Origin of the sequence: Cellulophaga algicola DSM 14237 (assembly GCF_000186265.1) — a bacterium.
GTDB lineage: Bacteria > Bacteroidota > Bacteroidia > Flavobacteriales > Flavobacteriaceae > Cellulophaga > Cellulophaga algicola.
In genome coordinates, this window is the sequence record NC_014934.1 from 865,072 (window position 1) to 980,414 (window position 115,343).

General features: G+C 34.5%; 91 protein-coding genes, 3 tRNA genes, 3 rRNA genes and 2 pseudogenes (2 of these 99 only partly in view). 41 read left to right on the forward strand and 58 right to left on the reverse strand.

From position 1 onward, the window contains the following. On the forward strand, nucleotides 1-762 hold the 3' end of the coding sequence (gene gltB / locus CELAL_RS03790) for a glutamate synthase large subunit (RefSeq protein WP_013549593.1). Its footprint begins 3,747 nt before the window's first position; only the last 762 of its 4,509 coding nucleotides appear in the window; its start codon lies off the left edge, out of view; it ends in the stop codon at nucleotides 760-762. Between the two features lie 9 nt (nucleotides 763-771). After that, complete coding sequence (locus CELAL_RS03795; protein ID WP_013549594.1) at nucleotides 772-2,241, forward strand: glutamate synthase subunit beta; 1,470 nt, start codon at nucleotides 772-774, stop codon at nucleotides 2,239-2,241. A gap of 138 nt (nucleotides 2,242-2,379) precedes the next feature. Here the strand turns inward: CELAL_RS03795 and CELAL_RS21375 are convergent, their stop codons facing one another. The 5 genes from CELAL_RS21375 to CELAL_RS03820 form a co-directional block, all read right to left on the reverse strand. Next, complete coding sequence (locus CELAL_RS21375; protein ID WP_013549595.1) at nucleotides 2,380-3,732, reverse strand: DUF4302 domain-containing protein; 1,353 nt, start codon at nucleotides 3,730-3,732, stop codon at nucleotides 2,380-2,382. Nucleotides 3,733-3,740: 8 nt separating this feature from the next. Then, nucleotides 3,741-4,625 (reverse strand): substrate import-associated zinc metallohydrolase lipoprotein, encoded by an 885-nt coding sequence (locus CELAL_RS03805; RefSeq protein ID WP_013549596.1) that lies wholly within the window; start codon nucleotides 4,623-4,625, stop codon nucleotides 3,741-3,743. 18 nt (nucleotides 4,626-4,643) lie between these two features. Beyond that, a complete protein-coding gene (locus CELAL_RS03810; RefSeq protein WP_013549597.1) occupies nucleotides 4,644-6,122 on the reverse strand; it encodes a RagB/SusD family nutrient uptake outer membrane protein in 1,479 nt (492 codons plus the stop codon). Nucleotides 6,123-6,132: 10 nt separating this feature from the next. Further along, nucleotides 6,133-9,807, reverse strand: coding sequence for a SusC/RagA family TonB-linked outer membrane protein (locus CELAL_RS03815; RefSeq protein ID WP_245529676.1), 3,675 nt, complete (start codon nucleotides 9,805-9,807; stop codon nucleotides 6,133-6,135). 109 nt (nucleotides 9,808-9,916) lie between these two features. Then, on the reverse strand, nucleotides 9,917-11,080 hold the full coding sequence (locus CELAL_RS03820) for a FecR family protein (RefSeq protein ID WP_013549599.1): 1,164 nt from the start codon (nucleotides 11,078-11,080) through the stop codon (nucleotides 9,917-9,919). Between the two features lie 146 nt (nucleotides 11,081-11,226). Between CELAL_RS03820 and CELAL_RS03825 the strand changes: the two genes are divergently transcribed. After that, nucleotides 11,227-11,733: an RNA polymerase sigma-70 factor gene (locus CELAL_RS03825; protein ID WP_262481882.1), complete on the forward strand. Its 507-nt coding sequence runs from the start codon at nucleotides 11,227-11,229 to the stop codon at nucleotides 11,731-11,733. 724 nt (nucleotides 11,734-12,457) lie between these two features. Here CELAL_RS03825 and rrf read toward each other — a convergent pair. The 9 genes from rrf to CELAL_RS03870 form a co-directional block, all read right to left on the reverse strand. Next, nucleotides 12,458-12,569, reverse strand: a 5S ribosomal RNA gene (gene rrf / locus CELAL_RS03830). A 170-nt stretch (nucleotides 12,570-12,739) separates the two neighbouring features. Then, nucleotides 12,740-15,573 (reverse strand): 23S ribosomal RNA (locus CELAL_RS03835). Nucleotides 15,574-15,808: 235 nt separating this feature from the next. Then, nucleotides 15,809-15,882, reverse strand: a tRNA-Ala gene (locus tag CELAL_RS03840). 152 nt (nucleotides 15,883-16,034) lie between these two features. Beyond that, nucleotides 16,035-16,108 (reverse strand) — tRNA-Ile (locus CELAL_RS03845). 138 nt (nucleotides 16,109-16,246) lie between these two features. Further along, nucleotides 16,247-17,765: ribosomal RNA gene (locus CELAL_RS03850) — 16S ribosomal RNA — on the reverse strand. The 16S, 23S and 5S rRNA genes sit together here with 2 tRNA genes alongside, the layout of an rRNA operon. A 393-nt stretch (nucleotides 17,766-18,158) precedes the next feature. After that, the gene (locus CELAL_RS03855) at nucleotides 18,159-20,147 is read right to left on the reverse strand and encodes a putative porin (RefSeq protein ID WP_013549601.1); all 1,989 of its coding nucleotides are present in this window, start codon (nucleotides 20,145-20,147) and stop codon (nucleotides 18,159-18,161) included. A gap of 264 nt (nucleotides 20,148-20,411) precedes the next feature. Continuing rightward, nucleotides 20,412-23,672: a VCBS repeat-containing protein gene (locus CELAL_RS03860; RefSeq protein WP_013549602.1), complete on the reverse strand. Its 3,261-nt coding sequence runs from the start codon at nucleotides 23,670-23,672 to the stop codon at nucleotides 20,412-20,414. A gap of 126 nt (nucleotides 23,673-23,798) precedes the next feature. After that, entirely contained in the window at nucleotides 23,799-25,307 is a 1,509-nt protein-coding gene (locus CELAL_RS03865) for a RagB/SusD family nutrient uptake outer membrane protein (protein WP_013549603.1), read from the reverse strand. Between the two features lie 13 nt (nucleotides 25,308-25,320). Then, nucleotides 25,321-28,677: a SusC/RagA family TonB-linked outer membrane protein gene (locus CELAL_RS03870; protein ID WP_013549604.1), complete on the reverse strand. Its 3,357-nt coding sequence runs from the start codon at nucleotides 28,675-28,677 to the stop codon at nucleotides 25,321-25,323. Between the two features lie 319 nt (nucleotides 28,678-28,996). Here CELAL_RS03870 and CELAL_RS03875 point away from each other — a divergent pair, with 319 nt between their 5' ends. The 3 genes from CELAL_RS03875 (at nucleotide 28,997) to CELAL_RS03885 (ending at nucleotide 32,913) form a co-directional block, all read left to right on the forward strand. Further along, nucleotides 28,997-29,593, forward strand: a complete 597-nt coding sequence (locus CELAL_RS03875) for a ribonuclease HII (RefSeq protein WP_013549605.1) — start codon at nucleotides 28,997-28,999, stop codon at nucleotides 29,591-29,593. A gap of 56 nt (nucleotides 29,594-29,649) precedes the next feature. Continuing rightward, nucleotides 29,650-32,106: a hypothetical protein gene (locus tag CELAL_RS03880; RefSeq protein ID WP_013549606.1), complete on the forward strand. Its 2,457-nt coding sequence runs from the start codon at nucleotides 29,650-29,652 to the stop codon at nucleotides 32,104-32,106. 120 nt (nucleotides 32,107-32,226) lie between these two features. Beyond that, the gene (locus CELAL_RS03885) at nucleotides 32,227-32,913 is read left to right on the forward strand and encodes a TapB family protein (RefSeq protein WP_013549607.1); all 687 of its coding nucleotides are present in this window, start codon (nucleotides 32,227-32,229) and stop codon (nucleotides 32,911-32,913) included. 30 nt (nucleotides 32,914-32,943) lie between these two features. Here CELAL_RS03885 and lipB read toward each other — a convergent pair whose 3' ends face one another. Then, a complete protein-coding gene (gene lipB, locus CELAL_RS03890; RefSeq protein ID WP_013549608.1) occupies nucleotides 32,944-33,660 on the reverse strand; it encodes a lipoyl(octanoyl) transferase LipB in 717 nt (238 codons plus the stop codon). Between the two features lie 35 nt (nucleotides 33,661-33,695). Beyond that, nucleotides 33,696-33,854 carry a YqaE/Pmp3 family membrane protein gene (locus CELAL_RS21805; RefSeq protein WP_013549609.1) on the reverse strand — a complete coding sequence of 53 codons (159 nt, stop codon included), beginning with the start codon at nucleotides 33,852-33,854 and terminating at the stop codon, nucleotides 33,696-33,698. Nucleotides 33,855-34,020: 166 nt separating this feature from the next. Here CELAL_RS21805 and lysS point away from each other — a divergent pair, with 166 nt between their 5' ends. From lysS to CELAL_RS03910, 5 genes are all read left to right on the forward strand, one after another. Further along, nucleotides 34,021-35,712 (forward strand): lysine--tRNA ligase, encoded by a 1,692-nt coding sequence (lysS, locus tag CELAL_RS03900; protein WP_013549610.1) that lies wholly within the window; start codon nucleotides 34,021-34,023, stop codon nucleotides 35,710-35,712. Nucleotides 35,713-36,096: 384 nt separating this feature from the next. Beyond that, nucleotides 36,097-38,595, forward strand: coding sequence for a zinc-dependent metalloprotease (locus CELAL_RS03905; protein ID WP_013549611.1), 2,499 nt, complete (start codon nucleotides 36,097-36,099; stop codon nucleotides 38,593-38,595). Between the two features lie 116 nt (nucleotides 38,596-38,711). Continuing rightward, on the forward strand, nucleotides 38,712-38,867 hold the full coding sequence (locus CELAL_RS22290) for a hypothetical protein (RefSeq protein WP_169311396.1): 156 nt from the start codon (nucleotides 38,712-38,714) through the stop codon (nucleotides 38,865-38,867). A gap of 192 nt (nucleotides 38,868-39,059) precedes the next feature. Beyond that, nucleotides 39,060-39,236, forward strand: a complete 177-nt coding sequence (locus CELAL_RS22295) for a hypothetical protein (RefSeq protein ID WP_013549613.1) — start codon at nucleotides 39,060-39,062, stop codon at nucleotides 39,234-39,236. Between the two features lie 137 nt (nucleotides 39,237-39,373). Continuing rightward, a complete protein-coding gene (locus CELAL_RS03910; protein ID WP_013549614.1) occupies nucleotides 39,374-39,829 on the forward strand; it encodes a hypothetical protein in 456 nt (151 codons plus the stop codon). 61 nt (nucleotides 39,830-39,890) lie between these two features. On the opposite strand, the gene CELAL_RS03915 is transcribed toward CELAL_RS03910, so the two are convergent. From CELAL_RS03915 to CELAL_RS22835, 6 genes are all read right to left on the reverse strand, one after another. Next, nucleotides 39,891-41,255 (reverse strand): GH1 family beta-glucosidase, encoded by a 1,365-nt coding sequence (locus CELAL_RS03915; protein WP_013549615.1) that lies wholly within the window; start codon nucleotides 41,253-41,255, stop codon nucleotides 39,891-39,893. 2 nt (nucleotides 41,256-41,257) lie between these two features. After that, nucleotides 41,258-42,256 carry a glycosyltransferase family protein gene (locus CELAL_RS03920; protein ID WP_013549616.1) on the reverse strand — a complete coding sequence of 333 codons (999 nt, stop codon included), beginning with the start codon at nucleotides 42,254-42,256 and terminating at the stop codon, nucleotides 41,258-41,260. Between the two features lie 245 nt (nucleotides 42,257-42,501). Next, nucleotides 42,502-43,791 carry a glutamate-1-semialdehyde 2,1-aminomutase gene (gene hemL / locus CELAL_RS03925; RefSeq protein ID WP_013549617.1) on the reverse strand — a complete coding sequence of 430 codons (1,290 nt, stop codon included), beginning with the start codon at nucleotides 43,789-43,791 and terminating at the stop codon, nucleotides 42,502-42,504. An 8-nt stretch (nucleotides 43,792-43,799) separates the two neighbouring features. Further along, nucleotides 43,800-44,636: a glucosaminidase domain-containing protein gene (locus CELAL_RS03930; protein WP_013549618.1), complete on the reverse strand. Its 837-nt coding sequence runs from the start codon at nucleotides 44,634-44,636 to the stop codon at nucleotides 43,800-43,802. Continuing rightward, on the reverse strand, nucleotides 44,633-45,538 hold the full coding sequence (locus tag CELAL_RS03935) for a 1-aminocyclopropane-1-carboxylate deaminase/D-cysteine desulfhydrase (protein WP_041557933.1): 906 nt from the start codon (nucleotides 45,536-45,538) through the stop codon (nucleotides 44,633-44,635). The genes CELAL_RS03930 and CELAL_RS03935 overlap by 4 nt, the downstream gene beginning before the upstream one ends. A 22-nt stretch (nucleotides 45,539-45,560) precedes the next feature. After that, nucleotides 45,561-45,884: a hypothetical protein gene (locus CELAL_RS22835; RefSeq protein ID WP_013549620.1), complete on the reverse strand. Its 324-nt coding sequence runs from the start codon at nucleotides 45,882-45,884 to the stop codon at nucleotides 45,561-45,563. A gap of 179 nt (nucleotides 45,885-46,063) precedes the next feature. Here CELAL_RS22835 and CELAL_RS22300 point away from each other — a divergent pair, with 179 nt between their 5' ends. The 3 genes from CELAL_RS22300 (at nucleotide 46,064) to CELAL_RS03950 (ending at nucleotide 48,739) form a co-directional block, all read left to right on the forward strand. Continuing rightward, nucleotides 46,064-46,225 carry a DUF5522 domain-containing protein gene (locus CELAL_RS22300; protein WP_013549621.1) on the forward strand — a complete coding sequence of 54 codons (162 nt, stop codon included), beginning with the start codon at nucleotides 46,064-46,066 and terminating at the stop codon, nucleotides 46,223-46,225. 75 nt (nucleotides 46,226-46,300) lie between these two features. Then, nucleotides 46,301-46,855, forward strand: coding sequence for a DUF4136 domain-containing protein (locus tag CELAL_RS03945; protein WP_013549622.1), 555 nt, complete (start codon nucleotides 46,301-46,303; stop codon nucleotides 46,853-46,855). A 132-nt stretch (nucleotides 46,856-46,987) separates the two neighbouring features. Next, nucleotides 46,988-48,739: an aromatic amino acid hydroxylase gene (locus CELAL_RS03950; protein ID WP_013549623.1), complete on the forward strand. Its 1,752-nt coding sequence runs from the start codon at nucleotides 46,988-46,990 to the stop codon at nucleotides 48,737-48,739. A gap of 1 nt (nucleotide 48,740) precedes the next feature. Here the strand turns inward: CELAL_RS03950 and CELAL_RS03955 are convergent, their stop codons facing one another. The 3 genes from CELAL_RS03955 to alaS all read right to left on the reverse strand — a co-directional run bounded on the left by CELAL_RS03955 (nucleotide 48,741) and on the right by alaS (nucleotide 53,026). Beyond that, a complete protein-coding gene (locus tag CELAL_RS03955) occupies nucleotides 48,741-49,352 on the reverse strand; it encodes a DUF4230 domain-containing protein (protein ID WP_013549624.1) in 612 nt (203 codons plus the stop codon). After that, complete coding sequence (locus CELAL_RS03960) at nucleotides 49,349-50,305, reverse strand: GSCFA domain-containing protein (RefSeq protein ID WP_013549625.1); 957 nt, start codon at nucleotides 50,303-50,305, stop codon at nucleotides 49,349-49,351. The genes CELAL_RS03955 and CELAL_RS03960 overlap by 4 nt, the downstream gene beginning before the upstream one ends. A 105-nt stretch (nucleotides 50,306-50,410) precedes the next feature. Beyond that, the gene (gene alaS, locus CELAL_RS03965; protein WP_013549626.1) at nucleotides 50,411-53,026 is read right to left on the reverse strand and encodes an alanine--tRNA ligase; all 2,616 of its coding nucleotides are present in this window, start codon (nucleotides 53,024-53,026) and stop codon (nucleotides 50,411-50,413) included. 192 nt (nucleotides 53,027-53,218) lie between these two features. Between alaS and CELAL_RS03970 the strand changes: the two genes are divergently transcribed. The 6 genes from CELAL_RS03970 (at nucleotide 53,219) to CELAL_RS03995 (ending at nucleotide 56,899) form a co-directional block, all read left to right on the forward strand. Next, entirely contained in the window at nucleotides 53,219-54,196 is a 978-nt protein-coding gene (locus CELAL_RS03970; RefSeq protein WP_013549627.1) for a M23 family metallopeptidase, read from the forward strand. Further along, nucleotides 54,196-54,525: a MerR family transcriptional regulator gene (locus tag CELAL_RS03975; RefSeq protein ID WP_013549628.1), complete on the forward strand. Its 330-nt coding sequence runs from the start codon at nucleotides 54,196-54,198 to the stop codon at nucleotides 54,523-54,525. Before CELAL_RS03970 ends, CELAL_RS03975 begins: the two co-directional genes overlap by 1 nt. 23 nt (nucleotides 54,526-54,548) lie before the next feature. Beyond that, nucleotides 54,549-55,148: a LemA family protein gene (locus CELAL_RS03980; RefSeq protein ID WP_013549629.1), complete on the forward strand. Its 600-nt coding sequence runs from the start codon at nucleotides 54,549-54,551 to the stop codon at nucleotides 55,146-55,148. 6 nt (nucleotides 55,149-55,154) lie between these two features. Beyond that, nucleotides 55,155-55,592 carry a TPM domain-containing protein gene (locus tag CELAL_RS03985; RefSeq protein ID WP_013549630.1) on the forward strand — a complete coding sequence of 146 codons (438 nt, stop codon included), beginning with the start codon at nucleotides 55,155-55,157 and terminating at the stop codon, nucleotides 55,590-55,592. Beyond that, a complete protein-coding gene (locus CELAL_RS03990) occupies nucleotides 55,573-56,370 on the forward strand; it encodes a TPM domain-containing protein (RefSeq protein ID WP_013549631.1) in 798 nt (265 codons plus the stop codon). Before CELAL_RS03985 ends, CELAL_RS03990 begins: the two co-directional genes overlap by 20 nt. Before the next feature lie 61 nt (nucleotides 56,371-56,431). Next, entirely contained in the window at nucleotides 56,432-56,899 is a 468-nt protein-coding gene (locus CELAL_RS03995; protein ID WP_013549632.1) for a hypothetical protein, read from the forward strand. 83 nt (nucleotides 56,900-56,982) lie between these two features. Here the strand turns inward: CELAL_RS03995 and der are convergent, their stop codons facing one another. Next, the gene (gene der / locus CELAL_RS04000) at nucleotides 56,983-58,290 is read right to left on the reverse strand and encodes a ribosome biogenesis GTPase Der (protein WP_013549633.1); all 1,308 of its coding nucleotides are present in this window, start codon (nucleotides 58,288-58,290) and stop codon (nucleotides 56,983-56,985) included. A 166-nt stretch (nucleotides 58,291-58,456) separates the two neighbouring features. Here der and CELAL_RS04005 point away from each other — a divergent pair, with 166 nt between their 5' ends. Further along, complete coding sequence (locus CELAL_RS04005) at nucleotides 58,457-58,951, forward strand: hypothetical protein (protein WP_013549634.1); 495 nt, start codon at nucleotides 58,457-58,459, stop codon at nucleotides 58,949-58,951. Between the two features lie 88 nt (nucleotides 58,952-59,039). On the opposite strand, the gene era is transcribed toward CELAL_RS04005, so the two are convergent. Both era and CELAL_RS04015 read right to left on the reverse strand, forming a co-directional pair. After that, entirely contained in the window at nucleotides 59,040-59,927 is an 888-nt protein-coding gene (gene era, locus CELAL_RS04010) for a GTPase Era (protein WP_013549635.1), read from the reverse strand. Further along, nucleotides 59,914-61,278, reverse strand: a complete 1,365-nt coding sequence (locus CELAL_RS04015; RefSeq protein ID WP_013549636.1) for an alanine/glycine:cation symporter family protein — start codon at nucleotides 61,276-61,278, stop codon at nucleotides 59,914-59,916. Before CELAL_RS04015 ends, era begins: the two co-directional genes overlap by 14 nt. Before the next feature lie 183 nt (nucleotides 61,279-61,461). Here CELAL_RS04015 and CELAL_RS04020 point away from each other — a divergent pair. Next, nucleotides 61,462-61,534: transfer RNA gene (locus CELAL_RS04020), tRNA-Met, on the forward strand. 165 nt (nucleotides 61,535-61,699) lie between these two features. On the opposite strand, the gene CELAL_RS21810 is transcribed toward CELAL_RS04020, so the two are convergent. The 16 genes and pseudogenes from CELAL_RS21810 to CELAL_RS04100 all read right to left on the reverse strand — a co-directional run bounded on the left by CELAL_RS21810 (nucleotide 61,700) and on the right by CELAL_RS04100 (nucleotide 76,431). Continuing rightward, a complete protein-coding gene (locus CELAL_RS21810; RefSeq protein WP_083807778.1) occupies nucleotides 61,700-61,897 on the reverse strand; it encodes a transposase in 198 nt (65 codons plus the stop codon). 9 nt (nucleotides 61,898-61,906) lie between these two features. Then, nucleotides 61,907-62,893, reverse strand: a complete 987-nt coding sequence (locus CELAL_RS04025) for an ISAon1 family transposase (RefSeq protein WP_041557499.1) — start codon at nucleotides 62,891-62,893, stop codon at nucleotides 61,907-61,909. Beyond that, nucleotides 62,880-63,083, reverse strand: a pseudogene (locus CELAL_RS22575) (ISAon1 family transposase N-terminal region protein); the annotation flags it as partial. The gene CELAL_RS04025 and the pseudogene CELAL_RS22575, both read right to left, overlap by 14 nt. 34 nt (nucleotides 63,084-63,117) lie before the next feature. After that, nucleotides 63,118-64,053 (reverse strand): ISAon1 family transposase, encoded by a 936-nt coding sequence (locus CELAL_RS04035; protein WP_041557501.1) that lies wholly within the window; start codon nucleotides 64,051-64,053, stop codon nucleotides 63,118-63,120. A gap of 43 nt (nucleotides 64,054-64,096) precedes the next feature. After that, on the reverse strand, nucleotides 64,097-64,438 hold the full coding sequence (locus tag CELAL_RS04040; protein WP_013548878.1) for an ISAon1 family transposase N-terminal region protein: 342 nt from the start codon (nucleotides 64,436-64,438) through the stop codon (nucleotides 64,097-64,099). Nucleotides 64,439-64,652: 214 nt separating this feature from the next. Beyond that, on the reverse strand, nucleotides 64,653-65,006 hold the full coding sequence (locus CELAL_RS04050; protein WP_041557503.1) for an ISAon1 family transposase N-terminal region protein: 354 nt from the start codon (nucleotides 65,004-65,006) through the stop codon (nucleotides 64,653-64,655). A 136-nt stretch (nucleotides 65,007-65,142) separates the two neighbouring features. Next, on the reverse strand, nucleotides 65,143-65,700 hold the full coding sequence (locus CELAL_RS04055; protein ID WP_013549637.1) for a thermonuclease family protein: 558 nt from the start codon (nucleotides 65,698-65,700) through the stop codon (nucleotides 65,143-65,145). Next, entirely contained in the window at nucleotides 65,693-66,187 is a 495-nt protein-coding gene (locus CELAL_RS04060; RefSeq protein WP_218916572.1) for a retropepsin-like aspartic protease family protein, read from the reverse strand. Before CELAL_RS04060 ends, CELAL_RS04055 begins: the two co-directional genes overlap by 8 nt. Before the next feature lie 28 nt (nucleotides 66,188-66,215). Beyond that, nucleotides 66,216-66,875, reverse strand: coding sequence for a membrane protein (locus tag CELAL_RS04065; RefSeq protein WP_013549639.1), 660 nt, complete (start codon nucleotides 66,873-66,875; stop codon nucleotides 66,216-66,218). Next, entirely contained in the window at nucleotides 66,875-68,215 is a 1,341-nt protein-coding gene (locus tag CELAL_RS04070) for a hypothetical protein (protein ID WP_013549640.1), read from the reverse strand. The genes CELAL_RS04065 and CELAL_RS04070 overlap by 1 nt, the downstream gene beginning before the upstream one ends. A 62-nt stretch (nucleotides 68,216-68,277) precedes the next feature. After that, nucleotides 68,278-68,580, reverse strand: a complete 303-nt coding sequence (locus CELAL_RS04075) for a hypothetical protein (RefSeq protein ID WP_013549641.1) — start codon at nucleotides 68,578-68,580, stop codon at nucleotides 68,278-68,280. Continuing rightward, nucleotides 68,580-69,782, reverse strand: a complete 1,203-nt coding sequence (locus CELAL_RS04080) for a hypothetical protein (protein WP_013549642.1) — start codon at nucleotides 69,780-69,782, stop codon at nucleotides 68,580-68,582. Before CELAL_RS04080 ends, CELAL_RS04075 begins: the two co-directional genes overlap by 1 nt. 2 nt (nucleotides 69,783-69,784) lie before the next feature. Next, nucleotides 69,785-73,138, reverse strand: coding sequence for a hypothetical protein (locus CELAL_RS04085; protein ID WP_013549643.1), 3,354 nt, complete (start codon nucleotides 73,136-73,138; stop codon nucleotides 69,785-69,787). 3 nt (nucleotides 73,139-73,141) lie between these two features. Beyond that, entirely contained in the window at nucleotides 73,142-74,536 is a 1,395-nt protein-coding gene (locus CELAL_RS04090) for a hypothetical protein (RefSeq protein WP_013549644.1), read from the reverse strand. 12 nt (nucleotides 74,537-74,548) lie between these two features. Continuing rightward, the gene (locus CELAL_RS04095; RefSeq protein WP_013549645.1) at nucleotides 74,549-74,953 is read right to left on the reverse strand and encodes a hypothetical protein; all 405 of its coding nucleotides are present in this window, start codon (nucleotides 74,951-74,953) and stop codon (nucleotides 74,549-74,551) included. Further along, the gene (locus CELAL_RS04100; protein WP_013549646.1) at nucleotides 74,950-76,431 is read right to left on the reverse strand and encodes a hypothetical protein; all 1,482 of its coding nucleotides are present in this window, start codon (nucleotides 76,429-76,431) and stop codon (nucleotides 74,950-74,952) included. Before CELAL_RS04100 ends, CELAL_RS04095 begins: the two co-directional genes overlap by 4 nt. Nucleotides 76,432-76,691: 260 nt before the next feature. Here CELAL_RS04100 and CELAL_RS04105 point away from each other — a divergent pair, with 260 nt between their 5' ends. The 12 genes and pseudogenes from CELAL_RS04105 to CELAL_RS04160 all read left to right on the forward strand — a co-directional run bounded on the left by CELAL_RS04105 (nucleotide 76,692) and on the right by CELAL_RS04160 (nucleotide 89,048). Next, nucleotides 76,692-77,264 (forward strand): PD-(D/E)XK nuclease family protein, encoded by a 573-nt coding sequence (locus tag CELAL_RS04105; RefSeq protein WP_013549647.1) that lies wholly within the window; start codon nucleotides 76,692-76,694, stop codon nucleotides 77,262-77,264. Nucleotides 77,265-77,357: 93 nt separating this feature from the next. Then, nucleotides 77,358-78,938: pseudogene (locus CELAL_RS04110) on the forward strand (type I restriction-modification system subunit M). Beyond that, nucleotides 78,938-80,221, forward strand: a complete 1,284-nt coding sequence (locus tag CELAL_RS04115; protein ID WP_013549648.1) for a restriction endonuclease subunit S — start codon at nucleotides 78,938-78,940, stop codon at nucleotides 80,219-80,221. Before CELAL_RS04110 ends, CELAL_RS04115 begins: the two are co-directional and overlap by 1 nt. 193 nt (nucleotides 80,222-80,414) lie before the next feature. Then, nucleotides 80,415-81,956: a Fic family protein gene (locus tag CELAL_RS04120; protein WP_013549649.1), complete on the forward strand. Its 1,542-nt coding sequence runs from the start codon at nucleotides 80,415-80,417 to the stop codon at nucleotides 81,954-81,956. Further along, nucleotides 81,957-84,857: a type I restriction endonuclease subunit R gene (locus CELAL_RS04125; RefSeq protein WP_013549650.1), complete on the forward strand. Its 2,901-nt coding sequence runs from the start codon at nucleotides 81,957-81,959 to the stop codon at nucleotides 84,855-84,857. Between the two features lie 76 nt (nucleotides 84,858-84,933). Next, nucleotides 84,934-85,242, forward strand: coding sequence for a hypothetical protein (locus CELAL_RS04130; RefSeq protein ID WP_013549651.1), 309 nt, complete (start codon nucleotides 84,934-84,936; stop codon nucleotides 85,240-85,242). Nucleotides 85,243-85,611: 369 nt separating this feature from the next. Further along, entirely contained in the window at nucleotides 85,612-85,821 is a 210-nt protein-coding gene (locus tag CELAL_RS04135) for a helix-turn-helix domain-containing protein (RefSeq protein WP_013549652.1), read from the forward strand. Then, the gene (locus tag CELAL_RS04140; protein ID WP_013549653.1) at nucleotides 85,821-86,147 is read left to right on the forward strand and encodes a HipA N-terminal domain-containing protein; all 327 of its coding nucleotides are present in this window, start codon (nucleotides 85,821-85,823) and stop codon (nucleotides 86,145-86,147) included. Before CELAL_RS04135 ends, CELAL_RS04140 begins: the two co-directional genes overlap by 1 nt. Continuing rightward, nucleotides 86,147-87,151 carry a type II toxin-antitoxin system HipA family toxin gene (locus CELAL_RS04145; RefSeq protein ID WP_013549654.1) on the forward strand — a complete coding sequence of 335 codons (1,005 nt, stop codon included), beginning with the start codon at nucleotides 86,147-86,149 and terminating at the stop codon, nucleotides 87,149-87,151. The genes CELAL_RS04140 and CELAL_RS04145 overlap by 1 nt, the downstream gene beginning before the upstream one ends. 99 nt (nucleotides 87,152-87,250) lie before the next feature. Next, the gene (locus CELAL_RS04150; protein WP_013549655.1) at nucleotides 87,251-87,553 is read left to right on the forward strand and encodes a GIY-YIG nuclease family protein; all 303 of its coding nucleotides are present in this window, start codon (nucleotides 87,251-87,253) and stop codon (nucleotides 87,551-87,553) included. Nucleotides 87,554-87,852: 299 nt separating this feature from the next. Then, nucleotides 87,853-88,575 carry a hypothetical protein gene (locus tag CELAL_RS04155; protein ID WP_013549656.1) on the forward strand — a complete coding sequence of 241 codons (723 nt, stop codon included), beginning with the start codon at nucleotides 87,853-87,855 and terminating at the stop codon, nucleotides 88,573-88,575. A 77-nt stretch (nucleotides 88,576-88,652) separates the two neighbouring features. After that, nucleotides 88,653-89,048, forward strand: coding sequence for a DUF3761 domain-containing protein (locus CELAL_RS04160; protein ID WP_013549657.1), 396 nt, complete (start codon nucleotides 88,653-88,655; stop codon nucleotides 89,046-89,048). Nucleotides 89,049-89,074: 26 nt separating this feature from the next. On the opposite strand, the gene CELAL_RS04165 is transcribed toward CELAL_RS04160, so the two are convergent. Continuing rightward, nucleotides 89,075-89,821, reverse strand: coding sequence for a hypothetical protein (locus tag CELAL_RS04165; protein ID WP_013549658.1), 747 nt, complete (start codon nucleotides 89,819-89,821; stop codon nucleotides 89,075-89,077). Between the two features lie 357 nt (nucleotides 89,822-90,178). On the opposite strand from CELAL_RS04165, the gene CELAL_RS22305 reads away from it, so the two are divergent. After that, nucleotides 90,179-90,355, forward strand: coding sequence for a hypothetical protein (locus tag CELAL_RS22305; protein ID WP_013549659.1), 177 nt, complete (start codon nucleotides 90,179-90,181; stop codon nucleotides 90,353-90,355). Between the two features lie 154 nt (nucleotides 90,356-90,509). On the opposite strand, the gene CELAL_RS04170 is transcribed toward CELAL_RS22305, so the two are convergent. Beyond that, a complete protein-coding gene (locus CELAL_RS04170) occupies nucleotides 90,510-91,274 on the reverse strand; it encodes a hypothetical protein (protein ID WP_013549660.1) in 765 nt (254 codons plus the stop codon). Between the two features lie 231 nt (nucleotides 91,275-91,505). Between CELAL_RS04170 and CELAL_RS04175 the strand changes: the two genes are divergently transcribed. The 3 genes from CELAL_RS04175 (at nucleotide 91,506) to CELAL_RS04185 (ending at nucleotide 95,338) form a co-directional block, all read left to right on the forward strand. After that, the gene (locus tag CELAL_RS04175; RefSeq protein ID WP_013549661.1) at nucleotides 91,506-93,380 is read left to right on the forward strand and encodes a sensor histidine kinase; all 1,875 of its coding nucleotides are present in this window, start codon (nucleotides 91,506-91,508) and stop codon (nucleotides 93,378-93,380) included. A gap of 14 nt (nucleotides 93,381-93,394) precedes the next feature. Beyond that, on the forward strand, nucleotides 93,395-94,057 hold the full coding sequence (locus CELAL_RS04180; RefSeq protein WP_169311397.1) for a DNA-binding response regulator: 663 nt from the start codon (nucleotides 93,395-93,397) through the stop codon (nucleotides 94,055-94,057). Nucleotides 94,058-94,312: 255 nt separating this feature from the next. Then, nucleotides 94,313-95,338 carry a LacI family DNA-binding transcriptional regulator gene (locus CELAL_RS04185; protein ID WP_013549663.1) on the forward strand — a complete coding sequence of 342 codons (1,026 nt, stop codon included), beginning with the start codon at nucleotides 94,313-94,315 and terminating at the stop codon, nucleotides 95,336-95,338. 4 nt (nucleotides 95,339-95,342) lie between these two features. On the opposite strand, the gene CELAL_RS04190 is transcribed toward CELAL_RS04185, so the two are convergent. From CELAL_RS04190 to fsa, 7 genes are read right to left on the reverse strand one after another with little or no spacing between them, the layout of a single operon-like run. Next, entirely contained in the window at nucleotides 95,343-96,476 is a 1,134-nt protein-coding gene (locus tag CELAL_RS04190; protein ID WP_013549664.1) for a glycoside hydrolase family 26 protein, read from the reverse strand. A gap of 18 nt (nucleotides 96,477-96,494) precedes the next feature. Beyond that, on the reverse strand, nucleotides 96,495-98,087 hold the full coding sequence (locus CELAL_RS04195; RefSeq protein ID WP_013549665.1) for a glycoside hydrolase family 43 protein: 1,593 nt from the start codon (nucleotides 98,085-98,087) through the stop codon (nucleotides 96,495-96,497). 11 nt (nucleotides 98,088-98,098) lie between these two features. Beyond that, the gene (locus tag CELAL_RS04200; RefSeq protein WP_013549666.1) at nucleotides 98,099-99,637 is read right to left on the reverse strand and encodes an MFS transporter; all 1,539 of its coding nucleotides are present in this window, start codon (nucleotides 99,635-99,637) and stop codon (nucleotides 98,099-98,101) included. 10 nt (nucleotides 99,638-99,647) lie between these two features. Continuing rightward, a complete protein-coding gene (locus tag CELAL_RS04205; protein WP_245529677.1) occupies nucleotides 99,648-100,649 on the reverse strand; it encodes a Gfo/Idh/MocA family protein in 1,002 nt (333 codons plus the stop codon). A 42-nt stretch (nucleotides 100,650-100,691) separates the two neighbouring features. After that, nucleotides 100,692-101,645, reverse strand: coding sequence for a transketolase family protein (locus CELAL_RS04210; protein WP_013549668.1), 954 nt, complete (start codon nucleotides 101,643-101,645; stop codon nucleotides 100,692-100,694). Between the two features lie 36 nt (nucleotides 101,646-101,681). Beyond that, nucleotides 101,682-102,524, reverse strand: a complete 843-nt coding sequence (locus tag CELAL_RS04215) for a transketolase (protein ID WP_013549669.1) — start codon at nucleotides 102,522-102,524, stop codon at nucleotides 101,682-101,684. Between the two features lie 2 nt (nucleotides 102,525-102,526). Continuing rightward, nucleotides 102,527-103,180, reverse strand: coding sequence for a fructose-6-phosphate aldolase (gene fsa / locus CELAL_RS04220; protein WP_013549670.1), 654 nt, complete (start codon nucleotides 103,178-103,180; stop codon nucleotides 102,527-102,529). Nucleotides 103,181-103,803: 623 nt separating this feature from the next. Between fsa and CELAL_RS04225 the strand changes: the two genes are divergently transcribed. From CELAL_RS04225 to CELAL_RS04235, 3 genes are read left to right on the forward strand one after another with little or no spacing between them, the layout of a single operon-like run. Beyond that, nucleotides 103,804-104,943, forward strand: coding sequence for an endo-1,4-beta-xylanase (locus tag CELAL_RS04225; RefSeq protein ID WP_013549671.1), 1,140 nt, complete (start codon nucleotides 103,804-103,806; stop codon nucleotides 104,941-104,943). Nucleotides 104,944-104,984: 41 nt separating this feature from the next. Then, nucleotides 104,985-106,406: an MFS transporter gene (locus tag CELAL_RS04230; RefSeq protein WP_013549672.1), complete on the forward strand. Its 1,422-nt coding sequence runs from the start codon at nucleotides 104,985-104,987 to the stop codon at nucleotides 106,404-106,406. 8 nt (nucleotides 106,407-106,414) lie between these two features. Continuing rightward, complete coding sequence (locus CELAL_RS04235; protein WP_013549673.1) at nucleotides 106,415-107,452, forward strand: glycoside hydrolase family 43 protein; 1,038 nt, start codon at nucleotides 106,415-106,417, stop codon at nucleotides 107,450-107,452. A gap of 739 nt (nucleotides 107,453-108,191) precedes the next feature. On the opposite strand, the gene CELAL_RS04240 is transcribed toward CELAL_RS04235, so the two are convergent. The 5 genes from CELAL_RS04240 to CELAL_RS04260 all read right to left on the reverse strand — a co-directional run. Continuing rightward, the gene (locus tag CELAL_RS04240; RefSeq protein WP_041557509.1) at nucleotides 108,192-108,416 is read right to left on the reverse strand and encodes a hypothetical protein; all 225 of its coding nucleotides are present in this window, start codon (nucleotides 108,414-108,416) and stop codon (nucleotides 108,192-108,194) included. Nucleotides 108,417-108,481: 65 nt separating this feature from the next. Beyond that, nucleotides 108,482-109,843, reverse strand: coding sequence for an endo-1,4-beta-xylanase (locus CELAL_RS04245; RefSeq protein WP_013549674.1), 1,362 nt, complete (start codon nucleotides 109,841-109,843; stop codon nucleotides 108,482-108,484). Nucleotides 109,844-110,421: 578 nt separating this feature from the next. Next, entirely contained in the window at nucleotides 110,422-110,610 is a 189-nt protein-coding gene (locus CELAL_RS04250) for a hypothetical protein (protein WP_013549675.1), read from the reverse strand. Nucleotides 110,611-110,846: 236 nt separating this feature from the next. Then, complete coding sequence (locus CELAL_RS04255) at nucleotides 110,847-114,146, reverse strand: VCBS repeat-containing protein (RefSeq protein ID WP_041557945.1); 3,300 nt, start codon at nucleotides 114,144-114,146, stop codon at nucleotides 110,847-110,849. Between the two features lie 195 nt (nucleotides 114,147-114,341). Then, on the reverse strand, nucleotides 114,342-115,343 hold the 3' portion of the coding sequence (locus CELAL_RS04260; protein WP_013549677.1) for a RagB/SusD family nutrient uptake outer membrane protein. It continues 483 nt past the right edge of the window; the window shows 1,002 of its 1,485 coding nt (coding positions 484-1,485); the start codon falls outside the window, past its right edge; the stop codon is at nucleotides 114,342-114,344.

A 115,343-nucleotide genomic window follows, 5' to 3' on the forward strand; every position in this document is an offset into this window, starting at 1 on the left:
AGAAAAGAAAAGATGAGTATTGATTATCCTATCAAAAATACAGATAGAGCGGTTGGAGCTATTATTAGTAACGAGATTTCGAAAATTTATGGTGCTGAAGGTTTACCTGAAAACACTTTAAAACTAAATTTCACAGGTTCTGCTGGTCAAAGTTTTGGCGCATTTAGTACCAAAGGAATTACGATGATTGTTAACGGTAACACCAATGATTACCTCGGAAAAGGTTTATCTGGAGCTAAATTAATCATTAAGGTTCCTGGTAAAGCAACATTTAAACCAGAAGAGAATGTTATCACCGGAAATGTAACCCTTTATGGAGCTACTTCTGGAGAGGCGTATATAAATGGTAAAGCAGGAGAACGTTTTTGTGTACGTAACTCTGGCGCAAAAGCTGTAGTAGAAGGTATTGGAGATCACGGTTGTGAATATATGACAGGAGGTATCGCTGTTATCTTAGGAGAAGTTGGTCGTAATTTCGGCGCAGGTATGAGTGGCGGTGTTGCTTATATCTATGACAAGAATAAAACCTTTGAGAAAAACTGCAATAAAGAGGCACTAAACTTACTACCTGTTGATGAAGATAAAGATATTGCTGAATTAAGAGCATTGATTGAAAATCACTACAACGCAACTTTTAGTCCACTTGCACAGCGTATATTAGAGAAATGGGAAGAAGCACTTCCGCTATTCACTAAAATATTACCTGAAGAATACAAACAAGCATTAATTCGTTTAGAAAAAGAAAAATTAGAAACTATATAAATCGAAACTATGGGTAAGATTACAGGATTTTTAGAATTCGATAGAAAAGTTGAAGCATATGCTCCAGTTGAGGAACGTATAAAAAATTATAAAGAATTTACAGAGCCGCTTGATTCTAAAGAAATGAAGGATCAAGGCGCTAGATGTATGGATTGTGGTATTCCTTTTTGCCATAGTGGCTGTCCTTTAGGAAACTTAATTCCTGATTTTAACGATGCCGTGTATCGTGGGAAATGGGAAAAAGCAGCAACCATCTTACATTCTACTAATAACTTTCCAGAATTTACAGGCCGCTTATGTCCTGCTCCATGCGAAGAAGCTTGTGTGTTAGGCATTAACGAAGATCCTGTTACAATAGAAAATATTGAAAAGAATATTGTGGAAACTGCTTTTGAAAAAGGATGGATTATAGCTAATCCTCCTGAAACAAGAACAGGAAAAACTGTTGCTGTAATTGGCTCTGGTCCTTCTGGACTAGCTGCTGCGCAACAATTAAACCGCGCAGGTCATTTAGTTACCGTTTTTGAAAGAGATCAAAAAGTTGGTGGATTAATGCGTTATGGTATTCCAGACTTTAAAATGGAAAAAAATGTTATCGATCGAAGAGTTAAAGTTCTTGAAGAGGAAGGCATTATTTTTAAAACTGGTGTTCATATTGGCGTTGATATAAAGGCTGATGCTCTGAAAAATGATTTTGATGCACTCGTTTTATGTGGAGGCGCTACTGTTAGAAGAAGTCTTCCAATAGAAGGCTCTGATTTAAAAGGAGTTGTACAAGCAATGGATTTCTTAGCACAGAATAATAGACGTGTAGATGGCATAACAGACTTAGGAGAAGAGATAAAGGCTACAGGCAAAGATGTTGTGGTTATTGGTGGTGGAGATACGGGTTCTGATTGTATCGGAACTTCTATTAGACATGGTGCTAATTCTGTTTCTAACTTTGAGATTATGTCAAAAGGAACTCCAGAAAGACCAGAAGACCAACCTTGGCCATTTTGGCCAATGCGTTTACGTACAAGTTCTTCTCACAAAGAAGGTGCAGAACGTTTCTTTAGTATTTCTACCAAGAAATTTGTGGGAGATAAAGACGGCAACCTAAAAGGTTTGATCACTTCTGAAGTAGAATGGATCAAAGAACCTGGCAAAAGACCACTTTTAAAAGAGGTTGAAGGCACAGAAAAAGAGTGGAAATGTAATCTAGTTTTATTAGCCTTAGGATTTACAGGTTCAGAGATGACTATCGCAGATCAACTTGGCCTGCAAGCGGACCCTAGAACTAATATAAAGGCAACAGCTAAAGATTATATGACAAATGTTCCTGGAGTATTTGTTGCAGGAGATCAGCGAAGAGGACAATCCTTAATCGTTTGGGCTATTTCTGAAGGAAGACAAGCTGCCTATCATATAGATACGTATTTAATGGGAACTACATCTGCCTTACCTCTAAAAGGTGAAGGAGATTTACCTAGAATCTAATTACATACATAGCAAACTATATAAACACCCTTTAAGATTTAGTTCTTAAAGGGTGTTTTAATACAACAAAACTCCAAAAGCTTTACAGCCTTTGGAGTTTAAACATAACTAACAAAATAAATAATAAACTCTTATCTCCTATTGAAAGGCATAGGTTGTCATTCTAAAACTAGGATCTGCCGCACTGGTAAATGTGAATATGGCACTCCCTGTAAAAGGTTGAACTCTAAAAATTTCTTCTTTTACATATAAGCCTTCCGTATTTAAGAGTGCCTCATCTAAACTTGCGAAAAGAGGAGCAAATGAAGGAATATCCCAACCATTATCACTTAAAATTAACTTTCCATTCAAATTTTCATACGTAACAAAATGAGACACTGTTCCTGCAAACGAACCGTCCGAAGTATTTGCCAACCCATAACCAACAGAATTTACAACAGGATCTCCATCTATATTAAAATTAAGTACAGCTGTTGAAAGAGTATAACCAAAAGGAGCTAATTGAACGTTTATTTCATCGATACTTTTTCTGAAATTAATGGAAGAAGTATTCGTACTGTATAAATTTTCAGTAAAAAAACCATACCTATTTACCGCACTTACCACTAGTAAATTATCATCGGTAGGATTAGAAGGCGCATCCAAGAATGCGATCTCTGCCATATTTCCAGAGCCTAGGTCTGCTATAAACTTATCAGCCTCTACGTTGTATGTAAACTCAGAAATTTCTTGCCCCTTAATCTCAAGAGGCGGACTCACCGTAAAACCTTTTTCATTATAAGCGATCCCAAAAGAATAGGAATCAGAATCATTTGAAATAGCAATGAATCTTCTATTTACATTCAATGAAAAATCAAAAACCTCTGTAGTTCCTTCAATAGTAACAATAACATTTTGATACACAGATTTTTCTGAATCTGTTAACTCCCTAGCAATATTCCTGCTATCAATAATATTTTGAACTTCATTAGGAGCTGCTTTCGTAAAGCGCAACTCTTCTTGGGTTCTATTGGTTCTAAAGATTAAATCTCCTGTAGTCTCGTCAATACCATAATATAAAAACTCAAAATCTCCTAAATATCCCTCACCCAATAAATCTGAATCTGGAGGATTAGCAGAGTCTGATAATTTATGAATATCATTCTTAGTGGTAAATGACAATTTGATGGTACTCCCTAAAACAACATCATATTTACTTTTGGTAACCGTAAAATCATCATCAAAATCTGAGGTCATTTCTACCGTTTCATCATCTAAAAAATTAAAAAAGAATGTAAAACCTCCTAACTCTTCTGGGCTAGTAAAATAAACAGCTTTCCAACCCGTCTCAGAAGACTGTAGTGCTGTTTTTAACTCTTGCTTTTGAGCATTTGTTCTTTCCGCGGGACTTTCATTAAAAACCTCAGAATTCTCTTCATCTGAGCAATTTATCAGAAAAAGACTCAGGAGCACTACTAATAAATTAGGTATTATATATTTACTTTTTTTCATAATGATCTCTAATTATTTATAACTTCTTGTGTATTTCTAGCCGTTACCTCCTGTAATTCGTAGATATTTATATCCCATTGCTTAATAAAATAATCAGCTACAATTACCTCTTTACTTCTAATACTATTCCTAGCATCTTCATCAGTTATCCCATCAATTATAGCATTATATTCCTCATTAGAATTGATCAACATAAAGTTTACCATTTCAGCAAAATCCTCCACAACACTACTCCTAGCGTAATCAGAAATAAAACCTAATTCTCTAGCATCTGCAATACTCGTATTAAACCATTGGCCAGTGTATTCTGATGGGGTAATCTCCCCGAACCCGTCTTCATTAAAAGGAATTGTTTGATTTAAAATATGACAATATTCGTGTTGAATCGTAGATAAAAAACGCGTAATGTTTGCTTTATCAGAAACATCTACCAAATCTGTTTCAAACAGCGTAATACGTTTACCACCCTCTGCAAGACCTAAAAGAATAGTCCCAGATTGGTTATAATTTCGCCCACCCACTAACAACAATTGTCTAGGTGCTACTAACTTTACAAAATTAGTTCCTCCAACTTCCGAATAAGAGTCTAACCATATTTTCTCTACAACTTCTAGAACCGGCTGTACATTTTGCTCAACTGGCGGAAATAAAAACCTATTATTATCTACCACATTTTCATTCCATTTATAAAGCACATCAATATTATATGCAGAAACATAATTGGTTCTAATATAGGAGTCTAATACGGAAAGTTTAGGGGTACTAGTATCTAAAGCACTACCTTCAAAAGAATCTTCTTCCGAACAAGAGCTCAAAATAATAATGGCAATTACAGCTATTAAATAAGCACATGCATTTGCCAATTTTATATCTTTTTTATTTTTAATATTCATTTTCTTAAATTTTAATAGTTAGCGTGGATTTTGTTCTAAACCTCTTTCTAATGCAAAATTTGGAATCTGCAATTGACGCCTATTATCTCCTTTTTCTAAAATTAAATCGTCTTCTCCGATAATCAAATGTGTAACTTCTAAATCAAACCTTCTTACATCAAACCATCTTAGTCCTTCATGATAAAACTCTCTTCTTTTTAACTCTGCTATTGCCTTAATGAAAGCAGATTGCTCACTATTTAGTTGATAAAAAGGAGTATATTCATTTAAATCTGTAGAAAAAATAGCTACAACATCTTCCTTAATTAACGTATCTGTACTTGCGTCATACCCCTCTGTCCGTAACGAATAAAAGGTGTTGATGTCTTGCAGAGCAGCGTCATAATCACCTTGCATTGCATAAGCCTCTGCCCGATTTAACAAAACTTCATCTGTAGAAAACAAGACCAGTCCAACATACGGATTACCTATTCCGGCACTTATATTTGTAACTCTAAAAAATTCATCAAATTTTGGAAGATTATACACCGATTCGTTTCCAAAAACACCATAAGTCCAGCTTTTTCCAAAAATATTACCAGAAAAAAACAACTCATTAGCTTTATCAATACCAAGCCCAAAATTATTGCTAGCAAACAATCGAGCATATAAAGAGTTTGCCGAAACCACTAATAAATTTGCTTGATCAGAACTACTCGCATACAATGCTGTTCTTTCAGAATATTCAAGTGCAGCATACGTACCCAAATAATCTCTTAGCTGTGCTTGAGGGTTTGTAACAACCATTGAACTGTATTGAATAACCTTATCCCATTCTCCTTTAAATAAATAAAATCTAGTTGCAAAAGCATAACCAGCTTCTGGTGTAAAATGAAATACAGGTTCTTCATATTCATTCGTAACCAATCCTAGGCCCTCTAATAAATCTCTTTCAATAAAGTCATAGATTTCCTGAACACTATTTCTAGAATAAGTAACAATAAAATTCTCTTCAGGCTCTAAAATATAAGGAATCCCCTTATCTGTAGCTGCTGTTGCAGGATCATAGTGTTTAGCCCATAAATTCACCAGCATGAAATGACCATAAGCTCTTGCTAGTAAAGCTTCCCCTTTCTGAGGCGCTAAGCTTTTTAAATCTCCTAACTCTTCTATTGACGCTAAAGCTTGGTTGGCTTGTGCTATCGCTTTGTAGCAAGCATTCCAATATCCTACTCTATAATCTAAATTATTAACATCTATATCTTCCCATCTATAATTTGCTAAATTTAATTCTGATGGTAAGTCATCATTTTTATCAGAAACGTTATCAGACATCGTCTCCGCAAAATCCATATAATTTGCCTCCGGATAAGCGATAACCAGTAATTCTGAAATTTTCTCTGGACTATCAATTTCTGTCCTGTTATCTGGGATTTCTGATAAATAATCTTCACAAGAAGTAGCTAAAAACGCTAGAAATATCAGTATTCCAACTTTTGTTGTATATAATTTCTTCATCTTTTTAATATTAAAAACCTAGATTAAGTGATAATGTAAATTGTCGGGTAATAGGTTGAGAAACCCCACCTGATCTAAAAAATTCTGGATCTTGACCATTTAATCGAGAATCAGAATAAATCATAAAAGGATTTGTTGTTGACAATTTTAAACTGAATGTATTTAACCCTAAATCCTGAATTAATAGATCAGGAAAACTATAAGAAAGACTTATATTTTTCATTCTAATAAAATCGCCATCGACTACTCTTACATCCGAAAAGTTATACGCATTGTAAGCTCTAAATAAATTTGGAATTTCATTTAACAACCTACCACTTGCGATAACAGGAACATTTGTGAAATTTTCATCTCCTGGAGAAATCCAACGGTTTGTAAATTCTGAGGTAAAGACATTTAAATCTGAATAGGATTGTGAAAATTTAGGATCTAACCTAATTTTATTTCCTCCCGAAGCAGAAACTAAGAAGCTAAGCGAAAAACTCTTATACCTAAATGTATTAGAAAACCCTGCTGTTTTTGTAGGCTCTATACTTCCTTCATATTTTAAATACGAGGTAATATCATCCACATCTTGAAAGTCTGCACCCGTAACACTATTCTCTTCATTTCCTGGATCTTCAGGTAAATTATAGGTAGGCAAACCCCTATCGTCTAGCCCTGTAAATTGAAAAGAAAACAATGATTGTCTTGGATAACCAACTACATTACCCCCTGTTTGATCTACTAAATCTAGAACATTAGGTTTGTTCTCTAAGGCTGTAATCTTTTGTTCTAAAGTAGAAAAGTTAAGGGTAGAAGACCAACTAAAGTTTGGTGTCTTAATAGGTTTAACCGTTAATGAAACTTCAATACCTTTAGTTTCCATATCAGAATTATTTCCCTGTTTAATAAACTCTCCACCAATACCTGATGATCTTACAAAATCTATTAAATCAAATCCTTTTCGTTGATATACATCAGCTGTAAATAGTATTTTATTATCATACATTCCAAAATCTAGCCCTAGGTTGGTTTCATATTGCTTCTCCCATGTTAATTCTGAATTTTGCAATTCCTCAATATTTAAATACCGTTCGCGAGAATCAAAATTTAATCTATTCGTTACATCATTTCTGAAAATAGCTAAAGAATTTGTTGCTGGTCCTGCTGTAGCAGTAAGACCGTAAGAACCACGAAGACTCAATGAATTTAGAAAATCTACATTTTCTAAAAAACTTTCATTTTTTACATTCCACTTTCCACTAACCGTGCCTGTAGGTAACCAACGAGAAGATTTACTTCTACCTTGTCTATTAGACCCATCATAACGCCCTGTTAAGGAAACTATATATTTACTATCATAAGCATAGGTTAACTTAGAGAAAATACCTAATGTTCGCTCTTTTTCACTTTCAATACCAAAATAATCAGTGGCTTCTCCTAATGTTTTCGAAAATATACCTGGATCTGTAAAAGGAGTTAAACCTCTATCATATTGAAGTCCGTAACCTACAAAATAATCTTCTTCTCTATCAATATACCTTAGCTCTTGTCCAAGCAAACCACTAACCTCATGTTTTTGATTAAAGGTATTTGTATAGTTTAAACTATTTCTAACATAATAATTTGTAAGCTCATTACTCGTGTTTCTGTAAATACCACCTTCTGGTAAGACAGATATTGGAGGTGCAGTTGGATTATCTGGATCTGTATATAAAAAAACATTAGCGTTACGTACTATTGTGGTTTCTTGAGATCTGTAAGCAGAAGCTACATTAGAATTTTCAGTAATATTATGATCTCTATCAGAAACTACATAACGCAAAGAACCTAAGAAATCATAATTCAAGTTCTTCGTTATTTCATAATTACCTTCTAATTGGAAACTAATATCTTTTACCTTTAGTTTAATAGCGTTATTTTCTAATTCGTTAAAAATATTAATTGGAGCCCAATTCGCTCTATAATATTCCAGATTACCATCAACATCTCTAGGTCTTATTGTTCTATTTGTTGATAATGCATAGTTGAATGGGTTTATATCAAAAACCCTAGAAACACTTCCTCTAAAACTATCTGCTTGCCTATTGAATGTTCCTGGAGCATTTTGATCTCTGATTGCCCCATTAGAGCCTAGCGTCAGTTTAAATTTATCTGATAAATAATAAGTGTTTTTTACTTTATACGTAAATCTACTTACCTTATCTGCTATAGTCCATCCTGGATCATTAAAGAAACTTAGTGAAGTATAGAAACTATTATTCTCACCACCTCCAGAAAAGCTCAAGCTATGATTTTGTGTCATCGAAGATCTAAACAATTGCTTAAACCAATCTGTATTTGTTTGCTCATATTGCTGTAAAAACGCATTTCTTCCTTCAACTGTGTTCTCCACACCAAACTGACCGCTACTAGCGTCAAATGCATTTAATTGCTGCGCAAGAATGGTATAAATACCTCCACTTCTATTTTGTGCTACCGTTGGAAAATCTAAGAAACCCTTTTCTTCTAACTCTTGAAAAATACTCACCGTTTCTTTTGAATTCAAAATATCATAATTGCCGTATCTTGGAATATCTCTAACCGTTTGCTCTAAGGTATAATTAACTTTTAACTTAGACTTTCTCTTCCCTCCTTTTGTTGTGATTACGATAACTCCATTTAGTGCACGAGCTCCATATAATGAAGTTGCCGAAGCATCTTTAAGAATATCAATCTTTTCAATATCATTTGCGTTAAGGCCAGAAATAGAAGAGCTTATTAATGTAGAAGCATCTCCAGAGATTAAAGCGTCAAAATCTGTATTAACAATATCTTCCTGAATAACCCCATCAATTACCCATAAAGGTCTTGTATCTCCAAAAACAGAAGAAGCACCACGAATAGTAACTTTAGGTCCAGAACCAAATGTTCCTGTAACGTTTTGAATATTTACCCCAGCAGCTCTACCTTCTAACATCTGACTGACGTCTACCAAACCATCAATCTTTAGATCTTGAGATACGATTGAACTAGAAGCACCTGTAAATATTCTTTTAGATGTTTTATCATAACCTGATACCACTACTTCCTGTAGTGCAGCAACATCTTCCTCTAAAACAACAGATAGCGGTTTTTCATCTTTTATTGTTATCTCTTTACTTTTAAAACCAAGACCTTTAAATAATAAAACATCCCCTTTTGAAGCTTTTATGGTAAAATTACCATCAAAGTCTGTAATAGTTCCTTTAGTAGTATTCTTAATAAGAATTGAAATTCCCAAAATAGGAATCCCATCTTCATCTAAAACATTACCTTCAAGATTAAAATCATCTTGCAAAATTGATGTATCAGTTATTTTAGGTTTGCCTCGTTTTAAAATAATTTGTTTCCCCAAAATCTGATACGAAATATCTTTCCCTTTAAATACCATATCAAGTATATCTTCTACATACTTGTCATTGACATCAATAGAAACTATTTCTTTTGAATTGATTTCAGAGTTTTTAAAAAAGAATTTAAATTCAGTTTTAATTTTTATCTCCTTGAACAATTCTTGATACGTTACTTCGTTTAGGTTTAAAGTGATTTTTGTATTCTGAGAATAAATACTTGCACTTATTCTACACAAAGATAGAATAAGCATTATGGCAGTAAGTTTCATTTTCAAATCGAATTTAAATAGATTGCCTAGATAATGGCAATTATTATATTGTTTTTTCATACTTTTAAAATGATTTTAGAGATTTCGCGTTTTTAAAATTTTAAATGTGAATCGAGGGATGCTGAAACATCTCTCGATTTTTTTAATTACTTCTATTTCATATATGCTATTAACTATTTAAAGGGTTGATTACTACTTTTTGGTTTTTTAATTCAAAATTAAAAGGCACTGTATTTTTAAAAGTTTCTAAGACATCTTCAATAGATTCTAAATCAAATTGTCCTGTAAACTTTTCATTCCATAAAGCTTCACAATTATTGTCTATCGAAACATCATAAAAACGTTCTAATTTTTTTAAAATAGATTTAAATTCTTCATTTTCAAAAAATAATACACCATCTAACCAAGCTATATGGCTTTGAACATCAACAGTTCTAACCTCTCCTGGATTTGTATTACTATATTTAAATTGTTGACCTGGTATTAAAACATGTTCTTTATCTGAATTAGACATCACACGTACCGAACCTTCAATAAGAACTACATCATTTTCAATATCACTATCATAAGAACTTACATTAAATTCGGTACCAAGCACAGTTGTTTCAAAATTATCAGAAGTAACCACAAACCTATTTAGTTCATTCATTTTGGCTACATCAAAATAAGCTTCTCCTTTTAATTCTACTATACGTTTTTGATCTGCAGTAAAGAAAGTAGGATATTTTAAAGAAGACCCTGAATTTAAGTGAACTCTAGAACCATCAGACAGAACTATCTCCATTCTTTTGCCATAGGGAACATAAATTTCATTAAATTCATTAACTACTACTTTAGTAGTGCTCTCTTTATAATTATAGCGTATACTATTCCCTTTTTGGACAGCAACTACTTCTCCTTGCTTATTATATATTTTATTAGATTTACTTTCATCTAAAGATTTCTTCTCTCCAGAACTAAGCTTCAAAACTATTTGATTAGAAACTTCTAATTCATTTGTATGGTACTTATTAAAATATACTAAAAAAGATAATCCTACTAAAAGACAAATACTTGCCGCTGCAAGCAAATAAGATTTATTTGATTCATAAAAAGAATTTTTAAGCGTAGAATTATATTCGATTTTTTTTGCCAAAAATTTCTCAAAAGCTACATCTGAATCAAAACTTTGACTCTCAATCTCAAATAAATGATTAATTACAATATACTTTTTTAGCAGGTCTACATTCTCAGACACTTCTAATTTATCTTTAAATACAATTAGCTCACCTGGTGTTAAGGTGTTGTTTAAAAATTTAGAAATTTCAATGTTGTTTAACTGACTTTTATTCATTTATAAGACGATTCTTTATAGTAAGACTCAAAAATTATAGAATACCCTTAGTTTTATGTTAAGAAATTTTAAAAAAAGAGTTAAATTTAAAGAACGGTTACACTATTAAAAAAAATCCACTGAAAAAAGAAGACCAAATCCTAGACATTAAAAACCTTAAAAAGGGTGATGATGACGCATTTAAGCAACTTTACAATCTATACTATAAAAAACTATGCGTGTATACGTACGGGCTTTCAAAAGATAAGATTGTATCAGAAGATATTGTACAAAACGTTTTCTTTAACCTCTGGAAAAATAGAAAAAAAGTTGAAATTACGAATTCATTAAACGCCTATTTATTCAAAGCATGTTATAATGAATTTATAGATAGTTATAAAAAGGAACAAAAAACAATTGACTATTTAACCGAAATAAGGATTTCTGCCATGGATTTCTTTATTGAGGATACTATTGAAACAACGAACGAAGCCAAAATTACTTCTATTAAAAAAGCGATCGAAAAGCTTCCTAATAAATGCAAAGAAGTTTTTATAATGATAAAAATTGAAGGTTTAAAATATAAAGAAGTTGCCGATAATTTAAAAATATCTATAAAGACCGTTGAAGCACATATGTCATTAGCCCTCAGAAAAATAAAAGAACAGATCTAAATTTCAAAAGCAAATAAACAACAACGACAACAACACCTAACTACGCGTACCGCTTGTAACTAGTTTTTTATTAAAAACGATTTCTCTCCTGACTTAAAGAACAAATTAACCTACAATTCCTACTTTTATTAAGATACCGCGTAAGAACGATTTCGCAACCAAGATAAAAGCAGGTGTAGTTAACTATAAAAAGAAAGAATCTTATATTTTGACTCCTCTAAACTGTGCTCTAAAGGCTTTAAGACCTGCTTGGCTTCAGTCAGGTTAGCATTGAAAGATTCAGCAAAAGCATTTGTACTTCTATGAATAAAATAGTTTGAAATTATTCTATTAGAAATTGTGTGGAATGCTCTAAATGCAGATTGATCGAAAAGTTTATTCCAATGTCCTAGCTCAATATAGCTATCTCTGTATTGATGTTACCATATAAAATGTAATTCTGAACCCCTAAATAAAAGACCAATTTCATATCTGGATACTCATTAAACCAATTTTGGATTTTATGATATTGCTTCTCTATCCCATTTTGAGGTACTTTATATCGTAAGTAGGTGCTTCTAATTATCACTCCTTACTTTTGTTCTTGATCTCTTAGAAGTTTAAGAACTTATTTTCGGGATTCGCAAGCGAGTGAGAGTAAGCACTACTACGGTTTTAAAAGTCTTTTTCGGGATTATTATAAACAAAAAAAGTCCTCAATATTTCTATTGAGGACTTGATTAAAAAAAGGCGACGACCTACTCTCCCACTTGGTATAGCAGTACCATCGGCGCTGATAGGCTTAACTTCCCTGTTCGGAATGGTAAGGGGTGGACCCTATCGCCATGGTCACCTTAAATCTTTGTACTAAACTAAAGTTTAGTACCTAATATTGTTAACATATTAAAGGGACAAAATGGGTGGTATAACCACTCACATAAAACACATGTATATAATTAAAGTAAGCTACGATTTACGGTTTATCTAATGTAAAAAGGAAGTCCGCCCCCTAATGAAAGGGGGCAAGTTGTGCAAGCCTATGGGCTATTAGTACTACTTGGCTACAGACATTACTGCCCTTCTACCTATAGCCTATCAACGTGGTCATCTCCCACGGCCCTTTAAAGAAATCTCATCTTGTGGCTGGTTTCGCGCTTATATGCTTTCAGCGCTTATCCAATCCCGACATAGCTACCCAGCAATGCTCCTGGCGGAACAACTGGTGCACCAGAGGTCAGTCCAACTCGGTCCTCTCGTACTAGAGTCAGATCCACGCAAATTTCTAACGCCCGCAGTAGATAGAGACCGAACTGTCTCACGACGTTCTGAACCCAGCTCGCGTGCCACTTTAATGGGCGAACAGCCCAACCCTTGGGACCTTCTCCAGCCCCAGGATGTGACGAGCCGACATCGAGGTGCCAAACCCCCCCGTCGATATGAGCTCTTGGGGGAGATCAGCCTGTTATCCCCGGCGTACCTTTTATCCTTTGAGCGATGGCCCTTCCATGCGGAACCACCGGATCACTATGCTCTTGTTTCCAACCTGTTCGGCCTGTATGCCTCTCAGTCAAGCACCCTTGTGCCATTGCACTCTACGCACGATTACCAACCGTGCTGAGGGTACCTTTAGAAGCCTCCGTTACTCTTTTGGAGGCGACCACCCCAGTCAAACTACCCACCACGCACTGTTCCCTAGTTTTAGGGTTAGGCCCTAGATAAGCAAAGGCTGGTATTTCAACAATGACTCCACAACGCCTGGCGACGCCGCTTCAAAGTCTCCCAGCTATCCTACACATTACTTACCCAGAACCAATACGAAGCTATAGTAAAGGTGCACGGGGTCTTTTCGTCCCACTGCGGGTAACCGGCATCTTCACCGATACTACAATTTCACCGAGCTCATGGCCGAGACAGTGTCCAGATCGTTGCACCATTCGTGCAGGTCGGAACTTACCCGACAAGGAATTTCGCTACCTTAGGACCGTTATAGTTACGGCCGCCGTTTACTGGGGCTTCAATTCAATGCTTCGCCGAAACTAACATCTCCTCTTAACCTTCCAGCACCGGGCAGGTGTCAGGCCCTATACTTCATCTTTCGATTTTGCAGAGCCCTGTGTTTTTGATAAACAGTCGCCTGGACCTCTTCACTGCGGCCCACCCGAAGGTGGGCGACCCTTCTCCCGAAGTTACGGGTCTATTTTGCCTAGTTCCTTAGCCATGAATCTCTCGAGCGCCTTAGAATACTCATCCCAACCACCTGTGTCGGTTTACGGTACGGGCTGCTTCACTTGTTTTTCTCGGAGGATGTTACGCTGGATTATCAACTTGGCCGAAGCCTCGTCGTACTATCGGGGTGTCACCACTCCCTTCAACGCGCTATTCCGTCAGCGCGCACCAACACCACATCCCCGTCACTTTTAGCGTGAGCAGGTAGCAGAATATTAACTGCTTGTCCATCCACTACCCCTTTCGGGTTCGCGTTAGGTCCCGACTGACCCCCAGCTGATTAGCATAGCTGGGGAAACCTTGGTCTTTCGGCGTGCGGGTTTCTCGCCCGCATTATCGTTACTTATGCCTACATTTTCGTTTCTATACGTTCCAGCAACCCTTACAGATCACCTTCAACACATATAGAATGCTCCCCTACCCCTCTGTACCGAGTACAGAAGCCATAGCTTCGGTGGTATACTTATGCCCGATTATTATCCATGCGGAATCGCTCGACCAGTGAGCTGTTACGCACTCTTTAAATGAATGGCTGCTTCCAAGCCAACATCCTGGCTGTCAATGCAATTCCACCGCGTTATATCAACTTAGTATACACTTGGGGACCTTAGCTGATGGTCCGGGTTCTTTCCCTCTCGGACATGGACCTTAGCACCCATGCCCTCACTGCTGTGAAACATTTTATAGCATTCGGAGTTTGTCAGGAATTGGTAGGCGGTGAAGCCCCCGCATCCAATCAGTAGCTCTACCTCTATAAAACTATCACAACGCTGCACCTAAATGCATTTCGGGGAGTACGAGCTATTTCCGAGTTTGATTGGCCTTTCACCCCTACCCACAGGTCATCCCAAGACTTTTCAACGTCAACGGGTTCGGTCCTCCACTTTGGGTTAACAAAGCTTCAACCTGCCCATGGGTAGATCACACGGTTTCGCGTCTACTACTACTAACTATGGCGCCCTATTCAGACTCGCTTTCGCTACGGCTCCGATCCTTAAAATCTTAACCTTGCTAGTAAAAGTAACTCGTAGGCTCATTATGCAAAAGGCACGCCGTCACCCCTAAAGGCTCCGACCGCTTGTAAGCGTATGGTTTCAGGATCTTTTTCACTCCGTTATTCACGGTTCTTTTCACCTTTCCCTCACGGTACTGGTTCACTATCGGTCTCTCAGGAGTATTTAGCCTTACCGGATGGTCCCGGCAAATTCATACAAGGTTTCACGTGCCCCGCACTACTCAGGATACCACTATCAATAACGATCTTTACTTATACGGGACTATCACCCTCTTCGGTCTGTCTTTCCAAACAATTCTAATTCATTACGCATCAAATAGCGTGGTCCTACAACCCCAGCATTGCCGAAACAATACTGGTTTGGGCTAATCCGCGTTCGCTCGCCACTACTAACGGAATCACTTTTGTTTTCTCCTCCTCCGGCTACTTAGATGTTTCAGTTCACCGGGTTTGCTTGATCTTACGATCACGACTGGCCTTCAACCAGACAGGTTGCCCCATTCGGATATCCGCGGATCACAAGTTGTGTGCACCTCCCCGCAGCTTTTCGCAGCTTATCACGTCCTTCATCGCCTCTGAGAGCCTAGGCATCCCCCATACGCCCTTTTCTAGCTTGTCACTAGTCCTTTTTATGCTATTATATAAATTACTACTGTATAAACACAGTAGTACCTCTATCGTACTTTACTCTATTTTTAAATTTGTGTTTTCTTGTGATTACAATATCCCTGAAGATAATTGTAATTCACTTTGTCCCAATATGTCAATGAACTTTTTCCCCCTCCTACTCCCCCAAAGGGGGAGCGCACTTACTCGTGCTTATTCCTTCCCTTAGGGAAGGCTAGGATGGGATTGTGGAGAATATCGGAGTCGAACCGATGACCTCCTGCGTGCAAGGCAGGCGCTCTAGCCAGCTGAGCTAATCCCCCGTCTTTTAGTGATCAGTTAACAGTTATTAGTTAACAGTACTTATAACGGCTATACTCAACCTCTAAAATTTCCTTTCAAAGAATACTACTAATAGTACCTTCAATTTTAATGAACGTATCTTGATTAAATAAATAATCAAAATTTAAGCTTGTAGTCTCAGGCAGACTCGAACTGCCGACCTCTACATTATCAGTGTAGCGCTCTAACCAGCTGAGCTATGAGACTCTCACTTAGCGAATCCTTTAACAGACTCTATCAATATTATAATAACATAATTATAAGACAGCAATTTGAACAATTAATAACTTAAAAATACAAGGACTAGAACTCGTTCGTATTCAGTGTTGAGATGTTTTTCTCTAGAAAGGAGGTGTTCCAGCCGCACCTTCCGGTACGGCTACCTTGTTACGACTTAGCCCTAGTTACCGATCTTGCCCTAGGCCGCTCCTTACGGTGACGGACTTCAGGCACTCCCGGCTTCCATGGCTTGACGGGCGGTGTGTACAAGGCCCGGGAACGTATTCACCGGATCATGGCTGATATCCGATTACTAGCGATTCCAGCTTCACGGGGTCGAGTTGCAGACCCCGATCCGAACTGTGACCGGTTTTATAGATTCGCTCTCTGTTGCCAGATGGCTGCTCTCTGTACCGGCCATTGTAGCACGTGTGTGGCCCAGGACGTAAGGGCCGTGATGATTTGACGTCATCCCCACCTTCCTCACGGTTTGCACCGGCAGTCTCGTTAGAGTCCCCATCATTACATGCTGGCAACTAACGACAGGGGTTGCGCTCGTTATAGGACTTAACCTGACACCTCACGGCACGAGCTGACGACAACCATGCAGCACCTTGTAAATTGTCCGAAGAAAAGTCTATCTCTAAACCTGTCAATCTACATTTAAGCCCTGGTAAGGTTCCTCGCGTATCATCGAATTAAACCACATGCTCCACCGCTTGTGCGGGCCCCCGTCAATTCCTTTGAGTTTCATTCTTGCGAACGTACTCCCCAGGTGGGATACTTATCACTTTCGCTTGGCCGCTCAGTCCGAAAACCGAACAGCTAGTATCCATCGTTTACGGCGTGGACTACCAGGGTATCTAATCCTGTTCGCTACCCACGCTTTCGTCCATCAGCGTCAGTGTATAGTTAGTGACCTGCCTTCGCAATCGGTATTCTAAGTAATATCTATGCATTTCACCGCTACACTACTTATTCTAGCCACTTCACTATAACTCAAGACCGCCAGTATCAAAGGCAGTGCATACGGTTGAGCCGCAGCATTTCACCTCTGACTTAACAGCCCGCCTACGGACCCTTTAAACCCAATAATTCCGGATAACGCTCGGACCCTCCGTATTACCGCGGCTGCTGGCACGGAGTTAGCCGGTCCTTATTCTTACAGTACCGTCATCAATCTACACGTAGATCTTATTCTTCCTGTATAAAAGTAGTTTACAACCCATAGGGCAGTCTTCCTACACGCGGCATGGCTGGATCAGACTTCCGTCCATTGTCCAATATTCCTCACTGCTGCCTCCCGTAGGAGTCTGGTCCGTGTCTCAGTACCAGTGTGGGGGATCTCCCTCTCAGGACCCCTACCCATCGAAGTCTTGGTGTGCCGTTACCACACCAACTAACTAATGGGACGCATGCTCATCTCTTACCGTAACCTTTAATATATAACTGATGCCAGTCATATACCACATAAGATATTAATCCAAATTTCTCTGGGCTATCCCTTAGTAAGAGGTAGATTGCATACGCGTTGCGCACCCGTGCGCCGGTCGTCAGCGGAGCAAGCTCCCTGTTACCCCTCGACTTGCATGTGTTAGGCCTGCCGCTAGCGTTCATCCTGAGCCAGGATCAAACTCTTCATCGTTGTTTTGTAAATATTATATAACATCTTAATCCAACATCTAATTCATCCGAATCCTAGCCCTTAATATTCTTTAAGCTAATTCTTTAATTCAATTTATTTAATTACCGTTTCCAGTAATTAAACGCTGTCTTACAATATGTCAATGAACTTTTATTTCTATATCTCTTAACACTTAGCTACGTATCGTTGTTTCCCTAAGCGGCTGCAAATTTACACCCTCTTTTGGAACCTACAAGCGTTTTACTAAAGTTTTTTTGAAAAAATTTAAAACCTTTACACAATAACCACAAATACAATACGTTACACCTAAAAAAAAAAAATACACTTTATTTAAAAATAACTGCCATTCCTAAAAACCCCACTTAAAACACCACTCCATAAAAGAAGGCTACCCTAACTAAAGAAGTTCCAAACCACCCCAAAGCGGACAATAAAATCACGATAAGGATTATCTGGTGCAGAAAAGTAATTGTAACCACTAAAGGATGAGTTGAGATGTTCTGCCTTTAAATAGATACGCGTCTGCTGTACTTTTGCATTAATAAAAAAGTCTATTACTGGAAAACCTCCTAAGCTTTGAGCATTCTGGATATAGAGCTCTCCTAATAAAGGGTTATAAGAATTCATATTATAGGAAGTAAAGTACTTAAAAGTAACACCCGTTTGCAAAAACATTGCTTTCTTAAATATCTCCTTTGAATAATACAATGTATTTCTAGTAGTAAACTGTGGTACATTTAGAATATCATTGCTCTGAGATACCGTTTGATACATTAGCGTATTGTCTAACGCAAAATTACCTAGCTTAAATTCCTTATTATACTTCAGTTTTATATAATTAATACTGCTCGTCTCCTGAAAAGGTTTGATATATTGGTTTTCACTTTCACCCTCTACTAATGTTACTGATGGATCAACCGCGAAATAAGAATAATTATCCAGAGTCGTAAATTTAGCAGATGCACTACCCAACAACTTAGAATCAATATTAAACTGTAAACTATTAGTCTTCGTCTTTTCAAAAGTATTTGAATTATCCCAATTGTAATTACTATAATCGCTTTGATATAATAGGTAATTAAAATTTGGCATTCTAGACGAGGAATGCAACTTTGCACTTAAAAAGACACTTTCACCTAATGAATAACTAGCCTCTGCATTGAGAATAGAACCCGTTAAATCCCCAGTAAGGTTGTAAGCGAAATCTCCCTTTAAATTGAAACCTTTTATCCGCTTATGATAATTAGCTCCTATTGAAATCTCATCTCCTTTAAGATTTGAATTTATTACTTGCGCATCTGTAATAAGGATACTATTAAAGGAATAATTATAATTAAATATATTTAAATTAGCTTTCAACCTCCCTAAGGTAGAATTATAAAACTCTGCACTAAATTGATTATAAAAAGATCTTAGTTGAGCCTTATCAGAAAGATCTGTAGCAACGAAAGCATCACCAAAATAAGCATTCTCACTATCCTGAGTAAATTGATAGTATTTGGTTTCATAGTTAAACAAATGACCTATTGCTAAAGATGTTTTCTCAACACTACTCGAATCGTTATCTTTTTTTATCAATTTATATTGATTTTCAAAAAAATATCTTTTCCCTAATATTTTACTTTGTGCATCTGTTAAATTGACATCTATCCTTGATCTATCTGTAAAATCCGAATCCCCTGACTCAAACTGACCCACCACATCATTTAATCCTCCATTCTCTTCGTTTATCAAATCTTGTGCAGCAATATGCCCCCTAAACGAGTATCTTTGGTTTTCACTCAAGTAATTAGCACTAGTTCTAAAATTACCCGCTTCTGCTTGACTATTATTATATTTACCGTATGATCTAAATCCTTTATAAGCAATAGCATAATTAAAGCGCTTAGATAAATTAAAAGTCAATAAAATATCTAAAAACTGACCTTCTTCAAAAACAGTTTTAAACATAACCTCTGTCATAGGCGTAGGTACATTATAATAATCGATGTCTTCCATCTCCATATAATTATAATTTTTAGCCATAGCCCCAAGTTTTGGATAGAAAAAATTAGACTCAAAATTATAAGCTAACTTATTATAAGGCTGCCCCATATTAGCAAAAGGCAATAATTCAAAATTATCTTTTCTAATATAATTATATTTATATTCCTTTTTTATGGATAGCGTAGTATCTACATAAGTTGTGTCTCTATAAAAGGAGATAATTTTATAATCAGCAATAGCAGGTTCGTACTCAACCTTGCTTGTATCTATTTTTTTATTTAAATCTTTATTGGCTTTTGGCAAAGGCCTTGCCTCTTTAGATTTTGGGATTGAATCTTGTTGGCACAAAACAAAATTTGAACTAAACACAATAAATAGCAATATTATATATCTCATTGAAAAACACTTATCGAAACAAAGGTAATTTTTTAAGTTTTAATAAAATGTGAAAGTTTTGCGAATAGAAAAGAACATTTTTAAGACCACCTTAATCTCAAGAAATAAAGCTATTCTTTACCAAAGCACACAAATAAAACACCACTAAAGCCTTATAAAGTACTTACAACACCTTAAGTGGTAAATAAAACAAGTAACCCGAAACAAACTTAACAGCATTCAACACTGTTAGCTTATACTCAATTAAGCGATAAATAATATGCCCTAATCCACATAAGAATATACTTTAACTTCTCCATTATTTGGAAAAATTAACAACAAGGACCTATTTTTTTGATTTAACACTTTAATTGTCCTTATTTCTTTTTTTAAAGGTGCTATGCCTAAATTTGATAAAGATTCATAATCATCTAAACTTTCCATTAAAAAACCTTTCATAGCATAATAACCTCCATTGTAATTATTAACTCGCTTTAAATTACCAGATATAACTAATTGATTTGACTCTTTTACTCTTATTTCTCCAAAAGAATTAATAGGACCTAGTTGTATTTCATCTGAAAAAGGAATAAACCGATCAAAAGAATTATTCACATTTTCTAAGTAACCAGAAGATAGATTATCAATCTCATAAATTGTACTCTTTTCAATACTCTTCAATCCAAAAATTTCATCCATATTTTTTAAAGCGAAACTTTTATAGGTAGGGAATTTTTTCCTTATAAAATTCATCTGATTTTGCAATTCATCTTTGGAGTTTATAGGATAATAATCATCCTTAACAGAATAAGCCAATACCGTTTCATTCTTTCCATCCGAATTAAAATCAGAATAATACATCCTAAGAGGTTTATTTGAGCTTGCACTCAATCTAGTGTTTAACCCCCAATTACCTAATAATATATCCTTATCCCCATCCTTATCTACATCAAAGACTGAAATACTTTGCCAAAGTCCGTTCATATTTTTAGGTATCTCTAATAAATTCAATCTTCCGTTAGTATTCAAATAAACTTTTGGAGCATCCCATTCTACAGAAACTACTAGATCTAACATCCCATTATCATCAAAATCGACCCATTCTGCAGCGGTAACATGAGAAGGCAACTTAAATTCAGTATCAACTTCAAATCTACCTTTTCCGTTATTTACTAATAGGTATGACAAAACAGATTTTCCAAAATCACCACGTTTGGATAAATTCCCTACAAATAAATCTTGATCGCCATCATTATCATAATCTGCAGCAACAACGGTTGAAGTATTTAAATGATTTCTTGGAATTAGTCCTGTCGACTTAACAAAAGAACCGTTATTATTAATATACAATCTGTCATTTTGAAAAGAACTCATTCCTGACTTATGAATCCCCGAAGCGACATACAAATCCAAATCTCCATCATTATCTGCATCAAAAAACACAGCACTATTATCCTCATACAAATAATCTAGTTCTATACTTTTGATATTAGTTTTAACTAGTGCCATACCTGTGTTCATGTACAAAACAGCTTTTTCCCCCGAAGAGCCTCCAATAAATAGATCATCAAAACCATTGTTATCAATATCGGCTTGTGCTACAGCCGGACCGATAGATGAAACCTTATAGGGTATTAATTTTTCATATAAAAAATCATTATAAACATCTTCCAAACTAGAATGTTTTAAAATATTTTCCTCTGGTTTGAATAATTGATTTTTTAATTTATTTACATAAACAAAATTCTCACTATTACTAGATAATGTTATATCATGTGTTTTATTAATTTCTGGACTGAATAGAGTTTGATACGTGTTATTGGGCCAAATTATACGAACAGAATCTACTTGATTGTTTCCGTTTAAACCAAAATGCAACTTATCATCCGTAGATGATAAAAATCCTCTGGATTTATATAATTGCTTAAATTGCATTACTCCGCCTGCATACACCTTAATTTTAGTTCCAATTCCTGAATTATTTTTGGGTTTATAATTAAATTTAAACGAAATAAAATTATTAGACTTACCTGAAGTATTCTTATAAATACTAACTTCTTCTCGTAAATTATTAATAACAAGATCTAAATTTCCGTCATTATCTAAGTCTACATATGCAGCTCCATTCGATGATGTAGGAGTTTCTTTAAACCAAGAACCCGTTTTATTTTTAAATTTATGAAGCCCTCCTTCAAAAATTTCATTTGAAACTAAACCAGAAGGCATACTATCAATAGATTTATACAACCATTTTAAACCTTGATCAGATGTTCTCCCCTTAAAAGCATTTGAGACAAATATCTTAAAGTCTAAATCATTAGGCCTGCGTAAAATTCCATTTGATATGAACAAATCATTGAAACCATCATTATTAAAATCTGCAATTAAAGGTCCCCAACTCCAGTCTGTTGCCTCAATACCATTAAACAGGGCTGTTTCCGTGAAATACTTTCCTTCTTTATTAATTTGCATCATATTCCTGGCAAATTGGTCTTTGTATCCTAATTTTCGCAACCTTTCATTCATATGAAACATAGCATCCTCCCCTTCACTCTCCTTAACTACCCTTTCATCATATGGCAACATATCCAATGTGATTAAATCTAAATAACCATCGTTATTTACATCTGCAGCATCACTCCCCATTGAAAACCTACTTATCGTAGAAAATGATTCTCCTAAGCTTTCCCTGAAAGTACCATCACGATTATTTATATAATAATAATCATCTTCATGAAAATCATTACAAACATAAATGTCATCCCACCCATCATTATCAAAATCTGCTATCGCCGCACTTAAACCATAACCATTAACACCTCCATAGATTCCAGACAACTCACTGACGTCTTTAAATACTCCATTTTCATTATTCAACAAAACATCTCCAACAAATGGAACACGCTTATTACGAACACTAGCCAACCCATGAGACAAAGTAGTATGCACCGCATGATTAACGATATAGACATCTAAATCATCATCTTTATCATAATCAAAAAAATATGCCTGAGTAGCATATCCTTCAAAATCTAAACCATAACTTTTTGCATCCTCCGTAAATGTTCCATCTCCATTATTAACAAAAAGCTCATTACGACCTTTAAAATTTAAAAGCCCACTTACAGCACATACGTATATATCTAAGAATCCATCATTATTAATATCAATCATTGTCGTACCAGTATTCCACTCAGATTTACCTTCTGTATTTGACTTCATAGAAACATCCTCAAATTCAAAATTACCCTTATTGATATACAACTTATTCTCTTTCATATTTGAAACAAAATAAAGATCTACCAAACCATCATTATTTACATCACCAGCAGACACCCCCCCTCCATTGTAGAAATATAAATAATTTATGATACTATGCTCCGAGTTTTCATCTATTTGATTTACAAAATCTATTCCAGTCTCAGAAGATTCTAATTTCTCCAATAGATAAGTTTTCTCTGTTACTACATTCTTATTACAACCAAGAAAAAAACTTAAAAAAACAAATAATACTAAAAAATAAAAAAGATTAATACTCAACTTCATATTGTTAAAATTTTAACAAATTTAAGGAATTTTTAAGATATTAAATTTTAAATAACTAAAAATATAAGCATAAAAAAACCACCCTTGAAAAGGGTGGTTTTAAAGAAAATTAAAATAGTATTAAAACTAATTCTGTGTCGTAATATTATTATTGTCTTGAAGTTCTTGTTGAGGAATTTCAAAAGTTAAACGCTCATCATTAAAAGGGATAGGTTGTCCTACCGCAAATAAATGATTACTACCTCTAACAATTGTAGCCTTATTACGCTTCATTGCTAAATAACTTTTACCTTCACCCCACAACTCTAAACGAGTTTGCTTGTAAATCTCATCTAACAATGCTTGACCATTTAATGCATTTACAAAAGATGCATCTGTTACTCTGGTTGAAACAAAATTAAATAGAGCCGTTCTAGCTAAACCTTCTTGTCCAGAATTTGCAAGCGCCTCAATATTTAATAATAAAGGCTCTTCGTAACGCATGTATATATAATCTGCTTTTACAATTTGTGATGAACCAAAAAGTTGTCTATCAGAATCATAAAATTTGTTTAGAGGTTGAAGAAGAAAATCCTCTTCTGGATCGTTCTGAAACTGACCTCTTCTTACATCATCTGCAGGCATACTATCATACAAAGCAAGATCTATAGACTTATTATCACCGAAAGCAGCATAACTGTAAGAATATGCATCCATTTGACCCCACCAAGAAACTAAACCTAATGCAATATCTTCATTTAAATCTACACCCCACATCCATCCTTGAGACGCAACATCATTAAATCCTCCAAGAATTCCGCTAACAGAATCATCTGCTTCCATTGCAGAAGCCGTGGTATTTGCTAATGCATTATTTGTAAGAGTAACAACATCATCCCATCTATCTCTTCTTGAACCAAGAACATATGCTAAAATTGTCTGAGCAACAGATTGATTAACCTGAGTTTTTGAAGGTCTAGCATAACCGTCTAAAAGCGAAATTGCTTTTGTTAAATCATCTTCCATTAAAGCATACACTTCTTGAGTCGTAGACTTAGGATTACCTATGAAACCAGGCTCAATATATATTGGCAAAGTTTCGGAGTTCCAAGATGCTTCAACATCGTTAATCATGAATTGAGTTAAGTAAAAATAAGAATGTGCACGCATTGCAAAAGCCTGCCCTAAAATATGTCTTAACTCCTCATTTTCAGGTACAAAATCATTCCCTCCTAAACCATCGATTACCAAATTAGCTTGATTAATAATTCTAAAGTAATAACGCCAAACTTGATAATTTTCTTGTTGTGTAAAATCTACACCAGCTTGCATTTCTGTAATTCTAGAACGATACCACCCAAAAGTACTTACAGATAATGCCATATCACTAGATAGCATATCTCCATAGATATCATAACCTTTTTGACCAAAATCTTGCTGAGAAGTAGTTCCACCTGTTTCAGTAGTAAACATCGTTGCATAAATTCCAGTTACAGAACCTTCACCTAAAGTTGGATTAAGTAAAACACCATCAACCAATTGATTAGCATTAATAATTTTTCCTGTTGATTGCTCGTCTAAAAAGTCATCTTCACAGCCTATCGCAAAAACTGCTAGGCACGCTAAGCCTAAAATTGATTTTATATTATTTTTCATATTTTCTTTTTTTTTAAAATTTAGCTTTAACTCCTAATGTAAACGTAGAGATAGGAGCATAAAGACCTCTATCTGAACTTCCGCTTTCACTTGTAGTTGGATTGAATCCTTTTCTAGCACCCTTGAAATATAAATTATCTCCTGAGATGTAGAAGTTAAGCCCAGCCATACCTATATTATCTAAAACCTTCTTAGGAATATTATAACCCAAGACTACATTATTTAAGGCTAAGAAATCTGTTGACGTTACAAAACGTGATTGTCTACTATTAACATTACCAATAATTCTATCTGCAATTAAAGGAACATCTGTAATGTCACCAGGTTGCTGCCATCTATTTCTTACATCAATATGTCTGTTTTGTGCGATGATACCACCATTGTTATCATGTATTAACTCCGCATATTGAGAATCATAAGCCCAACCACCCAACGAGTAAGCAAACTGTGTAGAAAGTGTAAAGTCATGTAACCTTGCATTTAATCTAAAAGCTCCAGAGACATCAGGGATAGCTGATTTACCAATAAACTTTTCAGTAGCATCTGCATAAGTCTTGGTTGTTTCGCTATTTACATTAGCATCAGGATTCCCATCTAAATATCTCGTAAGCGAAGCAATTGCAGTATCTCCGTCATCAAAAGTCCCACTCCCGTTTACATCATCATAATACTGATTCCACATTGGATACCCATCTTCAGGATCTACACCAGCATATTCTCTCATATAAAAATCATAAATAGAACTACCGTCAGTATACCCATAAGCACCTACCTGATTTAATATAGAAGGCGCACCCGTTTCTGGATCTATTGGCATCGTAGTCAATTCATTATTTAACACCGCACCGTTTATAGCAATATCTAATTTGAAATTTTCTTTATTAAAAATATGACCTGTAAAATCAAATTCCAGACCATTATTTCTAAGAACACCATCATTAACTGTAACAGTAGCCACCCCTGTTGATGGAGAAATTCTTCTATCAAAAATTAAATTATCAGTATCCTTAATATAATAATCTATGTTCGCATCAAGAAACTTACCAATACTCAACTCTGCACCTACCTGGTACATCTTTGCTGTTTCCCATGTTAAGTCAGGATTAGAAAAAACCTCAGGAGCTACTGCAAATTCACCACCAAGATTAGTCACATTAAACGTGTTTACACCTGTGTAATAATCAACCCCACCTTCATCTCCAGTTCTACCGTAAGAAACCTTAAGCTTTAAGAATTTAATAAGATTGCTGCTAGACAAGAAATCTTCATTTGAAGCTACCCAAGCACCACCAACAGAATAAAAAGTATCCCATTTATTATTAGCAAATCTTGAAGAACCATCTCTACGAACTGTTCCTGTTAAGTAATATTTATTATCATAATCATAATTGATTTGACTAAAATAAGACTCTTTAGCAAATCTTGAAGAACCATCTCTACGAACTGTTCCTGTTAAGTAATATTTATTATCATAATCATAATTGATTTGACTAAAATAAGACTCTAAAGTTCTTGCCTGAGTACTACCCGTAGGTTGTTGTATATTAACGATATAATTATCTAATTCTTGCCCTTGAGGAACAATTGCTTTTCCTTTAAAAGCCGTAGCAAAAGATTGATCAAATTTATTACTTTCATGTGCAGCAAGCATCTCAAAAGAATGTTGACCAAAGTCTTTCTTATATCTCATTAACTGTAAAAAGTTAGTGGTAATATTTTCTGTCGTACTTTGAAATAAATCTCCTTGGTTAGACACAGAACCACCATAGAATTGGTTCCCTACAGATTTAAAAACGTTGTTAGAATACTGAACACCATAAGTAGATTCAAAATCTAAACCTTCAGTAATATCTATTTTAACATTAAAGCTACCAATTACTTCGTTTTTATCACTACCATTAAAATCATATAAAGCTGAAGCTATAGGATTTAAACCATTAGAGTTTGGTCTATCTCTGAACCCAGAAAGAGAACCATAATCATATTGGTTACCACCAAAAATTGGATCAGCAACTAATTGAAAGTTATCATCTCTTAAAAACACAGGATAGATAGGATTCATCTTATCTGCAAATTCAAAAAGGTTTTCAGCACCATCTGTTTGACCATTACTAACACTTTCAGAATAAGTATATCCTAAATTAGCACCAATATTTAACCACTCTTTTACTTGTGAATTAATATTAAGACGTGTATTTAATCTTTTATAACTAGAGTTAATAGAATACCCATCATCTTTTAAATAACCTCCTGAGAAAAAGTACTTAGATTTTTCATCTCCGCCACCCATTCTTAAATTGGCTTCTGTTCTAAACGAAGAATTAAAAGCAAGATCTTCATATCTTTCTGGTGTATATCTTCTTGTTACCCCAGCTCTTACCTGACCCGTTGCTGGATCTATCAACTCAGCACCATCAGCAACATTCCACATATTGTAACCAGGAGCAATAATTGAAGTAAACAAAGTATTGTTTACTGTATTAATAGCATCAGTGTTTCCTAAAAGAAGTTCTCTATTAACTTTTGCTTCCCACATAAGACCAATGGCCTCTTCTGGAGAAGTGATCACTTGATATCTTGGCAACAATTGCGTATTAATACCTGTTTTAACATCAACTTCGATATAAGACTCATTAGACGTACCTGATTTAGTAGTAATCAAAATTACACCATTTGCACCTCTAGAACCATAAATAGCAGTTGCAGTTGCATCTTTCAATATGGTTGTACTCTTAATATCTGAAGGGTTAATCGCATTTAAGCTACCCGTGTCCGTAAAATCTCCGTTCGCATCTAGCGACTGAGTGGTTAATGGAACACCATCTACAACATAAAGTGGTGCTCTGTTCCCGTTTACAGAACCAAAACCACGTATACGTACTGTCGCAGAACTACCAGGCTGTCCTGACCCACTAATAACAGTAACACCAGAAGCTTCACCTGCTAAAGCTTTTGAAATATTTGAATAATTTTTCAATTCAATATCCTCTGCTTTCACTGTGGTTGCAGTTCCTGCAAAAGCTTGTTTTGTTGAAGTACCATAACCAACAACAACAACTTCTTCCAATGCTTGAGCATCTTCACTCAACTGCACAGATACTACTGCTGAAGTTCCTACAAGTTTTTCAACAGTCTTTTGTCCAATATAACTAAACTTTAAACGCTGACCTTCGCTAGCGATTATAGAGTAATTACCGTCAAAATCTGTTTGCGTTCCTTTAGTAGTACCTACCACCAAAACAGAAACACCAGGCAATGGTAATCCCGACTCATCGGTCACCGTACCCGTAATCGTTTTCTCTTGTGCAAAAGAAAAACTCATCATTAACGCCAACAAGGGCGTTAAAATCCATGTTAATTTCGATTTCATTTAAATAAATTTTTGAATTAGTCAATTACAAAAATGATAATTAAAAGTTAATAAAACAAAAAAACTGAAGAATTAACACCTCTATATGTTAAAAAAATGTTATTAATTATGATATAATTAGTACAGATACCATTAATTATCAATTGAATACAGATTTTAACACAATACCTGATTTTAGTGATAAAAAAATGCGGTAAAATTACCAAATACCATGAAATACTATTTTTTGTTTGCATTTTTATAAATATTTTCTGACAAAATATCGTTCAATAACTTTTATTTTTGACTCCAAGTTTAACTTTTACCTTAAGATTGCACTATGCTTAAAAACTTTCATGTCTCTTTTAATGAAATTGGAACAGATGAAGCTGGTCGTGGCTGTCTTGCGGGGCCTGTGACTGCTGCAGCAGTCGTACTTCCTGAAAACTTCACAAACACACTACTCAATGATTCTAAAAAGCTATCTGAGATTAAAAGGTTTTCTTTGAAACCAATTATAGAAGAATTTGCACTATCCTTTGCAGTTACGCATATTGAACCACTTATCATTGATGATATTAACATCTTAAATGCTTCAATTTTAGCCATGCAAAAATCTGTTTTAAAACTAGATACTACTGCTAGGCACATCATCGTTGATGGTAATCGGTTTAAACCTATGAAAAACTACTCTTATGATTGTATTATAAAAGGAGACGGAAAATATATGAGTATCGCAGCAGCATCTATCCTAGCGAAAACCTATAGAGATGAAGTTATGAATGTTCTTCACGAAGAATTCCCTATGTATAATTGGAAACAGAATAAAGGGTACCCAACAAAAGAGCACAGAGCTGCCATTAGAAAATACGGAATTACTAAATACCACAGAAAGAGCTTTAGACAACTCCCTGAACAACTTAAAATTAATATATAACCTTGCTTTTTAAAAAAGCACTGTTTTAATTTTAAATTTGTAAAAAAGCTACGTTTATGAAATTGAAAGTCTGTGTTTTCTTTATTATCGTATTTCTAAGTTGCAAAAAAGAAGCAAGCACTTCTTCATCGCTTCTAAATCATATTCCACAGAATGCATCAATACTAATTAAGATAAATGATTATGATCTTTTTATAAGCGATTTAAAAAACAATGCTTTCATTAAAGAGTACCAACAAACTCCTCATTACTCAGAGTCTTTTAAATACTTAAAACTTTTATCCTACATAAAACCAGGCAAAGAAAGTATTATTAGTTTTATAGAAGTTGGAAAAGGAAAATTAGATTATTTGTTTAAAACTAAATCCTCCTCAACCCTACTAAACTTAAAGGACATTAAGAATAAGACTGTAGAGGAACTAACGTATGAAAACTACTCATTTACCAAAGCTACTATTGAAGATCAATTAGCTTATATATATAAGGATACCGAATATACTTTCATCTCTTCTTCCCAACTATTGATTGAAAACCTAATCAGAACCAAAGAATTACCTGATACTGACTTAAAACTAAAGAAACTCTATGATTCTAGTGGTAAAAGTAATTCTGCGGTATTGTTTTTTAACACCAAATACTGCAAAGAACTAACTTCTTCTCTAAAAGAAACGAACCACTTTGACCTTTCTGAATTTTCAGATTGGATTTCTTTAGATGCTATTGTAAAGCAAAATGAATTTAAATTAACTGGAATAAGCATCTGTAACGAAGGTAGCCATTCAAAATTTGCATCGTTATTCTCTAATGTTAGCCCTGTTTTAAACAAGACCCAGTTTTACGCACCAATAAACGCGCAATACATCATTTCTTATACCTTTAAAAATTTTGAGAATTACTATAAGAATCAACAAAAATACCTAGAAGCACTCCCGAAAAAAGACACTACATTTCAAGCAGTTCAAGAATTAGGAATTATAGGGGTTTCTAATGAGAAAGTTGTGCTAATACAAACTTTTGACGCAACGCACCTCGTTGATATTCTTAACCAAAATTCTAATGAAACTATAAATTACCAAGGAAACGAAATATTAAAGCTCATTGATGTTAATTTTTTAGCCCCTTTTAAAGCCATCCTTCCTAATTTTAAAACAAATTATGCTACTATAGTAGAAGAGGTAATTATTTTTTCGGAAAACCTAGCTCCACTACAAAATACCATTAGCAACTATAAAAATGAAGCTACTTTCAATAAATCTGAAATATACAGTAGTGCAAAAACTAGCATCGCAGATGAATCAAACATCTTATTTATTTCATCTCCTGAAGGAATCGCGAATTTTCGAGAACATGAATTAAAGGAGGATATCTCTAAACAAATCGGCGCATTAGATTTTTCCAATCAAATAGTCATTGGTCAATTAGTTTCTGACAAAGGCTTTTTCCATTCCAGTATAATATTAAAAAAAATAACAGAAAAAACAGAGAGCAACCTAACTGCACCTTTATATACTGTTCAACTTGATCATAATATTGCAACAGAACCACAATTTGTAAAAAATTACCTTACCAAGAAAAAGGAAATTATAGTTCAAGATGTCAAGAATATTCTTTATCTGATTTCAACAGAAGGAAAAGTAGTATGGAAAAAACAATTAGAAGGCAAAATTAAAGGTGAAATTATTCAAGTTGACTTATATAAAAATGGACGCTTACAATTCGCTTTTACAACAGATAATCAGTTTCTAATTATCGATAGAAACGGAACTATCGTAAAGCCTTTTAATCTGACTTTTGATTCTGCTGAATTAAATAGTCTATCTGTTTTTGATTATGATAATAATAGAAATTATCGCTTTATAATTACGGACAAATCCAAAATATCTATGTTTGATAATTCTGGAAAGCTTGTAGAAGGCTTCAAGTTTAAAGATACAGGTAAAACCATCACTAAAGCTCCAAAACATTTTAGGTTTAACAAAAAGGATTACATTACATTCCCTGAAGAAGATGGGACTTTACGTATTCTAAACCGCGTGGGTACAGACCGAATTATCGTAAAAGAAAAAATTGATTTTTCAGACAACGAAATCTATAATTATAAAAACAACTTTACGCTCACAGATACTAAAGGAATACTTTATCAGGTTAACGAAAAGGGTGCTATTGAAAAAAGCAATTTAAAACTAACCAAAGATCACGGCTTCGATGCCACAACAAACACTTTGGCTGTAATGAATGAAAATACATTAATGCTAAAGGGAAAAAAAATAGAACTTGAACTTGGTCTATACGCAAAGCCAAAAATATTTTACAACAACGATAAACTATATGTGAGCGTTACAGACTTACAAAACCAGAAAATTTATTTATTTGACAGTAATTTAAATCCGATTCAAAACTTTCCTGTATTTGGTAATTCTTCCATTGATCTAGAAGATATGGACAACGATAAAAAATTAGAATTTGTGGCTAAAGACCAAGAAAACTCTATAATCGTTTATCGTATAAACTAAGCTGTAACCAAGTTAGCCATACAAATTTCTCTTCCAACTATACATATTGTCAGGCAATTAGGTGTTTCATATTATATATTGTGTAAAGAAACACTTTAATAAATAATTATGAAAAACCAGATGAGCGCATTAATTTTAATCCTCTTATTCACTTCAAACGCACTTAGTCAAATTAATTGCAGCAGGTATTATCCATTAGAGGAAGGAACTACTCTTCAATACACGTCTATTAACCACAAGGGGAAATTAGAAAGTACTGCAGACTACATTGTATCTAAAGTAGAAAACTCGACTAGTGGTACTGTGGCTGAAATGACTTTTAATTTAAGTGATAAAAAAGGAAAAGAAATTATGCAATCTAGCTACAACATTTCTTGTTCTGGTACGGGAATAAAAATTGATTTTCAATCTTTAATGGCGAGCGCTATGATGAAACAATACCAAGAAATGGAAATTGAAGTAGACCTAACAGGTACAGATATAGAATTGCCTAATGATTTAACGATTGGACAAGAACTCATGGATGCCAATATCACCATGACTATTAGCATGGCAGGTATGAATATGAAGACCATTGTAAATATGATGAACCGCAAAGTAGAAAAGAAAGAAAATGTAACAACATCTTCTGGCTCTTACGAATGTTTTGTGATTTATAGTGAGAATGAATCTCAAGTAATGGGTATAAAAAAAACTTCCCCTTCTCGACTATGGCTTACCGAAGGTGTAGGTATGGTGAAACAAGAAAGTTATAAAAGTAATGGAGACTTACTAAGCACTACAACATTAACCAAATTTAATAACTAGTAATGCTATCTCATTTTTTTTTAATGAGATCTAAACCTCGGTTTCTTCTTTTATAAATTCGGCCTCAAAAAGCACAGAAAAATGCTTCAATAATTTTTCTTTCACTACTTCTATGTCCACTTCTTTTTGCCCTAATTCTACATTTAATGACGTTACGGCCTTTCCTTTAATTCCACATGGTATCATCAAATCAAAATAGCCTAAATCTGCATTTACATTTAATGCAAAACCATGCATAGTTACCCAGCGGCTAGCCCTAACACCCATAGCACAAATTTTACGTGCAAAAGGAGTTCCAACATCGAGCCACACTCCTGTTTCTCCTTTAGAGCGTTCCGCTTTAAGTCCATATTCATCAAGGGTTAGAATAACCACTTCTTCTAAGAAACGAAGGTATTTATGAATATCTGTAAAGAAATTATCTAAATCTAAAATAGGATATCCAACAATTTGCCCAGGACCGTGGTAGGTAATATCCCCCCCTCTATTTATCTTATAAAACGTAGCTCCTTTTGCTGCCAATTGCGCTTGGTCTACAAGAAGGTTATCCATGTCCCCACTTTTCCCTAAAGTATAAACATGCGGATGTTCTACAAAAAGCAAATAATTTGCGGTTGAAAGTGTTAATTCTTCCCTCCTGTTTTTAATTTTAGTATCTATGATAGATTTAAAAAGTAACTCTTGGTAGTCCCAGGTTTCTTTATAATCTTTTACACCTAAATCTTTATGTATTACAAGCTTATTCATCCCTGCAAAGATACAAAGACCTAAATTATACGAAACTAATTATCAGGGTTATTTAAGATAACCAACGCTGCTATAACACCTGGCACCCAACCACAAAGGGTTAATAAAAAAACAATAACAATAGAACCACAACCTTTACCTATTACGGCTAGGGGTGGAAAAAAAATAGCTAAAAGAACTCTCCAAATACTCATTTTGTTTGATTTTGATTGATTTTGATTGATGAATGTACTTATTAGACGATAAAGGGCTATATATGTTACATTATTTTTATGAAAATGATATTTAGCAACATTTACTTTTTTCAGATTGATGAATTGGAGCATTGTACTTATATTTGCAGCCTTAATAAGTAGAAAAATGCAACTCACAGAACAAGAGGTAATCCGAAGAGAGAAATTAACCAAATTAAGAGAATTAGGTATTGATCCTTATCCAGCTGCTTTATACCCAGTGGATACAACCTCAAAAAATATAAAAACGGACTATAAAGAAGGTAAAAAAGTTATTGTTGCCGGTCGTTTAATGCGTAAAAAAATACAAGGAAAAGCTTCTTTTGCTGCGTTACAAGATAGTGAAGGTCGTGTACAATTATATTTTAATAGAGATGAAATCTGTACTGAAGATGACCATTCTAAATACAATGAAATCTTCAAAAAATTAACAGATTTAGGAGATATCATTGGGGTTGAAGGAGAACTCTTCACCACACAGGTAGGCGAAAAAACAGTCTTGGTAAAAGATTTTACTATTCTTTGTAAAGCATTACGCCCATTACCCTTACCAAAAGTTGATCCTGACGGAAAAGTACATGATGAATTTAATGATCCAGAATTACGTTACCGCCAGCGTTACGTAGATTTAATCGTGAATCCATCTGTAAAACAAACCTTCATTAAAAGAACTAAAATAACTAATAGTATTCGCCAATTCTTTAATGATAGAGAATATCTAGAAGTTGAAACTCCAATACTACAACCTATTCCAGGGGGCGCATCTGCACGTCCTTTTTTAACACATCATAATGCGTTAAATATCCCATTGTATTTAAGGGTTGCTAATGAGTTGTATTTAAAAAGACTTATCGTTGGTGGTTTTGATGGTGTATACGAATTTTCTAAAGATTTTAGAAATGAAGGAATGGACCGTACCCACAATCCAGAATTTACCGTAATGGAACTTTATGTTGCTTACAAGGATTATAATTGGATGATGGACATGACCGAGCAACTTTTAGAAAAAGTAGCTGTAGATGCCAATGGAACATCTAAAGTTCCTGTAGGGGAAAATCAAATTGAATTTAAAGCTCCCTACCCTAGAGTACCCATTCTTGGAGCTATAAAAGAGCATACCGGCTATGATGTTGCTGGTATGGAGGAAGTAGAATTAAGAGGTGTCGCTAAAAAATTAGGCCTAGAAGTAGATGAAACTATGGGTATTGGTAAGCTTATTGATGAAATTTTTGGGGAAAAATGTGAACACCTATATATACAACCAACATTTATTACGGATTACCCTAAAGAAATGAGTCCGCTTACCAAACAGCACAGAGATAATCCTGCACTTACGGAGCGTTTTGAGCTTATGGTAAATGGTAAAGAATTAGCGAATTGCTATTCGGAGTTAAATGATGCTATAGATCAAAGAGAGCGTTTTGAAGAGCAATTGAAATTATCTGCAAAAGGAGATGATGAAGCTATGTTTATAGATCAAGATTTTATCCGTGCTTTAGAATACGGTATGCCACCTACTGCAGGTATTGGTATTGGTATTGACCGTTTGGTGATGTTAATGACTAATAATTCTTCTATACAAGAAGTTTTATTCTTCCCGCAAATGAGACCAGAGAAAAAGGCACTTGAACTTTCAGAAAATGAAAAAGTAATTTTTGAAATTCTAAAGAAGAAAAAAGAAATGCCACTAGCAGCTCTTAAAACTGAAGCAGATCTTAGTAATAAAGCTTGGGATAAAAGCATAAAAGCTCTTGGTAAAATAGGGGTAATTAAAATTACTAAAACAGAAACTGACTTAATTGCTTCGTTTAGAGAATAAACAATTTGCATTCAAAATACAAGAAAAGGAAAGACGCTCTATGTGTTCTTTCCTTTTTTATTTTCCAATCATATCACCAACTATCTAAACGAAACAAAGCCCTTGATAAATCAAGGGCTTTGAATCGACTAATTCCAATAACATACTTAAATATTTTTTTATGTATTAATTACCGTATTTAACAAAGAGACGGTTTAATTCTCAATATGTTACACAATTCATTTATAATTAACAATATCAATACGTTAAGTTACAATAATTTGCAAAAATATTACTGGGTAGTACAATTCAAATGTAAACCCATAAACATTGATTAAGAAATTGTTAACAAAAAATTAATTTAATTTTTCTTTATTTGAAATAGACTAATAAAACCAAACTAAAATGTTCAAAATTATTATCCAGCGGGCACTCCTTGTTTTCGCTCTCGTAGGTTGCATCTCGACAACCGAGGCACAGATTTTTAAAAAGAAAAATAAGAAAACAGAACAAAAAGGTGATCAAAATAAACCTAAAAAGGGTGGCATTGAAGCTTATGAGAAAGTAATCACTAAAGAGGCTAAAACAGACAAAGGCCTTTTTGATGTTCATGAAGTTGATAGTAAATTCTTTTATGAAATTCCAGATTCTCTCTTTAATAAAGAAATGTTAATGGTGAGCCGCATCTCCAAAACAGCTAACGGACTTGGTTTTGGTGGCGGAAAAATTAACACTCAAGTATTGCGTTGGGAAAAGAAAGACAAAAAAGTACTGCTACGTGTTGTTTCTTATGATGTAATTGCCGCAGATTCATTACCAGTACATGAAGCGGTTGTAAATTCTAATTTTGAGCCTGTATTGTATGCTTTTGACATTAAAGCGCTTAAAAAAGATTCGATACATCCTGCAACGGTAATTGAAGTAGGTGATTTATTTGAAAAAGACGTAAATGCTCTAGGAATGCCTGATTTTTACAGAAAAAGGTTTAAGGTTTCTCGTTTAGATAGTGACCGAAGTTACATAGAATCGGTTAAGAGCTACCCTCTAAATATTGAAGCTAGACATGTAAAAACATATTTAGCAAGCGCTGCACCCTCTAACGGTGATTTAGGTTCTATCTCTATTGAGATTAATAACTCGATGATTTTATTACCTGCAGAGCCTATGAAAAAACGTTATTATGACGAACGTGTAGGTTGGTTTGCTCGTGGTCAAGTAGATTATGGTTTAGATGCCCAAGAAAGTAAAACGGTAAGCTTCTTAGACCGTTGGAGATTGGAAGTAAAAGATGAAGATCTTGAAAAATTTCAAAATGGGGAACTTGTAGAACCAAAAAAACAAATTGTATACTACATAGACCGTGCTACACCAAAAGAATGGGTACCTTTTATTAAGCAAGGTATTGAAGATTGGCAAGTAGCTTTTGAAGCTGCAGGTTTTAAAAATGCTATTATTGCAAAAGATCCACCAACTGCAGAAGAAGATCCTGAATGGTCTCCTGAAGACGTTCGTTATTCTGTAGTAAGATATTTAGCATCTCCTGTTCCCAATGCTAATGGGCCCCATGTAAGCGATCCTAGAACCGGTGAAATCTTAGAATCGGACATTAACTGGTATCATAATGTGATGAGCTTATTGCGCAACTGGTACTTTGTACAAACTGCTGCTATAAACGAAGATGCTAGAGGTGTTAAATTCAAAAATGAAGTTATGGGCCGATTAATTCGTTTTGTATCTTCTCATGAAGTAGGACACACGCTAGGATTACCACATAATATGGGAAGTAGCGTTGCCTACCCTGTAGATTCTTTACGTTCTGCAGCATTTACTAAAAAATACGGTACAGCACCTTCTATTATGGATTATGCGCGTTTTAATTATGTAGCACAACCAGGAGATAAAGGCGTTGCTTTAATGCCAGAGATCGGTATTTATGACAAATATGCTATTAATTGGGGATACCGACCAATTTCGGATAAAAATGCTGAAGAAGAAAAGCCTGTTCTAGATCAGTGGATTTTAGCACATGCAGGAGATCCTTTATATAGATTTGGGCATCAACAAGCTGGTGATGTCGTAGATCCAAGTTCTCAAACTGAAGATTTAGGCGATGATGCTGTGAAAGCAAGTACGTATGGGATAGCAAACTTAAAACGTATTGTTCCTAATTTAGCGATTTGGATTGCAGAAGATGGTAAAAAATATGATGATCTAGGTACACTTTACGAGCAAGTATTATCACAATACAACCGTTACATGGGTCATGTTTCTAATAATATTGGAGGTGTCTATGAGAATTATAAAACTTTTGACCAAGAAGGAGCTGTTTATACACCTGTTACTAAAGAACGTCAGAAAAATAGTTTATCCTTTGTTCAAAAAGAATTATTTGCAACACCTGAGTGGTTATTGGATCAAAATATTTTTAACAAAATAGAATATTCTGGATCTGTTGAACGCTTACGCTCGATACAGGTTAGAACATTAGATAATATTTTGAGTCTTGGCAAAATTGCCCGTATCATAGAAAATGAAACGATTAATGGTAAAGATGCTTATGCCTTAACAGAAATGATGAAGGATGTAAGAACAGGCATCTGGTCAGAATTATCAAAAGGAAATAAGATAGATACGTATCGTAGAAATTTACAAAAAGCACATATTGATCGATTGGAGTATTTAATGACAGTGGACACTCCTAAAGGAAACAGAAGTTCTAGTCCTTATGTAAAATCTACTGCACTTAACACAAGCCAATCAGATGTACGTTCTGTAGCTAGAGCTGAATTAAATATTTTAAAGAGAACTATTAAAGCTGCTATTGGAAGAACATCAGATAGCATGAGCAAATATCATTTGCAAGATGCTCTTGTACGTATTGATCAGGTTTTAGATCCTAAATAGAAAAGTTAAACTACTCAAATGCGGATTTGACCTATATAAATCCGCATTTGACAACATTGAAAAGAAAAAAAGGAAACAATAACTTAGCTTTGAGTATCGCTTTAAACCCCCAGATTATGACCAAAAGAATACAAAGCATCGTTTATTTCGCACTATTGATTATTGCATGTCTAGTGTACACTGCTACAGACAGTACTACTGGAGACAATGAGTTCTCTACGAATAAGACTGAAATAATTAAAAAAAATACCATTTCTTTGAATACTTATTAATTACAATACTATACTACGTTATTATGAAGGTGTGAATGAAAATTCATACCTTTTTTTTATTTCCATATCACTTTCTAAGAAAGGCTTGCTACAACTTTCTATAGTTACACCCACAAATAATCAGGCTTTGACAACAATTACTATATTTATGTGTGTATTTTCTTACATTTGTAGTGTAGAAATGAAAACATTATGACCCCGAAACTTAAAAGCCTAATTTTCTTATTCGCATTTATTCTTTGTTCCTTATTATATTACACTCTTGAGGAACAGGATAAAAAAGATTCATTATCCAATAGCGAGAACTTTGCCACCATGCAATTATCCGATATGGAAGATGCTGATGCTTTAGAACAAGCAGAAGAATGAACTATAAGAACTAAACATTCTCCATTAAAAACTATAGCCAGTACTAACATTACTGGCTTTTCTGTTAAATAAAAGTAAATTATTAAACCTTTTAAAAAAGAGCGAGTCAAAAGGTAAAGTAATTTAAATTTTAAAACATGAAAAAAGTAATAGGAGTTCTTGTGCTATTTATAGGATTAAATGCCTTTGCACAGAAAAGAGAAATGAAGAGTGAGATGACTCCAGATCAAATAGCTACATTGTCTACTAAAAAAATGACATTAGCTTTAGATTTAACAGAGAGTCAGCAAGCAAAAATGTATGTATTACAATTAGAGAATGCTACGGAACGCCAAGCAAAAATGGAAGCACGGAAACAAGCTAGAGAAAATGGGGCTACTAAAAACCTAAGTTCTGATCAGCGGTATGAAATGCAATCTAAAATGCTTGACCAAAGAATTGAGCAAAAAAAGAAACTAAAATCTGTTCTAAATAAGGAACAATTTGAAAAGTGGGAAAAAATGCCTCATCATAGAAGAGGAGAACACCACAAAGGAAAACGAGAAAAAGGTGATAAAAAGGGCCACAAAAACAAGGAGCAAGATAATGATTAGGTCGTTTTTGTACGTTTAGTTCACTATATAAAGTCGATAGAAATATCGGCTTTTTTATATTTTAAGGCTTTAAAAATTTAGCAAACCATTTTCCAGAAGATTTTACAATTCTTTCTTGCGTCTCAAAATTTACGTGTATGAGTCCAAATCTTGGCTTATATCCTTCTGCCCATTCAAAATTATCCATTAGAGTCCACACAAAATACCCATCAATTTTCAAACCTTTTTCTTTTGCTTTATACACCTGTTTTAAATATTGTTTAAAAAATTTTCTTCGTTCTATATCATTTACAAAACCATTAGCCACATTATCTTCAAAAGCAGCGCCATTTTCAGTTATAATTATTTTTTTAACTCCTTCGTAGGCGTTAAATTTTTTAATCATTTTATAGATACTCTTAGGGTATACCTCCCAATTCATAACGGTAGTTTGTACGTTACGGTTTTTAGCATCCACAATCTTCGCGCTTAGATAAGGTATAAAATAGCTATGTTTTACAACTTCGCGTGTATAATTTTGTATCCCAATAAAATCAAAGTCAAATACAGCATCTTCAAGATCTCCTGGCTGTATGTATTTTTTTAGTTTTTTAAGAATGGGTGCCGCGGCTACTGGATATCCCAAACCTAATGAAGGCTCTATAAATAATCTATTTAATAGGGCGTCTGCTTTTTCTGCGGCTAAAATATTTTTCTTTTTCTTATTAACGGGAGTAATATATGAGCAACTAAACGTGGTACCAATAGTAGCTCCTGATACTCTTTCTCTCAAAATTCTTCCTCCCGCAGCTTGGCATAGAACAGCATGATGAATGGCTGGCAGAAAATTTTTCAATCCTTTAAGCCCTGGTGCATGTACTCCTAAGAAATGACCTGCTCCGGTAAACACCATTGGTTCATTCAACACCATCCAATGTTTTACCCGATCTCCGAAATTTGTGGCACAAACCGTTGTAAAATACTCAAACCAAGACACAATCTCTCTATTCGTCCATCCTCCTTTATCCTGTAAAACCTGCGGCAAATCCCAATGATATAAGGTAACCCAAGGAATGATATTATGCTCCATGCAAAAATCTATCACCTCATTATAGAACTGTATACCCCTGGCACTTACATCTCCTATGCCCTTAGGCAGTATTCTTGACCATGATAATGAAAACCTGAAATTGGAAATATTCATGGCTTTCATTAATAAAATATCTTCTTTATAACTATGATAAAAATCGCATGCTGTATCGCCAGTTTCATTTTTATGAATTACACCAGGTTTACTAGTGAAAGTATCCCAAATAGAAGGACTTTTATCATGTTTTTCATGAGCTCCCTCAATCTGATAGGCTGCTACAGAAACTCCCCAAACAAAATCTTCTCCGAACTTTTTACTCGTAAATTTAGTTTTTTTGGAAGTTTTGTTCTTAGGCATATTTAACGAGACTTTAAATTTTCTAACAATACTTTATCAATTATAGCTTCGGTAATATCAGGGTAATTAACGGTAACTTTAGTATCACTTAGGATCCATTTCTTAATACGCTTTAAATGCTTGTTCTTAAGAGACCTCATCACAGGGACACCTAATTTCTTAAGTGCCGCAGCGTTACACTGTTGCTCATATTGCCCTTTCATTGGAATGACTAGTAGCTTTTTATTTAAGAATAAAGCTTCTGCTGGTGTTTCAAAACCAGCACCACATAATACCCCCAGACTTGTAGCCATACTCGCAATAAACGCTTCATTAGTTATTGGCATAATAACTACATTACCGCTTTCTACAATTTTTTTATTATGTTTTGAAAAAACCTCCCATTTAGCATTGGGAACTTTTGAAAGCATTTTTAAGATTTTTTCATCGCTATAGGAAGGCAAGTACACGGTATAATGATCCTTTACCTCAACTTTCGCATTGCGAATATCTTGACGTATTACAGGAGTAAAAATACTAGGATTAAAATTACTAAAATGAAATCCGTATTGCTTGGTAGTAGGTGCATACTTTCTCAAAATAAGATGCCCTAAAGGATCTGGTTTCCGGGGTTTAGGACTGCCTTTCATTAAAACTGCAGATTGATGACTAACACTAATACAAGGCTTATTTATTAATTTACACGCCCAAGCAGAAACTGGTTCAAAATCATTTATAATAAGATCATAGTCTTCAATTGGCAAGCTTTTTATTTCTTTTTGAAGTCTTCTTGAATTTGCTCGGATGTAGGTTTTCCATAGATCCACACCACCTTTTTTACCAAAGATAAAACTCAAGCCTTTAAACTTATATTTTACTGGATATGGAATATCAAGATCTCCTTGTGTACCACTTAATAAAATATCTAGCTCAATATCTTTCTTTAATAAAATAGGAATAATATCTCGCGCTCTACTTAAATGTCCATTTCCTGTTCCTTGAATTGCATATAATACCTTCATTCACTTTTGGTTTTAATTGGTTGCAACCAAATTAACTATAGTGAATGAATAAAAAAATTCTACTTCTATTTTATTTAAATTAAAATCTATATACCTATTCATTACAGAAGTAATTTACGTCTTCAAAGATTAAAAAAATAAAGGAAAGTCTTTTAATTAAGGAGTTTAAGAATAAGTTATCTGATTGTAAACAAAAAAGAGAGGCAAAATTGCCTCTCTTTTTTTATTCTAAGATAGTATGTATCCTATTTTAATTCGTCTACAATACTTTCTAAAGCTTTTATCGTTGCATCTAAATCTTCATAAGAAAGTGCATCATTTAGAAAATAGCTCTCAAAGGCGCTTGGCGGTAAATAGATACCGTTACGTAACATTCCATGAAAATACTTTTTAAATGTATCATTATTTCCTTCTGCCGATGACGCAAAATCTACTACAGGTGTATCTGTAAAGTGCACAGAAATCATACTACCAAATCTATTGATCTGATGCTTGACACCATTCTCTTTTAATACTTTTTCTAATCCTTTGTGTAAATATGCTGTTTTATCAGCAAGACTTCTAAAAATATTAGTATTAGAATTTAGAGCCGTTAGCATTGCCAAACCAGCGCTCATCGCTAAAGGATTCCCGCTTAATGTTCCTGCTTGGTATACAGGTCCGTCTGGCGCTAATTTTGCCATAATTTCGTTACGTGCAGCAAAAGCTCCTACAGGAAGTCCGCCTCCAATAACCTTTCCGAAGGTTACGATATCTGCATTGATTCCTAGTACCTCTTGAGCACCACCTTTTGCTAATCTAAAACCGGTCATCACCTCGTCAAAAATTAAAAGGATTCCTTCTTTTGTACACAGCTCTCTTAAGCCTTTCATGAAGTCTTCTTGGGGAATAATACATCCCATATTCCCCGCAATCGGTTCAATAATTACGGCTGCAATTTCTCGCTTATTAGCATCAACTAACGCTTGTACACTTTCTAAATCATTATAATTAGCCAATAAGGTATCTTTTGCTGTACCTTGGGTTACCCCTGGACTATTAGGACTACCAAAAGTAACAGCTCCACTACCCGCTTGAATTAAGAAAGAGTCTGAATGCCCATGGTAACAACCCGAAAATTTAATAATTTTATCTTTTCCTGTATACCCTCTAGCTAAACGCACTGCACTCATACATGCCTCCGTACCGCTATTTACAAATCTAATTTTATCAATATTAGGAACCATAGAAACCGCTAGCTTTGCTAATTCCGTTTCTATTTCTGTTGGCATCCCAAAAGAAGTACCTTTTTTAGCCTTTTCAATTACGGCATTAATAACAGGTTCGTAAGCGTGCCCTAATATTAACGGACCCCATGATGCGATGTAATCTATAAATTTGTTACCATCTTCATCTGTAAAATAAGCTCCCTTGGCTTCTTTGACAAAAATTGGTGTACCACCTACGGCCTTAAAAGCTCTAACAGGAGAATTTACACCGCCAGGAATATATTCTTGGGCTTCCTCAAAAAGTTCACTACTTCTTTTATATAGCATGCTATCTATTATTTTTTTACTGATTTTACTACCAGTTGTTGCCCAATAGCTAAAGAACTAGAGTTCATCTTATTTATTTTCATTAATTCTTCTACGGAAACAAAATACTTTCTAGAAATAGAATATAAGGTATCCCCTTTTTGAACTACGTGTGTTTTATAATCATAGTTCTTTGGTTCTTTCTTGCTAACGTATCCTTCGTTATGAACTAACTTATCATACGTATGCAAATCATATTGCTCAATAAATGAAATTAGTTTACTAGGATACTTTCTATCTGTAGCATAACCCGCTTGTTTTAATCCATGTGCCCAACCTCTATAATCATCATTATCTAAGTCAAAAAGAAAGGAATATCGTGCTCTTGAGGTTAAAAAAATACTATGATCCCTAAAAGAATACATTGGGTGATTGTATTTTCTAAAACATTCTCCTTTTTCATCATCATCATGATAGTCATAATCACCTTCCCAACCGGTATGGCATTTTATTCCAAAATGATTATTAGTTTTTTTCACTAAAGCGCTACGCCCGTAACCACTTTCTAGAATACCTTGTGCTAAAGTAATACTTGCAGGAATCCCGTAGGCCTTCATTTCAAACTGAGCAATTTCAGAAAAGGTATTTATATATTCCTGAACAGAATTTATAGGAAAGTCTATAAATTTACCGGAATCTTCGGGGAGCACATAAAGATTTTCATCAGCCGCCACAACCTCGGCAGGTTTCGCTTCTGATTTACTTACATAACTACCTGGCTTTTTTGAGTTAGAAACTGCTTTTTTATTGGATTTACATCCGGCAAGAAAAACAAGAACTAATAGAAGCGTTACCTTTTTTATCATAATTCTAGTACTGGTAAATTTTTATTTTTTAATACTTTATTCATTCCGGAAATGCCTTGTAGGCCTCCAGTGTGTATGGCTAAGATTTTAGTTCCAGGCTTAAAATAGTCCTGCGCAACCAAATCTAAAATACCGAACATCATTTTACCCGTATAAACAGGGTCTAAAGGAATGGATGTTTTCAATTTAAAATCGTTGATAAAATCTACCAACTCTTTTGAAATCTTGCCATATCCACCAAAATTATACTTTGTTTCTAAAACCCAATTAGATTTCTTTACAAATTTACAAATATCTTTTTTTAGAAAATCACCTTTTAAAGCAGGAAAACCTATCGTTGTCTGATGTTCTCTAGAGGAATTAATAATTCCTGAAATTGTACCACCCGTGCCTACGCAGGTCGCTATCACATCAAAATCTAAATCTTTAATATCTAATATTTCTTCACACCCCAGAACTGCAAGGCTATTTGTACCGCCTTCTGGAATGCGATAAAAGGAACCAAATTCTTTTTTCAAGCCTTCTATAGCTACAAGCTCCTCTTTTCCTCTGTACCAATCTCTTGTAACAAACTTAAATTGCATACCATTAGCATGCGCAAATTTTAAAGTAGGATTCTCTTGCCACTTCTCTTTAAGCTCTTCTCCTCTAATAATACCAAGTGTATTAAAGCCATATTCTTTACCCGCATAAGCAGTTGCTGCTATATGATTGCTATAGGCTCCACCATACGTTAATAGGGTTTTAATACCTCTATTTTCCGCCTCCTTTATATTGTACTTAAGTTTTCTATACTTATTCCCCGAAATAAATGGATGGAGCTCATCTTCCCTTTTTATACAAAGAGTGATCTTTTTATTATTTAAAATTGGAAGCTCTATTTTTTGATTACTACTTATCACTCGTCCATCTTTTTTTGGATAATCAAAGATATTTAATAAAGCTGAATGCACTGCGCGCTTTGGGGTAATTTAAGTTTTTTTCGTTTGCATAAGCTTCACGCTCAAAACTAATGTTTTTATAAGCTTTATAAGAATTTAGATAGCAAATACAACGGATAGCCCATTCTAGTAAATAGAATATATAAAAAAACACCACTAACAATTCTATTTGCTGCTTTAAATGTATTTTTTCATGATTAATTAAAACAATGTCGTCCTTTAAGGCATCATCTTTTACTATAATAAAAGGCCAAAGTGTTAAGCCCACATAATTTTTTACAAAAAAAAGTTTTGAAACTAGAATCATTATAAGGTATTACAATCTATATATTTGTACTGCTAAAAACGTGCCGAAACTCTTTTTTAGGAGTTTTAGCCAAAATTGACACTCGTTTTTAGTTTGCTATTAAAATAAACGTTAAAAATTATTTTAAATTCTATATTCGGCAAAGAAGAATTAAATTTACAAGAACCAGAAGCATCTAAATGAAAAAAATTATCCCTATAGAAGAAGGTGATTTTTACCTTTCGGAACAAGGATATAAAGTTTTCACCGAGAAGTATCACTTAAAACGCGGTTATTGTTGTGAAAGTGGTTGCAGACATTGTCCCTATGGCTACAACTCCAAAACCAATAAGTACACGTAAATCAAGGTGTTTCGGCATGATTCTTGTTATTTCTAATAATTAGAATATATTAATAACCCTTTAATAAAATTTGTTATGAAAACATTTAAAATTTTAGCGCTGCCTATTTTTGCACTGCTGGTATTAAGTTCCTGTAGCTCTGTTCGTGTAATGGCAGATTATGATAAAAAGGCAGATTTCAATACCTACAAAACATATGCTTTTTATAAAACAGGAATAGACAAGGCTCAAATTTCTGATTTAGACAAGAAAAGAATTTTGTATGCTATTGAAGCAGAAATGAGTGCAAGAGGTTTTTCAAAATCTGAAAACCCAGATGTTTTAATAAGCATTTTCACCAAAGAAAGAGAACAAGTAGATATCTATAACAATTACTGGGGTGGTGGCTTTGGATGGGGTTGGAACCCTTATTTCTGGGGAGGACAAAATATGTATGGCAACCAAGTAAGTACCCGTACAGAAGGTTCTTTATATATTGATCTAATTGACGCTAAAGACAAGCAATTGGTATGGCAAGGAAAAGGTGTCGGTTCTTTATACCAAACCAAAAATATAGAAAAGAAAGAGGAACGTATTCAGAAATTTGTTTCTGAGATATTGAAAGCTTACCCACCAATGGCATCCAACTAAAAAATATTTTTTCAAAAATAATAGCGAAAGCAGAACCTATGTTCTGCTTTTTTTATGCCCTAACCGTAGTAAAATCCTACCTATCTATCTGTACTATATTTCGTATCTTTAAGTCGAAAATAAATAAGAAGTATGTCCTACGAAAGCAATCCTATTTTAGATAAACTACCCGTACATTTAAGGCAATTTATTAAACCTCAGGATTATAGCGATTATACCGCCATCAATCAGGCTGTATGGCGCTATGTGATGCGTAAAAACGTAGATTATTTAAGCAAGGTCGCTCATAAATCCTATTTAGAAGGACTCCAGAAAACAGGTATTTCAATTGATGATATTCCTAACATGTACGGCATGAATCGTATTCTACAGGAAATTGGTTGGGCAGCAGTTGCGGTTGATGGTTTTATTCCTCCATCTGCATTTATGGAGTTCCAAGCGTATAATGTGCTTGTGATTGCTTCAGACATACGGCAGTTAGAACATATTGAATATACCCCTGCTCCAGATATTATCCATGAAGGAGCTGGGCATGCCCCAATCATTGCTAATCCCGAATACGCAGAATATTTAAGACGGTTTGGGGAGATTGGCTGTAAAGCTATTTCTAGTGCAAAGGACTATGAATTGTATGAAGCTGTGCGGCACTTATCAATCATTAAAGAAGCCCATGGCACACCACAAAATGAAATTGATACTGCTGAACAACTAATTGAAGACTTGCAGTTGACTATGGGAGAACCTAGTGAGATTGCACTGATCCGTAATTTACACTGGTGGACGGTTGAGTATGGTTTGATTGGTACTATAGACAATCCTAAAATTTACGGCGCAGGCTTGCTTTCTTCCATCGGAGAAAGTGCTTGGTGCATGACGGATGATGTTAAAAAAATTCCATATGCTATAGAGGCGGCACATACTTCTTTTGATATTACAAAACCACAACCTCAACTTTTTGTTACGCCTGATTTTGCTTATTTAAGTCAAGTATTAGAAGAATTTGCCAATACAATGGCCTTGAGAAAAGGTGGCTTATCTGGAATTAAAAAATTGATTAATTCTAAGGAATTAGGGACTATTGAATTAAGTACAGGAATTCAAATATCAGGAAATTTTGAACAGGTTATTGAATTTGAAAACAAAGCAGTTTATTTTCAAACAACCGGAAAAACGGCACTCTCCTATCGCGAAAAAGAACTTGTAGGCCATAGCACAAAACACCATTCTAATGGTTTTGGTTCTCCTATAGGCAAGCTAAAAGGAATTAATTTAGCGATTGAAGATATGAGCCCTAGAGACTTAAAAGCTTACAATATCTTTGAAGGACAGACCATTACACTAGATTTTGAAGGAGGCATAAAGGTTCAAGGAGAAATTATAACAGGCACCCGTAATTTACGAGGAGAAATTATTTTAATTACTTTTGATAATTGTACGGTGACTAATGGCACTACTGTATTATTTAAACCAGCGTTTGGTTTGTACCATATGGCGATTGGAGAACATATTGCTTCAGCTTTTAATGGCCCTGCAGATTTAGCTAGTTTTGATTTGATTACCCATAAAGTGACCAATACCACTATTAAGCCTACTAAAAACGATCAAAGTATCTTACTAGAGCAATACTACCAACAAATTAGAGAATTTAGAGAAGGCAAAAACACAACGATTTCTAGGAATAAAGTTTTTCAGGAAGTAAAACATAACTTCCCTAAAGACTGGTTACTTTCTATTGAATTGTATGAATTAGCAAAATCTAACAATGACATTGAATTTGCTACAGAAATTTTAGCACACTTAGAAGAAGTAAAACAGAATAACCCAAATGTGGGTCGTTTAATAGACGATGGATTAGTATTAGTGAATCAAAGTTTGGTGGTATAACTTACCCTTTAATCAAATCTGGTAAGTTCCCATGTACAGTTTCCCCTTTGTATTCTAGAGTCCACCCTAAAGAATTGGTTAAGATATAGAAATTAGAGAGTTCACTTAATAACCTGTTTTGCGCATTGGTTTTTAAGGAAGAGTTCTCTACCTTTTTCATTAAAGAGGCACGCACATTCTTCTTAATTTTATTATAGTCATTCGCATTAAACTGATTCAAATAATCTGCTGTAACATCATAATACTCAAAATCTGGATTCAATTTAATTTCTGGTTCTGGAATACTTTTGATTAAAAGCGTTTTTGTTTCTTCATTAATTTCAAATTCAATTTTACTTAAATCATAGGCAACCGTAACATCTGCATTTACAACGACCAATGCTTTTTTCTCCGCCGTAATTAAGGGTCCGAAAAGCTGTTGCGAGTCTTTATAGTTGTACACTTCGGCAAAATGACCCTCGGTCACCACTAATTTTGATACATTTTTGATAGACTCCTGAATGAGCATGGAGTTTTCCTTTAAAATAGATTTCTCTTTTGAACTATCTGAACAAGAACGAAAAATAAATACTAAGGCTAGCGTTACCACAGCTCCTATAATGATGTTTTTCATAGATTAAATTTCATAAATGGATATTCTTTCTGAACACTCGTTATCTTACTTTCTAAGGCTTTTAAAAACTTTTGATGCTGTTCTGACTTCGGATTAAAAGCCCTGTGGGATAATCCTCGTTGAATGATATCAATTCCATTAATTATACCAAAAACCGTTTCAGAAACCCAAACTGCTTTAAATTTCTCCCAAATATAAGTAATAGCCAAATTATTTGGGTGTACCATATCTTCTGCATAAAAACGATAATCCCGAAGTTCATCCATCATAAGTTCATAGCTCGGAAAATAGCTATACCCCTCTCCTCCTCTTTTAATTACTTGATGTATAGCCGTAATTAAATGCGCCTTACTTTGTTGGTTTTCTATAAATCCGTCTTTTATATGACGTACGGGCGATACGGTAAAAATAAATTGAACAGTACTATTAACGGTTCTAATACGCGCAATAATCCGTTCTAAACTTTCTTGAATAACACCTACGGAAAGCAAGTCTTTACTAAACTCCTTTTGAGGTACTTTATGACAATTTGCAACCACGTTCTCCGTACTTAAGTTTTTATACCCCCAAGCGGTGCCTAAAGTAATGATCAAGTGCGATGCCTGTTTAAGCTGTTCTTGAGTAACCTTTAAGCCCTTATTTAAATTAGCTAATAACGCTTCTTTAGTATTTGCAGATAAATCTGAATGCGCATCAAAACACTGCCACTTTTCATTTAAATAAAAAATATCATCCTCTGTATAATACGCATCGCTTAGTGCTCTAAATATCAAATTTTCTATCGCTAGCGGATGGAATAAAATTCCGAAAGGATTTTGAACCGACTGGAATTTAAAGTACGTAAACCTATCTCCAATATTTTCAACAAAACAGGAGCCTAACAATAATAACTGACTATTGTAGTCAATTTGATGTTTGGCTTTCGTTAAGGGAATTTCTGTTTGGAGTTTCATTTTTTTAAATCAAAAAAGGCTTAGTACCTACCCAAAGGTACACTACTAAGCCTTTTATTGTTATCAATATCCGTTTCTAAATGAACGTAAAAGCTGAATCAGCTATTATGCTAGGTAATTCTTTGCCTGCTCTAACGCTTCTGCAATACCTTCTGGATTTTTACCCCCTGCAGTTGCAAAAAATGGTTGGCCGCCGCCGCCGCCTTGAATTAGTTTTCCTAACTCACGGACTACCGTTACAGCACTTAACTCTTTATTTGCAACCAATTCTTTTGAGATGTAACAAGATAATAAAGCCTTACCTTCATTTTCTGCAGCCAATAATAAGAATAAATTATCCTTATTTTGTCCCATTTCAAAAGATAAATCTTTAATTCCCCCTGCATCTAAATCTACTTTCTTTGCTAGAAAATCAATTCCGTTTATAGATTGAATTTCATTAAGCAAATCGCCTTTTAAATTCTTAGCCTTATCACGCAATAAACCTTCTACCTCTTTCTTTAGTTTTGCATTTTCTTCTTGTAAGCTACTCAGTGCTTTTACAGGGTCTTTACTATTGTTCAGTAAATGCTTAACTTCAGAAAGCACATTGTTATTCTCTGAATAGAAATCTTTAACGGCATCAGAAGTTATCGCTTCTATTCTTCGGATACCCGAAGCTACAGCGCCTTCAGATTTTATTTTAAAATGCCAAATATCTCCTGTGTTTTTTACATGTGTACCTCCACAAAGCTCAATAGATTTTCCAAAACGAATAGTTCTAACAGCATCACCATATTTTTCTCCAAATAAGGCCATAGCCCCTTGTTCAATTGCAGTTTGCATAGGTATGTTTCTACCTTCTTCTAAAGGCAAGTTTCCTTCGATACGCGCGTTTACAAAACGCTCTACTTCAGCTAACTCATCAGCCGTCATTTTTGAGAAGTGAGAAAAATCAAAGCGTAAATATTTAGAATGTACCGCAGAACCTTTTTGTTCTACATGGGCTCCTAAAATTTCACGTAAGGCTTGGTGTAATAAATGGGTGGCAGTATGGTTTGCTTCCGTTCTTCTGCGTTGTTTTTGATCTACTACGGCTTTAAAAGTTTCCCTTACTTCTTTTGGTAGGTTTTTTGCAAAGTGAATAGTTTCATTATTCTCTTTCTTGGTATCTAAAATGTAAATAACATCGCCATTGGCTGCTTCTAAATACCCTTTGTCACCTACTTGACCACCACCTTCTGCATAGAACGGCGTTAAATTGAAAACGAATTGATATTGCTCTCCATCTTTCTTAGAAGTAACTTTTCTATATTTTACCAATTTTACATTGGATTCTAGAAACTCATACCCTATAAACTCCTGTTCTAAATCTGATGAAAGTACCGTCCAATCTTCTTTCGAAATTTCTGATGCAGAACGGGAGCGTTTCTTTTGCTCCTGCATAGCAACATCAAACCCTTTTTCATCTAAATTAAGCCCTCTTTCGCTTAAAATCAACGCGGTTAAATCTATAGGAAATCCAAAAGTATCATACAATTCAAAAGCTTTTCTACCATCAATAATTTTAGTATCAGCATTCGAAATTATAGAATCTAAAAGCACTAACCCTTGATCTAAAGTTTTCAAGAACGAGTGTTCTTCTTCTTTAATGACATTCTCAATAAGCTGCTTCTGATTTTTAAGCTCAGGAAATGCTGCGCCCATACTATCACAAAGCACATTTACCAAACGGTACATAAAAGGTTCTTTCGTGTCTAAGAAAGTAAACCCATACCGAATAGCTCTACGTAAAATTCTACGAATTACATAACCAGCACCTGTATTACTTGGTAATTGCCCATCTGATATAGAAAAAGATACCGCACGGATATGATCTGCTATTACTCGAATAGCTATATCTATTTTTTCATCCTTACCATAGGTACTTTTGGTAATAGCTTCTATCTCTCTAATGATTGGTGTAAATACATCGGTATCATAGTTAGATTGTACGCCTTGCATTACCATACACAAACGTTCAAAGCCCATTCCTGTATCTACATGCTTTGCAGGCAAAGATTCTAATTGACCGTTTGCTCTACGGTTGTATTGCATAAATACCAAATTCCAAATCTCTACTACTTGTGGGTGATCATTATTTACTAATGATGCTCCAGAAACTTTAGCTTTTTCTTCCGCAGATCTAATATCTACATGAATTTCAGAACAAGGTCCGCAAGGGCCTTGATCTCCCATTTCCCAAAAATTATCCTTTTTATTTCCGAATAGTATTTGAGATTCTGGTACAATATTTTTCCAAAGCGCTAATGCTTCTGAGTCTTGATCTAAATTATCAGCATCTTTACTACCTTCAAAAACAGTAACATAAAGACTTGTTTTATCAATCTTACAAACGTCCGTCAAAAATTCCCAAGCCCACGTAATGGCTTCTTCTTTAAAGTAATCCCCAAAACTCCAATTTCCCAACATCTCAAACATCGTGTGGTGGTAGGTATCTTTCCCTACTTCCTCTAAATCATTATGCTTACCACTAACGCGCAAACATTTTTGAGTATCCGTAACGCGAGTATCTTTAGGAACTGTATTCCCTAAAAAGAATTCTTTAAACTGGTTCATCCCAGCATTTGTGAACATTAACGTTGGGTCATCTTTTATAACCATAGGAGCAGAAGCAACTATTTTATGTTCTTTGTCCTTAAAAAATTCTAAAAATTTTGATCGTATCTCTTGAGATTTCATCTGTAATTGTTTAATGCTTTTAGCACACTCTTATAAACTTAGCGTAAGAATTATCTCAATTTCTTCTTCTAACTAAAAGAAAATGATGACAAAAACTTAAGCTTTTGATAAATTTAAGAGAATCTACAAAACTATTTTTATATTTGTTTGTTACGTTTATTTCAAAGCACAAAAATAGGATAAAATCCATTTATGTCTAAAGTAAAATATTATTACGATCCAGATACGTTATCGTATCGCAAAATAGAAGCAAGAAAATCTAGAAAATACAGGAACATTGGTCTGTTTTTACTAGGTTCTTTTTTGTTTGGTCTTCTAGGCTTAACAGTGTTATTAAATACCAATTTTATCAATACTCCAAAAGAATTGTCTCTGCAACGCGAATTGCGAAACTACGACTTACAGTTTGAGTTGTTAGATAAAAAGATGGAACAAGTTGAGCAAGTCTTAACCAATATAGAGGATCGCGACAACAACATTTACCGCATCTATTTTGAAGCTAACCCTATTCCTGATGAACAAAGAAGAGCAGGATTTGGTGGTATAAACCGGTATAAGTCATTAGAAGGATTTAATAATTCAGAAATGATTATTGCCTCTACAAAACGAATGGATATTATTCAGAAGCAAATGGTTATCCAATCAAAATCTCTAGATGAGATTACCAAACTAGCAGAGGAAAAAGAAAAATTACTAGCAGCAATACCCGCTATACAACCTATTAATAATGAAGATTTAAGAAGAATGGCTTCAGGATACGGCTGGCGTTCAGATCCTTTTACAAAAGCAAGAAAGATGCACTGGGGAATGGATTTCTCATCGCCAAAAGGGACTCCCATTTATGCAACAGGTGATGGAAAAGTTACCCGTGCAGATAGTAATTCTTCCGGGTATGGTAATCATATAAGAATTGATCATGGTTTTGGCTATGTAAGTCTATATGCTCATATGAGTAAGTATAATGTCACTGCTGGCAAAACAGTAAAACGTGGCGATTTAATTGGCTTTGTTGGAAGCACAGGACGCTCTGAAGCACCCCATCTTCATTATGAAGTATTTAAAGACGACCAACGTATTAATCCAATTAACTTCTACTATGGAAGTTTAACTGCAGAAGAATTTGCTAATATGCTAAAAACGGCATCGCAAGAAAACCAATCATTAGACTAATGCATATAGAACTCCCTGAAAAAAGATATTACGGCATTGGCGAAATTGCGAAAGCATTTAACGTAAACACTTCGTTAATTAGATTCTGGGAAAAAGAATTTGATGTACTTCAGCCTAAAAAAAATGCTAAAGGCAACAGAAAATTCACCCCTCAGGATGTAAAAAACTTGCAACTCATTTATCACTTGGTAAAAGAACGCGGTTTCACCTTAGAAGGTGCTAAAACCCATTTAAAAGAAAACAAGAGTCAGACATTATCCAAATTTGATATCATACATAAGCTAGAAGGTATAAAAGCCGAGCTTGTGAAAATTAAAAATCAATTATAAAAAACAAACTAAAAATATATAAAATGAAAAAAGGACTTATCGGGATTATTGTTGTTGTAGCTATAATTGCCCTTTTCGGAATGTGGTATGTTAGCACAAACAATACCCTTGTAGAAATGAAAGGACAAGCTACTAAGCAATGGGCAAACGTAGAGAGCTCTTACCAGAGGCGTAGCGATCTTATTGGTAATTTAGTTAAAACAGTGCAGGGTGCTGCAGATTTCGAAAGAGGAACGCTTACAGACGTTATTGAAGCTAGAGCTAAAGCTACTGCTACCAATATTGACGCAAGTAACTTAACTCCTGAAAAAATGGCTGCGTTTCAAGAAGCTCAAGGCGGATTGACAGGTGCTTTAAGTAAATTAATGGTCGTTGTAGAGCGGTATCCAGAATTAAAAGCAAATCAGAATTTCTTAGACTTACAGTCACAATTAGAAGGTACTGAAAACAGAATTAATGTGGAAAGAAATCGTTTTAATGACCTAGCAGGAGACTACAACATCAAAATTGCACAAATACCCACTAATATTATTGCAGGGATTGCCAACTTTGACCAAATGCTATTATTTTCATCTAATGCTGGTGCAGAGAATGCTCCTGATGTAAATTTTGATTTCAAATAAGGTACTATGTCTAAAGTAGAAGAATTTTTATCGGCTAAAGAAGAACAAGAAATTGTTCAGGCAATTATTGAAGCGGAAAAAAATACTTCTGGTGAAATAAGAGTCCATATTGAAGCTCATACCGAATTAGATCATTTTAAGCGCGCAGAAGAAGTTTTTCATGTTCTAAAGATGGACAACACCAAAGATGCAAATGGTGTATTGATCTACGTTGCCGTGCATGATAAAAAATTTGTTATTTGCGGCGATAAAGGTATTGATAAGGTTGTCCCAAAAGATTTTTGGGATACCACAAAGAATGTTATCCAAGAACAATTTAAGCAAGGAAACTTTAAACAAGGCATCATTGATGGCATTTTAAAAGCTGGAAAAGAACTTCACGGTCATTTTCCTTGGCAACATAACGACACAAATGAACTTAGCAATGAAGTTTCTAAAGGGTAACGTATTTTTTTTATTTCTATTCTTATCTACCCTAGCCTTTGGTCAGTTTACTATTCCAGAAAAACCAGGCGTACAAGAAGGGGTATATGACTACATAGACCTGCTATCTACTTCGCAAAAAAACAGCTTAGTCCAGAAATTAAAAAACTACGCAGATAGCACTTCAACACAAATTGTGGTGGTAATAATTGGTTCTACAAAAGGAGAAGAAATTAATTATCTAGGTGCACAGTGGGGACAAAAATGGGGTATAGGCCAAAGTGATACCGATAATGGTGTTTTATTGATTCTAGCTAAAGATGACCGTAAAGTAGCCATCAACACAGGTTACGGAGTAGAAGGCTCCCTTACCGATGCTATGTCTAAACGTATTATAGAACAAGTAATCATTCCTGAATTTAAAACAGGCGATTATTTTGGAGGGATAAATAAAGGTGCAGATGCTATTTTTAGTGTCCTAACCGGAGAGTTTCAAGAAGACAGATCATTTAACAACACCTCTTTCCCTTTTCAGAACCTATTTCCATTCGTTATCTTCATAGTTATCATCATTATCTTATCTAACAAGAATAAAAGAAATGGCGGCGGCAAAAATGGCGGTAATAAATCTGGAGGCTTCAGTATCTGGGACGCTATTATATTGAGCAACATGGGACGTGGTGGTCATAGTTCTGGAGGAGGCTTTGGTAGTGGCGGAGGCTTCGGAGGAGGCGGTGGTTTCGGCGGAGGCTTCGGAGGCGGAGGCTTTGGCGGAGGCGGTGCATCCGGAGGTTGGTAACAACTCTTCATTCCAGTAAGCAACCTTTCTTATATTTCGCATCTTTTAAATAAACCCCATCATGTATAAAACCCTAACAGTACTTTTCTTAGCCTTTTTTTTAATTCAATGTGACAGCAAAAGCGAATCTTCAATTACAGATTGTAGTGCCGTAACCTGTCTATCAAATAATTTTAAGATGATTATCATTGATGAAGCTACAGGAAACAATCTAATAGAAAACGGCAGCTACACGGCTTCTAATATTACCATTTTTGACGAAGCGAGTATGAATGCCTCATTTTCTGTAAATGCTACCGAAGAAACTCCAGGCATATATCTTGATATTGATATCTTGGAGAGTCAAGAAAAAAGTTATACTGTTAATTTAAAAACCGATGCTTTTTTTACCATGAATATGGATATAGAAAAAACAGGAGATGGTAGTGAGTGTTGCGGAATTGATAACGACGTAAACAGTATTTCTGTAAGTGGGGCTACAAGCGAAATAAACTTAAGCGATAGATCCGTAACAATTTTTATTAATTAATATTTTAATATAAGATATAAAAAGAGGGCTAATTTCTTTACTAGAAATTAGCCCTCTTTTAGGTTTTAAGCTTTTACTACCGCTTACTTTTTACGCATAAATATAGAAATAGGCACTCCAGAGAAATCGAAACTCTCTCTAAGTTTATTTTCTAAGAAACGTTTATACGGATCCCTTACATACTGTGGCAAGTTACAGAAAAATGCAAATTGCGGATATGGTGTTGGTAATTGTGTACAAAACTTAATTTTTACATATTTACCTTTATACGCTGGCGGAGGATAATTCTCTATCAACGGAAGCATAATATCATTAAACTTACGTGTTTGAATTTTACGACTTCTGTTTTCATATACCTGAACAGCCGTTTCAATAGCTTTAAATATACGTTGCTTGGTTAACACAGACATAAAGACAATAGGCACATCTATAAAAGGAGCCATAGACTCTTTTATCTTCTCCGTGTATTGCTTAATTGTATTGGTCTCTTTATCTTCTACCAAATCCCACTTATTCACAAGGATTACTATTCCCTTGTTATTACGTTGAGCTAGCCAAAATATATTCTGCACCTGACCATCAAAACCACGTGTAGCATCCAAGATTATAATACAAACATCAGAATGCTCAATAGCTCTAACAGAACGCATCACTGAGTAAAACTCAAGATCTTCGTGCACCTTAGATTTTCTACGAATCCCTGCAGTATCAACTAAATTAAATTCGAAACCAAAACGGTTGTATTTTGTATCGATACTATCTCTAGTTGTTCCTGCTACATCTGTAACAATATATCTTTCTTCACCTATCAAGGCATTTATAAAAGACGACTTTCCTGCATTTGGTCTCCCTACTACAGCAAATCTTGGCAACTCCTCATCTCTATTAGGTTCTTTTTCTGGTAAAACTTCTACCAAAGCATCTAATAAATCTCCTGTTCCAGATCCATTGGTACTGGCAATTGTAAAATAATCACCTAAACCCAATGAATAGAATTCTACCGCGTCTTCTGCACGTTTGTTGTTATCTACTTTATTAACCGCTAATAAAACCGGTTTTTTAACTCTACGAAGTAAATTAGCAACGTCTTCATCCATTCCTGTAATTCCGGTTTCTACGTCAACCATAAAAATAATAACATCTGCTTCATCGATAGCCAATTCTACTTGCTTATCTATTTCTGCCTCAAAAACATCATCACTTCCTTTAACATATCCTCCAGTATCAATTACTGAAAACTCTCTTCCATTCCAGTCACTTTTGCCATAATGACGGTCACGCGTAACCCCACTAACCGCATCAACAATAGCCTCTCTACGCTTTATTAATCGGTTAAAAAAAGTTGACTTACCTACGTTAGGTCTCCCTACAATGGCTACAATAGCACTCATACTTCGTAATTTTGCTGCAAAAGTACTATTATTTATTGAAGAAAAATGATATCTTCTCTACCTAAATAGCTGTTACTGTGAAATTAGGGAAAAGAAAAATGTAACGATCTTAGAAAATTTGAGATATATTTAGACCTAAACATGTTTAATAATTAATAAGATACCTGTGAAAACGCTTCCAAACACTATCGTTCTTAGACCTCGTTTTCAACTAGATTTAGACACTAGTGCAGAAACATTACTAGCTAATTTTGAAAACCTAGATCCTCTAGCCATAACCTGCAAACGTATGGATGAACATGTTTTTCTAAAATTTAAACCGAATGAGCATCACTTCTGGTCTCCACAATTACATTTAGAAATTAGCACCAGCCAAGTTCCTAAGACGACTAAACTTTATGGTGTTTTTGGACCCAACCCCACCTTATGGACCTTTTTTATGTTTCTTCATTTTGGTATAGCCACGCTATTTATTGTAGTCTCTATTTGGGCCTATTCTAGTTTTACACTAAATAAACCTTACGGATTTCAAGTAGGGCTCATGATTCTTATGGGTATACTCTGGTTTGCCTTCTATGCCTTTGGTCGTATTGGAAAAAGAAAAGGAAGACCACAAATGCAGCAACTCTATGATTTTATGGAAGAAACCTTAAACAAATAATCCCCAAGCTTTTTAGAACTTAGGGATTGTAAAAAATTATACTTGTTATTTTACGTGTGCACCTTAAGGCAGCAGCATACTTAACAATTTAGCCTTGGTTATATCCAAAACGTTTTAACTGGTTGGCATTGCTTCTCCAGTTCTTATTTACTTTTACATAAAGTTCTAAATGTACTTGCTTATCAAAGAAGATTTCTAAATCTTTTCTTGACTCTACACCTACTCTTTTTAAAGCAGCACCTTTATGACCAATGATAATTCCTTTTTGAGATTCGCGCTCTACCATGATCACAGATCGCATTCTAATAATTTTATCATCTTCAAAAAATTCTTCTGTATCTATTTCTACTGAATACGGAATTTCTTTTTTGTAGTTCTGTAATATTTTCTCTCTAATTGTTTCGTTTACAAAGAAACGTTCTGGTTTATCTGTTAATTGATCTTTAGGATAAAATGCAGGAGATACAGGCAATAATTCTAAAATGCGAAGGAATACTTCTTTCACATTAAAGTTTTGCAATGCACTTATCGGGTGTATTTCTGCCGTAGGTAATTGCTCATGCCAATATTGCACTTGCGCTTCTAAAATACCTTGCTCAGAAACATCAATCTTATTTAATAATAAAAGTACTGGAATTTTACTATTCTTTAGTTTTTCAAAGAAACGCTCATCTTTCAATGCCTTCTCCCCTATTTCTACCATGTAGATTAGGATATCAGCATCTTCAAAAGCCGACTTCACAAAATCCATCATAGAAGATTGTAGTTCGTAAGCAGGTTTGATAATTCCTGGAGTATCCGATAAAATCATTTGAAAATCATCACCATTCACGATCCCTAAAATCCGGTGCCTTGTTGTTTGTGCTTTGGAGGTGATAATAGATAATTTCTCACCAACAAAGGCATTCATCAAGGTAGATTTCCCCACATTAGGATTTCCAATAATATTTACAAAACCAGCTTTATGCTCTGTCATTCTTTAATTTTTTAAAATATGCGGCTGCGGCAACATTTACTTTAGGTGCTAATAGCAAAACGGCTATCATATTTGGTATTACCATAAGTGAATATGATAAGTCGATTAAATTTTTTACCAAATCTAACGAAGCCACTGCGGCAAAAATAATCATTATAACAAAGTATACGTTATATAATCTGCCAATTTTAGGGTTTGTTAAGAACGATAAGCATTTTACACCGTAATAGGAGTAGGTAAATAAGGTTGATAAAGCAAAAGCGGTAACAATAATCATCAATAATTCATCTCCATATCCAAAAAGAGTTCTTTCAAAAGCTTCTAAAGTCATTAAAATACCACTGACATCTTCTGTATATGCTCCACTTAAAATAATAACTATGGCCGTAAATGTACATACCAAAATAGTATCTATAAAAGGGCCTAACATAGCCACTAAACCTTCTTTTATAGGATTGTCTGTCTTAGATTGCCCATGATACATAGGTGCACTCCCCAAACCTGCTTCATTAGAAAACATTGCTCTACGCACCCCAATAATCACCAAGCCCCAAAACCCCCCGGTAACGATAGTATTAAAATTCCAGGCCTCTGTAAAAATTAAGCCTAGTGCGGGTAGCACTTTTTCAGAATTCATAACCATCACCACAATAACGGCTACTAAATAAACGAATACCATAAATGGCACGACGGTAGAAGATACTTTAGCTATTTTTTTGAGTCCGCCAAAAATAACCAAAGACGTAATCACTGCGAGTACAGCACCGATTGTCCATTTCCAAGTCTCCGTTTCCATAGCAAAAATGGTTTCTTCTGGTTTTATGACCATCATAAACGTTTCTGTAAACTGATTTGCGGTAAAAACACCTAAAAAACCGAACATACCACAAAGGCAGAAGAAAATTGCTAAGGGTTTCCATTTTTCCCCTAGTCCTTTTGTAATATAATACATAGGACCTCCTTGCATATGGCCTTCACCATCTGTTCCTCTATACATGATAGATAAGCTACAGGAATAAAATTTTATACCCATACCCAACAATGCTGTTATCCAAATCCAGAAAATTACGCCTGGTCCACCGTCATGAATTGCTATAGCTACTCCCGATATATTCCCTAGTCCTACTGTTGCCGCTACTGCTGCAGATAAGGCTTGAAAAGAACTTACATCTCCTTTTGCATTTTTGTCATCATATTTCCCTGCAGTAATGGCAATTGCATGTCCAAAATACCTAAAGGGAATAAACTTAGAATAAAACAAAAGTAGAATACCGCCACCAATTAAAAGCAGAAACATTGGCCATTCAGTATACGGAAGCACATAGGCTAAAAAATCATTTATAGCGTTCATTCAGTGGTTTTTCATTTTAATATCATGGGAATTTAAGGATTTAAAATGATGTCCGAAAAAAATATATTAAAATATATTTTGATAGTAAGGAAAAAGGTTTGTATATTTGCAGCCTGAAATACATCAGTCAGCAGTTATGAGCTGAAAGTTAAAAGCTAAGTTGATCGTTTCAGAAACCCATATCGCGGGATAGAGCAGTAGGTAGCTCGTCGGGCTCATAACCCGAAGGTCACTGGTTCGAGTCCAGTTCCCGCTACTAAGAAAAACCACTTCAAACGAAGTGGTTTTTTTGTTTTATAGCTGTTTTAGCCTAAAATTTTAGAAATTTAGATATTTTAAAAATTCGATGTGTCTTTTTGTGTTTACAATTGAAATGGGATCAGGGATCAGGCTCAATTGGGATCAGGCTCAATTGTTGTGTTTATGCAAATATTTTAGTTAATCTGAATAAGAAGAATTCTATATTTCTAACACCTCTAAATTGACTTCTGAACGCCTTTATCTTAGCGTTGAATGATTCTGCCGATGCATTTGTACTCCTGTTTATAAAATAGTTCAGGATAGATCTATAGTTGAGTGTTATGGTGTTTGCGATGGTGTTGAACGGGATCAGGCTCAATTGTTGTGTTTATGCAAATATTTTAGTTAATCTGAATAAGAAGAATTCTATATTTCTAACACCTCTGAATTGACTTCTGAATGCCTTTATCTTAGCGTTGAATGATTCTGCCGATGCATTTGTACTCCTGTTTATAAAATAGTTCAGGATAGATCTATAGTTGAGTGTTATGGTGTTTGCGATGGTGTTGAACGCCCTAAATCCTGTGTTTTCTACATCCTTGTACCAATGTGCGAGTTTTGTATAGGCGGTCTCTATGGACGTTGCCGTATTGAATATGTTTCTGAGTCCTTGGGCTAGGTCGAAGGCAATCTTTATATCGGGATATTGATCGAACAATATCCTGCTTCTTATGTATTGGTTCTCTGTCCAGTTATTTGGAGCTTTGTACAGTAAATACCTGCTGCGGGCCAATAGTTGCTTTCTTGTATCTCCGTTATTGAATTCTTTTGGGACGAATGTCTTGTTCTTTGCCCTTGGCTGTTTTATCTGTTCGTTCTCCAGGTCTATTGCGTCCCATCTGTGTTTGATCCGGATATCCTGAAGCGCCTCTAGGGCAAGTTTTTGTACATGGAAGCGATCGGTGACCTGTATTGCCTTAGGGAAGCACTTCTTGGAGATGGTCTTCATCGAGTTTGCCATATCCATAGTGATCTCCTTGACTTTGGCCCTTTCCTTTGCCGATATCTTCATTAGTTGTTCTATAATCGGTCCCACCTTGGTGCCGGAGAATATGGCCACTATAGATCCTTTCCTGCCCTTGGCCTTTTTGTTGGTGATTATCGTGTAGAGTTCCCCTTTGGAGAGTGCCGTTTCGTCAATGGACAGATATGGCCCGATATTCTCGGGAAAGATGAGCCATTGTTTGGCATGTCCCTTTTGATCCCAATCTTTAAAATCGCTCAGATAATCCTTGTACTGTCGCTGGAGTTTCTTTCCGTCGACCCCATAGAAATGGCCTATGGTGCGGCAGTCCGAAGCTTTAGTATCGACCAAGTACTTTTAAAAAAGCAGCGAACTCGATGGTCATTCGTGTTCCCTGTGCGACCAGATCCCAATCTCTTTGCACTATTTCGTTAGTGCGCTTATCAAGCCAACGGCGTCGCTTAATGTGGAGATAAACTGACTTTCCCCGCAATGGAAAGTCTTGGACTACTATCTCTGTATGAAAACCATGGGCTATTAAAGGATCAAGGAATATTCTTGGGGAGTGAGATAAATTAGGCATATAATTTTGTTAGTCTAAACAAGAAAAACTTAACATCTCTTACGCCTCTAAACATCGTCCTGAACTCTTTAATTTTAGCATTAAAGGATTCCGCGGAAGCATTGGTGCTCCTGTTATTAAAATAGTTCAAAATTGGTTTGTAATGCATTTGTATAGACCTTGCAATGGTGTTGAACGACTTAAAATTTGAGTTTTCTACTTCGTTATACCACTGTGCCAATTTTAGTCTTGCTACATCCTTATTCGTATTATTTTCATAGATATAGCTTAATGCTTGGGCCAACTTATAGGCTTTTTCAATAGTTGGGTAAAGTCGAAACAATATTTCCGCTCTTTCTATTTGTCCTGCAGTCCATTTGGTCTTTGGTTTAAATAATACATATCGACTTCTGGCCAGCAACTGTCTATGGGTATCTCCGTTAGCGAGAATTTCTGGTCTATGTGTTTTTTCTGTTTTTCGAGCTTCTTCAATGGCTTTGTTTTCTATTTCTATAACTTCCCATCTTAATCGGATACGTTCTTCTTGGACTGCTTCTGAGGCTAATTTTTGAACATGGAATCTATCGGTCACGATCTCTGTTCTGGGGAAACATTTTTTAGCGATCAAATTCATATTTCCAGCCATATCGACAGTAACTTCTTTGACTATATTTCGTCTTTCCACAGGGATTTTATTAAGCACACTGATGACGTCATCCGCTTTGGTTCCCTTGACAATGGCCACTATGCTACCTTTCTTTCCGTTAGCGCCTTTATTGGTTAGAATCGTGTAGAGTTCACCGTTGGACAAAGAGGTTTCATCTAAACTTAAATAGTAACCTAAATTTTTTCCAAAGAGCAACCACTTTTGTGAATGTTCCTTTTGGGGCCAATCCTTGAAGTCGCTAAGATGGTTTTTGTAGTGATACTGTAGGGCTTTGCCATTAATTTTATAATAGTCGCCAAACCGTTTAGCGCTTACGGCATGATTGTCAAGCGATACCTTTTAAAAAAGAGGCAAATTCGCTGGTTATCCGAGTGCCTTTTGCTATTAAACCCCAATCTCTTTTTATAATTTTTCCCGTATCCATAAGAGTCCAGCGCCTACGCTTTATATGGAGCAGTACCGATTTACCTCTTAGAGGGAAGTCCTCAACTGTTATCTCCGGTAAGAAGCCTTTGGAATGGGCTAATTCTGTTTGGTGCTCTTTGGGTAGCACGTTCTTTTCTTCTAAGTAAAAATGAACCTTACCTTCTGATGATTGATGGCTTACAATTTCAAAGTAATCCAATACGCCTTCCGGCAACAAATACCGCACTAATTCTATATCCAAAATCTAAACACTTTTTTGTCAAAGATAAAGTTTCTCCCCAAGTTTTACGTTTGACCCCAGATATGGCCCGATATTCTCGGGAAAGATGAGCCATTGTTTGGCATGTCCCTTTTGATCCCAATCTTTAAAATCGCTCAGATAATCCTTGTACTGTCGCTGGAGCTTCTTTCCGTCGACCCCATAGAAATGGCCTATGGTGCGGCAGTCCGAAGCTTTAGTATCGACCAAGTACTTTTAAAAAAGCAGCGAACTCGATGGTCATTCGTGTTCCCTGTGCGACCAGATCCCAATCTCTTTGCACTATTTCGTTAGTGCGCTTATCAAGCCAACGGCGTCGCTTAATGTGGAGATAAACTGACTTTCCCCGCAATGGAAAGTCTTGGACTACTATCTCTTTATGAAAACCATGGGCTATTAAAATGCGATGTTTTTCTTCTTTAGGGCTGTCCTTCTTTTCTTCAAAAGATAAATGGAGCGTACCGTCTTCCGTTTTATGGGTGACTAGGTCGAAGTGGGTTAGTAATAGTTCAGGTAGTATAAGCTTTAATAGGTCTATAGATAGTTCCAAGGACGATCGTTTTATTGCAAAGATCGAACTCCTATTTCAATTCACACACAACTTTTGTGATTGATCCTCAATGTGTCTTTTTGGGTTGAGCAATTACTCCATAAATAATACTTATGTATTGATTAATTAAGTAATTCTATCGAAAAGCCCATGGAGCAATTGGGGCAGGGTCTATCCATAAACCTACTTTATTCTTTCTGGCCTCTTTTTCTAATAGATCATAACTCCTATCATCCGAGTATTTTTTATAGTGCCATGCCATTCCTAAACGCACCATTTCTTTATTTACATTCAAACCGTCTGCATTAAAAATTACACCTATCAACCTACCATTGCGGTCAAATTTTTTATCGGAGTCGATTTGTACCATTTGTCCAAAACATAAATCTGACAAGGCTAGTTTAGCTTTATTTCCAAAAGGCTGTTTGCCTCTTTTCTCTGGGCAATCTATATGTGCTAAGCGTAATTTTATTGGTAGCTCTCCATATAGCACCTCAACTGTATCGCCATCTAAAATTCTTATGATTTTAGCCTCTAAATATTTCGGTTTTAATGTATCCTTTACCTCCGTTGATATGTTTGCATCACCTTTATCATACCTAGATATATTTTCAGGTTGAGATTCAAATTGCGACCTATTCCTTTTACAAGCAAATACTAAAATAATTAGTAATATAAATATACTTCTATTCAAAGCTAATTATGTTTTCGTTATAATCTATAGTTACTTTTCCAAACTCTCCAAGGGCTGATTGTCCCAAAAGTAGTGGCGCCTCCAGATTATGGACAACTGAAGCCTTTACATTGTGTATCTCCCTAGTACCAATTTTAACTGATTTCAATAAAATCTGTGTACCTTCATAGACCGCTCCTGTTGCATCTTGAAAGAAAATAGACCCCAGTATGTCATCATCGGATATTGTCCCCTGCTTGTATAAGAACATAGCCTCCGTTGAAGATATTGATATACTACTAGCTCCTGTATCAAAAATGAAATTCATTAAAGTGCCATTTACAGTAATCGGGACCTCAAATACTCCATGAGTATTAGTCATATGTACCGAAGTAGCTTGCTTTTTATTATTTAATGTTAATGAATTATCCCGAGTAGAATTGGAATTTATTCGTTTAGTATTTTCACTTTCCGAATTCCTATTTGGTCTATTACAAGATAGAAACATAAAAAAACAAAATAATGTTAATATAATTTTATTCATTTTTGTAATTGGTATTGTTACTCACTTTAGGAATAATTTGAATTGAGAATCTCTTATTATTCTCTTCGTTTTGCTCTCTACAGAGACCATTAAAACCACTTCCCGAAATCAAAACTTCTACGTTAGATTTTCTAAAATTAACATCATTCGCAACCCACAGATTATAAACAGCAAGTGCGCGCTCATAGCTTTTTTTATACCCAAAACTATCATCTTTAGCAAATTTTAAATCATATGAATTACCCATATTACCCTCAATTACAAGGAGATATGAAAAAGTGGGATTGTTTTTTTCTAATTTATTTAAGAATTTTTCTAGTTTTCTACCCACAAGCAAAGTGGGTTCAATATACTCAACCAAAATTTCAGTTTTATTACGCTCAAAAATTTCCTTGCCTAACAAGTCTTTTGCAACAAACTTTTTACAAGCCTCCAAATAATAAAAATCTCCATCTAGTTGTAATGGTTTAAATTGCTCTTCTAATTGAACGATTTTTTCCAATTCCTCCTTTTCAGCTATAATCTTTTTTTGTTCTATTCGTAAATAAACCACGGTCAAAACAAATAAGACTAACATTATGAAGAATAGGCTAGTCATAAGGTCAGAGAAGCTAACCCAAAAGAAATCTGTATTTTTTTTCTTAGCTGACATTAAAAAGTAACGATTTTATAAATCGCGACTAGACAGGTAATAATACCTAGCAACAGAAATACAATAACACCAACATTTATAATTTTTGGCCTTTCAACTACTATTGAGTTTGTCTTGATCAATTGCAATAAATCTTTAATTGTTTCATCATGAAAAATAACACTATTTTTTAATCCAGTTAATTCACTTGAAACACTCTGTAAATTATCCACTTCTTTCCTAACTGAACTAACGTTACCTAATATAGCTTTAATATTCCCACTTTCATCATCAAAAACTTTTTCAGTTTTTGACTTTAATGAATCAAATAATTTATTAAAATCTGATCCTATCTCAATATCTTTTTTATTGAATTCTTCTTTCCTACTTTGAAAGGACAATGATAAATCTTCAATCATTTTACCAGTATTCTGATCAAAATCTATAAGTCGATTATTAATAGCTTGCTCCCTTAAATCAAAATTTTTAAAATGACTCTCCATATATTTAGAAGCTTCTGAAATACTTCCTGCATTTGTATCAAAATTTTTAACTAACTCTGAAATATCCCCAACTTTATCTAACTGCTTATTTATGGTAAGATTTAACTCCTCAGTATTACGCAATAAGCTATTTGTTTTAAATAGATATTCAGACAACTCCTTTAAGTTTTTAAAGGATGACTTTAATTGTTGCATTACTTCGATATTATATTTTGCGATTGTTGCAACATCAATACGCTTTAATTCTTGAACAACTTCTAGCTGACTATCAAACGTATTTTTAACAGAAGAGATTATTCCATTAAACTGTTTCATATTAGTGGAGAAGTCCTCATTGAACTTCAATAAATTTGTTTGTAAAGTATAAATACTAGATGCTGTATTTTTAGAGAGAATTGGCAACAAATCACTTTGAATAAAGCTAAAAAAATCATTCTTTTTATACTCTACTGACTTTCTTACATTCAAAAACACCATATTACTAATGACTGTCAGCAATAGTCCAGTAACACTTGCTATCATAGCAATTTTGACCCCCCCAAGCAATGAATCAATTCCTCCTATTGCATCCAGGCTTTCTTGATTTGAGACGGATAAACTGGGCATAAAAAACAAGCCACCTACAATACCCACCATAGTTCCTATTAATCCAAGATATAGAGGAATTGAAATTCTATTACTAATTTCATCATCTACCTTATCAATATTTCTATCAACAATGTCTTTTACTAATAAAAAATCACTTACCGCTCCTTTATTTCTAAGAAGGTATTTATTAATTGAATTAAGAATATTGTCTTGTACATCAGTGCTTTTACCTGTGAAATGAATTAAAGAAATTTTAATATTTTCCTCCATTATTTTACTATTTATTTTATAATTAAAGTGATTTTATTAATGATCCTTATTTGAAACACATATTACAACTCAGACTCGTCAAAAATATCAGTTACGGGAAGAACCTCATCTTTAATTCCGTTGTTACTTTCATAAAAACTAAAAGAAGCATCATTATTGGTAGAATAATTAGATATTGCTTCATCAACACTTATTCTTGAAATATCTTTTTCAGGAATACTCACATCGATAAGCTTAAACTTTTTAGAATTTTCAATAGCTTTTTTATACTGCCATATTTTTTTTAAATTAACTGTAAAAACAATTATTTGAGCTAAGATTATTATTACAATTAGAGGAACTAAAATATCATCATGTTCTATCATTATTGAAATTTAATGGTTGCTTTATTTTCTTCACGAACAGTCCATTGACCATCATGAAATTCTGCTCTACCTTTTTTAGTCGTAACTATTTCTCTACTGAAATCCTTGTTTGAATTTTCTTGATTACAAACTCTAAACAAATAATCATCCGGAGAATTCGTAATATTTCTTGTCATAAAAGCACTTATTAATGCCACCTCAAAGCATGCTATTTTTTCATTTTCCTGATCAACTGTAAGCTTAAAAATGGTCTGATTAGCTACTGGCTCATTTGAAATATTTAGAAACTTACTTTCCAAGGAGGGTTTTCCTGCATAGAGTATTTTTGCCTCTCTGGGGTTATTTACGGTAGTTAATATAATTTCTCTAGACACCTTATCTTCTCCATGAGTTTTATCTAATTTATGAGAGGAACTTATAAGTCTATCCATTTTATTTTTATCTATAATATTTGAGGCGTTACTTTTAATATTGAGGTCTTTTATAGCATTACGCAAATCTTCTATTTCAAAATCCTTTTTATTTGTAATTATCTTTTCATTGTTTAGCAATCCTTTTAATTCCTCTATACCCTTAATTAAACTTCTATATTTTAAAAACAAAAAAATAGATAGCAAAAAAAATAGTACCGAAGGTATTATCAAGTACCCATAATAGTTAATTCCACTTTTTACTTCCACAGGAGGAATAATATTGGATTCAGAAGTATTATATTTAACTATAATTTCATTTTCAAAATCAGGATTATAAGCTTCTAAAATTTTGTTTTTCAAGCCAATAAACTCTAAAGATTCATGAACTTTAGATTTTCTCTTTTCTAAAAGAGAACTAACTTTGGAAAATAAAGAATCTAAATTTTTAGGTGAATTCATTTTCAGGACGCTTATCGGCTTAAAAATATTATTAGTTGTTTTCCCCCATCCAATCTCAATTATATAAAGTATTTTCTTATTATCAATAGGTTCCAAAACTGAATTATCTTTCAAAATAGAATCTAATAATTTGGCACTAATTGATTCTTCTTTAGTCTTATTAGGATATTCATTTATATAGAGCAACGTTGTCTCCTCATTAACATAATCTACTATTGCATCCCATTCTCTCTGATTAAATTCCTGTTTTATTTGACTATCCAAATTTTGACAATATGATATATTTAATCCTAAAAATATCAACACCAACACACTAGCTATCAATTTCATATTTACTTGTTTCTAGTCGTTAATTCATATGCCAAAGCACCTAAGCTGCCCACCAAAGGATAAAAGAAAAGTGACTCGCCTATTTCTTCTTCATGATGCTGTTTAATTTCAGATAACTTGTTCTGTATACCCATCTTTAAAGCATCTTGTTTTTTAGTCATTAAAAAATTTCTAGTAAAGTCAAAAACGTCTTTTTCTATACCAAAAGTGTCTCTAAATGGTATTTCCTTGTTCATATCAAAAAAGAACTTTAAAAATCCATCATAAGTAAGCAAAACATTTTTTTCTAATTCATGTACATTTCCATAATTAAAATTAGAATCCTTGGTTAACAAAACATCTTCTGATAATAATATTTCCTTAATCTTTTTTAAATCTATTTCATCATCTGGATTGAAATAAATACCTCCTTTACTTGCTAATTCCTTTGGGTTCTTTGGTAAAATAATTTCTATTTCAGGATTTTTATCTAATTCATAGACATGTACAAACACCAGCTTTACTAGTTTTTTTAAAATAAGTTTATTTGTTGAAGAATCAACGATGCCTAAAAGTTTTGATGCTGTTCCTGAAAATATAAATGTAGAAGGGACTTCTATTCTTTTTACCTTCAAAAGTTGGGCAACATGATAAATTTGAGAAACATAAAAAAGCAGAAAAATAATTTTCATTTCCGCATCTTCCTTTAATAAATCAAGAAAACTAATGGGTATTTTTTTATCTCTAAGCTGTTTATTATTTTCCAAGCTAAATAGAGCATTTATAACATCATTAGAATTATTTTTAGATTTAATACTAGCAAGAATACTATTTAAACTAACCTCTTTATTTGCAGATATAATTGTTGTTAATTTCGGATAATACTTTTTCACAAAACCGTTAATATTTATATTCCGTTTAAAATTATCGCCGAATATAGCATCTCCAGCAAACTTATAAGAGCTAAAAAGTATTGGCCGATCATCTTTGTAAACTGCTACATCCGATGTGCCACCTCCAATATCAATAGATACCACGGGAGTAAAAGATGGTATACCTTCTGCATTGATATAATAATAAAAGGGTGTTAAACTTTCACATACTTTTTGGATTTTGACTTTCTCTCCTAAATATTTATGAATTATTGTTGTCCATTTACCCTCTAACCTAGCTAACTCGTAACCCAACATACTTGCAGGATAAGACCAAATTATTCTTATTTTATCGGTATTCCCATTGTTTAATAACACCTTGTTTCTAATCATTTTTACAAGCTGTTCAAAAAATTGCTGCATTACAATTGAGCTAGAATCATCTGTATTCCACTTTAAATTTGTTTTAACTTCCGTATTTAAGGCAAAAGCATAACGCTCATATTTAAATGGAATATTAATATTAGCCATTGAAAAAAGGGGCTTATTAAAATCGGTTTTAGTATGATAACTAATAGCTGTTCGTTGCGGCATTTCATAAGTACTGCCATTACCAATCTCCTCTGGCAAAAGATCATCCTTGCTTAATTTCAAATAAGATTCATCAAATTTGGTATCATCAATTAATCTACCGCAATGATTTCTTTCATTTTTTAGCAACTCAAAAGGTTGTGGAATAGCATTATCAACTGAATATTCTATGTGGGTATTTGTCGTACCAAAATCTATTGCAAATGAAAATTGACTTACTCCACTATGTACAGAATTATCGAAAAAAGGAATAATAATACCCGCTGCAAAATCGTGTTTTACCTGAATATAATTAAAGTTTTCATTCACTACACTAGATACCATACTTATGTTTTCTTCTTGCTTGTAACGCCTTTGAACAGGAGGCATTACATTAATCTTTTGATTTTTTGCAGTATAAAAACTAAAATTGAATGTATTTTGTTGCAATAATGGAATATAATCAGCATCATAAAATGCTACGTTATATTCTGGTACCAAAGTATCTGGAAATTTATAGAAAGGAGTAATTGCTACATTAATTCTATTTTCAATAACAGCTCCTTTATTTTTTTCTTCATTATAATCTGGCTTATGAGCCTGATTAACTAGACTATAATATACTCTTCTAAAAGTAACATGATGACCATCTTGAATAGGGATTCTTAATATAGCTTCAACACTTCCAGATTGTAACGCTTTCAATTCAAATCTTTTCTCACCATTAATCATGCTCTTTAAAGAAGCTGTTGAAAAATATTTAAAGAATAATGGTTTTAGTGGCAACAGAAAACTTTTGTCTCCCATATAACTACCATTTTCAAAATAAAAATCATCTATCGGAAATTCAGTTCTAATGATGACAGGCTCTAATAAATCGCTAATTGTTAAATAAGGATACTTATTGCCATCAAATGGAAGTATTCTTGAGGTTAAAGTGTTTGAATTATAATATGGTGCCTTATCTGTGTTTTTCCAATTATCAGTAACATAATTTAAGGTACCAGAAAACACTTCATTAGGTAAGATAAGAGGAAGAAACTCTTCTGTAGTAGCATACTCTGGTGAAATTAAAAAATCGCTTTCTTTAATTTTCTCAATCTTATCCTTCCCTTTTTTTAAAGGCACATTCAAAATTTCAACTAATTCTCCCCCACCATCTATATTTAAAATGGATAAAGAATTAAAAAAATCAGGACTTAAATTTTTAATTTCTGTACTTAATTCTGGGGCTAACAAAGAAAAAATACTCGAGAGATAGTCGTCAACATACTTGAATTTTTTTGTAAAATCAGGTATTACATTCTTTAATGCAAATAAATATTTAATGTATTCAGGATCTCTTTTGTGTAATGGGCAATACTCCTCGTCTAAGAAAATATCTAAACCCTCTCCAAAACTTAAATCAAAACTATTAGCCGAAGTAAAAAATAAGGAGGCGGGTGAAGTCCCACCAATAATATTGATAGGATTTACGCCATCTTTAAAATTAATTAAATATAGTTTACTATCATAGCTAAAATTGTATGCCACAGCATCTTGATCAAAGTATAAACGTAAACTTTCTCCTAGTAGCCTGTGAGTAGGATGGGTAGATTGTAATAAATTATTCAAATCATTTCTAGGATTCCAACTTATTATCTCAATCTTATCTTTGAATTTTTCATAATTGAAAAATATTTGACCAACATCTAAAGCATCAGAAACCATTTTATGGTGTATAGAATCACCTTCTGCTTCTGTGTTAGCAACTACACCAAAAGCAGTACGCACTAAATCAATCCGCGCAAAAGGACTTGGTATTGATGTTATTTCTCTTGTTGCATGTTCTCCATTAGGATCTTCTATTGCAGCAATAGCCTTATCATTTAACGGATTGGAAAGTTGCCAGTCATACAAATCATTTCCTTCATGAAATCTAAATACTTTTGCCATAACTTATTTTTCTTTAACTAATTTTTCTGTAGCTAGATAAAAATTCTCAATAAATCTATTCTCTATACCTGATGCCTTATTAACTGCTCTTGACGTCTTACTTAAATTTTCTGTAAAACGCTCGTAATTACTTCTTCCTTGAAAAAAGCCGCCATTTTTGAGTTGTATGCCTTTTACACTATCTAAAATATTGGAATTGTTTTCCTCTAAAGTAAAAGGAGAGAAACCTCGTTCATTAGCACTCATTTGATTTAACCATGCCCAATATTCATCATTAAAACTTCTCAGCTTGACGTAAAAATCTCCACTCAAAAAAGATGAATTTATTCCTAACGTTGAAGCAAAATTCATATCTAGATTATTTTTCAATTGCTTTTTTAAATATAGATGAAAGAGATAATATTGCGTTAATGGCTTAAATACTGTACCTTTTGTTCCTTCATTCAAATCATTAAAAGTGATATTATTGGTGTCATTCTCAATACCAAATTCTTTTACGACTCTCTCATCTCCTATATTAGAATTTGCAAAATTTAAAACTGCCAATGCAGAAGCTAACTCTATAAAGTGAGCATCATTTTTTTGCAAAGTGCTACCTTCATTGTTTTCATAATCTTTATGTAAACTATCACCTATGTAATACATAGCATTTACATCATTATTAACTCCATGTTGATAGTAGCGTAGCGCTGCTTTCGTTTTAGAAACAAATGTTGATTTTTCAATATCGCTCTCTTGATCCTTTTTAACACCAAAATAAGGCAGCACAGATATCGCTCCAATAGGAGCTTCACGTAATAATGCAAAGTTATCCAAGGCTACATCCGCAGATCTGATGTTTTTAAGGAGTAGTGGAAAACCAGAAGCACCAGTACCTCCAAAAATTGAAGACACAATAAAAATTTTATCGCCTTGAGAAAAACTACTTGCAAAAGAAGCAAAATCTTCTGACTGGTTAAATTGGTTAAGAACAACACTACCCATGTTTGGATTGCCTTTGAAACCCACTTCCATATCTGCATTTAGGTTTTTCTCACTGAATAATAATGATATTAAGGCTTTGTTCTTTTTATCTAAGGTAGAATACTCTATAAACTCTTTAAATTTTTTGTTGGAGTTCTGTATTCTTATATTAAAATTAGGAGTAAGCGATTCTATTGGGGTTTTGAAGAATTCATTCTTTGCTTCATTATCAAAATTCAATTCTTTTCTGATAGCTTGATATTTTCTAAGAACATCTGTACTTCTGCTTACATCACCGTTGGCTGCATCTGGATCAATTAAGATAGGAACAATAGTATCACTATTACAGCCAACACCGCTAGCTAGCAAAAAAGTTAATGATTTTAAAACTCGTGCACCAGTACCACCGATGCCAAAAATATACAGTTTAGACATAATTATTTTTTTTTAAAATGGAACATGTGAAGAATTTGTGCTTTTCCACTTTATAAGAATAGAAAAGAGGAACATAATTAAAATTGACCAAACTAGATTTGTTACGGAGAAGATGACAGTTTCTACTCTATAAGCAGCAGGGTCTATTCCCACCCCATAAAAACTATTTTCAACGGTAATAAATGCTAAGCCAAATGCTATTAGTCCTACACCAAACAACCATGTTATCCAAACCCAAAGCTTACTGGTTTTTGGTCTATCTATAACATAATAATAAACAGCAGTTAAAACTAGAACAGTAGGTAGTGTGTATAGTACAATAACTGTATTAAAGTCATTACTAAACATAATATCAGAAAATGCCCCGAGGTAATTAAAACCCCATACTTCATAAAAATTTGCTATTAGATCTTTCATTTTCTTTTTTTACTTTTTGATATGATTAATAGTATAAGTCCAATAAATCCTCCTATAAATAAAACAGCTACTACTATACCACCAAAAGAGCTAGATTTTTCTTTATAAATAGGAATACTTACCGTAAAATATTGTTCTTTCTTAGTAACTTGTAGATAGGCTTCTGATACACCTCTAATGAGATAAACTAGTCCAAAAGTTTTTAGTTGGTCTCTGGGGTTATTAACTAAATTTGTATCATCGTCAAGACTAGACGTACTAACCCAATCCGGTATATTACTTCTTAACTCAAAATCTAAACTAGTAACATTACCCTTCTTAGCTTTAAATACAAAAACATGAGATGGAGTAAAGTCCAAATGAAGTAAATCTGCAGGAGAAAAAACCACAGCTCGCCCATCCTTAAAATGTATTTCACCGTCTAGAACAGTCGCAATTTCTTTAAGTTCAAACCCCTTATTATTTAAGATATAATTTTGAAGATTGGTTTTGTAATCATCAGAGATTTTTAGGTTAGCTAAGTCTACCGCAACCGCAATTTCAATATTATCATTACTTCTACCTCCTTCTTCTACTTCTATACTCCTTACCTGTTTTACATTTACTCCTGTTCTAACCGGCTTCAGTCTACCTTTATTTAATGTAGCTGTCAACACGGAAAAATCCTTGACAGCAAAATCTTCTTCTGTCAATAAATATTCATTGGTAAAACCAGCGTAATTCCTAAATTTTTCATTCAGTTTACTACTAAAAGCATTTACATTTTTCTGTCCCCCGATAACCGCATAATAATAGGGTCGCTTAACCTGTAAAAAACTTGCCTGGTTATTATAGTCATAATACAAACCATCAAATTCACTTATAAACTGATATATATTGGTAGTCAAATCCTGTCCTTTTTTACTCGCAGACAAAAAAACGTCTTTAGTCAACGCTTGTTGCTCTCCCAATAATTCAATACTTTTCTCTCCTTTAATTGAATAAATAAAGTCGGAAAGTAAAATGGATATACTATTATCTTCAATTTCAGAAGTAACCTGTTTAAAAATATTATTTAAATTACTTGACCCTGTTTGTCCTATTTTAATAGAATAAGGACTTAATTTATTTGCAAAACCAGTAAGCTCTGATTTAATGGGACTTTTATGAATCTTACTATTTATAAAATAAACCTCAATATTCTGTTCATCATAAAAATATTTTAAATCAACTAATAAGTTATGTAAGGCATCTTTTAATTGCGTAGGCCCTTTAACATAGCCAAACATACTTCCAGAATTTTCTATATAAATTTTAATTTTAAGATTTACCGTATCACTAACGTTTGCAGCTATTGGTTGCGCTCCCTCGTTTATTAGATCAGATTTATTGGTAATAACTGACGGTGGATTATCAGCGTCTCTTGCTTTCCGATTACAAGAAACAATGCACACAATAAGTAAACTAAGTAAAAATGACTTTAAAAGTTGTGGTTTCATTTAGTTATTAAATTTGGTTAGATTTAATTTGAGGATAAAGAAACTAATAGTAAAAATAACATCACTGCGGTTTTCCGCAGTCCTAGTGCTTTTTTTCAATAACCCCCTAGTTTTAAAGGGAATTAACCGTTAAAAATTTAGATTTTTTTATCAAAAAAGAATTAAATCTATTGCAATGTGGAAAACCGCAGTCTTATTTCTAAAATAATAACCTCTTTTGTATTGCATTAAGAACAAACCAGATAAATAATCAAATAACGATGAAACTACCCAGCTTTTTTATTGACGACTCAGATTCTATGAAATATGAAGAAACCATAGATTTTTTTATGTCATGGACCATTCGCTGTGCCGATAGTAAATACTTAAATGGCAGCAATAAAACCTATGACAGATCACGATTGATACTTAGTAAACTATTACATTTTGAAAATGCTGAAGGGTTGCTATTTTCTGATATAAAAGTTTGGAAACAATTTGAGAATATAGATTTATGGGTTGAACTAAAAGTTAATGATCAAGACTATGCACTTATTATCGAGAATAAAATGTATTCTAAGATTCATTCAAACCAATTGGGTAGGTATCAAAAAATAGCTGAAGAACATTATAAAAATGATCCTTCTAGAATTATCATATACGTTCTTTTACGACCAGATTATGAGCTTGAAAAACAAGATAGACCTCTGGTTATTCTTACCGCATTCAATGCTGTAAACCTAGAAGAACTAGCAGACTGTTTAGAAGAAAAAAGAACAGGACATGATCTGTTTGATGAATTCTGGTTTAACTGGACACTGGACAGCAAAGAAAAACGAGAGAAAAAAATATAACTAATTAGTATCGTATTCCATTCACAATTACCCCTGATTTTTAATCTAAACTGCTATCTTTAAACTCTAATTTAAGTACAACAAACCAAATTAATGACAGCACAAAAAGCACAGCTAGAACAGCAACTCTGGAATATTGCCAACACCCTACGTGGCAAGATGGATGCCGATGATTTTAGAGACTATATATTAGGGTTCATTTTCTACAAATACCTGAGTAAGAAAATGGAGTTATATGCCAATATTATTTTAAAACCAGATCAGTTAACTTTTGATGATATATAAGGGCATGAAAGTGAAGAAATTCTTATCAAAGAAATAAAAAGTGCGGCTTTAGATAAATTAGGATACTTCTTAAAACCCTCAGAATTATTTAGCGAGCTTGCTCGCAGAGGAAATGCTGGCGGTAAAAGTCAGTTTATATTGGGTGATCTTGCCAAGGTATTGAGTCATATAGAGCAAAGTACTATGGGCACGGAAAGCGAAGATGACTTTGGGAATCTTTTTGAAGATTTGGACCTTACCAGCTCTAAACTGGGGAAATCTGAGAATGATAAAAATGAACTGATTGTAAAAGTACTTAGCCATTTAGATGAGATAGATTTTGACCTAGAAAACACGGAGAGTGATGTTTTGGGTGATGCCTATGAATACCTTATTGGGCAATTTGCTAGTGGTGCAGGTAAAAAAGCAGGCGAGTTTTATACCCCACAACAAGTCTCCAACATTTTAGCACAATTAGTAACCGTAGGTAAAGACAAACTTAAATCTGTTTATGATCCTACCTGTGGTTCTGGCTCTTTGTTATTACGTGTTGCCAAACAAGTAAAAGAGGTTAGTGCTTTTTATGGGCAAGAAATGAACCCTACTACCTATAACTTGTGTAGGATGAATATGATTATGCATGATGTTCATTACAAAAAGTTTGATATTAAAAACGAAGATACCCTAGAACGCCCCCAACATTTAGACGAGCGTTTTGAGGCTATTGTAGCCAACCCACCTTTTTCTGCAAAGTGGAGCGCTAGCCCGCTGTTTATGACCGATGACCGTTTTTCTAACTACGGAAAACTAGCACCAAGCAGCAAGGCAGATTTTGCTTTTGTACAACACATGGTACACCAATTGGCAGACAATGGTACTATGGCATTGGTATTACCACACGGGGTTTTATTCCGTGGTGCTGCAGAAGGGCATATACGCAAGTACTTAATTAAAGATTGTAATTATTTAGATGCGGTGATTGGCTTACCGGCAAACATATTTTATGGCACCAGTATCCCTACCTGTATTTTAGTGTTGAAAAAGCAAAGAACTAATAAAAAAGAGGTCTTGTTTATTGATGCCAGCCAGCATTTTGAAAAAGTAAAAACGCAAAATGTATTGCGTGAAGAAGATATAGCCAAACTACTTACCACCTATAAAGACTATACAAACGGAGAGTTTGATACTGCTAGTCTAGAAAAGTACAGCCATGTAGCACAGCTCTCTGAAATTGCAGAAAATGATTATAATTTAAACATCCCAAGGTATGTAGATACGTTTGAGGAAGAAGAACCTATAGATCTAGAAGCCGTAAGTAAAGAATTACAAGAAATTGCCCAACAAAGCAAAAGCACAGACGCCACCATTGCGGACTTCTGTAAGCAATTAGGCATAAATACTCCGTTTTAATGGCAGCGCATACAGATAAAGCACAAATACTTGTTCCAAAACTCCGTTTTAAAGAGTTTGATGGAGAGTGGAGAATGTCACAATTTGGTAAACTTTATAAATTTTATACAACCAATTCATTTTCTAGAGATAAATTAAATTATGAAAGTGGAAAAGTAAAAAATATCCATTATGGGGATATTCACACCAAATTCCAATCTTATTTTTATTTAAATAATGAATATGTACCTTTTGTTAATGATGACCTAGATTTATCAAAAATAAAAGATGAAGCCTTTTGCAAAATAGGCGATTTAATAATTGCAGATGCATCCGAAGATTATGCAGACATTGGAAAAACAATTGAAATTATTGACATCAATGACGAAAAAGTAATAGCTGGTCTTCATACCTTTTTAGCTAGACCTTTTTCTAAAGAAACTTATATTGGTTTCATTAGTTATTTATTGAAGTCATGGAATTTGCGAAAACAAATTATGACAATAGCCCAAGGAACAAAAGTACTAGGTTTGTCTATGGGTAGATTTTCACAATTAAAACTAAACACACCCTCCCTCCCCGAACAACAAAAAATAGCTTCTTTTTTAAGTGCGGTAGATGAAAAAATACAGCAACTCAATAAAAAGAAAACCCTTTTAGAGCAGTACAAAAAAGGGGTCATGCAACAATTGTTTTCTGGTGATTTACGATTTAAAGACGAGAATGGCGGCGACTTTCCGGATTGGGAGGAGAATAAACAACTAGGAACTTTGACTTATAAAGTTGGAAAGAAAAATAAAAATAATATTCAGTATCCTATTTATTCAATAAACAACCAGGAGGGCTTTAGGCCTCAATCGGAACAGTTTGATGGTTTGGATAGTAATGACAGAGGATATGATATCAGCTTGTATAAGATTGTAGACGCAGAAACCTTTGCTTATAATCCTGCTAGAATAAATGTTGGTTCTATTGGGTATAGTTATGATTTGAAAAGAGTCATTGTTAGCTCTCTATATGTTTGTTTCAAAACCAAGGATACTCTAGAGGATTTGTTCCTTTTGGCTTATTTAGATACTTATAGTTTTCAAAAGGATATTTTAAGATATGAAGAGGGTGGTGTAAGACAGTATTTGTTCTACGACAATTTCTCTCATATCAAAATACCATTACCAACTACTCAAGAACAACAAAAAATAGCCAATTATTTATCGGCCATTGACACTAAAATAGAAACCGTAAACCAACAAATAAACAAAACACAAGCCTTTAAAAAAGGGCTGTTGCAGGGAATGTTTGTGTAGAAAATATGAAAGACTATTGCGCATGCTTTTTGTATTATATTTTATTTTGCGCACGTTTTTTTAATCTAGCGCACGTTTTTAATGTTAATTTTTGCGCACGTTTATTTTATTTAACATAATAATGCGCACGTTTATTTTATTTTGCGCACACTTTTTTAGTTATATTTGAGTATAACGTATAGAATATTAAACCATGGAAATAGAGATCCCATCAATTAAAACATCCGTATTTCAAGGTAACACCACACCTGAAAACGGGAAAATAGTGGGTTATGGTGCCATTATAGAAAAATTGAAGTTACCCATACCATTTCCAAATACATTAGCGCTTATTACTGAAAAAAGTAAAAAATACAATACCGATTATTGGAAAGTTTTTCCAGCTTCATACCAACCAGAAGAAACCTTATATAAACAACTCGTATTTGCAATTAAATATGAGGGCATTAACCTTTTAGTGTTTAAAGCGCTATTTAATAAGGCCTCTAAAAATGAAATACAAGCTATTTTAAATATAGAGCCAATGGGCCAATACAGCCGAAAAATTTGGTTTTTATACGAATGGCTGCAACAAGAGGAAATTAATGTATCGGTAGATTTAAAAAAACGTAAATACATTCCTCTATTAGATACTAAAATACAATACGCAATAAAAGGAGAGGAATCCGTAAGACAAAAAATTATAAACAACCTTCCTGGGACAAAAGACTTTTGCCCATTACTATTTAAAACAGCTAAGCTAGAAGCACATATAAATGCTAATATCTCTGGCAAGAAAAATGTATTCCTCAATACTATTCATAAAGATGTTTTACAAAGAGCATCTTCTTTTTTATTGTTAAAAGATTCTAAAGCTTCATTTACCATAGAAGGCGAAAATCCCGCAAATAATAGGGCAATGCGTTGGGGAAAGGCTATTGGTCAAGCAGGTCAAAAACCATTAAGTATTGAGGAGTTACTTCGCCTACAACAAATAGTTATAGAAAACAGTAGATTTATAGCAATGGGATTGCGAAAAAAAGGAGGTTTTGTTGGAGAACATGACCGCGCCACAGGCGAACCTATTCCGGACCATATTTCCGCCAAAGAAGAAGATGTTGAACAATTATTAAAAGGATTAATTGCTACCAATGAAGCATTGCAGGATGATACCTATGATGCCGTGTTAGCAGCAGCTACCATAGCATTTGGCTTTGTTTTTATTCACCCTTTTGTTGATGGAAATGGCCGTTTACACCGGTATATTATTCATCATATTTTGGCAAAAAAAGAATTTACACAACAGGGTGTTATTTTCCCTGTATCGTCATCAATACTGGACCACATTGATGATTATAAAACCGTTTTAGAATCGTATTCACATCCCTTATTGGATCATATTGAATGGAAAGAAACCGAAGATCATAATGTAGAAGTTACAAATGATACTATAGATCTTTACCGTTATTTTGACGCAACTAAACAAGCGGAATTTTTATATGATTGTGTGGAAGATACTTTAGAACGTGTTATTCCGGAAGAAGTAATCTATTTACAAAACTATGATGCCTTTAAAAGATATATAGATAACCATTTTGAAATGCCGGATAAAATGGTTGCTATACTGGTTCGTTTTTTAGAGCAAAATGATGGGGTATTATCAAAAAGAGCTTTAAAAAAGGAATTTTTAGCGTTAACAGAGAAAGAAATTAAGGAAATCGAAACAAATTATAATAGCATTTTTTTAGAAGCATAAATGAGCCATCAATCCGAAACCATACTAGAAAACAACCTAATCCAACAACTAGTTGGTTTAGGTTACACTGCTGTAAAAATACCAGATGCTACTGCACTTGTTGCTAATTTAAAAAGTCAGCTAGAGGCATTTAATAAAACCTCCTATTCTAATAAGGAATTTGATGGGATCTTAAATCATTTAGAAAAAGGTAAGGTATTTGAAAAAGCCAAAACCTTACGAGACAGGTTTAGTTTTATCAGAGAAAATGGCGAGGTATGTTATGTGCGCTTTTTTAATTCAGAAAATTGGAACAACAACTTGTTTCAAGTTACCAACCAAATAAGCTTAGAGGGGTCTTATAAAAACAGGTATGATGTAACGCTTTTAGTAAATGGCTTGCCTTTGGTGCAATTAGAATTAAAGCGTAGAGGTATTGAAATTAAAGAAGCTTTTAACCAAATAAACAGGTACCAATTACATAGTTTCTGGAGTACTCATGGCTTGTTTCAATACGTTCAATTATTTATCATTAGTAATGGTGGTAACACCAAATATTTGGCAAATAATGAGTTACAGTCGGTTTTACAGACCTTCTTTTGGGCAGACAAAAACAATAAACGTATTACGGAGCTGCCTGAATTTGCAGCTGCATTTTTAAATATTGACCACTTAGGTAAAATGATTGCGCAATACGTGGTCATCAATGAAACCTACAAAAACATGATGGTCTTGCGCCCCTATCAATACTACGCTACTGAGGCTATCATTCATCAAGTAAAGAACACTACTACTAACGGGTATATCTGGCACACTACAGGTTCTGGTAAAACATTAACCTCATTTAAGGCGAGTCAAATTTTAATGGATTTGCCGGAGGTATACAAAGTAGTTTTTGTAGTAGATCGTAAAGATCTGGATTACCAAACCATGAAAGAGTTTAATGCTTTTAAAGAGGGTAGTGTAGATACTACAGAGAACACTACAAGTTTGGTGCATCAATTTCTAGGCAAATTTAAAGATAAAAAGGGCGTTCGTAAAGATTCTGATTTAATCATTACCACCATTCAAAAATTAAATAATGCTATTTCTGGGCATAACAAAACCAAATTATCGCCTTTAAAAAATGAACGTTTTGTGTTTATTTTTGACGAATGTCACCGTAGTCAGTTTGGTGACACCCATGCAAGAATTACAGAATTTTTTAGCAACAGCCAATTATTTGGTTTTACAGGAACCCCAATTTTTGCAGATAATGCTTCTAAAAATGACTTAGGGAAGCGTACCACTAAAGATTTGTTTGGCAATTGCCTTCATAAATATGTAATTACAGATGCTATCCGTGATGAGAATGTCTTGCGCTTTGCCATAGAGTATATTGGTAAATACAAAAACAAGAGTCAGACTTTTATAGATATAGAAGTAGAGGATATTGATAAGAAAGAAGTATTAGATTCTCCAAAAAGATTAACCAAGATTGCAGATTACATTATAGCACATCATGATCAAAAAACCTTTAGCAAAGCATATTCTGCCCTGTTTGCCGTAAGTAGCATTGATAATCTTATTACCTATTATGATATTTTTCAGCAGAAAAAAGAAGCTGGCGAACATAATTTACGCATAGCTACCATATTTACCTATGGCACCAATGAAGCCAATGACGATGCTCAAGATTACTTACCTGAAGATGATTTAGGAATGGCTGCAGAACCCCAAGAAACGTACAAAACAAGCCATTCAAGAGATAAGCTAGAAAAGTATATTGGTGATTATAACGCCATGTACAGTACCAGCTATACAACAAAAGACCAACAACAATTTGAAAATTATTTTAAAAATATAAGTCAACGTTTAAAAGAGCGTGAGAAAAAAAACTTTAATGATGAAAAAGACCGTTTAGATATTGTTATTGTAGTGAACATGATGCTTACCGGTTTTGATGCTAAAAAGGTAAACACATTGTATGTTGATAAAAATTTAAAGCAGCATGGCTTAATACAAGCTTTCTCTAGAACTAATAGAATTTTAGGCGATCAAAAATCTCAAGGAAATATTTTATGCTTTAGAAATCTAAAAAAGGCTACGGACGATGCCATTACCTTATTTTCAAATAAAGATGCTATTGAGGTAGTGACCATGCCAGATTATGAGGTAATTGCAGAAAAGTTTGATGAAGCACTACAAAAACTACGAGAAATAACACCCACCTACCAAAGCGTTAATGACTTAGCTACGGAAAATGATGAAGCTGCCTTTGTACAAGCTTTTAGAAGACTTTTAAGAAATATGAACGTGCTGCAATCATATACAGATTTTGATTGGGATGATTTACCAATAAGTGAGCAAGAATTTGCAGATTACCAAGGTAAATACAAAGATTTATATGATAAAGTAAGGAGGGCTAACGCAAAACAAAAAACATCAATCCTAGCAGATATAGATTTTGAATTAGAGTTAATACACAGCGATACTATTAATGTAGCTTATATTTTTATACTATTAGCGAAACTCAAAAATGCAAAGTCGTCTGAAGCAAAGGCACAGAAAAAAGCAATATTAGATCTTTTGGGTGGTGATACTATGTTGCGTAGCAAACGTGAACTTATCGAAAAATTTATAGATGAAAATCTACCAAAAATTGATGACACAGATACTATTCAAGATGAATTTGAATCCTATTGGCAAGAGCAAAAAGTACTAGCACTGGGTAAACTATGTGACGAAGAGAATTTAGATAAAGCACAGTTTAAAGCCTTAATTGACACCTACATCTATAGCGGACAAGAGCCTATAAAAGATGACGTCTTTAAATGTTTAGACAATAGACCTAGTATTTTAAAAGCACGTGAAATAGGGGAACGCATTTTATCTAAAATGAAAGAATTTGTACAGATTTTCGTAGAGGGTATGACGGGGTAATAAATATAATTTGCACTATCATCTACAGCCTTATAAAAACTATAGTAGGAAGCTGCTTCAACGAATAAATTGAAAATTGGATATAAATTTAATCTTAAATAAGATAAACTTTGTTAGTAGATATAAAGAAATCTGTCTGGATCATAATGATTTTGAAAATAGACTCCGTGGTAGCAATACAAAGCAGTATCGTGCTATTTTAAAGAAATTAGATGAAAATTTCTCATATGCATCAAAAGATAGATTCTTTACCTTAAAATATGCCTACGAAGAATTTCAACTAAATTTAGGATTAGGTATACATGACGGCCTTGTTGAGCCTTTCTTATATCTAATCCGCAATGAGGATTGGATACTTTACAATAGGTTTGATTTTATTTCATAAAAGTTACATCCTGGCTTTCGAGAAAATTTCAATCTACCTAAATACAAAACAGAAGCTGAACTTGAGGCGCTATTAACTGAAATTCTTAAACTTTATAAAGATATTCGGGTAGCGTTTGTAAAGGGTTTTTGATAATGATACATGGAATTGGAGTAAATGTAAACAGCATAGAAGAAAAATGATAAAATTATTTGTTGAGCATCTAGAAGATATTTCTTAAAAATTAAAACACAAAAAAGTGCAATAAAAAGCACTTTTAATGATAATTAAGGTGATCAAATTCAAAAAACTACAAATAGTGCGCTAAAAAGCACTTATCCTAGGTTTAATCTATAAAAAGGCATATTTTTATATAAAAAGAGCCATTTAATGCACTCAAAATATTTAATAGAAGCTATAAAAACACGTAGAGACAATCTAGATGTAACACAAGAAATGCTTGCGGACCTTTCTGGTGTAGGTTTGCGTACGCTTAAACAATTTGAAAGCGGTAAAGGAAATCCAACCCTAGAAACGTTACAAAAATTAGGTAATGCATTAGGTATGGAATTAACATTTACGGTTAAAGAACTTAAATAATGAGACAAGCTGAGGTGCTATATAAAAAAGAAAAGGCAGGCATGTTGACACAGTTAGACGATGCCAGTTTTGTGTTTACGTATCAAGATAGTTGGTTTAACGATATTAATAAACCAGCAATTAGTTTAACCTTACCTAAAACACAACAAGAATATACGTCTAAATATTTGTTTTCTTTTTTTTATAATATGTTACCAGAAGGCTCTAATAAGCAAACGGTTTGTTTTCAAAACCGTATAGATACCAAAGATCATTTTGGCATCTTGTTAACAACAGCAAAACAAGATACTATTGGTGCAGTAACTATTAAAAAACTAGACAAATAATGGCAATACCACAAATTACAGTTTGCCCAAGCACACTTGCTAAAGAGAATGATTCTTATAGTAACACCGCTTTAAGACGTGTGTTTAAGGGTAAAAAAGTAAGTCCCTTTTTACCTTATGATTCCCCAGCAAGCAACGACATTACCGATGCGCTATTTACAGAAAACAGAAAACGCATGTCTATTTCTGGTGTGCAAGAAAAATTTTCGGTCCTATTAGAAAAAAACAAGTTACGTTTAGTAGAAGAAAACGAACAAGGACAATACATCTTAAAACCAATACCTAAGGTTGGTAAAAACGCCAATCAAATGCCCGCAAACGAGCATGTAACTATGCAAATTGCAAGACAAGTATTTAATATAGAAACTGCCGAAAATGCACTCATCTTCTTTAAAAATGGTAATCCTGCATATATTACAAAACGGTTTGATGTAAAAGAAGATGGTCGTAAATGGGCACAAGAAGATTTTGCATCTTTAGCACAACGAACACCACAAACACACGGCGAAGATTATAAATATGGAGGTAATTATTTAGAGCTGTTTACTATTTTAAAAAAGTATGTTCCAGCCTATGCTGTAGAATCTATTAAACTATTTAAGCTTATTCTTTTTAATTATTTGTTTTCTAATGGCGATGCGCATTTTAAAAACTTCTCACTGATAGAAACCCCTTTAGGCGATTTTAAATTAAGTCCGGCTTACGATTTATTAAACAGTAGATTACATATAGACGATAAAGATTTTGCTTTAGAAGATGGTTTATTACCACCTAATTTAAAACAAGGTAAGGTTACAGAACAGTTTTATGTGTTAGGCGAACAAGCAGGCATTTCAATAAAACAAATAGATAACGTATTTAATTCTTTAACGGCTAAAAGTGATGCCGTATTAAAATTAATTGAAGCTTCTTTTTTAGATGAAAAAGCAAAACGAAATTACATTCAAGCCTACCAAACCCGATTAAATAAATTACGACGTCCACTAGTTGTGAATATTCAGTAGATAGGTTAAAGCTAACATAATACCGTGGAGCAAAACAAGCTGTTATTTAAGAACATGAATTAGGCAGATTGCCGAGTCGTCCCTACTAGCAATGACCTTATGAAACCAGGATTTGTATACATACTCGCTAATAAAAACAATACCACACTTTATGTTGGAGTAACCAGTAATTTGCTACAGCGTATAGAACGCCATAAAACAAAGTTTTATCCAAAGTCGTTTTCTGCCCGGTATAACGTAAACAAATTAGTGTATTATGAAGCCTTTCAAGACATAGGAGCTGCCATTGCCAGAGAGAAACAATTAAAAGCTGGCAGTAGAACTAAAAAAATAGCCCTGATAGAAAAGGAAAATCCTGATTGGGAAGACCTCACCGAACAGGCAACAGATTGCTTTGGGTAGATTGCTGCGTCATCCCTCCGCGCAATATGCCCTCGCAATGACGAACACAACGGTCAATGCGAGCGCAACGTAGTGAAGCGAAGCGAAGCAATCCGTTGAAGTAAAACGCAAGGCCAAGCGCGGTTCAGCCAAACTATCTGCTAAAGTGTCAGCGCTCCAAACAAAATTTCAAAATCTTTTCGTCTAAATAGTGTTATAAAATCAGCTTATTTTTAGGTCTTGCGGAATACCGCAAGGTTTTCTTGTTTTATGATTTTATGTTTGCGGTATATATTAAAAACAAACTTTACATACCAAACATGAAAAAAGTAACCTTATTAATTTTACTAGCCTTAAGCTTATTTAACACCAACAAAACACAAGCGCAAGATGGTGCAGCTATTGCTACTGCTGCAGGAGCCTTACTCGCTATTGGAGCAGGTGTTGCTGCTGTGGAGCAAATGAAAGAACGTGCCGAGCTTACCGCTACAGAATGGGTACTCACACACAATCCTGAACTGAATAATTTCTCTTTAAAAACCTTAGATTTTAATGGTAAAAAATTAAAAGACATCTCTGCAACTTCTGTAATAACCTTTAAAATTCAAGAATTCACCCCATCAGACAAACCTGAATTAAATGGTAGAAAACAAATTCTCTTAGGGTTTACTAGCTACGGCTGGATAAATGAATATGGTATTGACTTTGACAAAGTACAATGGTTTCTGATTGATTCTTCTGAATGGTTAAAAATGATGACTTCTTATGTACATGTAGCTTCTGGTGAAGACAATGAAAACTTCATAAAAGAAGAATTAAAAGAAGGCAAGATCGTCAACAAAGGCATTAAGAAAAAAGGAAAAACAACGATTCCGTTCTATCAGTTATCCGGAGATATGTATGTGGTAACAGATTACTCTCCTGAAATGAAGTTTATTTATAATGAGAGATCTCTTGGAATCTTTTTAAAAGAAACAAAAAACTTAGTGCAAATAGGCAGAGGTAGTATTATAGAAATACATGATTTCTTTTTTGAAGAATAAATTAACACCTACTAAAATGCAGCTTAAAGCCTTCATTAGTTCTTGATGTGTGCTTTATGCTGCACTATTTAAATAAAATGGAATGGATTCTTAAACTTGTATTTCTAGGCATTGTGATTGGTATTGTTAGAAAATACCCAAAGATTAGTATTGTACTAGCTGTAATCGGCTTACTCCTCTATTGCCAAAAAGAAGATCCTATTCCGCAACAGCGCACAGCCCCTACAGAAATTTATTCCAACAAAACGTATAGTACTCCTGAAGTACCCACACACTACCGCTCAAAGGCTTCCCTAAAAAGTATACAAACTGAGTTGGGAATTTCCCAACCCGTTACCACAAAACCTTATGAAAAACCTAAAGCTACAAGCATTAGAGTGGGTGCTACTTGTAAGGACGGCACTTCTTCTAAAGCAACAGGTAGAGGCGCTTGCTCTCACCATGGCGGAGTAGCTTATTGGCTTTACGAATAATGTCTTCGTGTAAGGAAAAACCGTATTTACTCTTGCTGCGCTACCTTATCTAACACATGTGTTTTATACATATAGTCGGTTACTTTATGCAGCCCTTTATGATATACTGGGTGCACATTATAATAGGTAAAAAACTCTACTTCCCCACCTGTTTTTAAGTACCAAAGTTCCTGGTGTTGTTCGTATCTGGCTCTTACTTCTTCTATATCGTTTAATTTTCTAAAATTTAGAACTAATAGTTCTTGATATGGCTCCTCATATTTTGCTCCTGCACAGGCCGATTGCACATAATGATCTTCTTGCCACACCATACAATTCTGCTTTTCTCTTACAAATCCGAAATAGGTTAATGTGCTTATAACAACAACTGATATTAATGAAACTATTTTGTTACGCCCCTGATTAAAGAAACCAAACGAAGTACTCTTTACTGGTTCCTGTATTTCTGGCTCTGAGTCTTTCGTTATAATCGGCTCTACTATAATCTTTGGCTCTTCAAGTTCAGACGGATGAGCCGTAACAAATTCTGCATAATTTTTATAGCCTAAATATTTGCACAAGCATTTAGTTAGTTCAGGTTTTAAATCTTCATTCGCAGGTGTATCAGCCTCTATAAATTTATTGTAAAGATTCGTAAAACTTTTTGTACTAAAAGGATAATTATACTCATCTGAAAGTACCTCTGAGAGATGTTGAGCCATTCTATTTTTGACTTTAGAGCCAATATCTGTTTCTGCTTTTTCGAAAACTAATGCTATTAATTTTTTGGACATTTTGGTTGGTCTGGTCGAAGCCTAAAACTACTACATTTTTGGAAATTATATGGAAAAAACCTGCTGGAAATTCTTTTCCATACACTTTCCATCTCCTCTCCATTCCTTACAAAACCTAAGCCCTTACTTTGCCTTGTGACTGATTGGGTATTCATGATAACCAATCTACCACCATTAGAAAAACACCTAGAACAAACCAATAGTTTATTGGGAAGTAACTAAAAGTTTCAACAGGTGTTTTTCACTTCCCAACCAATAAAAGAGGAGTACTCCCAACACCTTTTACAATGCGGTGCAAATAACATTCGGAATACTCCGAACAGCCACCCTTATGTCCAATTTTAAAAGAATAATACTATGAAAAAAATAGCTTTTTTACTCGTAATACTAAGTGCCAATCTATCTTTAATTTCTTGTGATCATACTTCAACTGCAGCAGAAGATGCTGCTTATGCAAACATTAATGCCACAGAAGGTGATGATGGGGTAATCATAAAAGATCCTGATGCAGAAGAAGAGGATGACAATAATTAATCAGAGTTCCTGATTATGAATTAGCAAATGACAAATTTTAGCAGGATGAAATTAATTTTATTTCATCTTGCTTTGTTCTTCTATTTTCCATAAAAAAAGAGCTGTATGATACAATCATACAGCTCTTCTTATAGTATTATTTTTTTAGTTAAAACTACTCCACATAGGTAAACTGAACTACATAAGAAGCGTCTACTTCTCCATTAGCAGAAGTTGAAATGATCCCTGAAGTTGCATAGTTGTCTGCATCATATACATAACTAGCCGTTATCGTATGTTTTACTTCTCCGTCTTCATTTTTATATACAATCTTAGAAGGATTATTTACAGGAAAAAGCATTCTTGCTTTTATAATCTCAGAAGACTGAGGACTCATACTAAAGTTTAATTGAATGCCATCTAACACATCAATTATACCACCAGCTTCTAAAGTATAGAAAAAAGGATTTTGAGCCTCATCATAGCTTACCTCAGCAGTATACACATAAGAAAGGTAAGAATCGGTCTCCCAATCATAATCCTCTTCAAAAAATTCAATGATTTTAGGATTTCCATTAGCATCATATTCTAATACATTCCCAGTTTCAAAAGCATCATAAGGAGATTCGTACAACTCTTCTATAGATAAATTAACATCTTCTTCACCTGTAACATTTACCAATTCATCACCATCATAAAGAAAGTCTCTAGAACCTTCACCATTAGATACACTACTTAGAGCGCCGTCTGCCGTATACGAAAATTCAAGTATACCCTCATCTTCCATATTTTCACTAGAATTTAAGGCTACTGTTTTAATTAACTTTTGTACCACATCGCCATTGGCTTCATCAAACTCTTCACTTACAGAATCATCTGAACAACTTACCGATAAAATTGATGCACAAAAAAGGCCGAAAATGTAATTTGTTTTTCTCATAATTGATTTACTTATTGTTTGTTTTGGTTGTTTCTAGGTTTATTTAAAACAATGGACTGAAAATATTACTCAATCCATTCAGAAAAAAAAACGAAAACAAAATAGGCTTAGTATATCTACTACTAAAAAAACAATATATTTAAGAAAACATAGAAATGTAAGAAGTACAATTATTTATTTTCCAACTAAAATAAGCTCCTATTATGCAAACTCTTTTTGTATTTTCGAAGGATGAATAACAAGTTTTTTTTACATTTCATCTTTATACTCTTCCTCACTTGTTATCAATCTGTTTTTGCTATTGATTTTATCAGATTCAAAAAGAAAAACAGCAGCCTACCTCTTACTGAAAATACTAATGATTCTCTGAAAATTATAAAAAAACAAATTGGCGCTTTTACAAAAAAGAAAGAGTATGCCAATGCCATTCAATATTCTAAGAAATTATTACAAGCGGCCAAAATAAAGTCTGACACCAGTACTATTGACAATGCATACTGGCGCCAAGCTTTTTATTTTGATAAACTAAACCAGTTAGATTCTTCTTATTTTTATTACGATAAATCTTACACTTATAATTTAGCCCTAAAAGATACCGTCGTTGCTGGAGAACGATTATTGGGTATGGCAAACATTCAAAAAAGCTTAGGAGATTATACCGGAGCCCTGATCACTGCTATTGACGGATTAAAATATTTAGAAAATTCTTCAGCGTTAGAAGCTACGATTGGACTTTACCAGATTATAACCGTTTCTCAAAAAGAATTGGGCAACCAGGAAGAAGCCCTCCGTTGGAATAAAAAAGCTTTTGATATCCTAAAAAACAATCCAAAGGCAGAAATTTCACCCTCTAGCATTCATATCATTAACATTACGAAAGCAAATATCCTCGCTGAAAAAAAAGAGTATCGTGCAAGCATTCATATTTTAGATAGCATTGCCCAGGAAACAGCCGGGAAAAACCTCTTTGAGTTTTCTAGAGCTATTTGCAATATGGGCCATTTTAAATGGCTAGAAGATGCCAACAACCCAAAAAGTGAAACGCTACTTTTAGAATCTTTAAGAATCCGGACTTCTTTGAATACCTCTAGCGGATTGTTCTCTAGTTACATTCACCTAGCAGAATTCTATTTTAATACTAAAAAACCAAAAGCTTTGGGGTATGCACAACAAGCTTTTCTGCAATCAGAAAAACTAAACAATCCTGTAGCTACGCTAGAGGCTTTAGACCTAATTTTACCCTTAAAAAAAGAATTACACCTAGATCTTTCTAATGAAGCGATTACCTATTCTAGGATACAAAGTCAATTAGAAAAATCAAGACAAGCCGTTCGTGCTATCTATGCTGCTACCAGATATGATCATGATGCCTTAGAAAGAAAGAACCTTACCTTACTTGCCCAAGTGGCCACTAAAGAGAAGCAAGGCATTTTGGCACTTTCTGCTGTAGTTTTCCTTTTAGGTGTTATTGGTTTTGTGATCTATTATAAAAATCAGCAAAAACAAAAAGAGCAGCTAGAAATGGCGTATAAGACAGAACTGCGATTGTCTAAAAAATTACATGACGAATTGGGGAATGATATTTTTTATTTGATGACACAAGTACAAAAAGAAGCTACAGATGCTTCTGCCTCTAAAAAGGTACTCATCTTAGATGGCTTAGATAGTATTTACCAACGAATTAGAGATATTTCTAAAGAATTTACGGCTATAGATACCGGTAAAAACTTTGGTAAAGAATTTTTCGCACTTCTTAATTCCTACAGTTCTGCAAACACGAAATTAATTACCAAAGAATTAAACGATGGCTTTTGGGACGAAGTAGCTCCTAAAACTAAAATTGAACTTTATAGAGTGTTGCAAGAATTACTCGTCAATATGAAAAAGCATAGTAAGGCCTCATTTGTCGCTATTACTTGTGTAAAAAACGATAAAGAGGTCATGATTAAATATGTAGATAATGGCATTGGTTTTAATAAAAAAGAAAGTTTTTCAGGAAATGGCATCAAAAATGTGGAAAACCGCATGGATGCTATTAAAGGAACTATTAATTTCGACTCCAAACCAAACGAAGGGGTTACCGCTACCCTAACGTTTACCATTTAAATATGTATATGCAATTGGATAGAATTTTTGTATCAGAAGATATAGACAGTAATAACTTAGGGGTTACCACTACGCTACAAAACATGGGATATACCCAGATTGGTCATTCTCAGTATTGCGATGATGCACTCTTAAAACTACAAAAGGCAATACTAGATGGTAATCCTTATGATCTTCTGATTACCGATTTGTCTTTTGAAAACCCTAGATCGAAGAAAAAACTTCAAAACGGACAAGAACTTATTGTTGCCATAAAAGCCATACAGCCTACTTTAAAAGTGATTGTTTTTTCTGTGGAAGATGATCATCATACCATCACTACCTTATTTTCTGATCAAAAAATTGATGCCTATGTTTGTAAAGGACTAAACGGCCTTAGTGAGCTTCAAAAGAGCATTAAAGCCATCACCAAGCATGAACAATATACGTGCCCTATAGCTACCGCCGTATTGCAACAAAAAAATGTTTTAGCCTTAGATGATTACGACCAACAGCTCTTATCTTATTTATCTAAAGGATATACCCAGCTTGAAATAAGTACCCTACTTAAAGAAAAAGGCATAAGTCCAAATAGTGTGCGGTCTATTGAAGGTAATATTAGTAAATTAAAAGATTATTTTAATGCGACAAACACCACGCATTTAGTTTACGTAGCCTCTAGTCTAGGGCTTATATAAGTACTTAGATTACCTTTTACCACATACTTCTGTTCATCTCTCTACTAGATATGCACACCAATTCTAAAGAAAAGAGACGTATCCCACTTCTAAAAAGTACTGCTGTGAGGTGCTGAATAGCAAAAATCGGTCAATCTATATAATTTTTGTTGCCTTTGACTTAGAATCAAGAAGACCTCATCTTCACTGCTATTGCTTCTTATTATATTTACCGCACTAAGCCAAGCACTTCTACGCTCCTTTTTATATGATAAAATGAAAAGAAAAATCACCTTAAAACAAATTGCCGAAACACTTAATGTATCTATAGCTACCGTATCTAAGGCATTAAAAGATAGCCATGAAATTAGTGTGAAAACCAAAGCGATTATAAAAAAATACGCAGCAGAACATAATTACAGACCTAATACGGTGGCTCTAAATTTGTTAAATAGGCAGACCAAAACTATTGCCGTAATTCTACCTACGTTCCACAATAATTTTTTTGTAAAAATCTTTAACGGTATTGAAGAGACGGCCAATAAAAAAGGCTATAAATTAATCGTAATTATTTCTAATGGAGAACTAAAAAAAGAAGTAGAATCTATTGCGATGCTAGAAAATGGTACGGTAGATGGTCTTTTAATTTCGCTTTCCGAAGAAAGCCAATCGCAGCAATACTCCCAACACCTGCAAAGTTTTATAGATATAGCTGGGCCTATTGTCATGTTTGATAGGGTGAGTGATGCCATTACCTGTGATAAAATAATCATTGATGATTTTAATTGCGCGTATAATGCTACTGTTCACTTAATAAAAACAGGGTGTAAAAATATCGCCATTGTCAGTGTGCTACATGATTTAGGTATTGTCAAAGATAGAATTAGCGGTTATAAAAAAGCTTTAGAAGACCACAATATTCCTATTAATGATAAGCTTATTAAGTTGATTAAAAAAGAATATGATTTTGAAACAGAAATAAAAACCCTGTTAGATTATACCACTATTGATGCTATTATTGGTTTAGAAGAATTTTCTACTATAGAAACCATGGTAATTGCCCAATCTAGAGGATATAAAATACCTGAAGAGTTATCTTTTGTAGGCTATACCAATGGCAATCTCTACAAGTATGTGACCCCGTCTGTAACCTGTATCAATCAACACGCGAATTATATTGGTAAAAAAGCTACCGAAAAATTAATTGCGCGTATTGAAGAAAAGGAAACAGATACGACTGCATTTGAAACCAAGGTGATTAAAACCAATTTGATCTATCGAAATTCTACCCGAAAACTATAGTAATTTACTTATTCTGATACAAATCTTCATACAAATTAGGTGAAGATTGTATAAATAGTTCTTTAGATATTTTATCTACCCACCGTTTGCTGATGGTATCACTTAGTTGTAGTCGCGCATCTATATTTTTAAAGGTGGAATTATCTTTCCACATAGGATGTGAATCCCAATGGCAATTTATGTAATGCACTGCTTTTACCACATCTTTGTTGTCATCTATCGTTTTAAAGAAAGGTACAAACCATTTTTGCCACGCTTCTTCTGCTTGCTCGGGATTACTCAATTGTGTTTCTATGGTATTGCCTGTTGCCTTCGCATCTTTCCCTGAAATGGTTGGCGATGCTTCCGCTATAAAAACAGGCTTTCCTTTTTCACGAGCAAAAGCAATCATTTTTTGATCTTCCCACCTATTAAAGAATGAAAACCCTAACCAATCGACATACGCATCTCCTGGGTACCAAGATTCTAATTCTTGTTGACTCTGAGACATAAAGCCTGTAGATTGCCAAACATATGCCGTATTGGTAACGCCTTCTTTTCTCAAAATATCTACCATACGCTTGTAGGCTTTCAGGGTCTGTTCTTTATCATAATGATTCCATGGTTCACCATCAAATTCATAAGCAATCCTTAAGAACACAGGTCGCTTTCCTAAAGATTTTAGAAATTCTGCTAGTTTATAGGTGAAGTGGTCATGGGTACCATCGGCTATTTTTTCTTCATGATTTACAAATTGCAAACCTATAGCCAATGCCATATTTTCATAGGCTGGCGCTGCGAGTTGCAAACTTGCATTATAGTCATTATCTCCCCAATCTGCAGTTTCGTACAAACCATCCAAACCCTCTTGAATTCTTCCAAATGATTCTTCTCCTGGGTTAATATTGGTATAGGTCGTCCAGCCAGCAGGTTTTTGAAAATGATCTAAATACCCGTCATTATAGGCCTCTAAACCACCTACCGCTTCTAGTTCTTGCCCCACAAAGATCAAAACACCGTCTTTTGGCTCAAACTTCGCTAGTTTTCTTTCATTTTTTGCAGCTGGTACTTCTGTTACTAAATCCTTCTTATCTGTACCGTTTTTACAAGAAAAAAGTAACACTGCACTCGCAATCCATATACTATAGTTAAATTTCATAGATTTATTTTTTAAATGCTATTCGTGGTCTTCTAAAGGTTTGTATTCAAACCAATCAAAGTCTGCTTGTTTATTATTTGTTTTCAAATCTTGACAACACATCCCTACAAAACATCCTGTAAATGCAGGTCTGTAGCGCTCACTTCCTTCCCGCACATAATCATCGGACAGAATGCTCATATCCAATACCGCTCCTATAGGTTGAAAATCTATTTCATTAGTACTAAAACTAAATTGAAGCGCATCATGAGCTATTACCGCTCTCAATACTATAGGAATTCCGCTAGGAATAGTGAGGCGTTGTTTTTGCTCTATAATTTCAAAGTTATCAGAAGTAAGTACGGATACTACTTTTTCTCCTTCCTCCATAGAAATATATAGGTAGTGGTAATGTCCTGTATTGTAATACACGATGAGACCTGCTAATTGCTGAAAATTTTCAGGTTCAAATTCTATTCTTGTCTGTACTTCTGCATTAAAATGCTGAAGTCTCCTAGCGATCAAAGCTTGGGTATGAGTAGAGCTTAAAGATTCTTTTCCTTTAAGTCGTACATACCCTTTCCGTTCTGTTAAGGAAAACCAATCTGGAGTCTTGGGTACCCGCAAGGACTGAAAATCAAGACTCAATTCTTCAGTTTCAAAATTAGCTCTTAGCTCCGTTTTTTTTAGGCTAAATTCTGGAAGGTTTGGAGTAGGAATTACAAGCCTAGGAAGACTGGTTTCTATTTTTAAAACAGGCCAATCCTCTTTCCATACCAATTCTTCGATAGCAGTTTCTCTTCCTAGAATACAAGGACCTAATTTTGTTAAGGGCCTACCCACAAGAAAAACAATGTACCAATCTCCATGAGCTGTTGCGACCATAGAAGCATGACCTGCTTTTTGCAACGCATGGCCTGGATAATTTCTTGTAGTTAGTATTGGGTTATTTGTATTGGCCTCATAGGGGCCTGTGATACTTTTAGAGCGCATTACTGTAGCCGCATGACCATATTCCGTACCTCCTTCTGCCAACAGCAGGTAATAATATCCATTACGTTTATAGAGATGCGGCCCTTCCGACAAGCCTATCTCGGTACCTTCGGTAAGGTAAAAAACTTCTCCTATTAATTTTCTTTGTTCTAAATGAAATTCTTGCAGTTCAATACCGCCAAAAAATTTGCCTTTCCTATGATCTACCAACATAGTGATAAACCATGTTTTAGCGCCATCATGAAAAAAAGAACCATCAAAACCCGAAGAATTTAAATACGCAGGCTCACTCCATTCTCCTAAAATATCTGCACTGGTCACCACATAATTGGGGGTATCTTTCCAGACACCATCAAAAGATTTTACATTGGTATATACCAAATAAAACAAACCATTATGGTACGACAAGCAAGGCGCCCAAACGCCACAAGAATCAGGAACCCCTTTCATCTCTAATTGTGAAATACGATCTAAGGGATGTGCTATTACCTCCCAATTTTTTAAATCTTTTGAATGGTGAATCTGCACTCCTGGGAACCATTCAAAAGTAGATGTAGCGATGTAATAATCATCGCCTACACGACAAATGGACGGATCTGGATTAAAACCTTTAAGAATAGGATTGGTAATATAGCTCATGTTCAGTTGTACTATTTAGAGACTAAGTCTAGTTCTATTTGTTCCAAGGTTTTTCCTTTGGTTTCCGGTAGTTTCTTTAGCAATATTAAAAAGCCTACTATCGCGATTACACCATAAATTAAAAAAGTAAATGCATTTCCGATGGTTGCCAATTCCCAAGGAAAAATTTGAGTGACCAACCAACTTATTAATCCGTTTAAGAAGCCAACAAAACCAATCATTAATCCACGGTATTTGGTAGGAAAGAGTTCTGATAACATCACCCACATAACCGGTCCAAGAGAAAAAGCAAAACAAGCAATAAAGCCTAGAACACCTATCAAAACAAGCGTTGCGTTCATACGTGTTGCAGCTTCTAAAATATCGCCTTCATGCTTCGCGTAGACTTGATCGCCCAGCGCGGCTTTCATCGCATTTTTAAAAGCAACATCACTCGTAAATACGGTATCCTCCAAGGGTTCTATATTAGAAATATCCATAGGACTAAGTGTGGTTAACGTTGCCGCAGTTATTTTATACGTTGCATTTTTAAAGCCATAGGCGCAGAGAAGCATGCTTAATGCAATACCTCCAACTCCAATGAGCAATAAGGGTCTTCTTCCCATTTTATCAATTAAGAACATGGCGATGACCGTAAAAACTACTGTGGTAAAACTTAATAAAATACCGGAGGCAAAAGAAGCGTCCGTTCCTATACCTGTTTGTTTAAAGATTGCGGTTGCGTAATAATAGATAGCATTAATTCCAGTAATTTGTTGGAGGATCCCTAAAATGACACCTATGGTTAACACTATTTTTAAAGAAGGTTTGAAAATTTCTTTGAACTTAATTTTTTCATCAGAATTACTATTTGCTAAGCTCTTAGTTATAGCTTCTGCTTCTAGTGCTGCTTTTTCTTCTCCGTATAAGCTTACCAGTGCCTTTAATCCTTGTTCTTTTTGATCGTTGGCAAACAACCACCGTGGACTTTTAGGCACAAAAAACATTCCTATAAAATAAAGTAGTGCAGGTAAAAGCTCTACTCCTAACATCCAACGCCATATGGTATCTTCTGTTAGAAAAGTACTTGTTCCTGAGGAGAAAGTATCATTGAAATAATAGTTACTTAAAAAGGCGGCAAAAAAACCTAACACAATATTTAATTGCTGTACGGATACCAACTTACCCCTATTGGCTGCAGAAGAAATTTCGGCTATATATACGGGTGCAATAACCAGTGCGGCGCCAAAGGCTACCCCACCTATCATTCTAGCAATGTACAACATCTCATACGAAATGGAAAAAGCAGATAATACAGCCGATAAGGCATACAGAAATGCGACAGCTAGCAATACACTTTTACGTCCCACGACATCACTCAATTTACCAGCAATTAACATGGCAAACATTGCGGAGAATAATGGCGAACTAGGAATCCACCCTTCTTGAAATTTAGTTAAATTAAATTCTGGGGTCACATAATTCATTACTCCAGAAATAATCCCAGCATCAAAACCATATAAAAACCCTCCTAGGGAAACTACTATTGCGATAAGAATTGATTTCTTCATGTATTGGCTATTAAATTCCCCCTGCAACAGGAAACTTCAATCCTGTTTGCACTCGTACTTCATCTACAATGGCGATTAATTCTAAACTGTTTTCATGAGACCATATGCTACTCTCTATTTTATTATTTTGAATACAAGAATGGCACTCTTCTATTTCATAGGTAAAGCCTTTGCCCAAGGTTGGTAGCTGAAATTTTTCTTCTTGATCATTTCTAGTAATGCTATACCCCTGCGCTTCATGCCAAATAGCATCAATAGTAATATAACCTTCTGTACCACTAATGGTAGGCGTCATTGGAGTAGCAGACATAAAACTACTATGATGCACAGCTTGTGCATGATCATACTGTAAAATAACGGCGGTCTGCTGATCTGCTCCTGTTTCAAAAAAGCTAGAAGATGCCAATATTTTTTTAGGTTTACCAAAAATCATATAGGATAGAAAAAGAGGATATACTCCCATATCTAGTAATGACCCTCCTCCTAAATTCAAATCGGTCATTCTACTCCCTTTAGGTATTTGCATCGGAAAAGCAAACTCTGCATTCACATAGTTTACCGTTCCGATAGCGCCATTTTGCACCTTAGAAAGCACTTCTTTAAACGTAGGATTAAAACGGGTCCAAAAAGCTTCCATAAAAAATTTCTGCGCTTTTTTTGAAGCCTGAATCATTTGTGAAGCTTGACTATAATTTAAGGCGATAGGTTTTTCACACAATACATGCTTGCCGTGTTCTAAAGCTGCAATGCTCAATGCTGCATGAAAATTATGAGGCGTAGCTACATATATGATAGCTACATTAGGATCCTTGAGGAGCGCATCATAATTTCCATAAGCCTTTACCGCCTTATGTGCACGCCGAAACTCTTCGGCTTTTGTACTATCCCGTGATGCAACTGCATAAATTTCAGCATCTGCTACCAACGCTAAGTCCTCACAAAATTGATGTGCAATACTTCCTAATCCTATAATTCCCCATTTAACATTCCCCATCTTCAAATCTATTTTCAACTATTAAAATTTAACGCTGATGTATCCTCTATCTAATAAAGCTTAGCCTTTGCGCTTTATTACTTTAAGTACTGCTGCTATAATGGCTTTATCATTTAAACCATATTTCTCCATTAATTGCGCTGGCGTACCCGATTCTCCGAACGTATCCTTAGTCCCTACAAATTCTTGTGGCGTTGGCAGTTGTGTGGTTAATAAGCGGGCTACACTTTCTCCTAATCCGCCTAGTATATTATGCTCTTCCGCTGTCACAACGCAACCTGTTTTCTTAACTGATTTTAGTATTGCGGCATCATCTAAAGGTTTTATAGTGTGGATGTTGATCACCTCAGCACTATATCCTTGTTCTTCTAAGGCTTCTGCTGCTTGTAGCGCTTCCCAAACTAAATGCCCTGTAGCTACAATAGTCACATCTGTACCTTCTGTTAATTGTATGGCCTTTCCTATTTCAAAGGTGCCTTCTGGCATAAAAACAGGCACTACAGGCCTTCCAAATCTCAAATAAACTGGACCATCATAATCAGCTATGGCTATAGTTGCTGCTTTTGTTTGGTTGTAATCACAGGTATTAATTACCGTCATTCCCGGTAACATTTTCATTAGACCTATATCTTCTAGAATTTGATGCGTGGCACCATCTTCTCCTAAAGTTAACCCTGCATGGGAAGCGCAGATTTTTACGTTTTTCCCAGAATATGCAATAGATTGTCTAATCTGATCATAAACCCTACCCGTAGAAAAATTAGCAAAAGTTCCTGTAAACGGGATTTTACCGCCTATGGTTAATCCTGCAGCAATCCCCATCATATTGGCCTCTGCAATTCCTATTTGAAAAAAACGTTCTGGATTCTCTTCTATGAATTTTTCCATTTTTAGAGAACCTATCAAATCTGCACAAAGTGCAACCACATTAGGGTTGGTTCTTCCTAATTCTGCTAGGCCTGCTCCAAAACCGCTTCGGGTATCTTTTTTTTCTGTGTATGTATATTTTTTCATGCTATAATTTCAATAATTGTGTGTCTAGCTGATGGATTAATAATCGCCTATAGTTTCTGGATTCTGTGCTAAGCCCTTTGCTAACTGTTCATCATTAGGTGCTTTGCCATGCCAAGCATGCGTATGCATCATAAAATCTACGCCGTTCCCCATAACCGTATGAAGGAGCACACATACAGGTTTTCCTTTTCCTGTTCTAGATTTTGCCTCTTTTAATCCTGCTAGAACAGCTTTTAAATCATTGCCTTCTGGAATATCTAAAACATCCCAACCAAAAGCTTCAAACTTTGCCTTAATGCTACCCATAGGCATCACTTGCTCTGTAGCACCATCTATCTGCTGCCCATTTAAATCAATCGTTGCAATTAAATTATCAACCTTTTTTCCGGAGGCATAAAGAATTGCTTCCCAATTCTGGCCCTCTTGTAATTCGCCATCACCATGTAAGGTGTATACCAATTTAGTGTCCTTATTTAACTTTTTCGCTTGTGCAGCCCCAAGTGCTACAGACAAGCCTTGACCTAAAGATCCTGAAGCAATACGCACTCCTGGCAAACCTTCATGCGTGGTTGGATGCCCTTGCAGGCGTGTATTTAATAAGCGAAACGTAGCTAACTCTGCTACCGGAAAATATCCTCTGTGTGCCAATACGCTATAAAAAACAGGAGAGATATGTCCATTAGATAAAAAGAAGAGGTCTTCCCCTACACCATTCATGGTAAAAGGTTCTTTTAAGTCCATCACTTCATTATATAATGCGACTAAAAATTCGGTACACCCCAAAGAACCTCCAGGATGTCCTGAACTTACTTTATGTACCATTCTTAAAATATCTCTCCTAGTTTGAGAAACCTGTTGTTCTAATTGTTCTATTTCCATGTTTAATTTCCTTTTTGGTAATCTGCTAGAAACTGTGCTAATCCACTATCGGTAAGTGGGTGTTTTAGTAATCCTGAAATTGCGGATAATGGTCCGGTCATTACATCAGATCCTATTTTAGCACAATTAATAACATGCATTGTATTACGAACAGAAGCAGAAAGTATTTGCGTACTAAAATTGTAGTTATCATAAATAAGTCTAATCTCTGAAATAAGATGCATCCCATCGGTAGAAATATCATCTAACCTTCCTAAAAAAGGAGACACATAGGTAGCTCCTGCTTTTGCAGCTAACAAAGCTTGCCCAGCAGAAAATACTAAGGTTACATTAGTTCTAATACCTTTGTCTGAAAAATACTTACACGCTTTAATACCATCTTTAATCATAGGTAATTTAACCACAATTTGTGGGTGCAATGCGGCTAATTCCTCTCCTTCAGAAATCATGGTTGCATAATCTGTTGCAATTACTTCTGCACTTACATCGCCTTCTACCAAAGCACATATGTCTTTATAATGTTTTAAGATGTTTGCTTTCCCTGTAATTCCTTCTTTTGCCATTAAAGAAGGGTTAGTGGTTACACCATCTAATACGCCTAAAGCTTGAGCTTCCTTAATCTGTTCTAAATTTGCTGTATCAATAAAAAATTTCATATTCCTTTTTAAAGTTGATTATTTATGAATCTATAATTTGTAGTTCGTGAGTCTGTAGGATTGTTTCAGAAAAAAACTTTTATCAACAGTCTCCTCCTACTTACGCTATACCTTGTTTTGCACCTTCTAGGGAAAATCTTACAAGATAATAGGTGCTAAACACCTCTCTTTAGCCGTATAAAATTAGCACCATAGCTAGCCAACCTCCAAATAAAAATGAGTTTTGAGCGGTAGCGATTTCAAATTTAGCCTTGTCTTTTTTTCCAAAAAAAAGTCTTACGTACAATCATTAGCGCCCTAAGGACAACTTTACAGCGGTGTAAGGCTATTTTGAAAAGATGATTTACGTAAAGGTTTACGTAAATTCTTTACAATCTTCTAAAAAACAAACAAGTGATACGCATCGTAGAAAGGAGCTAAAACCCCAAGATTAAGCCTCCTTTTTTAGCATGTTATTTTCTACAGAAATTACGTACAAAAAAAATACTACCCAAGCTCAAAAAGACTGAATACCCCTTTAAACACCCTAAGTGCAACAAATGTTTCACTGTTTGCTTCAATCTTAGTATCCATTTATACCCTCAAAAAAATACCTTTAAAAAAATATTTAAACGAAATAGAATATGCTAAGAATTGCGCCCTTATTTTTAATGTTCCTTACCTTTTTTAGTTGTAAAACGGAGAAAAAAGAAGTAGAAAACCAAACGAAAGAACAAACACCCATCAGCCTAAAAAATGCTTTTGCTGATGATTTCTATGTGGGAGCGGCCATTAATAGTAGTCACATAAATAAGACCGATACACTTGGTCTTAACCTTGTTACCAAAGAGTACAATACTATTACCCCTGAGAATATTATGAAATGGATGTATCTACATCCTGCAAAAGACACCTTCTTTTTTGACGAAGCAGATGCTTACGTAAATCTTGGACTAGAAAACGATATGCATATTGTTGGTCATACCCTAGTATGGCATAGCCAAATTGCAGATTGGATGAATACCATAAAAGATAGCACGGAAATGGCAACTATTATAAAGCATCATGTGAAAACAATTGTCTCTCGCTATAAAGGCAAAATAGATTCTTGGGATGTGGTAAATGAAGCTTTAAATGAAGATGGTAGTTTTAGAACATCACTATTGTACAATGTAATGGGCGATAGCTATTTAGAAATTGCATTTACGGAAGCTGCGAAAGCAGATCCTGAAGCTTCTTTGGTGTACAATGATTACAACTTATGGAAACCTGAAAAAAGAGAAGGCGTTGTACGTTTAGTAAAAAAATTACAAGCTAAAGGTGTTAAGATTGATGGCATTGGAATGCAGGGCCATTATTCTATTCCTGGGCCTACTCTTAAAGATATAGAAGATAGTATTGAAGCTTTTGCTGCATTAGGGGTGAAGGTCATGTTTACAGAGCTAGATATTACTGCGCTCCCTAACCCTTGGGAATTAGACGGAGCGGCCGTAGAACAAGACTATTCTACATATGAAGGTGATATTACGATGAATCCTTATGCTGATGGAATGAATGATTCTATAAATAAGGCACTCTCTGTTAGATACAAAGATTTATTCTCCCTCTTTTTAAAACATAAGGAAGCTATAAGTAGAGTTACTTTTTGGGGCGTAACAGATCGTGAAACTTGGTTAAATGACTGGCCAATAAACGGGCGAACAAATTATCCGCTTTTATTTGATAGAGCCTACCAACCTAAGGATGCATACCACGAAATTATTGCGCTAAAACAAAATAACTAACCAATTCTATTCTTACAGAATTTTGTAATTCTCTGATTCCTATGAGTTCAAACTCGCAAAAACTTAGCACCTTAGAAAAAATAGGGTATGCACTGGGAGACCTTTCTGCCAATCTTATTTTTCAAACCTTAATGACTTTCCTTGCTTATTTCTATACGGATATTTATAAAATCCCGACAGGAACAGCAAGCGCCATTATATTTTTCGTTGGCTTATTTGCTGCTATTATTTTCAATCCGATTATAGGAGCTTTGGCTGATAGGACAAAATCTAGATGGGGTAAATTTAGACCTTGGATTTTATTTACTGCCGTTCCTTTCGGAATTATCTCAATCCTTACCTTCAGTACGCCCGATTTTAGTGATCAAGGAAAAGTTATTTATGCCTTTATTACCTATACTTTACTCTTGCTGTTTTATGCTGCAAACAACTTGCCTTACTCTGCTTTAAGCGGGGTAATTACAGGAAACATGGCAGAACGTAATAGTATTTCATCCTACCGATTTATTGCTGTAATGGCAGCGCAATTTATGATTCAAGTGTTGTTATATCCTGTAGTAAATTATGTTGGCGAAGGTAACCAAGCTATAGGAATGGAAAAAGTAATGACCTACCTAGCTATTATAGGTACTGTACTATTACTAATTACTTTTTTTACTACTAAAGAGCGTATTGTTCCTAAAGAGGAAAACCAGTCTAGTATAAAAGAAGATGTAAGCGATTTAGTTAAAAACAAGCCTTGGTTGATCATGCTCGTTTTAACTACCCTAGTTTTTATCTCCTTGGCTTTAAAAGGCGGAATGTATATCTATTATTTTGAAAACTATGTAAGTGAACCTGATCTTATAAATTTCTTTGAAAGTATTGGAATATCAAACCTAGATGATGCCCCAGGATACGGGTTTAGTGTATTTAATGCTGGTGGAATCATCTTTATGATTATAGGAATTCTATTCTCTAAAAAATTAGCCGATACCTATGGTAAACGTGATGTATTTGGAGTAGCATTATTTATAGCCACATTATTTATCGTTGTGTTCTATTTCTATCCTCCTGATGCCATCATTCTTATGTTTTCTACACAGATATTACATGGCTTCTTTTACGGTGTTACTATACCTTTATTATGGGCTATGATTGCAGATGTTGCCGATTATTCTGAATGGAAAAATAACAGAAGGGCAACCGCAATTATATTTTCTGCAATGCTCGTAGGCTTAAAATTAGGACTCACCTTTGGGGGTTCTTTTGTAACGCTACTCTTAGGTCATTTTAATTATGACGCTGCACTAGAATTACAAGATATAGAAACCATAAACGGAATTAAAATCTCTATGAGTGTCTATGCTTCCATACCATTTTTCTTAGGGATTATCCTCCTGAAGTTCTATCCTATTAATAAAAAGATGGAGCTTATTATTGAAGAAGATTTAAAACAACGAAGAATTAGTACAACAGAATAAAAAAAGTCATGCCAGAAGAATCTATTGAAAACATTAATTTTGATGCATTAAATGCCAAAGCAATTTCTCAACCCTTAGTAGACCATATGTATACTGCAGACCCGTCTGCACACGTATTCAATGGTAAAATTTATATTTATCCCTCTCATGATATTGATGCAGGCGAAGCATTTGACGATTTAGGTAGTCATTTTGCTATGGAAGATTACCATGTGATTTCTATGGATTCTATAACTAGTGAAGCAATAGATCATGGTGTTGCTTTGCACGTAAATGATGTACCTTGGGCTAAAGAGCAAATGTGGGCTCCAGATGCGAATGAAAAAGACGGGAGCTATTATTTATTCTTCCCTGCTAAAGCACATGATGGTATTTTTAGAATTGGAGTAGCCATAAGTAATTCTCCTACGGGACCTTTTACAGCACAACCAGAAGCTATTAAAGATAGTTTTTCTATTGACCCTGCCGTTTTTAAAGATGACGATGGTAGCTATTATATGTATTTCGGAGGTCTATGGGGCGGACAATTACAACGCTGGAGAACTGGACAATTTAATGCAGAACAACCCGATAGCCCTACCGCTTTTCTTCCTGAAGACCATGAACCGGCACTACTCCCTTATGTCGCCAAAATGACAGATGATCTATTGGAGTTTTCAGAAAAACCTAAAGAAATAGAGCTTTTAGATGAAAATGGAAACTTACTATTAGCTGGCGATAATGATCGACGCTTTTTTGAGGCTGCCTGGTTGCATAAATACAATGGAAAATATTATTTCTCTTACTCTACAGGCGATACCCATTTTATATGTTATGCTATGGGTGATACTCCATACGGCCCTTTTACCTACGCAGGTAGAATATTGAATCCTGTAGTAGGGTGGACATCTCACCATTCTATTTGTGAAGTAGAGAATAAATGGTATTTGTTCTACCATGACGCTAGTTTATCTAAAGGAGTTACCCATTTAAGATCTGTAAAAGTGGCAGAAATAACATATCGAGAAGATGGTAGCATAGAAACTTTAGACCCTTATCGCGATTAGTTTTTCTGAAAAACACGCACATAGTCTATACTTAAAATGCCGGATACTGCGAAGCAATTTGCGGTACCGGTAAATTACCTCTTACTGAAAGATTCATTACCAAATAAAAAGTATCATTAAAAGGATACGGTTGTCCATTTGTCTTTTAGGGAGCGAGTGTATGGTAAGGCTGGTTATTAAGTTACCAAGTAATTTTATTTTCTTCCCAGATTATGGAGAATACATGATATCCTGCGGTAAAATCTTCTTCAGGAGTTTTGGAGTATACCGAATTAAATTGATGGCTCACTAGATTACGCCCGTAATCCGCAGTTCCTAATAGTTCTGCTGGCCCTGCCTCCTAGATACTCCATAATATCTATTTAGCCACCATTAGGCCACCAAGCGGCAGGATCCTCAACAATGTATTCTTTAATAAACAACTACAATGCCGCCCAAGTACGCATTGCATTAGGCATAGCCACTCTAATAGCTCTTGGCTATATTGGAATTCAAATTTATCAGCAGTATGGATTATTGTTGAAATATACTTCTAATCTGATACGTTATCTTTTATAGCGGTAATGACTAAATTCCCACTTTTAAGCGCATGATTATTTTCCGTATACTACTGTAGTTCATTATTTCCCCACCCGCATAAATTTGGACAACCAGTACCTTTATGAAAACTCCAATTTTGATTCGTCAAGGTAGCCGCATCAAATTCATCATTCCATCGCAAAACATACCCCTCATAAGATTAAGGAGCATCATAGCCACTTTCTGGAAGTAATACGGTTCCTGAAGTACAGGGCTCACTGCTAGTGCCACCACAATTTATTGTTGTCTCTAAACCATTTATAATGCCGTCTAGGCACGTTAGTACCGTTCCTGGAATCACTGGAGCGCTGTCCTCTTTGTCCGTTGACGAAGAGCAAGCTATTATGAGGAGTGCTACGCTTACTATTAAAATACTATTTTTCATAATTAAAAATAAAAAAGCCGTCAAAAAGTTAACTTTTTTGACGGCTCGTTATACGTGATTGTTTCTTAATTTAAACCTTCTAAGAATCCTATGTACCCTAATTTCTTATCATAATTTTCATCAAATAATAGTGGCCAATCTGGAACACCATGAAACTCTAATAACCACGATTCATTATCTCTTAATCCCCATACCGTTAGGGCAAATTTATTGTCAATAGGAATAGCGTTATAAATTTGCACTACTTCTTTAAATTTTGCTTGTTGCTGTGCTCCTCTAGCGCTAGACAATTCCATAACAGCTTCATCTTTTTCTGGATTAGTGCGTATATCAAGTTCTGAGAAATGCATCAATAAGTTTCTAGACACGGTACCATTTACCACTGCTTGGATCTCTGATGCAGCAGGACCATTGTATGAAATGTGCATTTGTGCACCAGCACCATCAATTAAATCTCCTAAGCCATCTATAAGATTAAAGATTGCAGCCCTTTTTGAAGCACTCGAAGCAAAATTATAATCGTTATAAAAAAGCAAGGCGTCTGGATCTGCATTTCTAGCAAATTGAAAACATTTTCTCACATAATCATCACCCATTCTATCTTTAAAAATAGAACCTCTTAAAGCATTTCCATTATCATCTGCAATTGCTTCGTTTACCACATCCCAAGAACGTACTTTACCTTTAAAATGATTCATTGTGGTTGTAATATAATCCTCTACCATAGCCTCAAATTCTGCATCTGTACCCGTAAAATCTTCTACCCAACTAGGAGTAGCATTATGCCAAATTAATGCATGACCATGTACATTCATATCGTTTTCTTGAGCAAAAGCAACGATAACATCTCCTGCAGAAAAATCATACGTATCTTCTGATGGGTACATTATATTCATCTTCATTTCATATTCAGAAGAAAGGTTATTAAATTCTTGCTTTAATAGCGCGGTATGTTGCCCACCTCCATTAATGTAACTCGCTCTTGTAATCATCCCTACAGAAAAATCGGTTGCTGCATCTTTTAAAGTACCTGAGCCTGAACTACACACTCCGTTAGGACAAATACCACCTTCATCTACTAGAATATTTTTACTGGCAGATGTACTTCCAGCTGTATTGGTTACAGTAAGTGTTACCGTATACTCTCCTAGTGCATCATAACGAACTTCTTCTTTACCTGAAGCATCATTTACAGTTGCACCTCCTTTTCCAAAGTCCCACACACTTGTATATTCTCCTGAACCTACAGTGGTATTATTCAAATAAACAAGATTCCCGTCTGTTTCTGAGACTTCAAAATCAAAACTAGCTTGTATTTTATTAATTGGAATTATTGGCTCTTGGTCCTCTCCAGAATCCTTATTACTACAAGATACTGCCACGAGAAGTAAAAATGTAGCTACTAAAAATTTAGTTATTTTAATCATTGTTATTTTTTTGTTGATATATTAATCTTTATTTTCTTTGATTGCAACTACATAAAAAGTAGTTGCAGATTTGTTTAAGTCTAATGAGCTTCTAGTCACTGTATTTGCGGTGCAGGCTCAAGAATTTTTCGTCCATTCCTCTGTAGCGACATAATTAGGAACTTACAGCTCATCTCCAAACTTAGAATTTGTAGCATAACGTACATCTGCTCCCGCACCCTTAGTCCGAATTGAAGCGGTATACGCTTTACCCGTTTCCGTATCAAATGCATCACTTACAAATTACACTTTAACGCTGCTGGCTCTTCTTCTGCATTAGATACTTTAAGAGCTCTGCTACCATCGTATACATCGCTAAGTTCTACCGTCCTATTATCAGCGCCATTATTCTTATTCGCGTTGGTAAAATTAGCGCGATCAGCTTGTTCTAAATCTCCGTTTAGTAAAACAGTATCATTAGAGTATATTTAAAAAACTGCGACATCAATTTCTTGAAGAACTACCTCATAATCGTAGGTACCTACTACAGTACGTTTTAGTGTTGTAATTCCTGAACTACCAAAATAATATTCTAAAATTTATTTTCCATTGGACTTCACGTTAGCATATGAAACCTCAAAATAGCTATAAAAATTGCCCTTATTAGCTGTGGTATTTTCAATATAATAAATTCCAGAATCTTCTAGAGAAACAGTAGCACAATAAGAAGGTGCACCGGATAGTACTACAACGTATTCACTATCATCTTCTTCACAAGAAAATAGCATAACACTTATAAAATAAGGTAAGTAGTAATTTAGTTGTTTTCATAGTTGAGTATTTAATTATTTGTATTTTATTCTGAGTTTTAGTTTACGATACCTAATTTTTTATAGGTATTAAAAAATTAATTTATAGAGAAACCCTAGCCTTACAAAGCTATTTATTAAGGTGATTAATGGATATTAGAAATGGAACATTCTCTATTAAAAATGAAGCATTGCGTTTATTGAAAGCCCCTGATTCAGGGTTTCAGCTTTATAACTTGGAGCTGATCGTTATTTTTAACTGCCAAGATATAGGGTTGATTATTTGCTGTAATAAAGCTCATATCTTTTACATCTCCTGGTAAAAAGAATCCCGATAGATTTGCTGGAATAGAGGTGAATCCCCCTTTTCCATCTCCCTGTAAATAGTACCCAATACCAGCATCATTTCTAGGCGTCTCTATTTCTGAACTGAATAAATTTCCTGCTCCTAGTACATCTAAAAAACCGTCTTTATTGATGTCTTTCACAAGAAACTGTGTGGTATTCGAACGCTGAGCCGCTGCAGGCAATTGATGTATTACAAACTGATCTCCTTTATTTTCTAGGTACACACTCTCAAAAGATTTTACTTGATAATGCAAGGCATTTTCTAATGACTTTTCTGTATATACCTCTTCTAGAGTAGCTTCTGCAAAACTTTCATAATCTTGAAACTTATTTTTTATTCCAGGAATTTGTTGAGATGAACACTCTCTACCGCGAAGTGGGTATTGCTTGCCTTCATTATAATAACTTAGAACAATATCTTTCCTATTATCTTTATCAAAATCATTTACAAAAATGTCAAATGTAGCATCATTAGTTGCCTTGTATTTATAATTCTTACCATTATTACCCAAGACATAATCCATATCGCCATCGCCATCAAAATCGCCTTGATTTATAGTCCACCACCATCCAGCAGTATCCTTAGTAAGACCCAATTCTTCGGAAGTTTCTACAAATCCGTTGGGTGTATTTTTAAATACCCGAATAGGCATCCACTCTCCCACAATAATAATATCTTCCCGTTTGTCATTATTATAATCTGTAATTACAGCACTAGTAGCCATCCCTAGTTCAAAAAATTCTTTAGGCTGCATATTCGTAAAATGCTCAAATTTCACCGTGCTACCTTCACTCACATTTTTAAGCAAATACGTAGTGGTAGGTAAAGGATAATTGCCTGGTGTTTGCCTTCCTAAAACTAAAATATCTTGTTTTCCGTCTAGATCAAAATCGCCACTATACACCTTAGAACCACTCACCAACATGCTAGGAAGTGCATCGGGTTTACTCTTCATAAAATTGCCATGACCATCGTTTAAATATATTCTATCCTGAAGTTCTTTTGCTGTGGTAGAAAATTCATAACCACCACTTACCACATACAAATCATTATCACCATCATTATCTGCATCAAAAATTAAGGCACCAACATCCTCGCTTTGCTTATCCGCTTCTAAAAAGGAACCTTCTTGCTGTTCAAAACTACTATTTTGTTGGTAAAATAAGGCACCAGTAGTTCCTTTAGAACCTCCAATGAAATAATCATCTAAGCCATCATTATTTAGATCGCCCACCGCTAGCGCAGGACCAAAGGAAGACATTTTATGAGGTAACAAAATTTGATCTTTAAAATCATCATAAGTATTTTCAAGATGCCTATAGGTTGGAAAAACAGAAAGCTCATTGGAAAATTGCAGTGCTAATGCTACTTCCTTATCAATAGCAAGTTTCGCATCGGTGATATGTACCACTAAGGTCTGATTTACTTTAACGTTTTTTAGTTCTTGAGTTTTGCCATTTTGCCAGACCACCTTTACTTCTTCAATTTCAGAAATTGTACCTAAACCAAAATGCAATTCTGGTGCCACTGAAGATTGAAAACCTCTTGTTAAGGTTAATTCTTGCATTTGAGTTTGATCTGCAGTTTTAACATAAACTCGATTTCCTAATCCGAATTTATTCTTTGGACCTCCTTTAAACCGAACCTTTAAAAAATTAGTATTATCAGCACTCTTGTTTTCAAAAACAGCTGCGTAATCATCAATATTATTGGTGATAATTTCTAAATCGCCATCATTATCTAAATCTGCATACACTGCTCCGTTAGAAAAGCCTTCATATTCAATTCCCCATTTTTTATTAGCTTTTTCGAAATTTAGATTTCCATTATTTTTAAAAATAAAATTATCTATTTTTTCTGATGGAATTAGTAAACTCATCTCTAAAGACTTGCTCTTATCTACATTCGCTTCTTCTAATTTTTTGAAATAATCTCTATTATTTACTTCCCTTCTTGTACCATTTGTAATAAAAACATCTTTCAACCCATCATTATCAAAATCTGCCATTAAAGGACCCCAACTCCAATCTGTTGAAGAAGTACCTGTAATTCTAGAAATATTTGAAAAATATGGAATTCCGTCATCAAAAACACCAGAATTTACTTGAAAGCAGTTTTGCATATATTGATAATGAAAGCCAGCATCAACAACACCCCAGAATAAATCTGGATTCATACTTGCCATATTTGCTTTTTGTCTACGGTTACTTTTAGCATCCATATCTACTTGAAAAATATCTAAATTTCCATCATTATTAAAATCAGCAATATCAACTCCCATACCATAAAATGCCGTATGTGCGGTTGCTTTTTTTACAACTTCTTTAAAAGTTCCATCTTTTTGATTGATGTACATAAAATCAGGAGAACTAAAATCATTAGAAACATATAAATCTTGCCATCCATCATTATTTAAATCTCCTACAGTCGCACTTAAAGAGAGTGCAAAACTTTTTAAACCTGCTTCGTCAGTTACATTTGTAAAAGTTTCTCCGTCATTTCTGTACAAGTGATCAGACTCGTTTTCTTTTACATTTTTCATTTTCATTTGATAAACAAATGCTGGGGAATTAAATTTTAAAGGAGGATAATTAGCCACATACACATCTAAATCTCCATCATTATCATAATCGAAAAAAGTAGCATTTACACTATTTCCTTCATCTGCTAAACCATATTTTTCTGCTTCTTCTGTAAATGTATTGTCTTTATTATTGATAAATAATTGATTTTTTTTAGTTCCAAATTTTCCAGAAACTGAACAATAAATATCTAAAAAACCATCATTATTTACATCTGCCATTGTAACCCCTGTATGCCACTCCTTATTTCCAGAAACGCCAGCTTTTTCTGTTATATCTTCAAACTTTAAATTCCCTTTATTTAGATACAATTTATTGGCAACTTGATTTCCTGTAAAATATAAATCTAGCAATCCATCATTGTTTATATCACCAACCGAAACACCACCGCCCATATAAATATAGGAATAGGTAAAATAATTTATAGAATCATTTTCTGTTAGAATATTTTTAAAATCAATGTTAGTTTCTGCATGTTTTAATTGATTAAAAATTTTAGACGGTGCTATTTTAACCTCTTTTGAACAAGAACTTAAGAGTATTAGAAAAAGAGAGAAGCAAATGAGTTTTATGGTATTTTTCATAAGAAAAAGTTTATTTATTTTTTTAAAAATCAATACTGCTGCATTATTATCCGCATTTTTTGCGTTATAGAAATTAAAATCTTTTAAAGACTTCCTACAGTAAAACATTTTATATAAACCTGTCTAGTATTTAAATAAAAAAAACGGCGCTTCGTTAGAATACGCCGTTTTTATCAATCAAATTATTAATTTTTATTAATATCCAGGATTTTGGTCGGCACTTGTAACATTAGGGTTAGAAGAAATTTCTCCTTCAGGTATTGGAAACAATTCGTTTTTACCTGCTTGAAAACCAGTCCCAGCTAAAAAAGTTGCTGCTCTGTCCCAACGAACAAGGTCATCAAAACGAACTTGCTCTCCTGCTAATTCTACCTTTCTTTCTTGAACAATGGCTTCAAATACCTGTGCTTTTGAAAGTGTAGTTGATAACAGTGCAAACGTTCCTCCTGCTGTTGCCCCTGCTCTAGCTCTTACTCTATTAATTAAACCAATAGCCTCAGATTGAGTTCTAACTTCATTTGCACATTCTGCCATCATTAACAATACATCTGCATAGCGAATTACTTTCGCATTAATTCCAGATTCTTGTACTTCACTTGGCTGCTTATAATAGTTTTGGTATTTTCTCCAACCTCTCCCTACTGGAAAGTCTGCAGCCTTAAAGGTGCTAGTTCCGTTATTATAAATATCACCTGCAAAATAAAATGTGTCATTTAATCTCTCATCACCAGTTTCAAAAGAATTAACTAAATCATCTGAAGGGGCAGACCCAAACCAATCTAGAGCTCCATAATCTTGTCCTCTAAAAGTAGCATGATTTTGACCAGTACCATCACTACCCCATTTATTGCTAGTTCCTAAAGTTAAATCATATTGCACTTCCCAAACTGATTCTATACCATTTTCTGTTTCTTCTAAAAAGTTATCTAAGAAATTCGCTTCTAAATCGTAACCTGACATTTTTTCGAATGAAGTTAAAGCATCTCCATATCTTTTTTCATACAATAATACTTTACCTAAAAAGGCTTGAGCCGCACCTTTTGTAGCTCTACCAGTATCTTCAGAAGCTTTAGGCAATAAATAAATTGAAGCATACTCTAAATCCTCTATGATTTGTGCTACAACATCTGCTTTGGGGCTAATTTCCTTCCCTAAGCTCTCTGTAAAATCTCCGTTTTTTAATAATGGAATGTTTCC

Excerpts from the sequence above, each read along its gene's own strand:
- CELAL_RS03795 (WP_013549594.1), top strand. The coding sequence starts at position 772 with ATGGGTAAGATTACAGGATTTTTAGAATTCGATAGAAAAGTTGAAGCA.
- CELAL_RS21375 (WP_013549595.1), bottom strand. The coding sequence starts at position 3,732 with ATGAAAAAAAGTAAATATATAATACCTAATTTATTAGTAGTGCTCCTG.
- CELAL_RS03805 (WP_013549596.1), bottom strand. The coding sequence starts at position 4,625 with ATGAATATTAAAAATAAAAAAGATATAAAATTGGCAAATGCATGTGCT.
- CELAL_RS03810 (WP_013549597.1), bottom strand. The coding sequence starts at position 6,122 with ATGAAGAAATTATATACAACAAAAGTTGGAATACTGATATTTCTAGCG.
- CELAL_RS03815 (WP_245529676.1), bottom strand. The coding sequence starts at position 9,807 with ATGAAAAAACAATATAATAATTGCCATTATCTAGGCAATCTATTTAAA.
- CELAL_RS03820 (WP_013549599.1), bottom strand. The coding sequence starts at position 11,080 with ATGAATAAAAGTCAGTTAAACAACATTGAAATTTCTAAATTTTTAAAC.
- CELAL_RS03855 (WP_013549601.1), bottom strand. The coding sequence starts at position 20,147 with ATGAGATATATAATATTGCTATTTATTGTGTTTAGTTCAAATTTTGTT.
- CELAL_RS03860 (WP_013549602.1), bottom strand. The coding sequence starts at position 23,672 with ATGAAGTTGAGTATTAATCTTTTTTATTTTTTAGTATTATTTGTTTTT.
- CELAL_RS03865 (WP_013549603.1), bottom strand. The coding sequence starts at position 25,307 with ATGAAAAATAATATAAAATCAATTTTAGGCTTAGCGTGCCTAGCAGTT.
- CELAL_RS03870 (WP_013549604.1), bottom strand. The coding sequence starts at position 28,677 with ATGAAATCGAAATTAACATGGATTTTAACGCCCTTGTTGGCGTTAATG.
- CELAL_RS03875 (WP_013549605.1), top strand. The coding sequence starts at position 28,997 with ATGCTTAAAAACTTTCATGTCTCTTTTAATGAAATTGGAACAGATGAA.
- CELAL_RS03880 (WP_013549606.1), top strand. The coding sequence starts at position 29,650 with ATGAAATTGAAAGTCTGTGTTTTCTTTATTATCGTATTTCTAAGTTGC.
- CELAL_RS03885 (WP_013549607.1), top strand. The coding sequence starts at position 32,227 with ATGAGCGCATTAATTTTAATCCTCTTATTCACTTCAAACGCACTTAGT.
- lipB (WP_013549608.1), bottom strand. The coding sequence starts at position 33,660 with ATGAATAAGCTTGTAATACATAAAGATTTAGGTGTAAAAGATTATAAA.
- CELAL_RS21805 (WP_013549609.1), bottom strand. The coding sequence starts at position 33,854 with ATGAGTATTTGGAGAGTTCTTTTAGCTATTTTTTTTCCACCCCTAGCC.
- lysS (WP_013549610.1), top strand. The coding sequence starts at position 34,021 with ATGCAACTCACAGAACAAGAGGTAATCCGAAGAGAGAAATTAACCAAA.
- CELAL_RS03905 (WP_013549611.1), top strand. The coding sequence starts at position 36,097 with ATGTTCAAAATTATTATCCAGCGGGCACTCCTTGTTTTCGCTCTCGTA.
- CELAL_RS22290 (WP_169311396.1), top strand. The coding sequence starts at position 38,712 with ATGACCAAAAGAATACAAAGCATCGTTTATTTCGCACTATTGATTATT.
- CELAL_RS22295 (WP_013549613.1), top strand. The coding sequence starts at position 39,060 with ATGACCCCGAAACTTAAAAGCCTAATTTTCTTATTCGCATTTATTCTT.
- CELAL_RS03910 (WP_013549614.1), top strand. The coding sequence starts at position 39,374 with ATGAAAAAAGTAATAGGAGTTCTTGTGCTATTTATAGGATTAAATGCC.
- CELAL_RS03915 (WP_013549615.1), bottom strand. The coding sequence starts at position 41,255 with ATGCCTAAGAACAAAACTTCCAAAAAAACTAAATTTACGAGTAAAAAG.
- CELAL_RS03920 (WP_013549616.1), bottom strand. The coding sequence starts at position 42,256 with ATGAAGGTATTATATGCAATTCAAGGAACAGGAAATGGACATTTAAGT.
- hemL (WP_013549617.1), bottom strand. The coding sequence starts at position 43,791 with ATGCTATATAAAAGAAGTAGTGAACTTTTTGAGGAAGCCCAAGAATAT.
- CELAL_RS03930 (WP_013549618.1), bottom strand. The coding sequence starts at position 44,636 with ATGATAAAAAAGGTAACGCTTCTATTAGTTCTTGTTTTTCTTGCCGGA.
- CELAL_RS22835 (WP_013549620.1), bottom strand. The coding sequence starts at position 45,884 with ATGATTCTAGTTTCAAAACTTTTTTTTGTAAAAAATTATGTGGGCTTA.
- CELAL_RS22300 (WP_013549621.1), top strand. The coding sequence starts at position 46,064 with ATGAAAAAAATTATCCCTATAGAAGAAGGTGATTTTTACCTTTCGGAA.
- CELAL_RS03945 (WP_013549622.1), top strand. The coding sequence starts at position 46,301 with ATGAAAACATTTAAAATTTTAGCGCTGCCTATTTTTGCACTGCTGGTA.
- CELAL_RS03950 (WP_013549623.1), top strand. The coding sequence starts at position 46,988 with ATGTCCTACGAAAGCAATCCTATTTTAGATAAACTACCCGTACATTTA.
- CELAL_RS03955 (WP_013549624.1), bottom strand. The coding sequence starts at position 49,352 with ATGAAAAACATCATTATAGGAGCTGTGGTAACGCTAGCCTTAGTATTT.
- CELAL_RS03960 (WP_013549625.1), bottom strand. The coding sequence starts at position 50,305 with ATGAAACTCCAAACAGAAATTCCCTTAACGAAAGCCAAACATCAAATT.
- alaS (WP_013549626.1), bottom strand. The coding sequence starts at position 53,026 with ATGAAATCTCAAGAGATACGATCAAAATTTTTAGAATTTTTTAAGGAC.
- CELAL_RS03970 (WP_013549627.1), top strand. The coding sequence starts at position 53,219 with ATGTCTAAAGTAAAATATTATTACGATCCAGATACGTTATCGTATCGC.
- CELAL_RS03975 (WP_013549628.1), top strand. The coding sequence starts at position 54,196 with ATGCATATAGAACTCCCTGAAAAAAGATATTACGGCATTGGCGAAATT.
- CELAL_RS03980 (WP_013549629.1), top strand. The coding sequence starts at position 54,549 with ATGAAAAAAGGACTTATCGGGATTATTGTTGTTGTAGCTATAATTGCC.
- CELAL_RS03985 (WP_013549630.1), top strand. The coding sequence starts at position 55,155 with ATGTCTAAAGTAGAAGAATTTTTATCGGCTAAAGAAGAACAAGAAATT.
- CELAL_RS03990 (WP_013549631.1), top strand. The coding sequence starts at position 55,573 with ATGAAGTTTCTAAAGGGTAACGTATTTTTTTTATTTCTATTCTTATCT.
- CELAL_RS03995 (WP_013549632.1), top strand. The coding sequence starts at position 56,432 with ATGTATAAAACCCTAACAGTACTTTTCTTAGCCTTTTTTTTAATTCAA.
- der (WP_013549633.1), bottom strand. The coding sequence starts at position 58,290 with ATGAGTGCTATTGTAGCCATTGTAGGGAGACCTAACGTAGGTAAGTCA.
- era (WP_013549635.1), bottom strand. The coding sequence starts at position 59,927 with ATGACAGAGCATAAAGCTGGTTTTGTAAATATTATTGGAAATCCTAAT.
- CELAL_RS04015 (WP_013549636.1), bottom strand. The coding sequence starts at position 61,278 with ATGAACGCTATAAATGATTTTTTAGCCTATGTGCTTCCGTATACTGAA.
- CELAL_RS04060 (WP_218916572.1), bottom strand. The coding sequence starts at position 66,187 with ATGTTTCTATCTTGTAATAGACCAAATAGGAATTCGGAAAGTGAAAAT.
- CELAL_RS04065 (WP_013549639.1), bottom strand. The coding sequence starts at position 66,875 with ATGTCAGCTAAGAAAAAAAATACAGATTTCTTTTGGGTTAGCTTCTCT.
- CELAL_RS04070 (WP_013549640.1), bottom strand. The coding sequence starts at position 68,215 with ATGGAGGAAAATATTAAAATTTCTTTAATTCATTTCACAGGTAAAAGC.
- CELAL_RS04075 (WP_013549641.1), bottom strand. The coding sequence starts at position 68,580 with ATGATAGAACATGATGATATTTTAGTTCCTCTAATTGTAATAATAATC.
- CELAL_RS04080 (WP_013549642.1), bottom strand. The coding sequence starts at position 69,782 with ATGAAATTGATAGCTAGTGTGTTGGTGTTGATATTTTTAGGATTAAAT.
- CELAL_RS04085 (WP_013549643.1), bottom strand. The coding sequence starts at position 73,138 with ATGGCAAAAGTATTTAGATTTCATGAAGGAAATGATTTGTATGACTGG.
- CELAL_RS04090 (WP_013549644.1), bottom strand. The coding sequence starts at position 74,536 with ATGTCTAAACTGTATATTTTTGGCATCGGTGGTACTGGTGCACGAGTT.
- CELAL_RS04095 (WP_013549645.1), bottom strand. The coding sequence starts at position 74,953 with ATGAAAGATCTAATAGCAAATTTTTATGAAGTATGGGGTTTTAATTAC.
- CELAL_RS04100 (WP_013549646.1), bottom strand. The coding sequence starts at position 76,431 with ATGAAACCACAACTTTTAAAGTCATTTTTACTTAGTTTACTTATTGTG.
- CELAL_RS04105 (WP_013549647.1), top strand. The coding sequence starts at position 76,692 with ATGAAACTACCCAGCTTTTTTATTGACGACTCAGATTCTATGAAATAT.
- CELAL_RS04115 (WP_013549648.1), top strand. The coding sequence starts at position 78,938 with ATGGCAGCGCATACAGATAAAGCACAAATACTTGTTCCAAAACTCCGT.
- CELAL_RS04120 (WP_013549649.1), top strand. The coding sequence starts at position 80,415 with ATGGAAATAGAGATCCCATCAATTAAAACATCCGTATTTCAAGGTAAC.
- CELAL_RS04125 (WP_013549650.1), top strand. The coding sequence starts at position 81,957 with ATGAGCCATCAATCCGAAACCATACTAGAAAACAACCTAATCCAACAA.
- CELAL_RS04135 (WP_013549652.1), top strand. The coding sequence starts at position 85,612 with ATGCACTCAAAATATTTAATAGAAGCTATAAAAACACGTAGAGACAAT.
- CELAL_RS04140 (WP_013549653.1), top strand. The coding sequence starts at position 85,821 with ATGAGACAAGCTGAGGTGCTATATAAAAAAGAAAAGGCAGGCATGTTG.
- CELAL_RS04145 (WP_013549654.1), top strand. The coding sequence starts at position 86,147 with ATGGCAATACCACAAATTACAGTTTGCCCAAGCACACTTGCTAAAGAG.
- CELAL_RS04150 (WP_013549655.1), top strand. The coding sequence starts at position 87,251 with ATGAAACCAGGATTTGTATACATACTCGCTAATAAAAACAATACCACA.
- CELAL_RS04155 (WP_013549656.1), top strand. The coding sequence starts at position 87,853 with ATGAAAAAAGTAACCTTATTAATTTTACTAGCCTTAAGCTTATTTAAC.
- CELAL_RS04160 (WP_013549657.1), top strand. The coding sequence starts at position 88,653 with ATGGAATGGATTCTTAAACTTGTATTTCTAGGCATTGTGATTGGTATT.
- CELAL_RS04165 (WP_013549658.1), bottom strand. The coding sequence starts at position 89,821 with ATGTCCAAAAAATTAATAGCATTAGTTTTCGAAAAAGCAGAAACAGAT.
- CELAL_RS22305 (WP_013549659.1), top strand. The coding sequence starts at position 90,179 with ATGAAAAAAATAGCTTTTTTACTCGTAATACTAAGTGCCAATCTATCT.
- CELAL_RS04170 (WP_013549660.1), bottom strand. The coding sequence starts at position 91,274 with ATGAGAAAAACAAATTACATTTTCGGCCTTTTTTGTGCATCAATTTTA.
- CELAL_RS04175 (WP_013549661.1), top strand. The coding sequence starts at position 91,506 with ATGAATAACAAGTTTTTTTTACATTTCATCTTTATACTCTTCCTCACT.
- CELAL_RS04185 (WP_013549663.1), top strand. The coding sequence starts at position 94,313 with ATGAAAAGAAAAATCACCTTAAAACAAATTGCCGAAACACTTAATGTA.
- CELAL_RS04190 (WP_013549664.1), bottom strand. The coding sequence starts at position 96,476 with ATGAAATTTAACTATAGTATATGGATTGCGAGTGCAGTGTTACTTTTT.
- CELAL_RS04195 (WP_013549665.1), bottom strand. The coding sequence starts at position 98,087 with ATGAGCTATATTACCAATCCTATTCTTAAAGGTTTTAATCCAGATCCG.
- CELAL_RS04200 (WP_013549666.1), bottom strand. The coding sequence starts at position 99,637 with ATGAAGAAATCAATTCTTATCGCAATAGTAGTTTCCCTAGGAGGGTTT.
- CELAL_RS04210 (WP_013549668.1), bottom strand. The coding sequence starts at position 101,645 with ATGAAAAAATATACATACACAGAAAAAAAAGATACCCGAAGCGGTTTT.
- CELAL_RS04215 (WP_013549669.1), bottom strand. The coding sequence starts at position 102,524 with ATGGAAATAGAACAATTAGAACAACAGGTTTCTCAAACTAGGAGAGAT.
- fsa (WP_013549670.1), bottom strand. The coding sequence starts at position 103,180 with ATGAAATTTTTTATTGATACAGCAAATTTAGAACAGATTAAGGAAGCT.
- CELAL_RS04225 (WP_013549671.1), top strand. The coding sequence starts at position 103,804 with ATGCTAAGAATTGCGCCCTTATTTTTAATGTTCCTTACCTTTTTTAGT.
- CELAL_RS04230 (WP_013549672.1), top strand. The coding sequence starts at position 104,985 with ATGAGTTCAAACTCGCAAAAACTTAGCACCTTAGAAAAAATAGGGTAT.
- CELAL_RS04235 (WP_013549673.1), top strand. The coding sequence starts at position 106,415 with ATGCCAGAAGAATCTATTGAAAACATTAATTTTGATGCATTAAATGCC.
- CELAL_RS04240 (WP_041557509.1), bottom strand. The coding sequence starts at position 108,416 with ATGAAAAATAGTATTTTAATAGTAAGCGTAGCACTCCTCATAATAGCT.
- CELAL_RS04245 (WP_013549674.1), bottom strand. The coding sequence starts at position 109,843 with ATGATTAAAATAACTAAATTTTTAGTAGCTACATTTTTACTTCTCGTG.
- CELAL_RS04250 (WP_013549675.1), bottom strand. The coding sequence starts at position 110,610 with ATGCTATTTTCTTGTGAAGAAGATGATAGTGAATACGTTGTAGTACTA.
- CELAL_RS04255 (WP_041557945.1), bottom strand. The coding sequence starts at position 114,146 with ATGAAAAATACCATAAAACTCATTTGCTTCTCTCTTTTTCTAATACTC.